General features: G+C 58.3%; 110 protein-coding genes and 2 tRNA genes (2 of these 112 cut by a window edge). 56 read left to right on the top strand and 56 right to left on the bottom strand.

The window, feature by feature from the left end; all coding sequences use genetic code 11:
* The 3 genes from N6L24_RS05950 to N6L24_RS05940 form a co-directional block, all read right to left on the bottom strand.
* Positions 1–339: the 5' portion of a DUF1810 domain-containing protein gene (locus tag N6L24_RS05950; RefSeq protein ID WP_271843745.1), read on the bottom strand. It extends 90 nt beyond the left edge of the window; only the first 339 of its 429 coding nucleotides appear in the window; it begins with the start codon at positions 337–339; its stop codon lies off the left edge, out of view.
* Positions 326–646 (bottom strand): SelT/SelW/SelH family protein, encoded by a 321-nt coding sequence (locus tag N6L24_RS05945; protein ID WP_271843744.1) that lies wholly within the window; start codon positions 644–646, stop codon positions 326–328. Before N6L24_RS05945 ends, N6L24_RS05950 begins: the two co-directional genes overlap by 14 nt.
* A gap of 62 nt (positions 647–708) precedes the next feature.
* Entirely contained in the window at positions 709–1392 is a 684-nt protein-coding gene (locus N6L24_RS05940) for an HAD family hydrolase (protein ID WP_271843743.1), read from the bottom strand.
* A 145-nt stretch (positions 1393–1537) separates the two neighbouring features.
* Here N6L24_RS05940 and ade point away from each other — a divergent pair, with 145 nt between their 5' ends.
* From ade to N6L24_RS05925, 3 genes are all read left to right on the top strand, one after another.
* A complete protein-coding gene (gene ade / locus N6L24_RS05935) occupies positions 1538–3346 on the top strand; it encodes an adenine deaminase (protein ID WP_271843742.1) in 1809 nt (602 codons plus the stop codon).
* A complete protein-coding gene (locus N6L24_RS05930) occupies positions 3343–4821 on the top strand; it encodes an AMP nucleosidase (RefSeq protein WP_271843741.1) in 1479 nt (492 codons plus the stop codon). Before ade ends, N6L24_RS05930 begins: the two co-directional genes overlap by 4 nt.
* Positions 4822–4951: 130 nt before the next feature.
* On the top strand, positions 4952–5239 hold the full coding sequence (locus tag N6L24_RS05925; protein WP_271843740.1) for an HU family DNA-binding protein: 288 nt from the start codon (positions 4952–4954) through the stop codon (positions 5237–5239).
* 66 nt (positions 5240–5305) lie between these two features.
* Here the strand turns inward: N6L24_RS05925 and pdxR are convergent, their stop codons facing one another.
* A complete protein-coding gene (gene pdxR, locus N6L24_RS05920) occupies positions 5306–6697 on the bottom strand; it encodes a MocR-like pyridoxine biosynthesis transcription factor PdxR (RefSeq protein ID WP_271843739.1) in 1392 nt (463 codons plus the stop codon).
* A 3-nt stretch (positions 6698–6700) separates the two neighbouring features.
* Entirely contained in the window at positions 6701–8716 is a 2016-nt protein-coding gene (locus N6L24_RS05915) for a molybdopterin-dependent oxidoreductase (protein ID WP_271843738.1), read from the bottom strand.
* 210 nt (positions 8717–8926) lie between these two features.
* On the opposite strand from N6L24_RS05915, the gene N6L24_RS05910 reads away from it, so the two are divergent.
* From N6L24_RS05910 to msrA (N6L24_RS05895), 4 genes are all read left to right on the top strand, one after another.
* Positions 8927–9640, top strand: a complete 714-nt coding sequence (locus N6L24_RS05910; protein ID WP_271843737.1) for a cytochrome c biogenesis CcdA family protein — start codon at positions 8927–8929, stop codon at positions 9638–9640.
* Between the two features lie 12 nt (positions 9641–9652).
* Entirely contained in the window at positions 9653–10060 is a 408-nt protein-coding gene (locus tag N6L24_RS05905; RefSeq protein ID WP_271843736.1) for a thioredoxin family protein, read from the top strand.
* Between the two features lie 92 nt (positions 10061–10152).
* Positions 10153–10596, top strand: coding sequence for a peptide-methionine (R)-S-oxide reductase MsrB (gene msrB, locus N6L24_RS05900; protein WP_271843735.1), 444 nt, complete (start codon positions 10153–10155; stop codon positions 10594–10596).
* Positions 10593–11093 carry a peptide-methionine (S)-S-oxide reductase MsrA gene (gene msrA / locus N6L24_RS05895; protein WP_271843734.1) on the top strand — a complete coding sequence of 167 codons (501 nt, stop codon included), beginning with the start codon at positions 10593–10595 and terminating at the stop codon, positions 11091–11093. The genes msrB and msrA (N6L24_RS05895) overlap by 4 nt, the downstream gene beginning before the upstream one ends.
* Here the strand turns inward: msrA (N6L24_RS05895) and queG are convergent, their stop codons facing one another.
* From queG to N6L24_RS05865, 6 genes are all read right to left on the bottom strand, one after another.
* Positions 11094–12152 (bottom strand): tRNA epoxyqueuosine(34) reductase QueG, encoded by a 1059-nt coding sequence (queG, locus tag N6L24_RS05890; RefSeq protein ID WP_271843733.1) that lies wholly within the window; start codon positions 12150–12152, stop codon positions 11094–11096. It abuts the gene before it with no gap.
* A gap of 48 nt (positions 12153–12200) precedes the next feature.
* Positions 12201–12866, bottom strand: coding sequence for an FtsZ-binding protein FzlA (fzlA, locus tag N6L24_RS05885; protein WP_271843732.1), 666 nt, complete (start codon positions 12864–12866; stop codon positions 12201–12203).
* A gap of 100 nt (positions 12867–12966) precedes the next feature.
* Positions 12967–13683, bottom strand: a complete 717-nt coding sequence (mtgA, locus tag N6L24_RS05880; RefSeq protein ID WP_271843731.1) for a monofunctional biosynthetic peptidoglycan transglycosylase — start codon at positions 13681–13683, stop codon at positions 12967–12969.
* 66 nt (positions 13684–13749) lie between these two features.
* Positions 13750–14079, bottom strand: a complete 330-nt coding sequence (locus N6L24_RS05875) for a DUF4189 domain-containing protein (RefSeq protein ID WP_271843730.1) — start codon at positions 14077–14079, stop codon at positions 13750–13752.
* Between the two features lie 177 nt (positions 14080–14256).
* Positions 14257–18795 carry a glutamate synthase large subunit gene (gene gltB / locus N6L24_RS05870; RefSeq protein WP_271843729.1) on the bottom strand — a complete coding sequence of 1513 codons (4539 nt, stop codon included), beginning with the start codon at positions 18793–18795 and terminating at the stop codon, positions 14257–14259.
* 108 nt (positions 18796–18903) lie between these two features.
* The gene (locus tag N6L24_RS05865; RefSeq protein ID WP_271843728.1) at positions 18904–20337 is read right to left on the bottom strand and encodes an NAD(P)-dependent oxidoreductase; all 1434 of its coding nucleotides are present in this window, start codon (positions 20335–20337) and stop codon (positions 18904–18906) included.
* 217 nt (positions 20338–20554) lie between these two features.
* Here N6L24_RS05865 and N6L24_RS05860 point away from each other — a divergent pair, with 217 nt between their 5' ends.
* On the top strand, positions 20555–21358 hold the full coding sequence (locus N6L24_RS05860; RefSeq protein WP_271843727.1) for an undecaprenyl-diphosphate phosphatase: 804 nt from the start codon (positions 20555–20557) through the stop codon (positions 21356–21358).
* Positions 21359–21410: 52 nt separating this feature from the next.
* On the opposite strand, the gene N6L24_RS05855 is transcribed toward N6L24_RS05860, so the two are convergent.
* Positions 21411–22391, bottom strand: a complete 981-nt coding sequence (locus N6L24_RS05855) for a complex I NDUFA9 subunit family protein (protein WP_271843726.1) — start codon at positions 22389–22391, stop codon at positions 21411–21413.
* A gap of 277 nt (positions 22392–22668) precedes the next feature.
* On the opposite strand from N6L24_RS05855, the gene N6L24_RS05850 reads away from it, so the two are divergent.
* Positions 22669–22755 (top strand) — tRNA-Leu (locus N6L24_RS05850).
* 236 nt (positions 22756–22991) lie between these two features.
* Here the strand turns inward: N6L24_RS05850 and N6L24_RS05845 are convergent.
* A complete protein-coding gene (locus N6L24_RS05845) occupies positions 22992–23357 on the bottom strand; it encodes a hypothetical protein (RefSeq protein WP_271843725.1) in 366 nt (121 codons plus the stop codon).
* Positions 23354–24805 (bottom strand): UbiA family prenyltransferase, encoded by a 1452-nt coding sequence (locus N6L24_RS05840; protein WP_271843724.1) that lies wholly within the window; start codon positions 24803–24805, stop codon positions 23354–23356. The genes N6L24_RS05845 and N6L24_RS05840 overlap by 4 nt, the downstream gene beginning before the upstream one ends.
* 122 nt (positions 24806–24927) lie before the next feature.
* Here N6L24_RS05840 and N6L24_RS05835 point away from each other — a divergent pair, with 122 nt between their 5' ends.
* Positions 24928–26628, top strand: coding sequence for a phospholipid carrier-dependent glycosyltransferase (locus N6L24_RS05835; protein WP_271843723.1), 1701 nt, complete (start codon positions 24928–24930; stop codon positions 26626–26628).
* Positions 26629–26867: 239 nt separating this feature from the next.
* The gene (locus N6L24_RS05830) at positions 26868–27809 is read left to right on the top strand and encodes an asparaginase (RefSeq protein ID WP_271843722.1); all 942 of its coding nucleotides are present in this window, start codon (positions 26868–26870) and stop codon (positions 27807–27809) included.
* A 23-nt stretch (positions 27810–27832) separates the two neighbouring features.
* Here the strand turns inward: N6L24_RS05830 and N6L24_RS05825 are convergent, their stop codons facing one another.
* The 8 genes from N6L24_RS05825 to N6L24_RS05790 are packed head-to-tail and all read right to left on the bottom strand — an operon-like array spanning position 27833 to position 34236.
* Positions 27833–28165 carry an L-rhamnose mutarotase gene (locus N6L24_RS05825; protein WP_271843721.1) on the bottom strand — a complete coding sequence of 111 codons (333 nt, stop codon included), beginning with the start codon at positions 28163–28165 and terminating at the stop codon, positions 27833–27835.
* Entirely contained in the window at positions 28125–29018 is an 894-nt protein-coding gene (locus N6L24_RS05820; RefSeq protein WP_271843720.1) for an amidohydrolase family protein, read from the bottom strand. The genes N6L24_RS05825 and N6L24_RS05820 overlap by 41 nt, the downstream gene beginning before the upstream one ends.
* A complete protein-coding gene (locus tag N6L24_RS05815; protein ID WP_271843719.1) occupies positions 29015–29980 on the bottom strand; it encodes an aldo/keto reductase in 966 nt (321 codons plus the stop codon). The genes N6L24_RS05820 and N6L24_RS05815 overlap by 4 nt, the downstream gene beginning before the upstream one ends.
* Before the next feature lie 9 nt (positions 29981–29989).
* Positions 29990–31186, bottom strand: coding sequence for a UxaA family hydrolase (locus N6L24_RS05810; protein ID WP_271843718.1), 1197 nt, complete (start codon positions 31184–31186; stop codon positions 29990–29992).
* A gap of 3 nt (positions 31187–31189) precedes the next feature.
* A complete protein-coding gene (locus N6L24_RS05805; protein ID WP_271843717.1) occupies positions 31190–31477 on the bottom strand; it encodes a UxaA family hydrolase in 288 nt (95 codons plus the stop codon).
* 12 nt (positions 31478–31489) lie between these two features.
* Positions 31490–32389 (bottom strand): GntR family transcriptional regulator, encoded by a 900-nt coding sequence (locus N6L24_RS05800; RefSeq protein ID WP_271843716.1) that lies wholly within the window; start codon positions 32387–32389, stop codon positions 31490–31492.
* Positions 32390–32429: 40 nt separating this feature from the next.
* Positions 32430–33209 carry an SDR family NAD(P)-dependent oxidoreductase gene (locus tag N6L24_RS05795; protein WP_271843715.1) on the bottom strand — a complete coding sequence of 260 codons (780 nt, stop codon included), beginning with the start codon at positions 33207–33209 and terminating at the stop codon, positions 32430–32432.
* On the bottom strand, positions 33202–34236 hold the full coding sequence (locus N6L24_RS05790) for a zinc-binding alcohol dehydrogenase family protein (RefSeq protein ID WP_271843714.1): 1035 nt from the start codon (positions 34234–34236) through the stop codon (positions 33202–33204). Before N6L24_RS05790 ends, N6L24_RS05795 begins: the two co-directional genes overlap by 8 nt.
* Before the next feature lie 236 nt (positions 34237–34472).
* Here N6L24_RS05790 and N6L24_RS05785 point away from each other — a divergent pair, with 236 nt between their 5' ends.
* Together N6L24_RS05785 and N6L24_RS05780 are read left to right on the top strand one after the other, a co-directional pair.
* Positions 34473–35837 (top strand): vWA domain-containing protein, encoded by a 1365-nt coding sequence (locus tag N6L24_RS05785; RefSeq protein WP_271843713.1) that lies wholly within the window; start codon positions 34473–34475, stop codon positions 35835–35837.
* Positions 35838–35865: 28 nt separating this feature from the next.
* The gene (locus N6L24_RS05780; RefSeq protein WP_271843712.1) at positions 35866–37347 is read left to right on the top strand and encodes a hypothetical protein; all 1482 of its coding nucleotides are present in this window, start codon (positions 35866–35868) and stop codon (positions 37345–37347) included.
* Positions 37348–37368: 21 nt separating this feature from the next.
* Here the strand turns inward: N6L24_RS05780 and N6L24_RS05775 are convergent, their stop codons facing one another.
* From N6L24_RS05775 to N6L24_RS05755, 5 genes are all read right to left on the bottom strand, one after another.
* On the bottom strand, positions 37369–40794 hold the full coding sequence (locus tag N6L24_RS05775) for a hypothetical protein (RefSeq protein WP_271843711.1): 3426 nt from the start codon (positions 40792–40794) through the stop codon (positions 37369–37371).
* 114 nt (positions 40795–40908) lie between these two features.
* Positions 40909–40984, bottom strand: a tRNA-Thr gene (locus tag N6L24_RS05770).
* A 54-nt stretch (positions 40985–41038) separates the two neighbouring features.
* Positions 41039–42487, bottom strand: coding sequence for a heme biosynthesis protein HemY (locus N6L24_RS05765; RefSeq protein WP_271843710.1), 1449 nt, complete (start codon positions 42485–42487; stop codon positions 41039–41041).
* Between the two features lie 10 nt (positions 42488–42497).
* A complete protein-coding gene (locus N6L24_RS05760; RefSeq protein WP_271843709.1) occupies positions 42498–43871 on the bottom strand; it encodes a hypothetical protein in 1374 nt (457 codons plus the stop codon).
* A gap of 76 nt (positions 43872–43947) precedes the next feature.
* On the bottom strand, positions 43948–44655 hold the full coding sequence (locus N6L24_RS05755; protein ID WP_271843708.1) for a uroporphyrinogen-III synthase: 708 nt from the start codon (positions 44653–44655) through the stop codon (positions 43948–43950).
* Positions 44656–44724: 69 nt separating this feature from the next.
* Here N6L24_RS05755 and tsaD point away from each other — a divergent pair, with 69 nt between their 5' ends.
* Genes tsaD through N6L24_RS05730 form a run of 5 tightly spaced genes read left to right on the top strand, consistent with a single transcriptional unit; the run spans position 44725 to position 47924 of the window.
* Positions 44725–45822: a tRNA (adenosine(37)-N6)-threonylcarbamoyltransferase complex transferase subunit TsaD gene (gene tsaD, locus N6L24_RS05750; RefSeq protein ID WP_271843707.1), complete on the top strand. Its 1098-nt coding sequence runs from the start codon at positions 44725–44727 to the stop codon at positions 45820–45822.
* Positions 45819–46778: an NAD(P)H-dependent glycerol-3-phosphate dehydrogenase gene (locus N6L24_RS05745; protein ID WP_271843706.1), complete on the top strand. Its 960-nt coding sequence runs from the start codon at positions 45819–45821 to the stop codon at positions 46776–46778. Before tsaD ends, N6L24_RS05745 begins: the two co-directional genes overlap by 4 nt.
* A 1-nt stretch (position 46779) precedes the next feature.
* On the top strand, positions 46780–47052 hold the full coding sequence (locus N6L24_RS05740; protein ID WP_271843705.1) for a YciI family protein: 273 nt from the start codon (positions 46780–46782) through the stop codon (positions 47050–47052).
* Entirely contained in the window at positions 47052–47471 is a 420-nt protein-coding gene (locus tag N6L24_RS05735; RefSeq protein WP_271843704.1) for an EVE domain-containing protein, read from the top strand. The genes N6L24_RS05740 and N6L24_RS05735 overlap by 1 nt, the downstream gene beginning before the upstream one ends.
* A 57-nt stretch (positions 47472–47528) precedes the next feature.
* A complete protein-coding gene (locus N6L24_RS05730) occupies positions 47529–47924 on the top strand; it encodes a DUF1761 domain-containing protein (RefSeq protein ID WP_271843703.1) in 396 nt (131 codons plus the stop codon).
* A gap of 63 nt (positions 47925–47987) precedes the next feature.
* On the opposite strand, the gene N6L24_RS05725 is transcribed toward N6L24_RS05730, so the two are convergent.
* The 6 genes from N6L24_RS05725 to N6L24_RS05700 form a co-directional block, all read right to left on the bottom strand.
* The gene (locus N6L24_RS05725) at positions 47988–48329 is read right to left on the bottom strand and encodes a DUF2853 family protein (RefSeq protein ID WP_271843702.1); all 342 of its coding nucleotides are present in this window, start codon (positions 48327–48329) and stop codon (positions 47988–47990) included.
* A gap of 177 nt (positions 48330–48506) precedes the next feature.
* The gene (locus tag N6L24_RS05720; protein WP_271843701.1) at positions 48507–49085 is read right to left on the bottom strand and encodes a PRC-barrel domain-containing protein; all 579 of its coding nucleotides are present in this window, start codon (positions 49083–49085) and stop codon (positions 48507–48509) included.
* Positions 49086–49256: 171 nt separating this feature from the next.
* Positions 49257–49979, bottom strand: coding sequence for an extensin-like domain-containing protein (locus N6L24_RS05715; protein WP_271843700.1), 723 nt, complete (start codon positions 49977–49979; stop codon positions 49257–49259).
* A 50-nt stretch (positions 49980–50029) separates the two neighbouring features.
* The gene (locus N6L24_RS05710; RefSeq protein WP_271843699.1) at positions 50030–50998 is read right to left on the bottom strand and encodes a ketopantoate reductase family protein; all 969 of its coding nucleotides are present in this window, start codon (positions 50996–50998) and stop codon (positions 50030–50032) included.
* A gap of 9 nt (positions 50999–51007) precedes the next feature.
* Complete coding sequence (gene ahcY, locus N6L24_RS05705; RefSeq protein WP_271843698.1) at positions 51008–52396, bottom strand: adenosylhomocysteinase; 1389 nt, start codon at positions 52394–52396, stop codon at positions 51008–51010.
* 94 nt (positions 52397–52490) lie between these two features.
* Positions 52491–52805, bottom strand: coding sequence for a hypothetical protein (locus N6L24_RS05700; RefSeq protein ID WP_271843697.1), 315 nt, complete (start codon positions 52803–52805; stop codon positions 52491–52493).
* Between the two features lie 403 nt (positions 52806–53208).
* Between N6L24_RS05700 and N6L24_RS05695 the strand changes: the two genes are divergently transcribed.
* Positions 53209–53796, top strand: coding sequence for an HD domain-containing protein (locus N6L24_RS05695; protein WP_271843696.1), 588 nt, complete (start codon positions 53209–53211; stop codon positions 53794–53796).
* Positions 53793–54284: a GNAT family N-acetyltransferase gene (locus tag N6L24_RS05690; RefSeq protein ID WP_271843695.1), complete on the top strand. Its 492-nt coding sequence runs from the start codon at positions 53793–53795 to the stop codon at positions 54282–54284. The genes N6L24_RS05695 and N6L24_RS05690 overlap by 4 nt, the downstream gene beginning before the upstream one ends.
* Here N6L24_RS05690 and N6L24_RS05685 read toward each other — a convergent pair.
* A complete protein-coding gene (locus tag N6L24_RS05685; protein ID WP_271843694.1) occupies positions 54281–54835 on the bottom strand; it encodes an ActR/PrrA/RegA family redox response regulator transcription factor in 555 nt (184 codons plus the stop codon). The two genes, N6L24_RS05690 and N6L24_RS05685, sit on opposite strands and share 4 nt — an antisense overlap.
* A 74-nt stretch (positions 54836–54909) precedes the next feature.
* A complete protein-coding gene (locus N6L24_RS05680) occupies positions 54910–55527 on the bottom strand; it encodes an SCO family protein (protein WP_271843693.1) in 618 nt (205 codons plus the stop codon).
* Positions 55528–55707: 180 nt separating this feature from the next.
* Between N6L24_RS05680 and regB the strand changes: the two genes are divergently transcribed.
* The 9 genes from regB to N6L24_RS05635 all read left to right on the top strand — a co-directional run bounded on the left by regB (position 55708) and on the right by N6L24_RS05635 (position 66852).
* The gene (gene regB / locus N6L24_RS05675) at positions 55708–57099 is read left to right on the top strand and encodes a sensor histidine kinase RegB (protein WP_271843692.1); all 1392 of its coding nucleotides are present in this window, start codon (positions 55708–55710) and stop codon (positions 57097–57099) included.
* 85 nt (positions 57100–57184) lie between these two features.
* Positions 57185–57661 carry a tRNA (adenosine(37)-N6)-threonylcarbamoyltransferase complex ATPase subunit type 1 TsaE gene (gene tsaE, locus N6L24_RS05670; RefSeq protein ID WP_271843691.1) on the top strand — a complete coding sequence of 159 codons (477 nt, stop codon included), beginning with the start codon at positions 57185–57187 and terminating at the stop codon, positions 57659–57661.
* Positions 57654–58661, top strand: a complete 1008-nt coding sequence (locus N6L24_RS05665) for an aminoglycoside phosphotransferase family protein (RefSeq protein WP_271843690.1) — start codon at positions 57654–57656, stop codon at positions 58659–58661. The genes tsaE and N6L24_RS05665 overlap by 8 nt, the downstream gene beginning before the upstream one ends.
* Positions 58637–59329 carry a nucleotidyltransferase family protein gene (locus N6L24_RS05660; protein ID WP_271843689.1) on the top strand — a complete coding sequence of 231 codons (693 nt, stop codon included), beginning with the start codon at positions 58637–58639 and terminating at the stop codon, positions 59327–59329. Before N6L24_RS05665 ends, N6L24_RS05660 begins: the two co-directional genes overlap by 25 nt.
* Positions 59322–62258 carry a double-strand break repair protein AddB gene (addB, locus tag N6L24_RS05655; protein ID WP_271843688.1) on the top strand — a complete coding sequence of 979 codons (2937 nt, stop codon included), beginning with the start codon at positions 59322–59324 and terminating at the stop codon, positions 62256–62258. The genes N6L24_RS05660 and addB overlap by 8 nt, the downstream gene beginning before the upstream one ends.
* A complete protein-coding gene (addA, locus tag N6L24_RS05650; protein ID WP_442872582.1) occupies positions 62216–65614 on the top strand; it encodes a double-strand break repair helicase AddA in 3399 nt (1132 codons plus the stop codon). Before addB ends, addA begins: the two co-directional genes overlap by 43 nt.
* Positions 65615–65673: 59 nt before the next feature.
* Complete coding sequence (trxA, locus tag N6L24_RS05645; protein WP_271843686.1) at positions 65674–65994, top strand: thioredoxin; 321 nt, start codon at positions 65674–65676, stop codon at positions 65992–65994.
* Between the two features lie 142 nt (positions 65995–66136).
* On the top strand, positions 66137–66487 hold the full coding sequence (locus tag N6L24_RS05640; protein WP_271843685.1) for a Lin0512 family protein: 351 nt from the start codon (positions 66137–66139) through the stop codon (positions 66485–66487).
* Entirely contained in the window at positions 66484–66852 is a 369-nt protein-coding gene (locus N6L24_RS05635) for a Lin0512 family protein (protein WP_271843684.1), read from the top strand. Before N6L24_RS05640 ends, N6L24_RS05635 begins: the two co-directional genes overlap by 4 nt.
* Before the next feature lie 76 nt (positions 66853–66928).
* On the opposite strand, the gene N6L24_RS05630 is transcribed toward N6L24_RS05635, so the two are convergent.
* Positions 66929–67120 carry a DUF1127 domain-containing protein gene (locus N6L24_RS05630; protein ID WP_271843683.1) on the bottom strand — a complete coding sequence of 64 codons (192 nt, stop codon included), beginning with the start codon at positions 67118–67120 and terminating at the stop codon, positions 66929–66931.
* Positions 67121–67312: 192 nt separating this feature from the next.
* Here N6L24_RS05630 and hslV point away from each other — a divergent pair, with 192 nt between their 5' ends.
* Together hslV and hslU are read left to right on the top strand one after the other, a co-directional pair.
* Positions 67313–67870: an ATP-dependent protease subunit HslV gene (gene hslV, locus N6L24_RS05625; RefSeq protein ID WP_271843682.1), complete on the top strand. Its 558-nt coding sequence runs from the start codon at positions 67313–67315 to the stop codon at positions 67868–67870.
* Between the two features lie 54 nt (positions 67871–67924).
* Complete coding sequence (hslU, locus tag N6L24_RS05620; RefSeq protein ID WP_271843681.1) at positions 67925–69232, top strand: ATP-dependent protease ATPase subunit HslU; 1308 nt, start codon at positions 67925–67927, stop codon at positions 69230–69232.
* 60 nt (positions 69233–69292) lie between these two features.
* Here the strand turns inward: hslU and N6L24_RS05615 are convergent, their stop codons facing one another.
* From N6L24_RS05615 to N6L24_RS05605, 3 genes are read right to left on the bottom strand one after another with little or no spacing between them, the layout of a single operon-like run.
* A complete protein-coding gene (locus tag N6L24_RS05615; protein ID WP_271843680.1) occupies positions 69293–69880 on the bottom strand; it encodes a Smr/MutS family protein in 588 nt (195 codons plus the stop codon).
* The gene (gene mltA, locus N6L24_RS05610; RefSeq protein ID WP_271843679.1) at positions 69877–70914 is read right to left on the bottom strand and encodes a murein transglycosylase A; all 1038 of its coding nucleotides are present in this window, start codon (positions 70912–70914) and stop codon (positions 69877–69879) included. Before mltA ends, N6L24_RS05615 begins: the two co-directional genes overlap by 4 nt.
* Complete coding sequence (locus tag N6L24_RS05605) at positions 70911–71567, bottom strand: Tim44/TimA family putative adaptor protein (protein WP_271843678.1); 657 nt, start codon at positions 71565–71567, stop codon at positions 70911–70913. Before N6L24_RS05605 ends, mltA begins: the two co-directional genes overlap by 4 nt.
* A 99-nt stretch (positions 71568–71666) precedes the next feature.
* Between N6L24_RS05605 and N6L24_RS05600 the strand changes: the two genes are divergently transcribed.
* Positions 71667–72170, top strand: coding sequence for an FxsA family protein (locus N6L24_RS05600; protein WP_271843677.1), 504 nt, complete (start codon positions 71667–71669; stop codon positions 72168–72170).
* 57 nt (positions 72171–72227) lie between these two features.
* Positions 72228–72722, top strand: coding sequence for a protein-export chaperone SecB (gene secB / locus N6L24_RS05595; protein WP_271843676.1), 495 nt, complete (start codon positions 72228–72230; stop codon positions 72720–72722).
* Between the two features lie 34 nt (positions 72723–72756).
* On the opposite strand, the gene dnaQ is transcribed toward secB, so the two are convergent.
* Genes dnaQ through N6L24_RS05575 form a run of 4 tightly spaced genes read right to left on the bottom strand, consistent with a single transcriptional unit; the run spans position 72757 to position 75500 of the window.
* On the bottom strand, positions 72757–73488 hold the full coding sequence (gene dnaQ / locus N6L24_RS05590) for a DNA polymerase III subunit epsilon (protein ID WP_271843675.1): 732 nt from the start codon (positions 73486–73488) through the stop codon (positions 72757–72759).
* Complete coding sequence (gene coaE / locus N6L24_RS05585) at positions 73481–74074, bottom strand: dephospho-CoA kinase (protein WP_271843674.1); 594 nt, start codon at positions 74072–74074, stop codon at positions 73481–73483. Before coaE ends, dnaQ begins: the two co-directional genes overlap by 8 nt.
* Positions 74071–74904, bottom strand: a complete 834-nt coding sequence (locus N6L24_RS05580; RefSeq protein ID WP_271843673.1) for a shikimate dehydrogenase — start codon at positions 74902–74904, stop codon at positions 74071–74073. Before N6L24_RS05580 ends, coaE begins: the two co-directional genes overlap by 4 nt.
* Positions 74901–75500 (bottom strand): Maf family protein, encoded by a 600-nt coding sequence (locus N6L24_RS05575; RefSeq protein WP_271843672.1) that lies wholly within the window; start codon positions 75498–75500, stop codon positions 74901–74903. Before N6L24_RS05575 ends, N6L24_RS05580 begins: the two co-directional genes overlap by 4 nt.
* Before the next feature lie 420 nt (positions 75501–75920).
* On the opposite strand from N6L24_RS05575, the gene hemJ reads away from it, so the two are divergent.
* The 7 genes from hemJ (at position 75921) to N6L24_RS05540 (ending at position 83281) form a co-directional block, all read left to right on the top strand.
* The gene (gene hemJ / locus N6L24_RS05570; RefSeq protein WP_271843671.1) at positions 75921–76370 is read left to right on the top strand and encodes a protoporphyrinogen oxidase HemJ; all 450 of its coding nucleotides are present in this window, start codon (positions 75921–75923) and stop codon (positions 76368–76370) included.
* Between the two features lie 123 nt (positions 76371–76493).
* Positions 76494–77765, top strand: a complete 1272-nt coding sequence (gene rho, locus N6L24_RS05565; protein ID WP_271843670.1) for a transcription termination factor Rho — start codon at positions 76494–76496, stop codon at positions 77763–77765.
* A gap of 6 nt (positions 77766–77771) precedes the next feature.
* Complete coding sequence (gene mnmE / locus N6L24_RS05560; RefSeq protein ID WP_271843669.1) at positions 77772–79070, top strand: tRNA uridine-5-carboxymethylaminomethyl(34) synthesis GTPase MnmE; 1299 nt, start codon at positions 77772–77774, stop codon at positions 79068–79070.
* Positions 79071–79081: 11 nt separating this feature from the next.
* Positions 79082–80947, top strand: coding sequence for a tRNA uridine-5-carboxymethylaminomethyl(34) synthesis enzyme MnmG (mnmG, locus tag N6L24_RS05555; RefSeq protein ID WP_271843668.1), 1866 nt, complete (start codon positions 79082–79084; stop codon positions 80945–80947).
* Positions 80944–81570 carry a 16S rRNA (guanine(527)-N(7))-methyltransferase RsmG gene (gene rsmG / locus N6L24_RS05550; protein WP_271843667.1) on the top strand — a complete coding sequence of 209 codons (627 nt, stop codon included), beginning with the start codon at positions 80944–80946 and terminating at the stop codon, positions 81568–81570. The genes mnmG and rsmG overlap by 4 nt, the downstream gene beginning before the upstream one ends.
* A complete protein-coding gene (locus N6L24_RS05545) occupies positions 81563–82372 on the top strand; it encodes a ParA family protein (protein ID WP_271843666.1) in 810 nt (269 codons plus the stop codon). Before rsmG ends, N6L24_RS05545 begins: the two co-directional genes overlap by 8 nt.
* Before the next feature lie 15 nt (positions 82373–82387).
* Positions 82388–83281 carry a ParB/RepB/Spo0J family partition protein gene (locus tag N6L24_RS05540; protein WP_271843665.1) on the top strand — a complete coding sequence of 298 codons (894 nt, stop codon included), beginning with the start codon at positions 82388–82390 and terminating at the stop codon, positions 83279–83281.
* A gap of 39 nt (positions 83282–83320) precedes the next feature.
* Here the strand turns inward: N6L24_RS05540 and N6L24_RS05535 are convergent, their stop codons facing one another.
* From N6L24_RS05535 to rph, 4 genes are read right to left on the bottom strand one after another with little or no spacing between them, the layout of a single operon-like run.
* Entirely contained in the window at positions 83321–83674 is a 354-nt protein-coding gene (locus N6L24_RS05535; RefSeq protein ID WP_271843664.1) for a YbaN family protein, read from the bottom strand.
* 3 nt (positions 83675–83677) lie between these two features.
* Positions 83678–84835, bottom strand: coding sequence for a radical SAM family heme chaperone HemW (gene hemW, locus N6L24_RS05530; protein ID WP_271843663.1), 1158 nt, complete (start codon positions 84833–84835; stop codon positions 83678–83680).
* Entirely contained in the window at positions 84828–85439 is a 612-nt protein-coding gene (rdgB, locus tag N6L24_RS05525; RefSeq protein ID WP_271843662.1) for an RdgB/HAM1 family non-canonical purine NTP pyrophosphatase, read from the bottom strand. The genes hemW and rdgB overlap by 8 nt, the downstream gene beginning before the upstream one ends.
* Positions 85436–86149, bottom strand: a complete 714-nt coding sequence (gene rph, locus N6L24_RS05520; protein ID WP_271843661.1) for a ribonuclease PH — start codon at positions 86147–86149, stop codon at positions 85436–85438. The genes rdgB and rph overlap by 4 nt, the downstream gene beginning before the upstream one ends.
* Before the next feature lie 123 nt (positions 86150–86272).
* Between rph and hrcA the strand changes: the two genes are divergently transcribed.
* The 3 genes from hrcA (at position 86273) to N6L24_RS05505 (ending at position 89024) form a co-directional block, all read left to right on the top strand.
* The gene (gene hrcA / locus N6L24_RS05515; RefSeq protein ID WP_271843660.1) at positions 86273–87337 is read left to right on the top strand and encodes a heat-inducible transcriptional repressor HrcA; all 1065 of its coding nucleotides are present in this window, start codon (positions 86273–86275) and stop codon (positions 87335–87337) included.
* A 9-nt stretch (positions 87338–87346) separates the two neighbouring features.
* Complete coding sequence (locus tag N6L24_RS05510; protein ID WP_271843659.1) at positions 87347–87904, top strand: nucleotide exchange factor GrpE; 558 nt, start codon at positions 87347–87349, stop codon at positions 87902–87904.
* Positions 87905–87968: 64 nt separating this feature from the next.
* A complete protein-coding gene (locus tag N6L24_RS05505; RefSeq protein WP_271843658.1) occupies positions 87969–89024 on the top strand; it encodes a TPM domain-containing protein in 1056 nt (351 codons plus the stop codon).
* A 6-nt stretch (positions 89025–89030) separates the two neighbouring features.
* On the opposite strand, the gene mutS is transcribed toward N6L24_RS05505, so the two are convergent.
* On the bottom strand, positions 89031–91655 hold the full coding sequence (mutS, locus tag N6L24_RS05500; RefSeq protein WP_271843969.1) for a DNA mismatch repair protein MutS: 2625 nt from the start codon (positions 91653–91655) through the stop codon (positions 89031–89033).
* Between the two features lie 177 nt (positions 91656–91832).
* Here mutS and N6L24_RS05495 point away from each other — a divergent pair, with 177 nt between their 5' ends.
* Positions 91833–94088, top strand: a complete 2256-nt coding sequence (locus N6L24_RS05495; RefSeq protein WP_271843657.1) for an NADP-dependent malic enzyme — start codon at positions 91833–91835, stop codon at positions 94086–94088.
* Between the two features lie 61 nt (positions 94089–94149).
* Positions 94150–95025, top strand: coding sequence for a ribokinase (locus N6L24_RS05490; protein ID WP_271843656.1), 876 nt, complete (start codon positions 94150–94152; stop codon positions 95023–95025).
* A gap of 33 nt (positions 95026–95058) precedes the next feature.
* Here the strand turns inward: N6L24_RS05490 and msrA (N6L24_RS05485) are convergent, their stop codons facing one another.
* The 3 genes from msrA (N6L24_RS05485) to N6L24_RS05475 all read right to left on the bottom strand — a co-directional run bounded on the left by msrA (N6L24_RS05485) (position 95059) and on the right by N6L24_RS05475 (position 98216).
* Positions 95059–95715 (bottom strand): peptide-methionine (S)-S-oxide reductase MsrA, encoded by a 657-nt coding sequence (msrA, locus tag N6L24_RS05485; protein WP_271843655.1) that lies wholly within the window; start codon positions 95713–95715, stop codon positions 95059–95061.
* Between the two features lie 148 nt (positions 95716–95863).
* A complete protein-coding gene (locus N6L24_RS05480; protein WP_271843654.1) occupies positions 95864–97093 on the bottom strand; it encodes an argininosuccinate synthase in 1230 nt (409 codons plus the stop codon).
* Positions 97094–97247: 154 nt separating this feature from the next.
* Positions 97248–98216 (bottom strand): hypothetical protein, encoded by a 969-nt coding sequence (locus N6L24_RS05475; RefSeq protein ID WP_271843653.1) that lies wholly within the window; start codon positions 98214–98216, stop codon positions 97248–97250.
* A 143-nt stretch (positions 98217–98359) separates the two neighbouring features.
* Between N6L24_RS05475 and ilvA the strand changes: the two genes are divergently transcribed.
* Positions 98360–99598 carry a threonine ammonia-lyase IlvA gene (ilvA, locus tag N6L24_RS05470; protein ID WP_271843652.1) on the top strand — a complete coding sequence of 413 codons (1239 nt, stop codon included), beginning with the start codon at positions 98360–98362 and terminating at the stop codon, positions 99596–99598.
* Here ilvA and N6L24_RS05465 read toward each other — a convergent pair.
* Entirely contained in the window at positions 99561–99920 is a 360-nt protein-coding gene (locus N6L24_RS05465; protein WP_271843651.1) for an Hpt domain-containing protein, read from the bottom strand. The genes ilvA and N6L24_RS05465 overlap by 38 nt on opposite strands.
* Before the next feature lie 129 nt (positions 99921–100049).
* On the opposite strand from N6L24_RS05465, the gene N6L24_RS05460 reads away from it, so the two are divergent.
* Positions 100050–101312 (top strand): PP2C family protein-serine/threonine phosphatase, encoded by a 1263-nt coding sequence (locus N6L24_RS05460; protein WP_271843650.1) that lies wholly within the window; start codon positions 100050–100052, stop codon positions 101310–101312.
* Here the strand turns inward: N6L24_RS05460 and N6L24_RS05455 are convergent.
* Positions 101289–101765 carry an NUDIX hydrolase gene (locus N6L24_RS05455; RefSeq protein WP_271843649.1) on the bottom strand — a complete coding sequence of 159 codons (477 nt, stop codon included), beginning with the start codon at positions 101763–101765 and terminating at the stop codon, positions 101289–101291. The genes N6L24_RS05460 and N6L24_RS05455 overlap by 24 nt on opposite strands.
* A gap of 79 nt (positions 101766–101844) precedes the next feature.
* Between N6L24_RS05455 and hslO the strand changes: the two genes are divergently transcribed.
* From hslO to N6L24_RS05425, 6 genes are all read left to right on the top strand, one after another.
* Positions 101845–102834 (top strand): Hsp33 family molecular chaperone HslO, encoded by a 990-nt coding sequence (hslO, locus tag N6L24_RS05450; protein ID WP_271843648.1) that lies wholly within the window; start codon positions 101845–101847, stop codon positions 102832–102834.
* A complete protein-coding gene (locus N6L24_RS05445) occupies positions 102831–103427 on the top strand; it encodes a CoA pyrophosphatase (RefSeq protein ID WP_271843647.1) in 597 nt (198 codons plus the stop codon). The genes hslO and N6L24_RS05445 overlap by 4 nt, the downstream gene beginning before the upstream one ends.
* Positions 103424–104572, top strand: a complete 1149-nt coding sequence (locus tag N6L24_RS05440; protein ID WP_271843646.1) for a CCA tRNA nucleotidyltransferase — start codon at positions 103424–103426, stop codon at positions 104570–104572. Before N6L24_RS05445 ends, N6L24_RS05440 begins: the two co-directional genes overlap by 4 nt.
* A gap of 194 nt (positions 104573–104766) precedes the next feature.
* On the top strand, positions 104767–106605 hold the full coding sequence (locus N6L24_RS05435; protein ID WP_271843968.1) for an ABC transporter ATP-binding protein: 1839 nt from the start codon (positions 104767–104769) through the stop codon (positions 106603–106605).
* A 46-nt stretch (positions 106606–106651) separates the two neighbouring features.
* Entirely contained in the window at positions 106652–107872 is a 1221-nt protein-coding gene (locus N6L24_RS05430) for a class I SAM-dependent RNA methyltransferase (protein WP_271843645.1), read from the top strand.
* Positions 107873–107952: 80 nt separating this feature from the next.
* Positions 107953–108444: a L,D-transpeptidase family protein gene (locus N6L24_RS05425; RefSeq protein ID WP_271843644.1), complete on the top strand. Its 492-nt coding sequence runs from the start codon at positions 107953–107955 to the stop codon at positions 108442–108444.
* Between the two features lie 3 nt (positions 108445–108447).
* Here the strand turns inward: N6L24_RS05425 and N6L24_RS05420 are convergent, their stop codons facing one another.
* Positions 108448–109002 carry a CAP domain-containing protein gene (locus N6L24_RS05420; protein WP_271843643.1) on the bottom strand — a complete coding sequence of 185 codons (555 nt, stop codon included), beginning with the start codon at positions 109000–109002 and terminating at the stop codon, positions 108448–108450.
* 180 nt (positions 109003–109182) lie between these two features.
* Between N6L24_RS05420 and N6L24_RS05415 the strand changes: the two genes are divergently transcribed.
* Positions 109183–109785 carry a L,D-transpeptidase gene (locus N6L24_RS05415; protein ID WP_271843642.1) on the top strand — a complete coding sequence of 201 codons (603 nt, stop codon included), beginning with the start codon at positions 109183–109185 and terminating at the stop codon, positions 109783–109785.
* Positions 109786–109931: 146 nt separating this feature from the next.
* Positions 109932–110111: a hypothetical protein gene (locus tag N6L24_RS05410; RefSeq protein WP_271843641.1), complete on the top strand. Its 180-nt coding sequence runs from the start codon at positions 109932–109934 to the stop codon at positions 110109–110111.
* Between the two features lie 115 nt (positions 110112–110226).
* Here the strand turns inward: N6L24_RS05410 and hemH are convergent, their stop codons facing one another.
* Both hemH and N6L24_RS05400 read right to left on the bottom strand, forming a co-directional pair.
* Positions 110227–111276 (bottom strand): ferrochelatase, encoded by a 1050-nt coding sequence (gene hemH, locus N6L24_RS05405; protein ID WP_271843640.1) that lies wholly within the window; start codon positions 111274–111276, stop codon positions 110227–110229.
* An 87-nt stretch (positions 111277–111363) separates the two neighbouring features.
* Complete coding sequence (locus N6L24_RS05400; RefSeq protein WP_271843639.1) at positions 111364–112182, bottom strand: SAM-dependent methyltransferase; 819 nt, start codon at positions 112180–112182, stop codon at positions 111364–111366.
* 18 nt (positions 112183–112200) lie between these two features.
* Here N6L24_RS05400 and N6L24_RS05395 point away from each other — a divergent pair, with 18 nt between their 5' ends.
* Positions 112201–112338 carry the beginning of a ComF family protein gene (locus N6L24_RS05395; RefSeq protein ID WP_271843638.1) on the top strand. 591 nt of this gene lie beyond the right edge of the window, so 138 of the gene's 729 nt are visible here — the first part of the coding sequence; it begins with the start codon at positions 112201–112203; its stop codon lies off the right edge, out of view.

The following is a 112338-nucleotide window of genomic DNA, read 5'->3' as shown; positions in this document are numbered from 1 at the left end:
CGGCGCGCCGGGCACAGCTGCAAAGAGCGTCGCCATGCTGCGGGCCTTTTGTGCATCAACCGGGCCGAGGATCGCCTCAATCGGCTTGTTGCGATGGGCCAGCAACGCCATGCAAAGCGCCACCAGACGCGGGCCAAGGACAGGATGCGCCAAATAGGCGGTGGCCTCTTCGAGATCTTGCAGACCGTATTTGACTGATTTTGCGGACCGCCCGAGCCCCCGCAGCTGTGGCATCTCCCACCAGATCCAATGGCTCAGCTTCAGCCCCATACGCACTTCGCCCAATGCTTTTTCATGGGTCAGCGCCTGCGGCGTGAGAAAGCGATCAAGCTCCGGCATCATCATCGCCCCCCGGCCCGGCCGCGCGGTCGATATGGCCCAGGGTCTGCTCAGGGTTGATGATATCCCGCACGCGGCGCTTCAGCTCTTTGGCGTCCGGGAACCCGCCATCGCGCTTGCGTTCCCAGATCAACGCACCGTCAGCATGCACCGTAAAGGTGCCACCCACTTCGGCGGGCACCAAGGATACCCCCGCGAGGTCGTGCTGAAAGGTCGACAGCAGTTCCTGCGCCATCCATCCGGCCCGCAGCAACCAATTGCAGCCGACACAATAAGCGATTTCGACATGCGGTTTGTCTGTGTTCATTCGCGGCCCATCCCCTCTATGGGCCAAGTGTGACAAGCCTGGCTGAAAAAGGCCAGTGCGGCTCAGGGATTTGTTGCGGTGCCGGTCAAGAGACCAATCGCGGTTGCACCGCTGATAAGATCCGGCGCAATCATATGGCCCAGCGCGCGTGTCGCGCCAGAGGGTGATTTGAGGTCAGGGATTTGCACCACCTGCGCGCCCGCGCGCACCGCCGCTGTCGCCCCAGGATCGCTGTCTTCAAACACCACACAACAGGTGGCGTCGACACCCAAAAGCCGGGCGGCTGTCAGATAGGGTTCGGGGTCGGGCTTGGGGTTGTCCACTTGGTCGCCGCCCACGATGATGGTGAAATAGTCTCGAATTCCGGCCTGTTTCAAATGCTTCTTGGCGCGGCTCGCCCGTGTGGACGTCACCAGCCCGATGAGCAACTGACGCGCGGCCAAGGATGACAGCAATTCAACGGCCCCAGGTCGCAAAGGCACCGCCGCCTCCAGTGCCTCGTCAAACATCATATCCCAGAGGTTGCGGAAAATTTGCGGATGCACCACGCCATTCAGGCTTTCGGCAATCAACGCATTTGACAGATCACTGCGCACCCCAACTGTACGCATGAAAATATCTTCGCCATCACTCAGCCCAAAGGTGCGCCGGGCGGCGACAAAGGCTTTCATCGCGACGCGCTCTGTATCTAGCAAAAGCCCGTCCATATCGAACAGAACAGCTTTGGGATAATCGTTTGATGTCATGTTTCTTCCAGCTATGTCGTCTCTGTCCCGCCATGGTAGAGCACACGTATGGCGTGTATGTGACGTCGGCGGCCCGAGCCGCTTTTAGCACAAACTTCATCAGCGTGCCGCTTGATCATGCCGAACCTGCGTGCCACCTTGGGTTATGGAACACAACAGTTTGAAAACCTGGCCCGAATGCGCGGCGCGACTTGTGGCGGTTGCGGCTGGGCGCGAGCAGGCAGATCTGATCATTCGCGGTGGCCATTGGGTCAATGTGCACACACGCGAAGTTTTGCCAGACCATGATATCGCCATTGCCGACGGGCGTATTGCCTATGTCGGGCCGGACGCCAGCCATTGCCACGGCAGTGCCACCGAGGTGATTGAGGCCGCAGGCCGCTACATGATCCCCGGCCTTTGTGACGGGCATATGCACATCGAAAGCGGCATGCTGACCCCAGCCGAATTTGCCCGGGCCGTGATTGGCCACGGCACCACCACCATGTTCACCGATCCGCATGAAATTGCCAATGTTCTGGGGCTAGAGGGCGTGCGCCTGATGCATGATGAGGCGCTGATGCAGCCCATCAACATCTTTACCCAGATGCCCAGCTGCGCACCCTCCGCGCCGGGTCTGGAAACCACGGGGTTTGAGATCACGCCCGAGGATGTCGCCGAAGCGATGAGCTGGCCCGGCATCATCGGTCTGGGCGAGATGATGAACTTTCCCGGCGTGATCCATGGCGACGCCAAAATGCTGGCGGAAATCGCGGCGACGCAAAATGCTGGCAAGACCGTCGGCGGGCATTATGCCTCGCCCGATCTTGGCCCCGCGTTTCACGCCTATGCGGCGGGCGGCCCGGCAGATGATCACGAAGGTACCTGCGAGGCAGATGCCATCGCGCGTGTGCGCCAAGGTATGCGCAGCATGATGCGGCTTGGCTCTGCCTGGTATGATGTTGAAACACAGATCACCGCCGTGACCGAAAAGGGGCTTGATCCGCGCAATTTCATCCTGTGCACCGATGACAGCCACAGCGGCACCTTGGTGAACGACGGGCACATGAACCGTGTGGTGCGGCATGCCATCGACTGTGGCTGTGACCCGCTGGTGGCGCTGCAAATGGCGACACTGAATACCGCCACACATTTTGGCCTTGAGCGCGAGCTTGGCTCCGTCACGCCGGGACGGCGGGCAGATGTCATCCTGACCAGCGATCTGCGCAGCCTGCCGATCGAGCATGTCATCGCAGGTGGAAAAACCATCGCGCAGGACGGTACCTGTCTGGTGGACTGCCCGCACCTCAGCTGGCCGGATCATGCGCGCCAGACTGTGAACATGGGCAAAGCACGCTCTGCCGCAGATTTTGTCATCACCGCGCCTGACGGGGCCAACCGCGTGACCGCCAACGTCATTGGCGTCGTCGAAAATCAGGCGCCGACCAAGGCGCTGACCGCCGATCTGCCCGTGGTGGATGGCAAGGTGCAGATGGATCTTGAAAACGACGTCTGCCAGATCGCATTGGTCGAACGTCACCGCGCGCTGGGAACCACCACCAATGCCTTTGTCAGCGGCTTTGGCTATACCGGCACTATGGCGATGGCCTCCACCGTGGCACATGACAGTCACCACATGATTGTGGTGGGCACCAGCCGTGAGGATATGGCCCTGGCCGCCAATCGCCTCGGCGAGGTTGGCGGTGGTGTCACCGTCTTTAAAGACGGCAAGGAAATTGCACTGGTTGAGTTGCCGATTGCCGGGTTGATGTCAGACCGCCCCGCCACTGAGGTCGCAGCCAAGGCCCAGAAGATGGTCGAAGCGATGCAGCGTTGTGGTTGCACCCTCAACAATGCCTATATGCAGCATTCCCTTTTGGCCCTCGTGGTGATCCCCGAGTTGCGGATCTCAGATCTTGGCCTGGTGGATGTGACAAAATTTGAAATGACCGATCTTATACAGGCCCATACATGACCCCAACCGAATTGCGCGTCGACAGCCCCTCCGTGAAAACCCCCGAAGCCTTCACCGACGCCACTGCTGCGGTCGACCGGCTGTGTGAACTTTATGAAACCGCAACCGGGTTTCTGTGCCGCGAGTTTTCCAACGCGCTGAAAAACGGCCCGAACGGGGCGCGCATTCGCGCCTTTTATCCAGAATTGCGTATCGTCACGACAAGCTTTGCCCAGGTGGACAGCCGCCTGTCCTTTGGGCATGTGGCCGAACCGGGCGTCTATGCCGCTACCATCACGCGCCCCGATCTTTTCCGCAATTATCTGGTGCAGCAAATCGGCCTTTTGCTGGAAAATCACAATGTGCCGGTGGTTGTCGGTGTTTCAACCACGCCCATTCCGGTGCATTTTGCCGTGGCAAACGATGACACGGTCTCGGTCCCGCAAGAGGGCGCTGCCAGTTTTACCCTGCGCGATGTGTTTGACGTGCCCGACCTATCGACCACCAATGATGATATCGTCAATGGTGTGCTCAGCACCTTTGATCGCGACATCCGGCCGCTCGCCCCGTTTACCGCCCAGCGCGTGGATTATTCGCTGGCGCGGCTGGCGCATTACACTGCGACCAACGCCGAGCATTTTCAGAACCACGTGCTCTTTACCAACTATCAATTCTACGTCGCCGAATTCGAAGCCTATGCGCGTCAGATGCTCGCGGATCCGGACAGCGGCTATACCAGCTTTGTGTCGACCGGGAATGTCGAAATCACCGACCCAGATGCGCCCATTCCTGCGGTTGAAAAACAACCGCAGATGCCGACCTACCACCTGAAACGCGCCGACGATTCCGGGATCACATTGGTGAACATCGGCGTCGGTCCGTCAAACGCCAAAACGGCGACAGACCATATTGCGGTTCTGCGTCCCCACGCCTGGTTGATGGTGGGGCACTGCGCCGGGCTGCGCAATTCTCAGAGCCTTGGCGATTTTGTCCTCGCCCATGCCTATCTACGCGAAGATCACGTTCTGGACGACGATCTGCCGGTCTGGGTGCCGATCCCGGCGCTGGCCGAGGTGCAGATCGCGCTGGAACGCGCGGTGGCGGATGTGACCGAGCTAAAAGACTATGACCTAAAGCGCGTGATGCGCACCGGCACCGTCGCCACAATCGACAACCGCAATTGGGAATTGCGCGAACATGCTGGCCCGGTGCAGCGCCTGTCCCAATCCCGCGCCATCGCGCTGGATATGGAAAGCGCCACAATCGCAGCCAATGGCTTTCGCTTCCGGGTGCCATACGGCACGCTGCTCTGCGTCTCTGACAAGCCGCTGCACGGGGAACTCAAGCTGCCGGGCATGGCCTCTGACTTCTATAAAACCCAAGTTGCGCGGCATTTGATGATCGGAATTCGCGCGATGGAAACTCTGCGCGAAATGCCCCTGGCGCAGCTCCATTCTCGAAAATTGCGCTCTTTTGACGAAACGGCCTTCCTATAGGCGTGGTTATCCCCAAAAAAAACGCGAAAATCCCAAGAAACACTCAGCAATTCGTTGTCTTTGGACGCTAACTTCCGTTAAATGCCGCTCATGAGGCCCAAAACGACGGGCAAGATAAGGAGACCAATAAATGGCAAAGCCGATGACCAAGACCCAACTCGTTGCCGCACTGGCCGAGGAAATGGATGCCGACAAGAAATCCGCAAGCGCTGCGCTGGACGCAGTTTGCGCGCTGATCACACGCGAAGTATCCGCTGGTGGTGCTGTGACCCTGCCGGGTGTTGGCAAGATCTATTGCCGTGAGCGTCCTGAGCGCATGGTACGTAACCCCGCAACGGGTGAGCAAATCAAGAAAGACGCGGACAAGGTCGTGAAAATGACCATCGCCAAAGCGCTGAAAGACAGCGTGAACGGCTGATCCGGTCCTCTTGAACCGAGATTTGAAAAGGGTCGCGGATGCGGCCCTTTTTTATTGGCGCCCACTTTATGTCTGCTTGATGATCCGCGCCAATGTTGCCAGCCCCTGGCGCGCGGCCTCTTCATCTTGGCCGCAAAATCCCAGCAGCAGACCATTGTAGCACGCCGGCCCAAGGCAATAGGCCGAAAGCGGTTCGACCGCTAGGCCGTGATCCCCCGCCCGAGCCGCGATGTCGTGATCGGCAAACCCGTCGTGCAGATGCAGGGCCAACTGCATCCCGGCCTCAGCATCTTGAAACGAAAGCACATCCGAAAAATCCGTGCGCAGCTGGTCAATCACAGCGGCGCGGCGCTGCCCGTAAATGCGGCGCATGCGGCGCAGGTGGCGGTAAAATTCTCCGGTCTGCATAAAGGCCGCCAATGGGGCCTGCGGCATCACGCTGGCGCGGCGTCCAAATCGCGCGATCACCTCGGCATAGCGCGCGCGCAACGCATGCGGCACAATCACATATCCAATGCGCAGGGTGTTTGAAAAGATTTTGGAAAAGCTGCCGATATAGATTGTGCGCCGCAACCCATCCATACCCGCCATCGCCGGAATGGGATGGCCGGAATAGCGAAACTCGCTATCGTAATCATCCTCGACAACCCAGGCTTTGGTTTCATTGGCCCAATGCAAAAACTGCAGCCGCCTCTGGGGTGTCATTGCCCCGCCCAGCGGGAATTGATGTGATGGCGTCAGGACCGTTGCCGCTGCACGGGTCGGCAGCAGAGCCCCCTGACCGTCCAATGACAGATACTCTGTTTGCAGCCCCTGAGCGTCGATGAACCTGCGCAGCGGGCGATAGCCAGGGTCTTCGATAGCGACAGTTTCGCCGCCTGCGCACAGCACCCGCAAGGTCATCTCCAGCGCATCTGCCGCACCGGCGGTCACAATGACCTGCTCCGGGTCCGGCGCAAATCCGCGCCAATCTGCGACGTGCTGGGCAATAGTGCGGCGCAGGCCATCATGCCCAAACGCAGCTGTGTCCGCCAGCAAAGCGTCAGGGTTCTGACGGCACAGCCGCGCCACCGTCTTGGCCCAAGCCCGATGCGGAAATAGCGCCATATCAGGCTGACCGGGCGTAAAAACCGCCGACGGCCTGACCGGCGCGGCCCCAAGGGGTTTTGCCGTTGGGCTGCCAGTCGGAGGTGCCGCACCGCCCAGATCAGCCACCTGATAGCCAGCGCCGCGCTGCGCCATGAGGTAGCCCTCGGCCACCAGCTGGTCATAGGCGGTCATCACCGTCGCGCGTGAAACGCCCAAGTCTACTGCATAGCTGCGGGTTGGCGGCAGCCGCGTGCCCGCCGGCAAATCGCCCTGCGTCACCTGTTGGCGCAGGCCGCTGGCCAGTTGCTCAAACAGCGGCGTGGCCGCCGCCCGGTCCAATCTCAGGTGTGGCGTCACAGGACGGGTCACATATCACTCCTGCACGGCGCGGACATCCACAAAGGTGTCGTTATAGGCCGCCCCTGAAATCAGGTCACATCGTTGATCAGAGGCGATCAATGCATTGATGGTCCCGCCGCCATTATGTCGCCATGCGCCTTTGGCGACATATGTCACGCCGGGCTGAACCTTATCGGTGATCTTCACCCGCAACCGAATTTCCGCCAGCGCATTCCATACGGCAATACTATCGCCATCCTGCAGGCCCCGGACTGCCGCATCCTCTGGGTGCATCTCCATCATTTCGACCCCGGAAGAGGCCGCATGCCCGCCAAAGGTCGCGTTAATGCGTTTTTCCGAAGACGGGGAAATCACCCGCAAAGGATAAGGCCGAGGCACGACACGGTGGTTTGGCAATCCGGCCGCAAATTTCGACTCTAATTCAGCAGAAAACAACTCTATCTTGCCGGTTGGTGTCTTTGGCGCAAGATCGCGGCACAGGATCTGATCCCTGCCATCAGAGCCGCCAAACGCAACCGCAAGACCCTGATCAAGCGCCGCGTTATCGGGGCCTGAAATCGCGAACGCCTGCGTCATCAGAGCCGCATCACTGTCCTGAAAATTAGGCTCTAAAAAAGCAAATCGAGCCGCAAGACGGCGGAAAATCTCGGTGTTCGGCAGGCTCTCACCCACCGGGTCCATCACCGGGGCCGCACGTTGCAGATAGTTCTGCCCGTAGGCACCAAAGATATCATGATGTTCAAAATGGCTCGCCGCGGGCAAAACAACATCACACAGCGCCATCGTGTTGGTCATCACGACATCGCAGCCCACAACAAACACGTCAGGGTGACTGAGCGCGCGCATGACATTGTCCTGATCTGGGTGGGTGGCAACCGGGTTGTGGTTGTAGACCATGACCGCAGAGATCGGCACCTGCTGTGCGCGATCGAGAATCTCGTTCGGGACGTCCAAAATGTTGATCACCCGCGCCGGATCGCGGCGCAGATGCGGGGCCTGCAACCGCGCGGAGGTTTTGGGAACATGGGCACCGGATTTTGCAATCACCCCGGCACCGGGCCGTCCATGTTGTCCGGTCAGAGCATTGAGCGCCATCGCCGCGCGCAAAGCAGCCCCACCCGAAGCGCTGCGCTCAAGGCCGACGCCCACCGCAGTCGCCATGGCGCGCGCCGTGCTAATCCAATCGACCAGCTTTGCAAAATCAGTCTCGGATACACCACAGATCTGCGCGGCATGCGCCGATGAATACTGTGCCGCATGGCGTAAATAGGCCGCGCTCTCGTGAACCCAGGCGGCGATGAAGTCCTGATCCAGCGCATCGCGACGGGCAAGCTCTGCGGCCAGCGCCAGTCCCAACACCACATCTGTGCCGGGCTGCACCTGCAAAAACATGTCGGCCTGTTCGGCCACTTTCGTACACTTGGGGTCAATCACCACAACGCGCGCGCCTTTCTGGCGCGCCGCTTTCAGAACGCGCATCACATGCAAGCTGGACACCGAAATGTTGCTGCCCCAGATCACAATCAGATCGCTGTCAACGGCCTGCGCCGGGGGCATGCCCGGAACAGCGCCATAGAGGCTTTCGTAGGCCGCGCCACGCACCCCGCCACACAGCGGCCCACGCGCCAGCTCTGATGCGCCAAGACGGTTGAAAAACCGCCGGTCCATCGAGGCACCGGCCAATTCACCATGGGGGCCGGCGTAGTTAAACGGCAACACGCTTTGCGGCCCGTGCTGCGCGATGGCTTTGGAAAAGCCGGCATGGACCAGATCCAATGCCTCTTCCCAACTGATCCGCGCAAACCCCTTGGGCGTTTTCCGCAAGGGATGACGCAGCCGATGTGGGCCGTGTACGAAATCGGGGTAATAGCGCGCCACTTTGTTGCAAATCACGCCCGCCGTATAAGGGTTGGCATGCGAGCCGCGCAGCTTGACGATCTGCCCATCGGCAATGTCGACCGAAAGGCTACAGGTATCAGGGCAATCCAACGGGCAAACACTGGGCTTTGTCGTGATCGGTTGGGACATGCGCGCGCTCCTTGCTGCTGACAGCTGCGAAACAAGGCTATCCCGCCTCTGGTCATGTTGAAATGACCAAAATCGATAAAACTGAGCATACCAATTTTTGCGCCCACTTTGCGCCCACATAGGATCGACCCAGCGCGCAAACACAGAATGTTGACCGGGTGGCACCGCATTTGTCATGGATTTTCACGTCCAGACCGTCATCTTACAGGCGTGGAGTTCATTTTTGCATATCTGGCGGGTCTTTTGACCCTGATAAACCCCTGCGTCGTGCCGGTGCTGCCCATTGTGCTGGCGACGGCGTTGCAGGCCAGCCCACGCGGCCCGCTCTTGCTTGCGGCAGGAATGAGCCTCTCTTTTGTGGTTCTGGGCATGGCCGTGACCACCCTGGGCTATACGCTTGGCATTTCGGTGGATGATCTGGCGCAGGCCGGCGCGCTAATGATGATCGGGTTTGGGGCGATACTTTTGATCCCGCAATTGTCCGCGCGGTTTGCCAGCGCAACCGCTGGCGTATCGGCGCGGGCAGATGGGCAGCTTAACCATGTCGATCCTGCGCGCAGCTCCGGCCAGTTTGTCAGCGGGCTACTGCTCGGTGCGGTCTGGAGCCCCTGTATCGGCCCGACCCTGGGCGGGGCCATTGCGCTTGCCAGTCAAGGCGAGAGCCTCGCGCGGGCGGCGACAATTATGGGGTTTTTCGCGCTTGGTGTTTCAACGCTTATCCTTGCGCTTGGATATGGCGCACGCGGGTTTCTTGTGAACCGGCGCGCCACGATGCAAAAGCTCGCACTGATCGCCCGGCCTGTGATGGGGGGCGTTTTTGTCTTGGTGGGCCTCGCGCTATTTTTGGGCTGGCACCACGTTATCGAAGCCTGGCTGCTGGATCACATGCCGCTTTGGCTATTGGATTTGTCTGTTTCGCTGTAAAGGAGGTTCCTCATGGACCGACGTCAATTTTGCATACTTGCAACCGGCGCGCTGATCGCGCCACAAATTGCGGGGTCGTCCACCGCCTATACGCCCGGCTTGGTGCGCAAACATTTGGCCGCCGGCGACACGGTATTTCTGGATTTCAAAGCCAGCTGGTGCACCACCTGCCGGGCGCAGGAAAAGGTGATCTCTGCCTTGAAGGCCGAAAATGCCGCTTACGAAGACCAGATCGTTTTCATTGATGTTGATTGGGATGAATATGGGCGCTCAGATCTGGTGCGCGACTTGCGTATTCCGCGCCGCTCGACCCTGGTGGCGCTGAAAGGGGATCGCGAACTGGGGCGCATCGTGGCCGGGACCAGCACGTCACAGATCAAAGCGTTGATGGATGCGGCATTGACGGCAGCGCTGGCCTAAGTTCACGCTTGGGTCAGCGGGTTGAAATATAGGTTTGAATTTCGAACCACCACACCATTTAGTGCTGGCAGACCCAACCGAAGGAGTGCCAAGTGACCAAATATACCAAAGATCCGGCAGCGATTGCCGCCCTTACGGATGAACAGCGCTGGGTCACTCAGGAAAATGGAACAGAGCGCCCCGGCAGCGGCCGATTGCTGCGCAACAAGGAACCGGGCATCTATGTTGATGTCGTGTCCGGCGAGCCGCTGTTTGCAAGCGGTGACAAATACGATTCTGGCTGTGGCTGGCCTAGCTTCACAAAGCCGATCGAGAATGTCACCGAACATCACGACAGATCGCACGGGATGGTGCGCACTGAGGTTCGCTCTAAACACGGGGACAGCCATCTGGGCCATGTATTCCCCGATGGCCCAGCCGATCGCGGCGGGCTGCGCTATTGCATCAACTCGGCTGCACTCCGCTTCATTCATCGCGATGATATGGAGGCCGAGGGCTACGGTGCCTATCTGAACCAAGTTGAGGACGTGACATGAGCGAACGCGCAGTTCTGGCCGGGGGATGTTTCTGGGGTATGCAGGATCTCATCCGGCGGCAACCCGGTGTGATCAGCACCCGTGTCGGCTATTCTGGTGGCGACGTGGAAAACGCCACCTATCGCAATCATGGCACCCATGCCGAAGCGATCGAGATCCTGTTTGATCCGGCCAAAACGAGCTATCGCGACATTCTGGAGTTTTTCTTTCAGATCCATGACCCGACAACCGTCAACCGGCAAGGCAACGATATCGGCACGTCCTATCGCTCTGCGATTTTCTATGAAGATGACTCGCAGAAATCCGTGGCCGAAGACACCATTGCCGATGTGGACGCCTCCGGGCTATGGCCGGGCAAGGTCGTGACGGAATTGGCACCAGTCGGCGATTTCTGGGAAGCAGAAGACTATCACCAGGATTATCTGGAAAAGAACAGGGGCGGTTACACCTGCCACTTCCCCCGGCCTGATTGGAAACTGCCAAAGCGCGACGCCTGATTAGTCTGCGGCGCGGGAAAGCTGCGCCGCAGCCCAGCGGGCCGCATCCGCGACAACCGGGTCGTCGTCTGCAATCAGCGCCGTGGCTTGCGCCATATGCGCCCGGTCGCCAGAGTTGCCCATCGCATAGAGAACGTTGCGCACAAAGCGTCCGCGCCCGATGCGTTTGATCGGCGAGCCGGCAAATTTCGCACGGAACGCCGCATCGTCCAGCGCCGCCAATTCTGCAAGCGGCGGCGCGATCAGATCATCGCGCGCGTGATACCGTATCTCGCGAGCATCAACGGCGAATTTGTTCCAGGGACAGGCGGCCAGACAATCATCACACCCATAGATGCGATTGCCCAAAAGGGGCCGCAGATCTTCGTCCACCGGGCCGTGATGCTCAATGGTAAGATACGAAATGCAGCGCCGCGCATCAATCTGGTAGGGCGCGGGAAAGGCCTTGGTTGGGCAAGCATCCAGACAGGCCCTGCACGACCCGCAATGGTCAATTTCCGCAGGATCAGGGTCGATTTCCAGCGTTGTGAACACAGAACCAATAAAGAACCAGGATCCCAATTCGCGGCTGACAAGATTGGTATGTTTGCCCTGCCAGCCGAGCCCTGCGGCCTGCCCGAGCGGCTTTTCCGGCACGGGGGCCGTATCGACGAAAACCTTGACCGCAACCTCCGGATTGGTTTCTGCGATCAGCCAGCGCGCCAGCCGTTTGAGACGTTTCTTGACAAGGTCGTGGTAATCCTTGTTCTGCGCATAGACCGATATTGCGCCGCGATCCGCCCTGCTGTGCACCGCGCGCGGGTCGTGTTTGGGTGTGTAGCTTTCCCCCAGCATGATGACCGAGCGCGCCTCGGGCCAGAGCGCGGCCGGATTGGCGCGCCATTGGGTGCGTTCGGCCAGCCAGCCCATCTGCCCGTGATACCCTTTGGCCAGAAACCCATCGAGATCCGCCGGCACTTGCGGCACCGCATCGGGGCGACAGATCCGGCAGAGATCAAAGCCGATGGCATCGGCTTCTTTGATCAGACGTGCCTTCAGGTTCAATACGCCGCCGCTCATCGAACGCCGCCCGCGACGAGCACAACAACACGGCGCAAGCGGCGCGCTTTAGAAATCAAGGTCAGCATAATGCGGCGGCGGCGGGAAACCCGGCACCTGATCGGCCAGAATGGAACGAAAGGCGGGGCGCGATTTGATTTTTGCGTACCAATCCTTGACCGCCTCCGATCGGTTCCAATCCACATCGCTGATGTAATCCAGCGAGGACAGATGCGCCGCGGCTGCAAAATCCGCCAAAGTCATGGAATCCCCGGCGAGCCAACGGCGATGATCCAGCAGCCAGGCGAGATAATCCAGATGATATTTGATCGCTTTGGCACCGGCTTTGACATTGGCACTGTCCGGATACCCGGTGCCCTGCACCTTTCGGTTCACCCGCTCATACAGCAGCTTGCTGGTGACTTCGTTGTGAAATTTGTCATCAAACCAGCTGACCAGGCGGCGCACTTCCAAGCGGGCGGCGCTGCCTTTGGGCATCAACGAGGGCTCTGGATACGCCTCTTCCAGATATTCACAGATCGCGGCGCTTTCGGCCATCATGATATCGTCAAGTTTCAGAACCGGCACTTTGCCCGCGGGATTACGGCGCAGAAAATCTGGGTCCTGCTCCCAGTACCGCTCTTCCACCAACTCGCATTCGATCTTCTTTTCGGCAAGGCTCAGCCGGACCTTGCGGCAAAACGGGGACAGCGGAACATGAAACAAGCGGGCCATTGCGAAATCCAAAAGTGAAAGGAGCTATCTCTTAATTGCCGAAATCATCGCGGGGTTTCAACACGCGAATGATCCGCGCGCGGGAATTGGCACAGTGCGATCACTGAAAACAGCGCGCGCGCCCGTCGCGGTCGATGGTGGCGGCGCCATCCATGATCGCCGCAATGCGCCGCACCTGTGACGTTGTCGGGCGGCTGGCAGAGCGCTGCTTTGGGGCCGGCAAGACCGAAGCAAGCCGCGCCGCCTGCCGGGCGCTCAACCGATCGGGCGGCACGCCGAAATAATGCTGCGCGGCGGCTTCGACGCCAAACACGCCCTCGTCAAATTCCGCGATATTCAGATAGATTTCCAAAATGCGCCGCTTGCTCCAGGCCAATTCGACAACCGGGGTGATGCTGGCCTCCAGCGCTTTGCGCAGCCAGCTGCGCCCTTGCCAGAGATAGACATTCTTGACGGTTTGCTGACTGATGGTCGAGGCACCGCGTGCGCCTCCGGCCTCAATCGCGGCGCGGATCGCCTTGACGTCAAACCCCCAATGATCGCAAAAATTCGCATCTTCCGCTGCCACAACAGCGCGGGCCATAACCGGGGCGATCGCTTCCATCGGCACCCAATCTTGATCAATCGCGCCCAGGCGGCGTTTTTCCGATAGCATGGTGTAGGTGGTTGGCGGGTTGATCACCGTGAAAATCAGGACCGCAAAAATAAACAACGACACCGCCCAGATCGCAGTGCGCAGGCCCCAGCGGCGTAGACGTTGGGTCTGGCGCGCGCGCCAGCTGAGTTTCTGTTTTTTTGCGCTCTTTTTCTTGGCCATAGTCTCTGCTCTGCCCCTGCCTTTCGGAATAAGCAGGTCCGGCGCGCGGCGCAACTCTTCTATCCGTTAACGAGAGCAGGCCGCGACGATGACTTTGCAATTGATGGTGCGGTCGCCGCAAAGCTGCACGGCCGTCGCCTTGGCGCGGCGCACGCTGTCTGCTTCGGCCCAACTCCAGCTGCCGCGTTCCCCACGGGCCATGGCGGCGCAGGCGTTGCTGAACATCCGCACCTCGCCGCAATCCCAATCGCAGTTTTCCTGGAGATTTCGGTAGGCGGCCTCTTGGGACCATTGCGCAACCGACGTGGCGGTGCCCCCATCCGAGGAAAACCCCAGCGCGCCCCAACATGTTTCGTATCCGCATTGGCCCGCTGATGACACGACAGGCGCAATCATCAGTGATACCCCAACGACAAAAGATTGAAACACATGCATTACATTGACCTGCCTCGTTCAAAAGAGTGCAGTCAATGATTGTATTTTTCAAATACTTCCCGGCTTGGTTGTTATTGCTGTGTCGCGCCTGCAACAAAAAACCCCGCGATGGCGCGGGGTTTTTCAGGGTTGTTTGCCTTATTCGGCGGGTATCGCCTCTGGCTCCGCGCTCAGCGGGTGCGGAAGATGTGGCAACATTTCTTTCGGGCAAACCTGCACGAAATTGGCCTTTTCCAAATCCCAATGCTGCAAGATATCCGCAGCTTTGCGCGATCCGGTCTCAGCAAGGTGGCGTTCCACCAGCCCTTTCAGCTGTGCCTCCCAGTGATCGACCGTGACGGGGACCGTGACCAGGGTTTCCATATTCATCACCGGCGCGCTTGTGCCATCCGGGTCATAAAGATAGGCCATACCGCCGGTCATACCGGCCCCAAAGTTGGCCCCGATCCGGCCAAGGATCACGGCGACGCCGCCGGTCATATATTCACAACCGCAGGCCCCGCAGCCCTCGATCACCACCTTGGCGCCAGAGTTACGCACGGCAAAGCGTTCACCTGCGCGGCCAGCGGCAAAGAGATGCCCATCTGTGGCCCCGTAAAGCACGGTGTTGCCGATGATGGTGTTTTCAGCAGCCACCAGCGGAGAGTTCATCGCAGGACGCACCACAACCGTGCCCCCGGACAGACCTTTGCCAACATAATCGTTGGCGTCGCCCGTAACTTCGATCTTGAGGCCCGGCGCAGCAAAAGCACCAAGGGACTGGCCTGCGGAGCCGCTGAGTTTCACGGTCAGGTGATCCTCTTGCAGCATGTTGCGCATGCCAAAGTTCTGCACAATGTGGCTTGAGGTGCGGGTTCCCACGGTGCGATGCGTGTTCTGCACCGCGTAGGACAACTGCATTTTCTCACCATCCTTGAGGAACCGCGCCGCATCGCGCACGATTTCTGCATCCAGCGTATCTGGCACCGCATTGCGCGGCTTTTCGCGATCATAGGCGATTTCCGCCGCACCGTTCACCGTGATGAGCAGTGGGTTCAGGTCCAGATCATCAAGGTGCGCAGACCCCCGCGACACCTGCGCCAGCAGATCCGCACGACCAATCACCTCTTCGATGGAACGTGCGCCAATCGACGCGAGGATTTCGCGCACTTCCTGCGCATAGAAGGTGATCAGGTTCACAACCTTGTCGGCATTGCCCGTGAACTTATCGCGCAGCGCCTGATCCTGGGTACAGACACCCACAGGGCAGGTGTTGCTTTGGCACTGACGCACCATGATACAGCCCATGGCGATCAGCGCGGCGGTGCCGATGCCGTATTCTTCCGCGCCCAGCATCGCTGCCATCACAATGTCACGCCCGGTGCGCAGGCCACCGTCGGTCCGCAGGGTCACACGTTCGCGCAGGTTGTTCATCGCCAGAACCTGATGCGCCTCGGTGAGGCCCATTTCCCATGGCAGACCTGCATATTTGATCGAGGTGGCCGGGGAGGCGCCAGTGCCGCCATTGTGGCCCGAAATCAGGATCACATCTGCTTTCGCCTTGGCCACGCCCGCCGCAATGGTGCCAACACCCGAGGAGGCCACCAGTTTCACGGTGACTTTGCAGCGCGGGTTGATCTGCTTGAGGTCATAGATCAGCTGCGCCAGATCCTCGATCGAATAGATATCGTGGTGTGGCGGTGGCGAAATCAAGGTCACGCCTTTGGTAGAGTGACGCAGGCGCGCGATCAGATCGGTCACTTTCATGCCCGGCAGCTGGCCGCCCTCACCCGGTTTTGCACCTTGCGCAACCTTGATTTCCAGCTCTTCACACTGGTTGAGGTATTCGGCCGTCACGCCAAAACGGCCGGAAGCCACCTGTTTGATTTTCGCAGACGGGTTGTCGCCATTTGGCTCTGGCACGAAATGCGCCGGATCTTCGCCGCCCTCACCTGAGTCTGATTTCGCCCCGATGCGGTTCATCGCGACGTTCAGCGTTTTGTGGGCCTCCGGGCTCAGCGCGCCAAGGCTCATGCCAGGCGTGACAAAGCGTTTGCGGATGGACGTGATGGATTCCACCTCTTCAATCGGGATCGATTTGCCCAGCGGTTTGATATCCAGAAGGTCGCGCAGATGGATTGGCGGGTTGGACCGCATCTTGGCCGAATACTGTTTCCACAACTCGTAAGAGGCGCGGTTACAGGCGGCCTGCATCATATGCATGGTCTGCGCTTCCCAGGCGTGGGTCTCGCCGGATTTGCGCGCCTTATAAAACCCACCAATCGGCAGCACTTTGCTTTCAGCTTGGAAACCGCGGGCATGCACGCTTTCGGATTTCTTCTGAATACCCGACACACCAATGCCGGAAATCCGCGAGGTCATGCCGGGGAAATATTCGGCGCACATTGCGCGTGACAGGCCGACAGCTTCGAAGTTCAGACCCCCGCGATAGGAGGAGATCACCGAGATCCCCATCTTGGCCATGATCTTGAGCAAGCCGGCATCAATCGCTTCGCGATAGCGCGCAATTGCGGTTGTCAGGTCAATATCCAGCAGGCCACGCTGAATGCGATCTGCCAGGGAGTCTTCGGCCAGATAGGCGTTGACGACGGTCGCGCCAGCCCCGATCAGCACCGCAAAGTAATGCGGGTCGATGCATTCTGCGGATTGTACGTTCAGCGAACAGAAGGTGCGCAGGCCTTTGCGCGTCAGATGGCTGTGGACCGCAGAGGTCGCCAGGATCATTGGCATCGCCACGCGCTCCGCGTTCTGGCCCTTGTCACTCAGAATGATGTGACCGGCCCCGGACCGGACAGCATCTTCGGTCTCAGCCCGAATCCGCTCCAGTGCGTCGCGCAGTGCGCCGTCTTTGCCGCCAACGGGGAAGGTACAGTCGATATGCACAACCGTATCGTCAAAGGCATCCAGCAACGCATCAAACTGCGCATTGCCCACAAAGGGGCTGTCCAGCATGATGATTTCGGTTTGCGAGCCGTCTTCGTCCAGCACGTTCTTGAGGTTGCCAAACCGCGTCTTCAAAGACATCACGCGGAATTCGCGCAGACTGTCGATCGGCGGGTTTGTCACCTGGCTAAAGTTCTGGCGGAAGAAATGGCTCAGCGGACGATATTTGTTGGACAGAACCGCACTTGGCGTGTCATCGCCCATCGAAGCCAAGGCTTCTTTTGCGTCCTCGGCCATCGGCGCGAGGATCTGCTCCAGCTCTTCGATGGAATAGCCTGCCGCGATCTGACGCTGGCGCAATTCATCGCCTGTAAAAATCGGCTTTTCTGTGACCTTGCTCAGCTCTGTATCCAGGTTGCGGATCTTGCCAACCCATTCGCCATAGGGGCGGGCGTTGGCAAGTTTATCTTTAATTTCAGTATCATGGTAGAGTTTGCCTTCGGCCATATCGACGGCAATCATCTGACCGGGGCCAAGCGCGCCTTTTTCCACCACTTGGGATTCTTCAATCGGCACCATGCCCGCTTCGGAGCCTGAGATCAGCAGGCCATCGCCGGTGACGACGTAACGCATGGGACGCAGGCCATTGCGGTCAAGACCGGCGCAGACCCAGCGGCCATCGGTCATCGCCAATGCGGCCGGACCGTCCCAAGGTTCCATCACGGAATTGCAGTAGGAATACATGTCGATCCAGCTTTGCGGCAATTCCACCGCCTGTTTGGACCAGCTTTCAGGCACCAGCATGGTTTTTGCCATGGGTGCAGAACGCCCGGCGCGCACGAAAACTTCGAACACACCATCCAGCGCCGCAGAATCCGAGGCACCGCTTGGAACAATAGGTTTGATGTCATCCGCGAGATCGCCGAAATAATCCGACGCCATGCGGATTTCATGGGACTTCATCCAGTTGACGTTGCCCTTGAGCGTGTTGATTTCACCGTTATGCGCCAACATGCGGAACGGCTGCGCCAGCCACCATTGCGGGAAGGTATTGGTCGAATACCGCTGGTGATAGATCGCAAAGGAGCTTTCAAAGCGTTCGTCCTGCAGGTCCGGGTAAAATACAGCAACCTGCTCGGCCAGCATCATGCCTTTGTAGATGATCGAGCGGCAAGAGAGTGAAGCGATATAAAGCTCACCAACACCGGCAGCGGCGGCTTTCTTTTCGATCCGGCGGCGGATCACGTAAAGCTCGCGCTCAAAGGTTTCTTCGTCGACGCCTTTGGAATTTGAGATCAGGATCTGCTCAATCTCGGGGCGGGTTGCATTGGCTTTTTCGCCCAGGCAGGTCACATCGACCGGCACGTGACGCCAGCCATAAATGCGGTAGCCCATCCGCAGCACTTCGGATTCAACGATGGTACGGCAGGTTTCCTGTTTGCCGAAATCCGTGCGCGGCAAAAACACCTGACCCACTGCGATCAGTTCATCTTTCTTGGGCTCATGCCCGGTGCGGCGGATCTGATCGTAGAAAAATGGTACAGGGATCTGAACGTGAATACCTGCGCCATCGCCGGTCTTGCCATCTGCGTCGACAGCACCGCGGTGCCAGATTGCTTTCAGGGCGTTGATACCCGCTTCGACAACCTTGCGGCTTTTTTTGCCATCCACCGCAACAACGAGGCCAACGCCACAGGACGAATGCTCTTCGCTTTCGTCATAAAGACCATTTTCGGCCAGATATTTGCGCTTTGCTTCCTCTGAGCGGACCCAGTTTTCATCAAATTTTGTCATGTCTTAACCCTTCCCTCACTCGGCAGGTCATTCGGTGCACCAAAGCGGATGGTTCCAGCTTGGGCGATATTGGGGACGGCGGCGGCGCGGGGCCGCACGCCAAATGGCTTATTCGGCTGCGACGGTTTGCGCGGCGTTCAGCTTGGTCAGGATCGCCTCGGCGCAATCACGGCCATCGCGGATTGCCCAAACCACAAGCGATGCACCGCGCACGATGTCGCCCACGGCATAGACACCTTCCAGCGCGGTTGCCCCGGTGGTAAATTCGGCCTTTACGGTGCCCCAGCGCGTCACCTCCAGCTCTGGTTGATCCCAAAGGGTTGGCAGGTCTTCTGGTTCAAAGCCCAAGGCCTTGATTACCAGATCAGCCTCTTCAACGTAATCTGCGCCTTCGATGACCTCGGGGCTTTGGCGCCCGGAGGCATCTGGCTGGCCCAACCGCATACGCTGCACCATGACGCCAGTGACAGGATCGCCCGCGAACCCTTTGGGCGCAGCGAGCCATTCAAAGACCACGCCTTCTTCTTCGGCGTTCTGGGTTTCGCGCTGCGAGCCGGGCATATTGGCGCGGTCGCGACGATAGAGACATTTGACGCTGTCGGCACCCTGACGGATGGCGGTGCGCACGCAATCCATCGCCGTGTCGCCGCCGCCGATCACCACAACTTTCTTGCCTTTGGCATTCAGCGCGCCGCTGTCGATTTCTGGCACGGCGTCGCCAAAGCTAAGGCGGTTGGAGGCAGTCAGATAATCCAGCGCCTTCACAATACCTTCGGCCCCCGCGCCCGGCCCTTTCAGGTCGCGCGATTTATAGACGCCGGTCGCGATGATCACCGCATCATGGGCCTTGCGGATGTCGTCAAAGGAAATGTCCTTGCCGACCTCAGTGTTCAGTTTGAAGGTCACGCCACCAGCAACCAGCTGGTCATGGCGGCGCATCACGATGTCTTTTTCCAGCTTAAAGCCCGGAATACCGTAGGTCAGCAGGCCGCCGGAGCGATCGTAGCGATCATAGACCGTCACTTGAACGCCCGCGCGGCGCAACATGTCTGCAGCCGCCAGACCACCGGGGCCGGCCCCGATGATACCCACGCTTTCGCTGCGCTCAACTGTTGGCGCGGCCGGTTTGACCCAGCCGTTTTCCCAAGCGGTGTCGGTGATGTATTTTTCGACAGAGCCGATGGTCACGGTGCCGTGGCCGGATTGTTCGATCACGCAGTTGCCTTCGCAGAGACGGTCCTGCGGGCAGATCCGCCCGCAGATCTCGGGAAAGGTATTGGTGGCTTGCGAAACTTCATAGGCTTCTTGCAAACGCCCGGTCGCGGTAAGGCGCAGCCAATCGGGAATGTTGTTGTGCAAGGGGCAATGGGACTGGCAATACGGCACGCCGCACTGCGAACAGCGGCTTGCCTGTTCTTCGGCCTTGGCCGTCGCGTAGGCGGCGTAAATTTCATTATAGTCTTTGTTACGCTCGTCAGCTGCGCGTTTCTCGGGCATATCCCGATCAACAGACACAAATTTCAGCATTGGCTGCTTGGCCATGGGGCGACCTCCCGCAAATTCAATTCGTCGGGCCTGTGTAAACAAAGCCATCCGGACATAAAAGTCAGCAGAGTTTACCTAAATTCACTTTTTTGAGACTTCCGGGTCGCTATTGTCAAAAAATTTCAAAAAAGTAATTCCGATCCGGCCCTAAATGGGTTCTGGAAATCATTTCCCGCTGGTTTATACCCAAAGTCAGAGCAGTTGGACATTTTTCATGACCCTTTATCACCTGATTCTTCTCGCCTTGATCCAAGGTATTACCGAGTTTTTGCCAATTTCATCCTCTGGGCATCTCATCTTGTTGCCCGCCGCCATCGGCACAGAGGATCAGGGGCAGTTTCTCGATGTGGCCGTACACATCGGCACGCTTGGCGCGGTTGTCCTGTTCTTTTGGCGCGATGTGCGTCTGGGCCTGATCGGGCTGCCAAAACTCGCGCGTGGCGACACCCAGGACCCGGGCGCACGTCTGGCGCTCCTCTTGATGATCGCAACAATCCCGGTTGTCCTGTTTGGCGTGTTCCTTGCCGCCAGCGGATTGAATGATCAGCTGCGGTCGATCAAGACCATTGGCTGGACCATGCTGGGCTTTGGCCTGCTGCTTTGGTGGATGGACCGACGCGGAGGTCTGCAGAAAGACATGGCAGACTGGACCCTGAAAGACGCCATCCTTCTTGGCCTCTGGCAGGCGATTGCGCTGATCCCCGGCACCTCGCGCTCGGGCATTACCATCACCGGCGCGCGCGCCCTTGGCTATGACCGCGAATCCGCAGCGCGCATTGCCATGCTGATGAGCATCCCGGCCATTTTGGCCAGCGGTGGCTATCTGCTGCTGGACACCGGATTTGATTTGACCGCGCGACAGGCCTTGGACGCCGCGATTGCGGTGGCCCTGTCGTTTGGGGCGGCGTTGCTGGCGTTGAAATTCATGATGATGCTCCTGCGCACCGTCAGCTTTACGCCCTATGTGATTTATCGCGTTATCCTCGGCGCGGCCCTGCTGTTCATCGCCTATAGCTGACACAAAAAACGGGCCCGCAGGCCCGTTTTGTTTTGGTGATCAGCAGCGTGCCTTAGACCTGCAGGTTCTTGGCAGATTGCTTGATCGCATCAAACTGACCGTTGGGGCGGAAGCGCCAGAGGTAATCTGGCATCACCAATTCCGCAGGCGTTGGCGTCACGCCCAAATCTGTCAGGCCGGGCTGCGCCCCAGACACGATATTGTCGCTGCGCAGCAGCTTGACCTGATCACGTGTGAGAACCGAGTTATTGAAGAGCCCAAGCGTGATTTTCTGCAGCAGGTCAAAGCCAAAGCCCAGCAGACCACCGACAAAGAACGGCAGATTGAGAACCAGCTTGCGGCGGTTGATCACCGCCAGCATGTCTTTGATCAGCGCGCTCAGGGTTTTCACCTCTGGCCCGCCCAACTCGTAAATCCCGCTTGCATCCCCAAGCACGGCATTGACCGCTGCCTGGGCAACATCATCGACGTAAACAGGTTGGAATTTGCTATTGCCCCCCACCAGCGGCAACAGCGGGCTCAGGCGGGACATGCTGGCAAATTTGTTAAAGAATTGATCTTCTGGGCCAAAGATCACCGAGGGCCGCAAGATAACGGCGCTTGGCATATGCTCTTGCACCGCCGCCTCGCCCGCAGCCTTGGTCCGGGCATATTCGCTGTCAGAATCCGCATCCGCGCCCAGCGCTGAGAGGTGGACCAAACGTGTGATGCCGGCCTCGGCCGCACTGCGCGCGATGCGCGCTGCGCCTTCGGTCTGAACGGCTTCAAAGCTGTTCTTCCCGTCCTCGGCCAATATGCCAACACAATTGATGACAGCATCAGCGCCCGCCATCGCCCGCGCCACCGAAGCATCATCCCGGATGTTGCAGAGCACCGGTTCAACTTGACCAACAGCGCCGTAGGGCTTCACAAACATCGCCTCATTGGGGCGACGCACGGCGACGCGCACGCGCCAGCCTTCTTTGGCCATGCGACGCGCAATATAGCGCCCGACAAAACCAGAACCGCCATAGATCGTGACGAGTTTCGACATGGGAAGCCTCCGCAACCTGAATTCCCCCGAGAAATACCCGCCACACGATCTGGGAACAAGCCTCAAAAATGCGGCATATGCGCAATAAATCGTGGTTTCTTTGCGCAGATCCACGCTTTGGCACCCGAAGGCACCATGCTTTTGTTTGCGCCAAAAATCTGCTCAGTGCCTGCCTCAAAATGGGCTTTCATGGCGCTGACATAATTTTTTCAAAAACTTGAAAAATCGCGTTGACTCCCCCCCGGCACATCTCTAAATCCCCCCTCACGACATCTAAGCCCAGATGGCGGAATTGGTAGACGCGCTAGCTTCAGGTGCTAGTGTCCGTATGGACGTGGAGGTTCGAGTCCTCTTCTGGGCACCATTTTCCCTTGAAAACAAAGAGAAAACAGTCGGTTAGCCGGAATATCGCTTCACTCCGGATGAAGTTGCGATGAGGATAGCCGTGTCGATCAAGCCTTGGATACGACAAGCGAGCTATAGCTGTTCGACCTCGCAACAAAGTTCATGAATCCGTTGAACTTATTTTCGAGTAATTGCTGAAGACTCGCCACGAGTTCAGAAAATCCTTCTGAGTTCAGCTTTTGCGGTAACGCGGGGCTAGGCTCGCGCCATCACGACAAGTCCGATCGAAATAATGATCAATCCCAAAGCGCGCGTGCTGTTCCAGGGCTCGCCTAGACCGAAAATTCCAACTGCGAAAACCACTATGAAACTTATCGCGACAAAGGGGTAGGCGAGGGACAGGTCCAGCCTTTGCAGGGCAAAGAGCCAGAAAATAGTCCCAAGTCCATATGCTACGATCCCGCCCCAAATGAAGGGGGATGCAGCAAAGGCAAGCAATGTGTTGATCACCCCATCACTATCTGTGGGCTCCTGATCAGACACCCCGAGTTTGAATGCAACCTGGCCGACAGCAGATAAGCTGACTGAAACAAACACCAGTAAAAAGGCACTTAGGCTCATAGCAATAGCCCCTCTAAAGTCGAAAATCGCGACGTGAGCACTACGCAGATTGTTGCGACAAGTGTGATGCGGCTGACGGTGTCACGCAGCGCAAACACAACCGGGTCATCGTCAATTTCGTCTCGCAGTGCTTTTAGCCATGTTCTGAAAATCCAAAACATCGTCAGTGGCGCAATGAGCCAGAGTATTTGAACTGCGCCGTAGGTTTCAGCGACAAATCTACTATTTAGGTAGAGCGTAAGGGTCAGTACAGACAAAGCTCCGGTGGCAATCCCCATGGGCAAAATCGCCTCAAGGTCAGACACAAGATAACCTCGGGCCATGACTTTTCCTTCCGCTTTCACTTTGCGCATTTCGATGAAGCGTTTCATGAATGCCAAACTCGCGAAAAAGAACAATGAAAAATTCAGTAGCCAAGGTGAGAGTGCCGCGCCGATAGCAACACCACCAATAAAGACCCTCAAGGTGTAAAGGCAGGTCAGAACAATGACGTCGAAAATCGGCTTATGTTTCAGCCAGCCCGAATAGAGACTTGTTGAAAACAGATACAAAAGTAGCAAAAAAGTAAGCGCGAAACCAAAAGCCAGGCTGCTGATGATCAATGACGTCAAAAGCAAAACAAGGGCAAACCCCACGCCCGCAGCTGGGCGCAGCTCACCTGAGGCGAAAGGGCGATGCTTCTTGGTGTTATGGTTTCGGTCGGCCTCGATGTCTAGCAAGTCATTTACGATGTAAACCGCAGATGCGCAGAGGCAGAACATGAAAGTTGCCAACATCGCCCGGGCAACCAAATCCGGTTGACCGTACTGATGCGAGAAAAATAAGGGCAATAATATCAAAGCGTTCTTTGCCCATTGGTGTGGGCGCATGGCCCGAAAAAGGCCCTTGGCAAAAGGCACCGCGTCATGCACATTTAATGAAGGTGCATGGGTCTGCGAAAGTGAAGTCATCGCTGAGTTAGGAGCATTTACAAACCCGGAGATACGCGCCGCGTTCCAGATGGGAATATCCGCTTTTGAATCTCCCACGTACTCAAACGCCGGGCTGGCGCTTTGGATCGCTTCCAACTTCGCCTGACCTTTGAGGTTATTGCCTTCGTCCGAGGCGATGACGCCGTCAAAAACGCCGATATAATCAAAAATCTTTTTCGCGATCCGCGCATCCGTCGCAGTTGCGAGAAAAACTTTGCGGCCTCTGCTTTTTTCATTACGAATGTAATCAAGAACGTCGTCGCGATATGGGAGGTTCGCGGGGTCAAACTCCGCTCTTTCAGACACAAACGCTTTGACTCCAGAACGACCGAGTTTCGAGGACTGTAACAAACCGATCCAATGCATCGGCTTGGCAGCAACCTGGCAAAGAAGTTCTTGCGCAACATCCGTTTTCACCAATGTTCCGTCCAGATCCACATAAAGTGGAATATTGATTTTAGATTGGTCGCGTTGCATTAATCGCTCACATCAATTTCGTAATTTGGTCGCAGATTACTGGCATTTGATTGCTAAATATTGACCCAAATAAGGTTGAATTTTGATTGAACCGTATTGTGGTACGAAAGGTACACAGCTTTATGAAACAGTTTAAAGTTCGATATGCCGGTTGGGGACGTCTGATTGCGCTCTTTCTATTTGCATTTCTTATCCGACTTATTGGCGTCGATCATGGGGCTGTGATTGCTGATGAGCGTATCAATGAAGCGGCCAAAGTTCTGACGGGGCAGCTTGTCCCAGACCAACATTTTTATCCGCCATTGCTGAATTACATAACTGCGATTGTGTACGGGGCGATGTTTGCAATTGGAAAGGTATTTGGCGTGTGGGCCGACGCAACTGCGTTTCGGGAACAATACTTCCAAGATCCAACGGTGTTCTCTGTCGCGGGCCGTTGTTTGGTGGCCGCTTTGAGTGCGCTTTCAGCCCCGATTGCCTATGTATTTGCGCGCCAACTGCGCTACTCCGCGCGTGAAGCCCTAGTGATATCAACGCTTATAGTGTTGGCACCGATTACCGTCTATTTGTCGTTTATGTACAAGGGCGACCCGGCTTTAGCGACGTTTTCACTTTTGACCGTCTGCTTGATGGTTCGGAAAATTGCAGATGTGAATTCAGTGCGAACCGATGTCCTTTTGGCAGTGTCTATGGCGCTCGCACTGAGCTTCAAGCATTCGTTTGCCTTGCTTATGGGGCCACTCGCTCTTGCCTATCTATATTCAGTTTTTCCACTTCTCGGTTTGAAAGGTACATTCAAATCAGTTGGCCGCATTTTCCTCGTTGGGGCAATTGCCTGGCCTATATTGAACATTGGTATTGTGCTCGACTTTCAGAATTTTCTTAATTTTCAAAAAATCCAATCGGTTATGTCAATTAGCCAGGGCCCCACGCTGTTTCAGGCCCTCGTTCTGCTTGTTGAAAGGATGCTTCATCTTCAAAGTGGCCTTGGGATTATCTTGCCTATCCTTTTCGTTTTGCTCCCTTATGCGGCACCTAGAAATGAATATCGCCGCATGTTGCTATCAATCTGGGCGGCAACAATCGTCGGAATGGTTTTTGTTGCCTATCTGGTAAAACTGCGTCAGCCCGAACACCTTTGGGTGTCCTTTTTTGTCATCGTCGCAATGTTTGCAGCCGTCACTCTGGTGGAATTGGCACGCAAGTTCCAAAGTGCTGGCAGGGCCATCGGCGTGGCGACATATATAGTTGCACTTGTGGGTTGCTTTGGGATTTGGCAACAGACCTTAGCGGCTCCGATAACATCTGAGATTGCAAGTGTGATTGAAGCACGGTTTGCTGATCGCAAGATTGCGACCGGGATACCACTACCCACGGTGCCTCAGTCCAAAACCGCGCAAGAGTATGAATTCGCGCGACTTCAAAAGACAGCAGAGAAATATCAAGTTGAATTGCCGCCTCTATCGCAAGAGCGCATCGTGCCTGCGGACAGTCCAAACAAACAATTTATTTTACCACTTCCCAATCCGATGTCCGGATTGGAGGACACGACAGACGAAGATCTAATTGGCATTGTTCGCGCTTATGCTTGGCCGCCACAAATAAACGATTGGACCCTCGACCGATGGCTCGCCGATGGGGTGGATGTCTTTGTTGTCGCAAATCTGGCGCACGCCATGACTGAAAATTCGTCTCTGATGCTGCGCGCATTTTATCGCGACCTAAACGATCGTTGCGACGTTGCCGCGGAATTTGCACCTCGCAAGCCACTTTTTCTTGAGAGGGACACGGTGATTTTGGACTGCGCAAAATTGCGTGAGTGAGGCTGGGGCTGGTCGGGCAGCTATGAAACACATGTTTTGGCATCTTCGCTTAACAAGCGTTTCACGTTTCAGCAACGCATGCTATGCAGCACGTTGATAATAAAAAATTTTTACAATCTTCAGCCCTCTTCTGGGCACCATTTTCCTGAAATTTATTTCCGGTCCGCACCCTTGTGCGATCGCCGCGCTGCACAGTCACAACGCTGGAGCCGACGGGATTTCTGCCGTATGCACCGGGTATGAGCATTCTTTTGATTCACACCGGCGGCACCATTGGGATGGTGCAGACGCCTAGCGGGTTTTCACCGCAGACTGGTGTTGTTGAGCAGGCCATAAGCGACCTCAAACACAGTGGGGCCTGCCCGCGCGATGTCGATGTGCATTTGCTGACACCGCTGATTGACAGCGCCAATGCCACACCTGCGGAATGGGGCCGTATTGCTGCACTCATCGCGGATCATCACGCGCAGTATTCGGGCTTTGTCGTGACTCATGGCACCGATACGCTGGCGTATAGTGCCGCGGCATTGGGGTTCGCCCTTCAGGGTCTTGATAAGCCGGTGATCGTGACCGGCGCCATGCTGCCTCTGTCCGTGAAGGGGTCAGACGGGATGCGCAATCTTGCAGATGCCATTGCGGCGGCGCCGTCAGCCCCCGCGGGCATCTGGGTTCAGTTTGCGGGGCAGCGGCTGCATGGTGTGCGCACCCGCAAATCACACTCAACCGAATTTGATGCCTTCCGCGACACGCCCGGCACAGCCCCGCCTTGCCAACCGGGTGAGACGTTGCGCGTACATGGCTTTGGCAGCGCCAAAGTCGCCATTTTGGCCATGGCACCGGGTATGCCGACCGATCTGTTTCAACATGCGGCGCGCGATTGCGATGCGCTGTTGCTGCGGGTCTACGGATCGGGCACCGCACCGGAGAGCCAGGGGTTGGCAATGGCATTGCAGATCGCCAATCGCCGCGACATTCCCGTGCTGGCGGTAAGCCAATGCGCCGAGGGCGGCATGGCGCTCGGAACATATGCGGCCGGGGCAATCCTGCGCGCCCACGGCGTGATCGACGGGCGCGATATGACGGTTGAGGCCGCCTATGCAAAGCTGCATCATGTTTTGGCCCTTCCGGTCAGTGAAAGGGCGCGTCTTACGCGGCCGCTATGCGGAGAATATTCAGCCTGAGTTTTTTGGGGGGCAAGGCGGCATCACGCCATGTAGAAAACTTGCTGCATGTCTGCCCACCACTCATCACTGTTGCGGGTCGGCAGCGGGGCTTGCATCGGTCCGCAAAGCGCCCACCATTGCCGCGTCACTTCGTCTGCTGCGATGGCCGCCATGTCAGCCTCAAAATCCGCGCCATCATATTCCCAATATCCAAACATCAGATTTTCGGGCTCCCGCAGAAAAATCGAATAGTTTGAAATACCCGATTGCTTGAGGCGCTTTAGCACATCAGGCCAAACATCAGCGTGGAGCTTCTTATACGCACCAATTTTGTCAGGATGGATCCCGATCACCATTCCCATGCGTTGTGTCATTCTTCTTTCCTTCCGCGTCATCACCCAACCCATAAAAATGCATGGCGGTCTCGCCCATGATGGCCGACCTCTCATGCGGCGAGAAGCCAGCCAGATATCCTTCGACCAGCGCGCACCATTCACTGTAGGTCGCGGCCAGTGAAAGCACCGGCCAATCACTGCCAAACATCACTTTTGATGCGCCGAATGCGTTGAGCACATGGGCGGCAAACGGCGCGACATCGTCAGAGCGCCAGTTTGGCCCGACCTCGGTCAGCAGGCCTGACAGCTTGCAGTAAACATTGGGCTGGGCGGCCAATTGCGACATGCCCCTGCTCCAGTCCCGCGCCGGCATGGTGCCGCCGCCCATAGTGGGTTTGGCGATATGGTCGATGACGATCTTCAGATTGGGATGGCGCTGCGAGAGCTCTAGGATCACAGGCAAGTGGCGGGGCTGTACCAACGCATCAAAGCAGAGGTTCTGCGCGGCCATATGCGCCAGCGCAGGCTGCGCCGCGGCATTCAGAATCCAATCCGTTTCAGAAATATTTTGCAGCATGGGCCGTAGCCCCTTCAGATATGGGTTTGCGCGCAAATAGTCGATCATTTCGATGGCCCCATCGGCCTGCAAATCCACCCACCCGACCACACCGGCCACCCAGGGTGTCTGGGTTGCGATTTTCAGCAAAAACTCAGTCTCGGCCACCGTGTCTGTTGCTTGCACGAGCACGGTCTCGTCGATCCCCGCGACAGAGATCAGCGGCGCGAGATCTTTTGGGCCAAAGTCGCGAAAAATCGGCGCAACACTTGCATTGGGCCAAGGATAATCGCCGCGCGCGAGCGTCCAGAAATGCTGATGGGCGTCAATCCTCATGCGCCTGTCTCGATCAAGCCGGATGCCTGCAAGTCCTGCCAAAGTGCCGCTGGTAGTGGCATATCGACCTGATCAAGGTTCCGCAGCAAGGACGTCACCTTGCCGGTGCCGATCAGGGTCGAAGCCACCACCGGATGGCGGCCGGGAAATTGAATAGCCGCTGCCGCCAGGGGCACATTGTGCGTGGTGCAGATCGCTTCAATCTGCCGTGTACGCGCAAGAATCTCGGCGGAAGCCGGGGCGTAATTGAAATGCGCGCCCTCTTTGGGGCCGGTGGCCAGAATGCCCGAATTGAACACGCCGCCAATGACGAGCCGGATATCTTCGGCGATGAGCCGCGCAAAAAGACGGTGCTGCGCGGCTTGATCCAGCAAGGTGTATCGCCCCGCAAGCAAGATCAGATCCATCGGCATCTGGCCAATCATCTCTTCGCAGATTTCCACGGTGTTGACGCCTAGGCCAACCGCGCGCACCGTGCCGCCAGCGCGCAACTCGTCCAACGCCCGCACGCCACTTTGCAGCAGTTGCGCACGATGTTCAGGCGTGTCGGTCCCTGCCTGGGCGTCGCCAATGTCGTGGATAAAAAGAATGTCGATCCGGTTGAGACCAAGGCGCTGCAAACTGTCCTCAACAGAGCGCATAATACCGTCATAGGAATAGTCAAAATGCTGCTGGAACGGCCAGGCATTGTGAAAGCCGTTTATCACCGCGGGCGGGGACGGATCCGGGCGCAGCAGGCGTCCGACTTTGGTGGATAGCACCCAGTCATTTCGGCTGCGCAAAAATTCTCCGACCAAGCTTTCTGCCGCCCCATTTCCATAGTGGGGCGCTGTGTCGAAATAGCGAATGCCTCTTTCCCAAGCGGTTTCCAACACCTCCCAGGCCGCGGCGCGCGTGACCGGGCGATAAAGCCCTGCAAGCGCCGCGGTGCCCAGCGCAATTCGGTGGGTGTCATTCAGCATAAGGTGCCCTCAACCTGGGTGGCATCCGGGCTGCGCCGGACTTGCGGTTTTATAGGTCAAGACAAACTCCACATGGCCCAGAGCTTCGGACGCCGTTTGCGCCCCGTTGCCCAGCGCCAAAAGCTTGTCGCGAATTTCGGTACCGACCCCGGTCAACGTGTCTGCGCCCTGCATGATCCGGCCTGCATTCACATCCATATCGGCGGCCATGCGGGCGTAGGTTTCCGGGTTCGCGCAGACCTTCAGGACGGGCGATATCGCCGATCCGACGACCGATCCACGCCCGGTCACAAAAATCACCGCGTGGGCACCGCAGGAGATCAGCTCAATGATTTCAGCGTTGTCATTGATATTGGGATATCCGTATTTGGGCGGCCCATCGGGCACAACATCCAGTAGGTACAGCCCGCCGGTCTGCGGCACTTGGGCGGGCCGGAGAATGCCCTTGATCTGGCTCTGGCCCGATTTCGCATAGGCCCCCAAGGATTTTTCTTCGATGGTGGACAAACCGCCCGTGGCATTGCCGTTGGAAAACGACCCATATCCCATTTTGGCATAGTAGGTTGCAGCCTTGTTGACGGTCTTGATGATCTCAGGGCGCAGCGCAGCGCTGGCGGCGCGTTCGGCCATGATATGCTCACATCCGATCAGCTCGCCGGTTTCTTCGAAAATGCAGGTCGCGCCGTCGGCGATCAGCATATCGAATGCAACGCCCGCCGCCGGATTACCAGTGATGCCCGATGTGGCATCAGAACCGCCGCAAATGGTGCCGATCACCAGTTCTGAAACGGACATGGGCACTTTGGGCATGGCGGCCAAATCCGCAAGCTGATCGTGCACCCAGGCGCGACCCTGTTCTACGGCAGCGGCGGTGCCGCCCGTGTCCTGTATCGTCACCAGATTGACCGCCCGCCCGGAGGCGCGAATGGCATCGGCAAGCTGCTGTTTCTTAAAATTCTCACAGCCAAGCGACACCAATTGCACCGCACCGACATTGGGATGGGTGCACAGCGCTTCCATCATCTGTTGGCCATAGTCAGACGGAAAACAGCCGGAAAACCCGATAACCTGCACATCCGTTTCGGCAAATGGCCGCGCGATCTGTTTGCACACATGATGGGCGCATTCCACCAGATAGGCGACGAGCACCACATTGCGTATCCCCTTGCGGCCATCCTTGCGCGGCCAGGCCATCATATCGCTCATGCTCTACTCCGTGATCTCAACCGTGGTGTAGCGGCTGCTCAGATTGTGGACATGCACATGCCCGCCCAGCGCGATATCCTCGGCGGCAAAGCCAATGGGAAAGCCGTATTTGACAATGTCATCCCCGGCCCGAATGGCGCGCAGGGCCAGTTTGTGACCAAGGCCCAATGTGCTGGCAATTTCAATCGCGCGCCCTGCGACCTGAATGCATTCGCCGGCGTGCACCGTGGCGGTCAGAACAGCAACATTATCCTGACCGGATAAGACGAGAAGGCGGGGATCATGTTGCATGGCTTGTTTCCCTCACGCTGAGTCCCATGTCACCGAGGCCAGCAAAGTTTCGCGCGCTGCATTCAGATGCCCATGAAACTGCGCGCGTGCTGCGGCGTCATCGCCGTTTCTCAGGGCCTCAATCACCGATAGGTGTTGCTGGCAGGCAGCAAGATTGCGGTCTTGTTCGTCTTGTTTGTTCCAGCGGTAGTGGTAGTGGAAGATCACCGAAACCAGCTCGAAGAAATCATCGATAAACCGGTTGTTCATGTCTTGGATCAGAATGCGGTGAAATTTCTCATCAAGGCGCGGGAACCGCAGATATTCCGCCTCGATATTGCGCGCGATTTCTCTATGCGCGCCTTCGAGCTTTAGCAATGACTGATAGGCCGGACTGTCCTTGCCTTTGGTCAGCAGCCTATCAAAAGCGCGCTTTTCAAACATGTCGCGGACATCGAACAATTCCATCGCAAAGTCTTTGGTAAAGCCGCGCAAAACCCAGTGGCGGTTGGGTTCCTTGTCGATCAATCCAAAGCGCGAGAACTTGATCAAAAATTCCCGTAGTACCGATGTGCTGGCCCCGAACGCGCGCACCAACTCGCTTTCGTGCAAAATGGCGCCCGGCTTCAGATCCCCGCCCAGGATATATTCCATAAACTGCGTCTCTACGCGCGCGCTGGTGGACAGCGTCTCTTCCTTGGCGAAATAATCTGCGTCGCGCGGGGCACGCAGCACACGCTTGCTGCGGCCTGACCAGTCAATCACGCCGATGTCATGCAAATGCGCAAGCACCGCGCGCACGGTGGTGCGGCTGATGCCAAGCCGCTGGGTCAATTCCAGCTCTGAAGGCAAAGTGCCGCCCAAGCCGAGCGACGCCACATAGCCAAGGCTGCGGTTAAGTGCATCTTTGTAGATGGAGTTATCTCGCGACATGGGGGTCCTTCGTGAACATGCGTGCCATTAAGACTAACATCTAAAACCCCGTCGCGCCGCCGCCATCCACCAACAAGACCTGGCCCGTCACATAACGCGCGGCGCGCGAGGCCAGATAGGCGCAGGCCCAGCCGATATCTTCTGGCTGCCCAAGCTCGCCCATCGGGATGCGACCCATGATCTTGGCTTTGCGTTCAGGATCACCTCTGGTCGCGGTCCGAAAAACATCGGTGTCAATCCAGCCCGGGGCCACACCGTTCACGCGGATACGGTGTTGAGCAACCTCAGCCGACAACGCCCGGATCACCCCGTTGATCGCGGTTTTTGACACCGTATAGCCCGATACATCTGGCTGGCCGATATAGGCGGTCATTGAAGAGATGAATTGCACCGATCCCTCGCGCTGCTCAGCGCGCATTTTTGCGATGATCGCCCGACTGAGTTCAATCGCGCCACGTACATGGACATCAAACACCTGATCAAATTCGTCGATCGTTGAGTCCAAAAAAGGTTTCTTGATCGTGTTTCCAGCATTGTTGATCAGGATATCAAAACAGCCAAACTTGGCATGCAGCGCCTCTGCAAATGGGGCGATGCTGGGCAGATCTGTGAGATCGAGCACGGCGTAATCCACGCGATATCCGATGTCAGCGCAGGCGCCGCGCAGCACATCCGCACGCCGGCCGGCGATCACCACCTGCGCACCACTTTGCGCCAAGCTGCTGGCAATCGCCTTGCCGATGCCAGTGCCACCCCCGGTCACAAGAGCGCGTTTACCACCCAGCCCATATTGCGTTGTCAGAATGGTTGCCTCAGTCATTTGGCTTGTCCTTTAGTTCGATCATGACTTTGAAGGTCTGCTGGCGGTTGGCCTCCCAATACGGCAGCGCGTCTAAAGCGTCCTTCCAAGGGAACACCCGCGAGATCAATTTTTCCGCCAAGTCCCTGTGGTTTTCCAGATAGGTGATCACCGCGTCCAGATCCGCGCGGCTCGCATTGCGTGAGCCGAAAATATCCAGTTCCTTGAGGTTAAAGAGCGCGGTGTTATAGGCCACTTCATCCTTGGCATAGCCGACGTAAACAACCCGCCCGGCAAAACACACAAGATCCACCGCGGCGCGGAAAGTTTCAGGCAAGCCCACCGCTTCGATGACGACATCCGCGCCATGGCCGTCGGTTCGCGCAAGGGTGGCTTGCGCCAGATCCTCTTGCAGCGGGTTGATCATCGTCACATCCCCCAGCCCTTCAAGCATTGCGCGCTTGGCCTCGCTGACCTCGGCAACAAGAACGCGCGCGCCCCTGGCCAAAGCCCCCAAAATCGCCCCGACGCCAATCATCCCCGCGCCGATGACCAAAACAGTGTCCCCGGCCTGGACGGCACCGCGGGCAACCGCGTGAAAGCCAACGGAAAGCGGCTCTACCAAGGCCATTTCGCGTTGGGTCAACGTGTCATTGAGGATCAGCTTGTCATAGGGAACAACCAGCTGCTCGCTCAGACCGCCATCGCGCTGAACACCGAGGGTCTGGTTGTGTTTGCAGGCGTTTGACCGCGCAGCGCGACATGCGCTGCACGCGCCGCAGTTGCTGTAAGGAACCACAATGCCCCGAGCGCCCGGCGCAAAATCGGCAGGAACATCTGCGCCGACGGCAACAATGGTGCCGCCAATCTCATGACCCGGCACCCGCGGCAATTGCGCAAGCGGGTTGAGCCCACGAAACGTGTTCAGGTCACTGCCGCACAGCCCGACAACATCGACATCAAGCAAGACCATGCCCGGCCCGACATCGGGCGAGTCTGCCTGCCGAAACTCGGTTTTTCCCACGGATGAAATAACAAGTGTTTCCATAATATCCTGTGGTTGCCCCAGCTCTATGATCAACGCGCACCACCAGATGGGTGCAAATTGTTCTTTATCAATAAAAAACATATTTTGGTAGCGAAATGTTTGCAGCAGTCGAAACCTGCCCGCTGTCGGTAGAGGCAAAAGCAAAGGCTCTGGGCCACAAAGCGGTGGGCACAAAGAATTCATGACAGCGCTCAGTGGAGACGCTATCGTCAAGCCAACCAGCAGGAGCAACAAATATGAATGTAAAATATTCGTGGTACGGCCTTGCCTTGGCGACGGCCATGTCGACGTCAGCCTTCGCCGCTTCAAGCGCGAACATTGTCTATGTCCTTGACGCATCGAACTCGATGTGGGGGCAAATCGACGGGGTGGCGAAAATCGACACCGCCCGCACAGCGATGCGATCCATGTTGGATGATCTTGATCCCGAGTCGCAGTTGGCCTTGGTGGCCTACGGCCATCGCAGCCAAGGTGATTGCAATGACATCGAGGTGATCGCCGGTCTGGGCGAATTGGAAAACCAGCAAATTCTGGACCGCCTTGAAGGGTTGACGCCGACAGGCAAAACGCCAATTTCCGGGGCCCTCGCCGCGGCGGGCGGGGTCTTTCAGACCAATGACGCCATCAACCAAGTTGTCTTGATCTCAGATGGCATCGAAACCTGCGGCGGCAACCCCTGCGAGACCGCAAAAACCCTTGCTGCCATGGGCGCAGAAACCAAGGTGCACGCGGTCGGTTTTGACGTCGACGCCAGCGCGCGCGAGCAGCTGAAATGCATCGCGGATGCCGGGCGCGGGATTTATCTTGATGCCGCTGATGCGCGCGGCCTGAATTCCGCACTTGCCGAAGTCACCCGCGTCGCGCAGGTGGTCACACGCCCAGAACCGCCCGCGCCAACCCCCAAAGCGCCGGTGCGCGTTTCGGCCTATCTCGATGACTTTGATCCCGACATGGCTGGCGACTGGACCGTCAATAATCCCAACCCAGAGGGGTTTATTGTCGAGGACAGCAATCTTCTGATCCTCAACTCCGGTCCAGCCGGGTTTGATATTGAAGGCTCCGAAAATTTCATGACGCTGGACACCAGTGTTCTGCCGCAAGGCGACTGGGACGCAACCGTCACCTTTGCGGGTGAATTCAAGACCGGGCGTGATTCACTTTGGTTCGGCCTTTGGAAGGATAAGGACAATTACCTTGGTGCACAGTTCTGGGCCAATCGCTCCCGGACCAATACCTGCGATTCCATCGGTCTGAGCCTGAAGAAAAAATCAAGCGGGACCGAAACCAAGTTTGAAACGCCTTTGATCGGTGACTTTGGCTGTGGTGGTCCGACATTCGAAGAATATGACACCTTCATGGAACGGTTCGCATTGGAAAGCGCGCAATTGACGCTGCACAAACGAGGCCGCAGCTATTACGCGACGCTTGATATTGGCGACGGCGATCAGGACACACATTTCGTGATGTCCACAGAGAAACTGACATCGCTGCGCAGCCCGGGCGGCTTGGCCCTGTCGGTCGGCGTTTTCAATCCAGAAGGCGCGCAAGGGGAGGCCCTGTTGTTTGTCGACAAGCTTGAAATCACTTCGATCGAAAACTGAAGATCCGGCGGCCCCAACGGGCCGCCCGATGCCTTGGCGACGGCCTGCCCTGTGGCTGGCCGCGACCTGTCTTTGGTCCTCTGCTGCGCTGGCGCAGTCAATCCCCGGCGATCTGGCCGCATTAACCGGCACGTTCTGGGCCGAGGTCAAAGAACAGGTGGTCGCCGGGCCCGATGCGTCACCGGGCAAACGCAAAGCGATTGAGCGCACGCGGCAAACCATTGACGATATGCGCGTGCGCTATTTTCCCAAACAGCCGCCGCGCGGCGCGGGGCAAGCCAAGGTCTTGGCCGAGTCACTGGGGCTCGATTTTTCAAATCCGGCCCATCGCAAAGAACTCAGCGGGTTGTTGAATGTGTCCTCCGCCCAGGCGGAGCGCCTGCTGTCCAATCGGCTGGAAGGGGACGATCTCGCCCGCGCGCTCTCGGCCCTGAAATCGGCGCGCACGTTGAATGTAGACCCGCCGAAGTGGTCGCAGAAGACCGAAGAAGGTGAGCTGGTTACTATCGAATGGAACCCGGAAACCAGCCAATTCGCCATCACGCTGTTTGACAACACCAAAGAGGCGCGGTTCCAATCGGCCCTGACCGCCGACGTGGATGTTACGATTGACCCCGAAAGCGGCGACCTAGTGACGACGCTGACGCCCGATGACACGCCCTTGGATGTCTTAACCGAAGCGGATTTTGTCGAGATCGAACGCAACATCTGGGGTGAATGGGTCGATAATGATGGTCTGGTCTGGTTGTTTATCGCGAGCGACGGCACCGACACCCCAACCGATGAAGCATCGCCCAGTCCGGTAGAGCTGCGCAGCGAGCTCGCCGATCTTGAAACCCGCCGCGCGCGGGTCAGCACGGCGAAGGAATACGTTTGGTTTGATCCGACCACTGACACCGTCTTGCGGCAGGAAAAATTTCGGCGTCTCGACGCGCCTTGGCAGTTCCGGGGCGAACAGCCTTTGGTCGAAAATGCCGAAGCGGTGATTGCCGAAATGGATACCCGGATCGCAGAAATCCGGGCCGCGCTGAGCGGATCAGACGCCTTGCCAGTGGAACAGGACGATCCGGTGTCCTTTGAACAATCCTCTGAGGCGGGCGCAGTGCCGATTTCGATCTATACGACGTTGCCCAATGGCTGGCGCTATGATTTTCCAGAAGCCAATTTTGACGGCCGCACCATTCGCGGGCGGCGCACGAAACTTGATCCGCGCGACAGTTTCAACAGCGATTTGCCCGCCGTTATCGTCGAAGAACTGATTGCGTCCTGGTCCCCGCCCGAGTGGATCGAGGTCACAGCTCAGATTGAGCCTGGCACACGCAAACTGACCCTGGAAGGCGGCCATTGGGGCCTGCATGTCACCCACCGCAGTTATTTTGGCAGCACCCCCAAAGTCACCAGCATTCACACGCCCTTTGCCTATCCCAAGGTGCTGACGCGCGATGCACAGACCCAAACCGCAAAAACCTATGACAGCGCAATGGGGGCGGCAGACACCGCCTTGCCCTAATTCACGGCCTTGAGGCTTACGTCATTCAGCGTAACCCGCAGCGCGGTAGGCCAAGACAATCGGCTGCGCCACGGTTGTCACGCTTTGATTGTTTTCGACGTCAATCTTGGTCGTCAGCGCCTCGCGCCGCGCAATCATGTTGTCAAAGGTCTTGGCCGGGGCGCTTAGAATGGCGTCATGCGCCGGGTCAAACCAATGCACACGATGGATCTGCCCATCTTTCATTTCAAACTTGGTAATCACCACCGCATGGTCAACCGCGTCGCCACGATTGATCGCCACCACCACCTGATAATCGCGTTTTTTCAGCGTGCGCAGGTGGCGCAATTTCAGTCGCGGCGCATCAATCGGGCGCAGCACAGCAACCTGCCCGCCTTCGCGCACGACCGCCTCAGCGGCGTGATAGGTTTTGACCGAATTGCCTTCGAGAAATTCAATTTTTTCGTTGAGCTCCTTCAGCGCTTGGGAATTATCGCGGTAGACTTCGACTCGCTTCAATTGCTTTAGGGCAATGTCCCGCTCCTCGATCAGCTCCGCGGTTGGACGGCCATTTTCTGTATTCTCGATCAGCCGGTCCTGAATGCGGCGCACCTTCTGGCGCGCGCGCTGGATTTGTTTTTCCGTGGTGCTGTGCAGATTCTCGGCGATGCCGTTTATCACGCCATCCAAGGTGATATGATCGCCAAACATTTCACGCATGGCATAGGCTGTGGAGGCACCGGCGCAGGTGCCACCCTTTTGGCGGGCAAAGACGTCTATCTCTTCGACTTTGACGCCCGGATGCCCGCGATAGGCCCGCCGGACCTCGCGCTGGCGCAGTCGCAGGGGTTTTGGCGCAGCCTCCTCGTCCAGAGCCTCCTGGATCAGTTTGCTCCAGGCGTTGCCGCCATCTGCCGCGATCACCGTGTCAACGTCCCGGTTGCGGCACACGATGTCGCCATCCAGCGCCGCATCATCATCCAAGGCAACCGCCAACTGCCGGGTCTGGCCGGGGGTCACGCTGTCTGGCAGATCCTGCACCGCTTGGCGCACGGTCGCATCAGTCGATGCATCCAGATCACGCACCACCCGCGTTGACGCAGCCGCGGCGCCAGCGTCGGCCCCATGTAGCAAGGCCCGCGTCATGGCGCGGTTTCCGACGGGCGACAGCGCCCTCTGCCTCAGACGCACAATACCTCTGGACGTAAACGCCGCCCCCTTGTTCATCAGGTAGTCCACAAAAAACTTGGTGATCGTCAATTGGCGATCTGCTTTGCTGACGGGCTTGTCTTTGAGGTTCTTGGCATAAAGCGCGATATGCACATCTTCGGTCAGACCGCGCGGGATCGCATAGGCAATATCGGCGACGGTGTTCTGAAATTGCGTCCGGGCCTTGTCTGATGCCCCTTTCAGCGCCAGCGCAACCAGATCCGCCTCGCCCTGATTGACCCAATTGACCGCGTTTCTGACGCGCAGCGCCGCGGGGGTTTTCTTTTCGCCCGTCAGGATTTCAACATAAAGCTCAATCTGGCTCGTGAAATAGGCCGGCTCGCCATCGGGCACGCTGGCCAGACCGGCGATTTTGGTGATGCCCGCCGGGGGCACTTTGAAGATCGGGTTGCGCAGCGGCATGGTCTGACATTCATCGCCGGTGCAGATGATATTGGCCCCGCCAATGCCTTTGGTGAGGTATAGCTCCCCCAGATAATATTTGTGGATCTCCAACAGGTCTTCGCGCGCAACGAGGGTCTGATAATTCTTCAACAGCCGCCAGCGTTTGACCGCCGCTTCGCGCAATGCATTTGATTGATTGCTGTCGCGGATAGTCTCATCAGCCTGCGCCAGATGGGTGGCCAGGGTTCTTTCGTGCAAGGCAAGACCATGGCGAATATGCGTGTCCCAGAGATGAATGCTCTGCGCGGCACCATCGTAGCTGAACTTGACCTCTTCACCATTGGCAAGAGACAGGTCCAACCGCTTGCCCGCGTCCATCGAGCGGGTCCAATTCTGCGCCAGATGTCCCAGAGACATGAATTGCGGATTGCGCGTGGGTTCTGACCCGTAATCGGCCAAGGTGACTTCGCCGGAATGGGTATAGACGATACCGCGATTGCCGGTTGTGATGCGCGTGACCGTTGGGCCGATCAGTTCAAATTCGTTTGTATCGCCGCCTTTCAGACCTTCGATTTTCACCGTCAGCTTGGGGCCGCGTTCCTTGGCCAGTTCAATTGGCAATTTGACTTTGATCTTGAAGGGCTGGTGCTTGATCAGATCTGTGATGCGTTTGGCGACATAATCCGTTTCTGTTGGGTTTGCGCCAACCTGAACGCGACCGCGCCGCTCAACAGGTTCAAGCCAAAGCACAGCCGCCTGCCCCAGTGTCACATCGATCAGTGGCTCAAATTCCATCTCATAGACCAGCGGAACGCCATCGCCTTCGACCCAGGCCGTGCGATCCTCCCCCTCGGTCCAGCGCACTTCGCCCCGGTACCATTTGACCCGGAGTTTTGGATCAAACAGCGATCCGGTTTCGTCAATCTCAAGACGCCACTTGAGATGCCCGTCGATAATCGCCGTGACCCAATCGGGTATGTCCGGGTTCATCTCGGCGGGCTGCGGCGTATAAGTCGCAACGATCCGCGCCTGCTGCGAGCGCCCTATGTCACCGGCCGGAAACCCGGTGAACGTAGCCTCCCAGACCCGCCCGGAGGTGTGGATTTGCAGATCATAGGGGAAAGCCTCATCGCCTGGGCGCTTTTGCACAATGGCCATCGGGAATTGCGGCCCGGATTTCGGTCGCCAAAGGCCAAGCACATCCGCCACCTCAAAACCGGGGTGGGCGCCATCTTCGGGATTGAAAAGCGCCTCCAGCGTGTTTTCCGGCGCTTCCGGTTGCGGCGCGGCTGCCGGCTGTGGCGCAGTGTCTGGCACGGTCGCCAGCCGCTCCAGCGCGGCGATCTGCGCTCTGAGGGCCGCAACACGGGCGCGCTGCTGCTCGGCCCGCCCGCGCCACTCTACAGCAAGTTTTCGGCGGCTGTCCGCACGATCCTGCGCCTCTGTTGCGCTGATCCGATCATTCTGCGCCGATTCCAAAAGCAGCGCCTTGAAGCTGTCGCCATCCTTGAATTCTTTGGCATTGTCTTCGCTTGTTTGCGCGGCGCGCTGCCGGTCGCGCGCGGCCGCCTCAGCGGCGGCGGCCAACCGGCGGTATCGATCCGCAAGCTTGTCAGATTTGACCGCGCTTTCCTCTGAGACTCCAATCTGTTTCTCAAGCTCAGACCGAAGATCTGCGCTGGCCGCTGCGAACTGATCCGCGTTGCTGGCAGCCAGCAGACGCAAACGTTCCATTTCGCTTTGATAGTCTTGCGTGACCTTGGCGGCGACGGTTTCATCGGCATGGACGTCCGGGACAACCGCGAGCAACCCAAGCGCAAAAATCGACGCAATAAACAACCGGCCTATCTTCATCCGCACCATCCTGCATTGCCGTGACAACTTAGATGATACTGTGATCTACGCAGATGTCCCAATCAAGCTTTTGCCAAAGCGGCCGCAGCCGATTGCGCAAGCGGTTTGTGGGATTGGTGCCGCTGATAGGACTCGAACCTACGACCCCATCATTACGAATGACGTGCTCTACCAGCTGAGCTACAGCGGCCAATGCAAGACTGCATGGGCGCGTTTCTTAGCATCGCGCCCACGTTTTACAAGCCTATTTCTGCGTCTCGGCAGCGGAAAAATCTTCGCCCTCCTCAGCCGGATCCTCTGCAGCATAGGGCGCTTCGGGCTGTCCAACGATCAAGGGCAGCATTTCGGTGCCTGGCCCATTGGGGACATCTGCCGTTGGCGGTGTTTTCCAGGCGAGCGTGTCAAAACTGTTGCAGTTTTCGCAAACCGGCACCCATTCGGTATGGATATTGTGACAGTTGTCACAGGTCCAGGCAGGGCCACGCGGCGCGCTCAGTGCGCGCGCCAGCCAGCCTTTGACCACGGCGTCATCCGCACCCTCGCCCCGTTCAATGGCCGCCATAATGGTCAAGTTCCGCGCATTCGGGTTTTCCGTGACCAAGTCGCCAAGTGCGCGGCGCGCTTCGGGGAAATCTTCGGCGGCGATGTTCAGCTCGGCCAGAAGCATCCGGGTTTCGGGATGATCCGGTGTCGACTTGATCAAGGCACCAAAACGTTTCAGGCGCTCTGCCGGGGTTTCATTGGGTGCGATCTGGGCAAAGGTCGCCGCCAGATCCGGGTGTGGCTGCGCATCCCACGCCTTCTTGAGAACGCGCGTTGCGTATTTTGGTTTGTCCTGCGCGATATAGCCTTTGGCCGCCAGCACAGCGGCGGGAATGAGATCAGGGGACAGTCTGTTGGCTTCGATCGAGGCTTCGCGCATTTCAATCGAAGTGTCCGCCGCCGCGAGATCCCGCGCCTCCGAGAGCGCCAGCACCGCATCGCGGCGCTTGTGCAGATCCTTTGGAATGGCCCCATGTTTGAGCTTGGCATTCAACGTCTCACGCGCGCCGGACCAATCTTTCTGCTCGGCCTGCAGTTTCAGCAACAGGTCCTGCGTTTCAATATGGCGCGGCTTTAAGGCAAACGCAGCCTTGGCCAGCTTCATCGCCACATCGGTTTTGCCTTCATCAAGCTTTTGCTTCATCAGACCGCGCACCCCGACAAAGCGGGTCGTATCGTCTTTGAGCAAACGTTTATAAACCTGCTCGGCCTTGCGCCGATCACCGGCCACCTCGGCGGCTTGCGCCGTGACAAGATTGGTCAGCTCGGGCTTGCGCAGCAGCCGCTCGGCCTTGCGCGCCTTGTCCATCGCCATATGACCCTCGCCGGACGCAAGCGCCATCATCCCCTCGGTCAGGGCCTGATAGCCGCGCCGTTCGCGATTGCGGTCAAAATAGCGGGTGATCGCGGTTTCATCCCCATTGAGAAACCGCAGCACCGCGACACTGAACGAGGCAAGTTTGAGCAAAATCCACAGAGCGACAACCAACACCACCAGCGCAATCGCCGACATCAGGGGCGTCAGCGTATATTCCACGCCGGCCACCGTCACCATGACGCCGCCGTCGCTTTCCATCAGATATCCGGCCCCCAAGGCCAGCAACGCGATGGACACCACAAAAAACAGAATTTTGGTAAGAGACCAGAGCATCAGCAGACCTTTAGTTAGCGTTCAAATCTTGGGACAAAGCATCACCAGCGGCAAAAGCCTCTTGCCGGCTTTGTGCCTGGCTTTGCCAATCCGCCAGCGCGGGCTGCGCCGCTTCGGGCAGACGCGCCAGTTCCGCAAGCGCGTCGGTCACGCGCCCCGCGCGCAGGGCATCTTCGGCACGGCTGAGGATGGCATCCGCCCCCTCACCATCCTGCGGCGTCACAGAACGCGCCCCAAGTTGCGCGCGCAGGAACGACGTCACGCGATTGCCGTCATCCGCATCCGGCGCAGCTTGCCGTGCGGCAGCAAGCGCTGCGCGCGCCGCTGGCGGGTAGGCCGCCTGCAGCTCTGCCAGGGTTGGCACGCCAGTATCCGCGTGTTCCGCCAGCGCATCGGGCGCGGTCCGCCCGGTTGCGCCGGTGAAATCCGCCAGCGCTGTGCGATAGGGCGCACCTGAATCCAGCGCCGCCAACACCCGCGACAGCGCCGCGCGGGCCAGAGCCTGCTGCGCCGTCAATTTGGCGTTGGCCTCCATATTGGCCGCTTCTTCGCGCTGCGCCGCAACGGAGGCTTTCAAGGCCTCCAGCTCGCGCTCATAGGCATCGATTGCCGACGAGGGCAAACCCTGTGTGATCGGGCGCTTTTCCAAAGCGGTCAGCCGCCCATCCAGCGTGACCAATGCCTCCGCCGCATCGTCGATCCGATCATTCACCGCCGCAACTGAGGCCGTCAAACCCTCGATCGAGGCTGTGGTTTGCGTGGCTTGACCGCGGGCCGCCTCAAGCTGCGCCATCAGGTCTGATTGTTGGGTCAGCACGCTCTCAAGTTGCGCGCTCTGCGCAGTCAGGGTCGCCTCTAGTGCCGTGACTTGTTCGTCAGGCTGTTCAAACAAGGGGCCGATGTATTGCGCCGCACCAAACCCAAGCGCAGCCGCCACCACGCCGCCCAGAAACACGGGCACAAAGCCGGTTTTCTTGACCGTCTGTGGGGCTTCGCTGACAGGTGGGATCGGGGCGGGAACGACATCGCTTTCAGGGTCTGCGTCAGCGGCGGTCTCCTGCGTGGCGGCGTCCTCTGTGTCAGTCTCAGCCTCGGTCTCACGCTCAGTCTCGGGGATATCGACCATCACAAAAGAGGCCCCTGCCTCAGAAAGATCTTCGGAGGATGGATCATCAACCACTTTTGCCGCGGCATCATCCTGGTCGGGCTGCGCCGCGTCCGTGTCAGCAGAGGGCGTGTCATCCGCAGCGTCATCCGCAGATGGCCCAGGGGTTTCTTCGACCACCTCAGCATCCAAGATCTCATCCTTCGGGGGCTGCGGTGCCTTGCTTTGCTCTGACTTTTCGTCTTCGGACGACGTGTCGGTCTTGTCTGCCTTTGCCACGTTCCACCACCCTTTCGAATCCATATTTCAAGCGCTTACACTCAAGCTAGGCAAGGATGCCCCGGTACTCAATGCGTCAAGCTGCATCGCCTAAATTAAATATTGCATCCAACATACTGGCAGCGTCAGGCGTTTTTGCAACCACATGGCGCGCAATAGGCATTCCATCCAGCTCTGCTTGCACCGCCTCGCTCATTGAAACGATCCAAAGCGGGGCGTTGCCCGGCGCGGATTTGGCAAAAAGGGCGGCACTGCGTGGTGAAAAAAGCGGCACAATCACCGGATCACGCCCCGAAAGCGCCGCGCTGGCCTCTGCGCTGAGCGCAAGCGCCCGCTGTGCATAGATGACGCTTTCGCGCACGGATAACCCCGCTGCCGTGAGCCGGGCACAAATGGCGCCGCGACTGTATCTGCCGCGCAGATGCACAAGCGCCTTCTTTGGCGGCTTCGCGATCAGCCGCGCCACCAGGGCATCGGCGGTTGCGCCATACATATCGGCCTGCCAGCCCGCTGCGCGCGCCGCAGCGGTGGTATGCACCCCAACACAATAGGCTGGCGCAGCGCGGCGCGAGAGCTCGGGCGGCACCATGGCGACAGCTGTCGCAGAGCTGAATATCGCCGCCTCGCCTTCGCGCAGGCTTGCGGGTGTCTCAGTGGGCGCAACCTCTTGCAGGGGCGCACAGAGAAGCGGGCCATTCCAACCCCGCGCCGTTAACTGTGTTGCAAATTGCTGGGCCCGTTCGGCGGGCCGGGTCAAAAGCACCAAGGGTGGTCTCTGAGTCATGGCTGCCCCATTGTTTACAGCGCTTTACGGTGTTACCTGCGCTATAAGACTGACGCAATGGCGATGAACATGCAGGATACCTATACCATCCTTGGTTTGGAAAGCAGCTGTGACGACACGGCTGCCGCGATTGTGCGCCAAAGTCGGGGGGCTGCGCCCGAAATCCTCGCCTCTGTCGTGCACGGCCAGAACGATCTGCACGCCGCCTTTGGCGGTGTGGTGCCCGAAATTGCGGCCCGTGCCCATGCGGAAAAGCTCGACATATGTGTCGAAGAGGCGCTGGCGGCCAGCGGCGTGCGTTTGGCAGAGGTCGACGCCATCGCCGTGACCGCGGGGCCGGGGCTGATCGGTGGCGTGCTGTCGGGCGTGATGTGCGCCAAAGGGCTGGCCGCTGGGCTGAACCTGCCACTGATCGGTGTCAATCACCTGGCCGGTCATGCGCTGACGCCGCGCCTGACAGATCAAGTCGCCTTTCCTTACCTGATGCTGCTGGTCAGCGGTGGGCACTGCCAGTTTCTGATCGCGCATGGGCCGGAAAAATTCACGCGACTGGGCGGCACGATTGACGACGCGCCGGGCGAGGCCTTTGACAAAACCGCGCGCCTGCTTGGCTTGCCGCAACCCGGCGGCCCCTCGGTGGAACAGGCGGCAAAATCGGGTGATGCGAGACGTTTTGCCCTGCCCCGGCCCCTGCTCGACCGGCCCGGGTGCGATCTGAGCTTTTCGGGGTTGAAGACAGCTTTGCTGCGCGCGCGGGATGCAATTGTTGCTGAAAAATCCGGTCTGACCGAACAAGATCGCGCCGATCTCTGCGCCTCGTTTCAGGCGGCAGTGGTGGATGTGCTCTGCAAAAAAACCGAACGCGCGCTGACGCTTTATCTGGCCGAAAACCCGGCGCAACCGGTACTGGCCGTGGCGGGCGGCGTGGCGGCCAATCAGGCCATTCGCGCGGCGCTTCTGTCGGTGTGCGACGCGCATGGCACAGAATTTACCGCGCCGCCACTGGCGCTTTGCACGGATAACGCCGCGATGATTGCCTATGCGGGGCTTGAGCGTTTTCGCGCGGGAAACCGCGATGACATGCGTCTTGCCGCGCGGCCACGATGGCCACTGGATCAACGCGCCCCGGCCCTGCTGGGCAGCGGCAAGAAAGGGGCAAAGGCATGAGTATCGGCATTTTGGGCGCTGGGGCCTTTGGCACATCACTGGCAATTTCTCTGGGTCTTGCGGGCGTGCCTGTGACGCTTTGGGCGCGGGACACAGCGCATGCAAGCGACATGCAAAACAGCCGCGAAAATGCCCGCCGCCTGCCCGGTGTGCCCCTGCCGGAGAGCATCACCTGCACGTCAAACCTGGCGGATCTGGACAGCGATGTCATCTTGATTGCCGCGCCGATGCAACGGCTGCGCGCGGCGCTGAAAGCCGCGCCAGACTGGTCCGGCAAAACCCTGGTGGCCTGCTGCAAAGGCATCGAATTGACCAGCGGCAAAGGCCCGATTGCGATCTTGCAAGAAGAAGCGCCGGGCACCACTGCCGCCATTTTGACCGGACCCAGTTTTGCCGCTGATATCGCGCGTGGCCTGCCCACCGCGCTGACCCTGGCCTGTCAAGATGCTGACCGCGGGGCGGCGCTGCAGATGCAGCTGACCACACCCAACCTGCGCATTTACCGCACCACCGATACCATCGGCGCGGAACTTGGCGGCGCGCTCAAGAATGTGATGGCGATTGCCTGCGGGGCGGCCATGGGGGCCGGGCTTGGTGACAGCGCGCGCGCCTCTTTGATGACACGCGGCTATGCCGAAATGAAACGGATGGCGCAGCGGCTCGGTGCAGAGCCAGATACCCTGTCCGGTCTGTCGGGTTTTGGCGATCTGACGCTGACCTGCACCTCGGCGCAGTCACGCAACTATCAGTTTGGCTTTGCCCTGGGATCCGGGGCCGATTTTGACAACACGATCACCGTCGAAGGGGCCGCCACCGCCCGCGCCACCTTGCTGCGCAGCCGCGAGTTGAACATTGAAATGCCGATCACAGAGGCCGTGGTGGCCCTGCTTGACGGAAAACTAAAGGTGCGCGAGGCTATGAGCCAACTTTTGTCGCGCCCCCCCAAGGAGGAATAACATGCGTTTTGCCCTGATTGCCAAAGACAAACCCGGCGCGCTTGAGATCCGCAAGGCCAACCGCGACGCGCATGTGGCCTATCTGAAAGCCACGGATGCAGTGGAAATGGCCGGCCCGTTTTTGGACGCAGATGGCAATATGTGCGGCTCGCTGATTGTGCTTGAGATGGATGATATCTCGGCAGCGCAGGCCTGGGCGGCAGAAGACCCCTATAAAAAGGCTGATCTGTTTCAAAGCGTCGAAATCATCGCCTGGAACAAGGTGATTGGCTGATGCGCTATTGGCTGTTCAAATCCGAACCCTCCACCTGGAGCTGGGACAACCAGGTTGCCAAAGGGGACACGGGCGAAGAATGGGACGGCGTGCGCAATTACCAAGCGCGCAATTTCATGCGCGAGATGCAAATCGGCGACCGCGGATTTTTCTATCACTCGCAAAAGGAAAAATCCGTGGTTGGCATCGTCGAGGTGATCGCTGAGGCGCACCAAGATTCGACCACCGATGATGAGCGGTGGGAGTGCGTGGACATCAAAGCGGTCCGCGGTTTGCCGGTGCCCGTTCGCCTTGAGGATATCAAGGGGGATCCGCGCCTTGCCGACATGGTTCTGGTCAAGAATTCCCGCCTGTCCGTCCAGCCTGTCACAGCCGACGAATGGGCCGTCATTACCACAATGGGCGGTATTACAGACTAGGCGGACCCACTATATTTGGGCATACTCCTGATATTCAATGATCTGAGGGAGCCTCAAATGGAATTCATCAATGTGATTGTCGCCGCTGTTGCGGCCTTTGCCTTTGGCGCGGTCTGGTACATGAGCCTGGCAAAACCTTGGATGACCGCAGCCGAGATCGAGGTTGGCGAAGATGGACGACCGGCCAATTCCGACGACAAGGTGCCTTATCTCATTTCGATGGTCTGCCTGATTATCGTTGCTGGCATGATGCGGCATATCTTTGCCCTTGCTGGGATCGAAGGTGTTGGCAAAGGGCTGGTGGCCGGGCTGGGGATTGGCCTGTTTCTGGCGACGCCTTGGATTGCCACCAATTACTCGTTTGCGGGCAAATCCCGGAAACTCATTCTGATTGACGGCGGCTATGCCACCTTTGGCTGCACGGTGATGGGCATCGTGTTGACGCTGTTCTGAACATAGAAAGGCCGGGCGATGCCCGGCCTCATGTCTCATGCTGACGGTCGATCCGGCGTCAGATCAGCCGTAGACAGATTCTTTGCCGAAATGTTTGGTCAACATATAGTAAACCACTGCGCGGTATTTGTTCCGCTCAGACCGGCCATAGGTTTCGATGACCGCATCAATCGCCTCTGACAGCGCAGGCCCGTCAGACAAACCCAGTTTCTTGATCAGGAAATTGTTTTTCACGGTTTCCAGCTCACCCTCTTGGGTGGCCGCAACGGTTGAGGCATCCGCATCATAAATCGCAGGACCACAGCCAATGGTGACTTTGGTCAACAGATCCATGTCTGGCTCCATGCCACATTTGTTGCGCAGGTCTTCCGCATATTGCGCGATCAAATCGTCGCGTTTTCCCATAGTACTCTCCCAGTCACAAAATTCGGGGACCGCCCCCTTATGGCAAACATTAGGGGCTGCACGGCAATTCACAAAGGAAAACATTCAAGGTTATTTCCCCCTAAAGCGCGCGAAACAGAAAACCCCGGCCGGGCAATGCCGGGCCGGGGCGCGCGCAAGCGCTCATCCGTGCTGGGATCAGCTGATGATGAAATCGCCGTCCAGTTCGTTCAGCTCACTTTCGTCCACCTCTGGCATCGCTTTCAGCTCTGCTTCGGTTTCGGAATTCAGCTTCAGCTTGCTGTCCTGCAGCTCAAAGTTCTCCAGCGGCAGCGAAACGGTGTATTCGCCCAGCCCCAGGAAGCCGCCAATACCAATCACAGCGGAATAGCCATCGTCTGCTTTGACGACATAGTCGATCTCACCGACAATCTCGCCGCCCTGCGATTCAACTTCCATCCCCAGAATTTCGGCAACCGTCATGCCGACAAAAGCGTCGTATTTGGCTTTGCCGTTAACGTCACCTTCGGCTTCGGCGGCCGCAATTGTCGCGGTGCCCGTTTTCAGCTTGGTTGTGCCAGCATCACCAGAGTCTGCATCAACCGACGCCTCACCTTCGACAGATGCCATTGTATCCGCCGACACGCCAGTGTCGTTGGTTTCAATCATCGCGTCACCCGTTGCGCTTGCGCTGGTGGCAGCTTCGGTGCCAGCGATGGCTGCACCGGACAGCGACAGGATAGCGGCGGTCGTCAGCAGTGTGTTCTTAATGGTCATGTCAAATCTCCAACTTGTTGTTGCGTGACAGACCAACGATCCGCGGTCATGATCGTTCCGAAATTCATAGAAATTTCTTTTATAAATGAATGTGTTACTGAAAACCGATATGAAGTAACGCATGACCGATCAGCCTGGTTCCGCTTTTTTGCCCCGGTGCTGTCCCTCTGATCAGCGGCAGATGGGCCAGCCACCGCTCTGCAGGTGGAAGTGATCGGCGTGCAGCCTGTTGTAATCCGGGCCCAGCGCTTGTTCAAACCAGCGGCAGGCACCCGTGTGAAGGGCGCGCAAAAATCGCCCCTCCGGTCCGGTGTCATCCCAATTCTGCAGCAAACTCAGCACCCGGCCATCCGCCAAAACGACGCCCGAGATATCAACCGCGCTGGCGGTGGCATGGCTGCTCCACCTGTCTGAGGGGCCGCGCGTCGTCCGGATTTTGCGGCAGGAATAACTGCCAAAATGCGTCAGCCGCGCCACGGGCACCCCCAGGAATTCGCGCGCCAATGGCTGCACCGAATGCGCCTCCCACATGGCCAGACGCAACGCCGCACCGCAGCTGGTTTCAAAGGGGGCGACCTGCGCGCGCCCCAAGCGACGCAGGGTGAGCCTGTTGTCGATGCCGCAATTTTCATCCGCGATCTTTGGGGGCAAAACTGAAATATCCGTGTCATGGTCCAGCAGAACGGCGCGACAGGCCAGAGGATCTGACAGCACACGGTCCAGCCGCCACGACGTGAGCGGCGTCACAGGATCCGCAATGCGCAATGTTTCAAAGGGATTCCATTCACGTGGCAGGTTGCTCTGTGGGTGAAACAACAAAGCGGCCATCAACAGGCCGTAAATTCCAAGGTTGAATATCAGCTGCGCAACGGATCGCAGAACACCATGCCGCATTTTCGGGGCCTCCGGTTCCATATAATGCGACCAGCCTTTCGGTCGAGGGTCTATGCCCCGTCGATCAAGTCCTTGAGCTCCGCCAAGGTCATTGTCCCAGCAGATGTTCCCTTGCGCGACACCTCTGTACCCAGCGCCATGAGGCGCGTGTTTAAGGGTGTTGGCACCCCGTGAAGACGGCCAAGCAGTACAATTTCACCGTTTAGATAATCGGTCTCGATCGACCCAGTGCCGCGCGCCAGGCTTTGCGCGGTGGATCCCCCAAGCCGCGGCGCGCCATCCACATCCGTCAGCTGCAAGAAAGCCTGCCGCCTCGGATCGTCTTTGACTTCATTGAACGAAATGCCCGCTGCTTGATAAACGGCCACCGCTTCGGCGCGCAGACGCTCCGGGAAGTCGCCAAAGTCATTGCCAAACCCCAATAGCGCATCAACCATGTTCACCGTATTCATCAGGAGCTTGCCATATTTGGCGGCCATGATGTCATCGGACACAAAGGTTTCGATATTTGCCGCGCACAGGACCTTGGCGAGCTGCTCATCGGCAGTATCAGAGCCGCCCGGGTACCGCCCGATATCAAGCATGCCAAAACAGGGCGTGCCATAGGTGACAACTTCGCCGGGCTTCAGATAGCTCGCGGGCATCATGACGGTCGCGGCATGCACATTCGGAAAGCTGCGCAGGGCGATGCGCTCATTTTCAACGCCGTTTTGCAGGCAGAAAATCGGTTGCTCTGCCACCCCGGCGGCGCGCAGATCCGCCAGCGCCTGATGGGTATCTTGCGTTTTGACCGCCAGCAGAATGACGTCATCCTTGGCGAACGCTATCTCAGAAGGGGACCCCACGCAGGAAAATTCCGCGTGGATATCCCCGGAGGGCGCGCGGAGCGTGAGCCCCGCGTTTTGTATCGCCTGAAGCTGCGCACCACGGGCAATGCCGATTACAGCCACGCCGGAATGGGCCAAGGCCGCGGCCACGACGCCACCGATTGCTCCGACGCCGTGAACGATGATGCGCATGGCTGCTCCTTAGTAGCGATAATGCTCTGGCTTGAACGGGCCTTCGGGCGTGACGCCGATATAATCAGCCTGTTCTTTGTCCAGCTTGGTCAGCTTGACGCCGATGCGATCCAGATGCAAGCGCGCGACTTTTTCATCCAGATGTTTGGGCAGGATATAGACGTCGTTCTTGTAGGTTTCGCCTCGGGTCCAAAGTTCAATCTGCGCCAGAACCTGGTTGGTGAAGGACGCAGACATCACAAAGGAAGGGTGGCCAGTCGCGTTGCCGAGATTCAGCAGGCGGCCTTCGGACAAGAGGAGGATGCGATTGCCCGAGGGCATCTCGATCATATCGACCTGTTCCTTGATGTTGGTCCACTTGTGGTTCTTTAGGGCTGCGACCTGGATTTCATTGTCAAAGTGGCCGATGTTGCCGACGATCGCCATGTCCTTCATTGCGCGCATGTGCTCAATGCGGATGACGTCTTTGTTGCCGGTGGTCGTAATGAAAATATCCGCGCTTGGCGCTTCGTCTTCCAGCAGGACCACTTCGAACCCGTCCATCGCCGCCTGCAACGCGCAGATCGGGTCAACTTCGGTGACTTTCACCCGTGCCCCCGCGCCGCGCAGGGAGGCAGCGGACCCCTTGCCCACGTCACCATAGCCACAAACCACGGCAACTTTGCCGGCCATCATAGTGTCGGTCGCGCGGCGAATGCCATCCACCAGCGATTCCTTACAGCCGTATTTGTTGTCGAACTTCGACTTGGTGACAGAATCGTTCACATTGATCGCCGGGAACGGCAGGTGGCCGTCTTTCACCAGTTGATAGAGGCGGTTGACGCCGGTGGTGGTTTCCTCGGAAACGCCTTTGATCTGATCGCGCATCTTGGTGAACCAGCCTGGACTTGCTGCCATACGCTTGGCGATCTGCGCCTTGATCACTTCTTCCTCTTCCGAGGAAGGCACCGGGATGATGTCTTCGCCCGCTTCGGCGCGTGCCCCCAAGAGGATGTAAAGCGTGGCGTCACCGCCATCATCCAAGATCAGGTTCGGGCCTTCCGGGAATAGGAAAGATTTATCCAGATAATCCCAATGCTCTTCCAGGCTTTGGCCCTTGATGGCGAAAACCGGAATATCCGCCGCCGCAATCGCGGCAGCCGCATGGTCTTGGGTTGAGAAAATGTTGCATGAGGCCCAGCGCACATCCGCGCCCAGCGCGACCAGCGTTTCGATCAAAACCGCTGTCTGAATGGTCATATGCAATGACCCAACGATCCGCGCGCCTTGCAATGGTTTGCTGTCGCCATATTCCTTGCGCAGCGCCATCAGGCCTGGCATTTCGGTTTCGGCGATATCGAGTTCCTTCCGGCCAAATTCAGCCAGGGAAATATCCTTGATAATATAGTCCGTCGGCATCGCGCCGTGCTCCTTGCCATAGAAAGTTTGGCGTCAGATAGCACTGCATGCCGCACCGGGCAATGGCAGGTCAAAATTGGGGCCTAGAGTGCCCTCAGCTTTTGACACCATCCGGAACCACGGGCGCATCCCGCGTGAAAAAATCTGTCCCCGTTGCCACAACGCAGGAAATCCCCTGCGGGTTGGTCAGAATGACCGTGAACGTGCCCGTCGCCTCAGAGGCCCAGACTTCGACCATGGTTTGCATATTGCGCGACCCTTGCAGGCCGCCAGCGGTCAGGCTTTCGGAATATTTGCTTTGCAGCCGATCCACCACAGCGTCTCGCATACCACAGTTGCTTGCATGTGCCGGCGGCGCGGTCGCTGCCATGCCGAACAAAAGCCCGGCGCCCATCACTCGTTTGAACATTGTACTCTCCTTCCCATGGGTTGATCCGGCACGAAAACCGGCGGTGACATGTGAGAAGGGCACACCCTGAGACAGCCTGTGCCCCCTCAGGTAAATATCGGATCACTTGTGTAAAAAAACAAAGCACACGGCTTCACAGCTTCGTCGGCAGCAGTGATCCTGATAGTCTCATAATGCCTGAAACTTCGCGATTTTTCAACGCGACCGTTGGAAAAAGCCTTATTTTGTGGCACAATTGACATGTCATTTCATGCACCCCCTCGCATGAAACGCTCTTCACGACAGGACGCCGAGCCTCAGCCGCTGGGGCAGTTTTTTTCGGAAATTTTCCCGCGCTGCATTGAATCTTGGGCGGCGCTGAAGAACACTCCGCCCAAATGTGATCTCAGTGACAGGCGCTTTCATGGCACGTGCATGGCAAAGAATGCTCTCGGGGCGCAGGCTTGACCTGCTGGACCCGACCCCGGTGGATATCGAGATTGAAGATATTGCCCATGGCCTTGCCTTTGTGGCGCGCTGGAATGGGCAGACCGCTGGCGATTACCCCTATTCCGTTGCCGAACATTCCTTGCTGGTTGAAACGCTCTATGGGCGCATGTACCCCAAAGCCCCGGCCAAATACCGGCTTGCGGCCCTGCTGCATGATGCGCCCGAATATGTGATTGGCGACATGATTTCGCCGGTCAAGGCCGCGGTTGGCCCCGACTATGGCGACCTGGAAGAGCGGCTGATGGCCGCCATTCACATCCGCTTCGGTCTGCCAGCGATGCTGCCGAAAACCATCAAGGCGCAGATCAAACGCGCCGATAAGGTCAGCGCCTATATGGAGGCGACGCAGATCGCCGGGTTTTCGGAACGCGAAGCCAGCAAATTCTTTGGGGCACCAAAACCTGGGCTGATCGATGGGCTGGACATCACCCTCAGGCCCCCGGTCGAGGTGCGCCGTGCCTTCACCGACCGCCATCACGCGCTGCTGAAAGATCTGAAATGACCAAGATCCTTGTGCGCGCTGCGGCGCCGCTTGATGCCCGACCGATGGCCGATCTTCTCAATGAAATCATTTCTATCGGCGGCACCACTGCCTATGTCACCGAGATCACCACCGCAGATATGCGCGCGAAAATGGCTATTTCTGGGTCGATCTGGCATGTGGCAGAAACGCAAACCGGCGACATTCTGGGGTTTCAATGGCTCGAGCCCCATGCCGATCTTCCGAGCGCAGCGCTGGACATCAATAGTTTTGTCAAACCCGGCGCAACCGGGCTCGGTATCGGCTCAGCGCTGTTTGACAAAACGCGCGGCGCCGCCAAGGCCGCAGGGGCGCAAACCCTGCACGCCATCATTCGTGCCGACAATGCCGGTGGCCTCGCTTACTATCAAAGTCGCGGGTTTGAGACCTACCGCCACCTGCCCAATCAAAAGCTCGACAACGGCGCGCGCGTTGACAAAATCTGGAAACGCTATGATCTGACGATCTAGCGCGGGCTGCGTTTCGCCAAGATCCGCTGCAGGGTCCGCCGGTGCATGTTCAGACGTCGCGCGGTTTCAGAAACGTTGCGATCGCACAGCTCATAGACGCGCTGGATATGCTCCCACCGCACCCGGTCCGCTGACATGGGGTTTTCAGGCGGCGGCGGCATCTCGCCTTCATTCTGCAGCAGCGCATTGACGATGTCCTGCGCATCCGCGGGCTTTGACAAGTAATCGGTCGCGCCGATCTTGACCGCCGCCACAGCGGTGGCAATCGCGCCATAGCCCGTCAAGACGACGACGCGGCAATCTTCGCGCTTGGATTGCAACACTTCGACCACATCCAGCCCGTTGCCATCCTCAAGCCGCAGGTCAACCACGGCATAGGCCGGGGGCCGTGCGGTCGCAATGGCGCGGCCCGCAACTACGGAGCCGGCGGTTTCAACTTCGAACCCGCGCTTTTCCATTGCCTTTGCCAGACGACGCAGAAATGGTTCGTCATCATCCACCAGCAGCAGAGATTTATCCGGGCCGATGTGGTTCTGAGGGGTCTCCGCCATGTGCATCCTTCCGAAACAAGAGCGTCTTTTTAGAAATAGCTCGCGCAATATGCTGCGTCAAACGCGCGGCCAAATTAGGCGTTTTTGACAAAGCAGCTGACGGTTTCTGCCACTTGCTCCGCGCTTAGGTCGCGGCGGAAAAACTCGACAAAGCCATGCTCGGGCAGCACCAGATAGGTGAAGGTCGAATGATCCATCAGATAGAAATCATCGTCGGCCGGCTGCTTTTTGTAATAGGTTTTATAGGCCTGCGAGGCGGCCTTGACCTGCTGTTCGCTGCCGGTCAGACCAATCATGCGCGGATGCAGATAATCGGTATATTCCGCCATCACCTCGGGCGTGTCGCGCGCGGGATCAATGGTGATCATCACCGGCGTTGTCTGAATGCCCTGGCTCTCAAGCACATCGACCGCTTCGGCATTGCGTGCGCCATCCAGCGGGCAGACATCCGGGCAGAACGTATAGCCGAAATACAGCAGGCTTGGCGCGGTGATCACCTCGGCATCGGTCACGGTCACGCCGTCTTCGCGCACCAACTCAAACGGTCCACCAATCGCGCCACTGCCGCCCGCCACGGCGCTGGCGCGGCAGTCGGCGAATTGATCCGCATCCGAAGGATTGGTGAGATACCAGATCCCGCCCATCAACGCGATCATGGCGACGGTTGACGTTCCTGCGATCAGTTTGATCATGTTAGCTTCCTCGATGTGCGCATATTCCAATATGGCTGCGGATGTACGGAGAAACACCCCCCACCTCAAGCGCCCGTGGGTCACATTTGCGTAGCCGCGCCAATCCATCGCAGGCCCGCACAGTATTTGTCAAACCGCCCGGCGCACCATATCACTGATCTGACACAACGCCGAGGCCCCATGACCGAGCTTTCATCAGACATTCTTTCCGGGCAGATGCGCAGCAACTGGATCCGTCTGCGCACCATTATTACCGTCCGCTGGATCGCGATTATCGGGCAGATCATCGCCCTTTTGATCGCGCAGTTCCTGTTTCAGATGCAGCTGAACTACCTGTTGTGTTACCTCGCTGTTGCCGTCTCGATGGCCGGGAACATCGCGGCGACGCTGGTCTTTCCGGAAAACAAGCTGCTGTCAGAAACCGAAAACGCGGCCATGCTGCTGTTTGATATTTTGCAACTGTGCTTTCTGCTGTTTTTGACCGGGGGGCTGAACAACCCATTTTCCATCCTGATTGTTGGCCCTGTGACCATTTCGGCGGCCTCATTGTCGGTGCCCACCACCGTAACGTTGGGATCCGTGGCCACCGTTCTGATCAGCTTGATGACGCATTTTCACCTGCCGCTGCGCAGTGAACAGGGGGTCATCTTAGGCATCCCTGATATTTTCCTTTACGGCAATCTGGCGGGGATCCTGATCGCCATTGTGTTTTCATCGCTTTATGCGCGGCGCGTTGTGTCGGAAATGTCCTCGATGTCCGAAGCCTTGGCCGCGACGCAAATGGCACTGGCCCGCGAACAGAAATTGACCGATCTGGGCGGGGTTGTGGCCGCTGCCGCGCATGAACTGGGCACGCCTTTGGCGACCATCAAACTCACGAGTGGCGAATTGATGGAAGAGCTTACAGATCAGCCAGAACTCTACGATGATGCGGCCTTGATCAAACAACAGGCGGATCGCTGTCGCGATATCCTGCGCTCGATGGGGCGCGCGGGCAAAGATGATCTGCAGTTGCGGCGCGCGCCCTTGCTGACATTGATCGAAGAAGCAGCCGAACCCCATCTGAACCGCGGCAAGAACCTGAACTTTAATGAAGACATCACCCAGTCTTCGCTCGGCAATGTACCGATTGTGCTGCGCCGCCCAGAGATCATCCACGGCCTGCGCAACCTCGTGCAAAACGCGGTCGATTTTGCCAAAGAAAATGTCTGGGTCGAAACAGATTGGACCAACGACACAATCACCATCCGCATTATGGATGATGGACGCGGGTTTCCGGCGCATGTCATTGGCCGCATTGGCAACCCTTTTGTCGGCACCCGCCGCGGCACCGCAGAGCGCAAGCAGCGCCCCGGCTATGAGGGCATGGGCCTTGGGCTGTTCATCGCCAAAACACTGCTTGAACGCACCGGCGCGCGGCTTAGTTTCAGCAATGGCACGCGCCTCAGCACCGACAAGACGACCAGCCGTGCGCATCGTGGCGCGATTGCCGAAGTCACCTGGCCACGCCATCGCCTTGAGGTGGCGGCCGATGACCTCCCGCTGCGCGCTGACAATCCGATATTTTCGTGACCTATCTGCCTGACAGACATGACGAATGTCCGCCCACTGGCGGCTTGGCCCTTGCAGGTGGGCAACAGGCGAGTATCCTCGCGCCATGACGCAACGCAGCCTGCAGGCCACCCTGACCTCTCCGGAAAAAACCGCCGCATGGGCTGCCGCATTGGGGGCACGCCTTGACGCGGGCGACGTGATCCTTTTGACCGGCGATATCGGGGCGGGCAAAACCCATTTTTCGCGGTCGCTGATCCAGCATCGTCTCGGCTATGCCGAGGATGTGCCTTCCCCGACCTTTACATTGGTTCAGACCTACGAGGCGGGCGATATCGAAATCTGGCACGCCGATCTATATCGCCTGACGACGCCGGATGAGGTGGTGGAACTAGGGCTTACCGAAGCTTTTGAAACCGCGATTTGCCTTGTCGAATGGCCCGACAGATTGGCCGAGTTGGCACCAGAAAATGCCCTGATGATCACGCTGAAAATGTGCGACACCCCTGGGGAGCGCGCCCTGTCGCTGCAGTGGCGCGACCCGAAATGGCACGAGATACTGAAAGACCTGCCCCTTGAGTGACCGCAACAGCAAAATCCTGGACTTTATGGCCGCAACAGAGTGGCGCGATGCGCGCCGCCTGCCGCTGGCCGGCGATGCCTCCAATCGCCGCTACGACCGCTTGCATCGCGCCGATGGCACAACCGCCGTTCTAATGGATGCCCCGCCGGAAAAAGGCGAAGACGTGCGCCCATTTGTGCGCATTGCGGACCATTTGCGTGCGCTTGGCCTGTCACCACCCAAGATCCTGGCCGCTGATGCCACGCATGGGCTGCTGCTGATCGAGGATCTGGGCGATGATCTATTTGCGCGGGTGTTAGAGCACAGGCCGGAAAGCGAAAGCCAGCTTTACGGGGCCGCGATTGATGTGCTGTGTGATCTGCACGACACCCCACCGCCTTCAGACCTGCCGACCTACGCGCCAAAATTGATGGCCGAACTCGCCAGTTTGCCATGGCTCTGGTACGCCCCGGACGCAGAGATGCGGGCAGAGTTTCAGGCTATTTTCGAGCCTATTCTTGCCCAAAACGTGCCCGAAGCGGATGTGTTGATACAGCGCGATTACCATGCAGAGAACCTCTTGTGGTTGCCCGGACAGCAAGGCAGCGCACGGGTCGGCCTGCTGGATTTTCAGGACGCCATGGCCGGACACCGTGCCTATGATCTGGTCTCGCTGCTGCAAGACGCCCGCCGCGATGTATCGCTGACAACAGAGGCTGACATGATCCGCCGTTATGTCGCGCAGACCGGGGTCGATCCGGCCAGCTTTGACACCGCGTATCACCTGCTTGGCGCGCAACGAAACCTGCGTATTCTTGGCGTCTTTGCCCGGCTTTGCCTACGCGATGGCAAAGCGCACTACGTTGATCTCATCCCCCGGGTCTGGGGCTATCTGATGCGTGACCTCACCCACCCCGTTCTGGCAGAGATTGCGCCGCTTGTGCAACGCACCCTGCCCGCCCCGACCCCTTCTTATCTGCAAAGGTTGAAAGAGAAATGCGCGACGATCCAGAAGCCGTGATGATCTTTGCCGCCGGTTTTGGCACGCGCATGGGGGCCCTGACGGCGCAGCAACCCAAACCCATGGTCAAGGTCGCGGGCCGCGCCCTGATTGACCACACGCTGGATCTGCTGCCCGCGATCGCGCCAAAGCGTGTGGTGGCCAACCTACATTACCGACCAGAGCGGCTGCGCGATCACCTGCACGCGCGCGGCGTCGTCACCTGCACCGAAAGCCCCGATATTCTCGACACAGGTGGCGGGTTGCGCCATGCGCTGCCGCAGCTTGGCGGTGGGCCCGTCTACTCAAGCAATTGCGATGCGATCTGGCGCGGACCAAACCCGTTTGCCGAGCTCCGCGCTGCCTGGCGCCCTGAGAAGATGGAGGCGCTTTTGCTCTGCGTGCCGCAGGAAAACGTCTCTGCACATGCGGGAAATGGCGATTTCACGCTCGATGCCGATGGCCGGATCACGCGCGGGCCTGGCATGGTCTATAGCGGCATTCAAATCCTCAAGACCGATGCGCTGGCCGCTTTCCCAGAAGAAAAATTCTCGCTCAACCGGCTGTGGGATAGGCTGATTGCGCAGGGGACAGCCTATGGGGTCCCCTATTCCGGCCAATGGTGCGATGTTGGCACGCCAGAGGGTATTGCCGTCGCCGAAGCGCTGCTGGATCGTCCAGATGTTTGATCTGCTGGACAAAGCGCGCGTCTTTGGCATCCCGCCCGGTGCCGATTTTCCCGCCGATCTGCTGGCCGGGCTCAGAACCCATCTCAGCGGGCATCCGCCCGAGGCCATGGCCAAAGTGCAGCTGATCGTGAACACCCAGCGCATGGCGCGCCGTTTACGCCAATTGATCGATCAAGGGCCGCCCGGTTTTGCACCCCGCATTGACCTTTTGACTGCGGTGGGCCGCGATCTAAAGCAGGCTGACATTCCGCCCGCCGTGTCTGCGCTGCGCCGCCGATTTGAGCTGATCCAGCTGGTATCGCGCCTGATAGAGCAGCAGCCGGATCTTGCGCCGCGCACCTCGCTTTATGATCTGGCAGACAGCCTCGCTGCCCTCATGGATGAAATGAGCGGCGAAGGTGTTTCGCCCGACACCATCGAAGCGCTCGACGTGTCCGACCAATCAGGCCACTGGGAGCGCGCACAGGCGTTTTTTGGCATCGCGCGGCAGTTTTTGCAGAATGTTGATCAACAGCCCGACAGTGAAACCCGCCAGCGGTTGGTGGTCGAGGCGCTGATGGCACAATGGCAGGCCGCGCCCCCCCAGCACCCGGTGATCCTGGCTGGCTCCACCGGGTCACGCGGCACCACTATGCTGCTGATGCAGGCGGTGGCCAAGCTGCCGCAAGGGGCGCTGGTGCTGCCGGGGTTTGATTTTGACACCCCCGCACCGGTCTGGCAGGCGCTTGGAGATGCGCTTGTCGCCGAAGATCACCCGCAGTACCGCTTTCACAAGGTGCTGAAGACACTGGATCTGACGGCCGATCAGGTGCAGCCTTGGACAGATACCCCCGCCCCCTGCCCGCCACGTAACAAATTGATTTCGCTTGCTTTACGCCCCGCGCCCGTCACAGACCAATGGCTGAGCGAAGGACCCGATCTGGGAGATCTGACCCCCGCAACCAACAGTGTCACCCTCGTCGAAGCGCAATCGCAGCGCGATGAGGCGCTGGCCATCGCCATGCGGTTGCGCGCCGCCGCCAACGCGGGCCAGACTGCGGCGCTGATCACACCGGACCGCATGCTGACCCGGCAGGTAACAGCGGCACTGGACCGCTGGGATATCCTGCCCGATGATTCCGCCGGCACGCCACTGCAATTGACCCCGCCTGGTCGGTTCTTGCGTCACGTCGCGGCGCTGTTCACCCAGCCGCTGACCTCGGAAGCGCTGCTGACCTTGCTCAAACACCCGCTGACCCATTCCGGCAACGCACGTAACACGCACCTGCGCCATACCCGCGACCTGGAGCTTTACCTACGCAAGAAAGGCCTGAGCTACCCGAGCGCCGAAAAACTGCGGCACTGGTCCGGGACAACCAAAGATGCCAACACCTGGACGGATTGGGTCATCACGCAGTTCTGTGTGCCCATAGAAACCCGTCAGCCGCGCGCTTTGGCCGATTGGCTCAGCGCGCATCTGGCGCGGGCCGAAACCCTGGCACGCGGCGCGGAAACTGCAGAGGGCAGTGGCGGACTTTGGGAGGAAAAGGCCGGGCGTGAGGCGGCAAAAATCGTCTCTGATCTTGCCGAAAACGCGGAATTTGCAGGGGAATTGATGGGGCATGACTACGTTGATGTCTTTGAGTCGGTCCTGCGGCGCGGCGAGGTGCGCGACCGTGATGCACCACACCCTGACATCTTGATCTGGGGCACGCTTGAGGCGCGGGTGCAGGGCGCTGATGTAATGATCCTCGGCGGGCTCAACGAAGGCAGCTGGCCCGAAGCGCCAAGCCCCGATCCTTGGCTTAATCGCAAACTGCGACACGAAGCCGGGCTGCTGTTGCCGGAACGGCGCATCGGCCTGTCGGCGCATGACTTTCAGCAGGCTGTCGGCGCAAAGGAAGTCTGGCTGACTCGCGCCATACGGTCCGACGATTCTGAAACCGTGCCCGCGCGCTGGATCAACCGGCTCGTCAACCTGCTCAGCGGGCTGCCAGAGCAGGGCGGGCCAGAGGCGCTGTCGGCGATGCGCGCGCGTGGCGCAGATTGGCTGGCGCAGGTGCGCGCGCTGGAATATGCGCCGCGCTGTGACTCCGCGCCGCGCCCAGCGCCGCGCCCGCCTGTGGCCGCGCGACCAACGCAGCTTTCGGTCACGGAGATCAAAAAACTGATCCGCGATCCCTATGCGATCTACGCGCGCCATTGCCTGCGCCTGCGCCCGATGGAGCCATTGATGCGCACGCCCGATGCCCTGTTGCGGGGCATTGTTGTGCATGAGGTTCTGGAAACCTTCGTCAAAGACGTCAGCGCCGATCGCAGCCTGCTGACGCATGATCACCTGATGTCTCTGGCGCGCAACACATTGGCACATGACGTGCCATGGCCCGCCACGCGCGCCTTGCTGGAGGCGCGCATTGAAAAATTTGCCGGCCATTTCCTGCAGGGTGAGGCCCGGCGCCAAGCCGAGGGCAAAACCATTGCCTTTGAGCGCGACGCCAAAGCAATGATCCCGGCGCTCGGTTTTACGCTGACTGCCAAGGCGGATCGGATCGACCGGAACGGGCAGGGGGATCTGGTGCTGTATGACTATAAGACCGGCAACCCCCCCACCGAAAAAGAGCAGCGCTATTTTGACAAGCAATTGCTGCTTGAGGCGGCAATGGCGGAAAACGGTGCCTTTCGCGACATCGACCCCGCTGAGGTTGTGTCGGCCATATACATCGGTCTGGGCAGCACGCCAAAGGAGGTCGCTGCACCACTGAACGATCTGCCGCCCGCGCAGGTCTGGCAAGAATTTGAAACTCTGATCAGCCGCTATCTAGAGGCTGACCAGGGCTATACCGCGCGGCGGGCCTTGCGGCAGGACAGTGACCACAGCGATTATGATCAACTTTCGCGGTTCGGCGAATGGGATGTCACCGATGCGCCGCTGCCGGAGGATCTGACGTGAAGCGCGATGACGCAACAGAGCGGCAGGTTCAGGCCGCGCATCCGACGGCGTCGACCTGGCTGTCGGCCAACGCCGGTTCCGGCAAAACCCGTGTGCTGACCGATCGCGTCGCGCGCTTGTTGTTGAATGGCGTGCAGCCGCAACACATTTTGTGCCTGACCTACACCAAAGCAGCGGCATCCGAGATGCAGAACCGTTTGTTCAAGCGGCTCGGCGCGTGGGCGATGAAGGCGGACGCCGCGCTCGCAGGCGAACTGCGCGATCTTGGCGTTGATGGCACGATAGACGCCGCGCGCCTGCGCGATGCCCGCACCTTGTTTGCACGCGCCATCGAAACGCCCGGCGGGCTGAAAATCCAGACCATTCATTCTTTCTGCGCCTCCTTGTTGCGCCGCTTCCCGCTTGAGGCGCAGGTCAGCCCGCTGTTCACCGAGATGGAAGACCGCAGTGCCGCGTTGCTACGGAGCCAAATTGTCGACGACATGGCAGAGGGTGCAGACGCGCCGCTGGTGCGTGATTTTGCGCGGCTTGTGTCAGGCGAAGACTTTGAAAAGATCACGGCGCAAATCACCCGCGATGCAGAACGTCTGGCCAAACCTGTTGACGCCGCAAAAGTGTTTGGCGCGCTTGGCCTTAGCCCAGATACCAGCCGCAAAAGCATCTCAGCTGATGTCTTTTTGGGGGATGAGGCCGATCTGATTGCGGCGCTTGTCACTGCCTTGCGTTCCGGCACCTCTACCGACCAGAAGGCGGCTGCGAAACTCGCGCCCCTCAGCGCGCCGGGATGCGCGGATCTGCCCGTTTTGGAAGGGGTGTTTCTGACAGGCAAATCCGCGAAAGAGCCGTATTCTGCCAAAATCGGCAGTTTCCCCACCAAAGCCACGCGCGCCGCGCATGGCGATCTGATGGCGCGGGTTGAAAACATGATGCTGCGGGTCGAGGCGGCGCGACCGCTGCGGCTTGGCCTGGAAAACGCAGAACGCACGCTGACCATGTGGGGCTTTGCGCATCGGTTTTTGCAGCATTATGAAACGCAAAAGCAATTGCGTGGCTGGCTGGATTTTGACGATCTGATCCTGCGGGCGCGCAATCTTTTATCCGATCGCGCGGTGGCCGAATGGGTGCTCTACCGTCTGGATGGCGGCATTGACCATATTCTGGTGGATGAGGCGCAGGATACGAGCCCGGTGCAGTGGCAGGTGATCGAGCGGCTGGCGCAGGAATTCACCGCCGGGGCAGGGGCGCATGACGGGGCCCCGCGCACCATTTTTGTGGTCGGTGACAAAAAACAATCGATCTACAGCTTTCAAGGCGCGGACCCGGCAGAATTTGATCGCATGCGCTCTGACTTTGCCGCGCGGCTCAATGGGTCTGAAACGCCGTTACAGGAACTGGAGCTGGAATATTCCTTCCGCTCCTCTGACGCCATTCTGCGGGTTGTGGACCATTGTTTTCAGGCCCACCCAAAAACCAACTATGAACGTCACATTGCGTTCAAATCAGACATGCCCGGCCGCGTCGATTTATGGCCGCTGGTGGAAAAGACCGAGAACCCAGAAGAGGGAGACTGGTTTGATCCTGTCGACCGGCTGAGTGACACGCATCACACCGTCTATCTGGCGCAGAACATTGCGCAGGAAATCAAACAGATGATCGACAGCGGCGTGTCCTTACCCATGGATAAGGCCGTTAACGGAGTCTATCCGCAACGTCCGGTGCGGGCAGGGGATTTTCTGATCCTTGTGCAACGCCGCTCGGATTTGTTTCAGGAAATTATCCGCGCCTGCAAAACTGCCGGATTGCCGATTGCCGGGGCCGACCGGCTGAAAGTCGGCGCCGAAATGGCGGTGCGGGATCTGACGGCGCTGTTGCAATTCCTCGCCACGCCCGAGGACAGCCTTTCGCTGGCCATCACCCTGCGGTCGCCGCTGTTTGGATGGGGCGAACAAGCGCTCTTTGACCTGGCGCACCGGCGCGCCACACCGCTTTTGTGGCAGGCGCTGCGCGAGCGCGGGGCAGAGTTCGCCGACGAGATGGCCGTGATCGGCGATCTGATGGGCAAAACGGATTTTCTGCGCCCCTATGATCTGATCGAGCGGGTGCTGACCCGCCATGGCGGACGCAAAAAACTGCTGGGTCGGCTGGGCAGCGAGGCCGAAGATGGGATCAACGCCCTCCTGTCCCAGGCGCTGGCCTATGAGCGCAGCACAGTGCCCAGTTTGACGGGGTTTCTGGTTTGGTTGACCGCAGACGAGCTGGAAATCAAACGCCAGATGGACAGCGCCAGCGACCAGATCCGGGTGATGACCGTGCATGGCTCCAAAGGGCTTGAGGCCCCGATTGTGATCATGCCCGATACCGCCAAGCGTCAGCACGCCATACGTGAGCAAATTGTCAAAGCAGGCGATCTTGCACTGTGGAACAGCGGCAGCGCGGATGCGCCGGAAACGCTCAGTGTCGCTCGCGACCGGCTGAGCAGCGCCCAGGCCGAAGAACGGCTGCGGCTGCTCTACGTGGCCATGACCCGAGCGGAAAAATGGCTGATCGTGGCGGCGGCCGGTGATCTCGAAAAAAATGGCGACAGCTGGTATCAGATCATCGAGCGCGGTATGACTTCTGCGGGCGCGACGCCGCATGAAACGCGCTTTGGTCAAGGTCTGCGCTATGCGCATGGGGATTGGACCGGGCCAGTTTTGATGCCGGACGCGCCGGTCAAAAGCCAGCTGCCTGAGCTGGCGCAAATCTACCGTGACCCGGCACCGGCGCCCACGCTGCGGCGCGAGACGCTTAGCCCATCGGATCTTGGCGGGGCCAAGGCCCTCGCGGGCGACGCGGGGCTTGAGGAAGAGGCGGCAAAGCGGCGGGGCCGCCAGTTGCATTTGCTGCTGGAGCATCTGCCCAGCGCGGCACCGAAGGCTTGGCAAGATGCCGCGCTGCGTATCTTGGCAAACGGCGGCGAAGCGGATGACACCGGCTGGCCCATGTTGCTGAAGGAGGCGGGCGCAGTCCTGAACGCCCCGGCGCTGGCGTTTCTTTTTGCAGAGGACACTTTGGCCGAAGTTTCCCTGTCTGCAGATTTTGGCGACGACCGTCTGCATGGCACGATTGACCGGCTGATCATCACCGATACCGACATTCTGGCTGTGGACTTTAAAACCAACGCAGTGGTGCCATCATCGCCAGCGGATGTACCCGAAGGGCTTTTGCGGCAGATGGGGGCCTATGCGCATATGCTGCGGCAAATCTACCCTCATCACGCGATCAGAACCGCATTGCTTTGGACCGGGAATGCGACATTGATGCATCTGCCGGACGAATTGATCACGGCGGCTCTCGCAAACGTGTATGCGCCTTGACGCCACCAGATCGGGTACCTACGTTCAGGGCCGACCCAATTTCTGCTTAGGAGAGCCCCATGGCCACCGTCGCTGTCACCGATGCCACCTTTGACGCCGAAGTCAAAAATTCCGACCTGCCTGTCGTTGTCGACTTTTGGGCGGAATGGTGTGGCCCTTGTAAACAAATCGGCCCTGCCCTCGAAGAGCTGTCTGCTGAGCTCGACGGAAAGGTAAAAGTCGTGAAAGTTGATGTAGATAGCAACCCGAATTCTGCCGCCGCCATGGGTGTGCGCGGTATCCCGGCGCTGTTCATCTTCAAGGACGGTCAGGTTGTGTCCAACCGCGCTGGCGCCGCACCCAAAGCCGCGCTGCAAAGCTGGATCGAAGATTCGATCTAAGCGCGCGACTCACACCCATGATTTGAACGGGCATCCACTGGGTGCCCGTTTTGCTTTGGCTCTACGGGAAATTGCCTCTGGGTCTCTTTTCATTTGATGGCCCGCGCCGCAGACTGCGCCGAAACCAAGGATGGAGATGGAAATGGCCAAAACCCGCGTCCTCGTCGAATTCGGCATGGGCACCTCTTTGCGGCGCCAGGATTACACCGAAGCCGCCGTGCGCGCGCTTAAAGACGCGCTCTGGCACAATTCAATCAATATGGCTGAGCTATTTGATTTCCCAAAATCCGCGATGATCATTGATGCCAAGATCGGCGTGGCCGAGCCAGACAAGGTGGATGTTCAGACCCTGCTCGATGTCTTTCCTTACGGTCAGGCGAACGTCAGCGTGGAAGAGGGCGGGCTGAATATCGCGGCGCCGCACCGCGACGGCCATACCGTGATCGCCAATGCCGCCATTATCGTGTCCTTTGATATGGAGCCCGCAGCATGAGCATGAAACGCATCATTCTTGAAATGGGCACCGGCAATGACCTTTATGGGCAGGATTATACCAAAGCCGCCAAACGCGCCGTGCAGGATGCGCTGCATCATTCCTCGATCACGCTGTTTTCGAAAATCGGCATGGATCATTCCGAAATGCGCGTTGTTGTCACCATCGGTGTGGCCCAGCCAGACAAGGTGGATTGTGCCGCCGTCACCGCAGAGCTGCCGCGCGGTGTCGCCACTGTCACAGCCGTGAAAGGCGGGCTGGATGTTCTGGATGAGGACACGGGCACGCGCCATGTGGTTGCCACAGCCGCGATCGAAGCCTATGTGCCGGATCAGGCGGGCAAATGGGTGCCATCAAACACCTGAGATAAAAAGAAAATGGCCGCTGGTGTCACCACCGCGGCCAGTTTCAACCTCGTTCCGAGGTATGTGTTCTGCACCCTTACAGCACGTCAGCACGGCACAGGCCGATATCTTCCAGCTGTTCGTTGGTCAGGGCCAGCAGGGCCTTGCGTGTTTCGTGCTTGGTCCGCCAGCTGCGGAACGCTGCGAAAATTTCTGTAACCAGGCTGTACTCTCGGAGTGTTGCGACTGCTCCGAAAGGCACTTGCGCGGCGATCACTTGAGTTGCCATATGTCTTGTCCTTTGTATGTCAGCCGACCCAGCGTCGGTTGCAGGCGCTATCTAGGCAGTGTCCCCTCAACGTACAAATGTTATCCCCGCAGCCCCGTCATGCGATGCCTGCATGCCAACTGATCGCGGCCAAGTGGTTGCACCGCCCCGCTTGCCGGACCATATATTCACTGCACGAAAACGGAGGCACCTATGGCAGACGACACATTCCCGGGCTGGCACGGCACAACGATCATTGGCGTCAAAAAGGGCGGCGAGGTTGTCATTGCCGGCGACGGACAGGTCAGCCTTGGGCAAACCGTGATCAAAGGCTCTGCGCGCAAAGTGCGCCGCCTCAAGCCCGGCGGCCATGAGGTTGTGGCCGGTTTTGCCGGATCGACCGCGGATGCCTTTACCCTGCTGGAACGCCTGGAAGCCAAGCTGGAGGCAACGCCTGGCCAATTGGCCCGCGCCTCGGTGGAGCTCGCCAAAGACTGGCGCACCGATAAGTATCTGCAAAAGCTCGAGGCGATGCTGATTGTGACCGATGGGGCCGATATTTTTGTCATCACCGGCGCAGGTGATGTTCTAGAGCCCGAACATGACGTGACGGCGATTGGCTCTGGCGGCAATTACGCCTTGGCTGCCGCGCGCGGTATGATGGACAGTGACCGCACCGCCGAAGAGGTGGCCCGCGCCGCCATGGCCATTGCCGCTGACATCTGCGTTTACACCAACGGTCGCCTGACCGTCGAGAAAATCGCCAAATAATCACCCCAATCTCGGGGTGGGGCGAACCGCGCCACCCGTGAGCCGGAGACCCACATGACTGACTTGACCCCCCGCGAAATCGTATCCGAGCTGGATCGGTTCATCATCGGCCAGAACGACGCCAAACGCGCTGTCGCCGTGGCGCTGCGCAACCGCTGGCGCCGCAAGCAACTCGCCGATGATCTACGTGACGAAGTCTATCCAAAAAACATCCTGATGATCGGCCCCACAGGTGTGGGCAAAACCGAAATCAGCCGCCGTCTTGCCAAGCTGGCCAAGGCTCCGTTTATCAAAGTCGAAGCCACCAAATTCACCGAAGTGGGCTATGTCGGCCGCGACGTGGAGCAGATCGTGCGCGATCTGGTGGATTCTGCAATTTTGCAAACCCGCGAACACATGCGCGAAGATGTGAAGGCCAAGGCGCAAAAAGCCGCCGAGGAACGGGTGATCGAGGCGATCGCCGGCACGGATGCGCGCGAAGCAACCCGCGATATGTTCCGCAAGAAACTGCACGCCGGGCTGCTGGACGATACCATAATTGAGCTCGAAGTTGCTGACAGCAGCAACCCGATGTCGATGTTTGACATGCCGGGTCAGCCGGGCAGCCAAGTGGGCATGATGAACCTTGGCGATCTCTTCGGCAAAGCCATGGGCGGACGCAAAACCAAAAAACGCCTGACCGTTGCCGAAAGCTATGATGTGTTGGTCAGCGAAGAGGCGGACAAGCTGCTGGATGATGAAACCGTCAACCGGCTTGCGCTTGAAAGCGTTGAGCAGAACGGCATCGTTTTTCTGGACGAAATCGACAAGGTCTGCGCCCGTTCGGATGCGCGGGGCGGCGATGTTTCGCGCGAGGGGGTGCAACGTGACCTGCTGCCGCTGATCGAAGGCACCACCGTCAGCACCAAATACGGGCCGGTGAAAACCGATCATATCCTGTTCATTGCGTCGGGCGCCTTCCACATCGCCAAACCCAGCGATCTACTGCCCGAACTGCAAGGGCGCCTGCCGATCCGGGTGGAGCTGCGCGCGCTGACCGAAGAAGATTTTGTGCGCATCCTGACGGAAACCGACAATGCGCTGACGCTGCAATACACCGCGCTGATGGCAACCGAAGAGGTGAAAGTCACCTTCACCCCCGAAGGCATCGCAGCGCTGGCCAAGATTGCCGCTGATGTGAACCAGTCGGTTGAAAACATCGGGGCGCGGCGGCTGTACACCGTGCTGGAACGTGTCTTTGAAGAACTGTCGTTCAACGCCCCGGATCAATCGGGCAGCGACGTGACAGTGGATGCCGCCTTTGTTGATAAAAATCTGGGCGAGCTGACGAAATCCACGGATGTGTCGCGCTACGTACTCTAGATCTCGCAGAGTTTTTGATCAGATACGCAGAAACCGCGCCGCATTGGGCGCGGTTTTTGCTTAGCGCGGGCGGCGCAAATACACGTAGTAGGCGCCGCTGCCGCCGTGTTTCAGATGCGCTTCGGTAACTTGCAGCACCACTTGGCGCAGCGGTGCCATTTGCAGCCATCCGGGCACCTGATGTTTCAGAACACCGCGCCGCTCCGGAATGGGGCCATCATCGCGTTTGGATTTGCCTTTGCCGGTGATCACCAGCACCAAGCGCATTCCTTCGCCATAGCTGCGCATCACAAAGCCGATCAGGGCCGGGTGCGCCTGCTCTAGCGTCATACCATGCAGATCGATGCGCGCCTCGGGCAAGAGTTTGCCGCGCTTCATCCGGCCAAAGGCTTTCTTGTCCATCTGCACCGGCTGCGCCGCGACGCGGTCAGAGATCGAGGGAGCCAGATCATGCGATTTTGAGGGCGCGCGCGCGCGACTGCCGAGCTTGAAAGGCTGTAGCTGCGTCGGGGATTTTTCCACACTGCGCGGCAGGGTCAGCGTCGGCTTATCCTCGGGCTTGTGCCGTGGCACCTGCAGCCGCTGGGTGGTGGCAGAAACACGATCCCATAGCGCTTTGTCTTCTTCTGTCAGGCGGCGTTTTTTCACATCACCGCCTCGGGCAGCAAAGAATAAGCGCGCTGAATCGGCAACAGCACATACATGCGGCCCGGATCCCGCAACTTGCCCGCGGCGCGCCCCGCGGCGTCCCCTGTCCCGACAAAAATATCGGCACGTTGCGCGCCCTTGATGGCCGAGCCGGTATCTTGCGCCACCATCAATCTGCGTTGCGGTCCGGCACCGTCTTTTTCAATCCAGACCGGAGCACCAAGCGGGGTAAACCGCGGATCAACAGCTATCGACCGCCCGGCTGTGATCGAGCGGTTCATCGCCCCAAGCGGGCCGTCTTTGGGATCCATTTTGGCGAGCTTGCGAAAGAACACATAAGACGGGTTGTGATGCAACAGCGCCTGCCCTTCGACCGGGTTGCGACGCACCCAATTTCGAATGACCTGCGCCGACACCTGATGCGCCTGATAGATCCCGCGCCGCACCATTTCTGCGCCGACTGAACGATAGACATGGCCGTTCTTGCCAGCATACCCGACCCGAATGGTGCTGCCATCAGGCAGGCGAATACGGCCAGACCCTTGAATTTGCAGAAAAAACAGCTCTACCGGGTCATCAACCCAGGCAATTTCAAGCCCACGTCCCACCAGCGCGCCGGTGGTTTCGATCTCGGCCCGCGACAGGTATTGCTCACCCAGTTTCACCTCGGGTGGCAGGGCATAAACCGGGAAGCGATAGCGCGCCGTCGGGATGCGCGAGCCCTCAAGCTCCGGCTCGAAATAGCCGGTGAACATCATGGGTTCCCCATCTTCGATCAGCACTGGGCGAAACAGAAGTTCAAAGAATTTCTTGGGATCCCCAAAGCTGGGCGCCGCAGCGCAGATCGCGCGCCAATCCGGTGCATCCAGATCCGGGCAGGTGTTCAGAAAAACGCGGAACGCGGCGGTATGATCGTCGCGTTCCCAGCCATCTAGATCGGCAAATTCAACAATTTTATACGTCGGCTCGGACGCCGCTGCCAGGCCGGTCATCGCCAGCCCCGCCACCACTGCTGCCCGAAGCGCTGCAATCATTCGCCCGTGGCAACAAGCTGCCAGTTTGGATCGTCAGACCCCATGACGCGCGCGAAAGTCCAAACATCTTTCTGACGTTTGATCTGCGTGTCGCTGCCTTCGACAATCTGTCCTTCGGCATTGCGCACAACATAGCTGAGTTCGCCTGCAAACCGCACGGTCACTTCGCCCTCTCGGGTGGCGGCATCAAATGTCGCGTCTTGCAACGTGGTTTCGCGCACGCCGATAAATTCGGCCTCAACGGTCAGGCCCTGTTCTTCGCGGGCGTCAATCACTTGCTGAAAGGCGTCCTGCACGTCTTCGGAGAGGAAGGATTTGACCGGGGTCAGATCGCCCTTTTCAAAGCTCATCAGGATCATTTCATAGGCCCCTTTGGCACCTTGCAGAAAATCACTGACGCCAAAGCTTGGCTCAACGGCTTTCATTTTGCTCAGCGCGACACCCATGTCACTTTCTGGGTCGGCGACATGATCCGCAATATCGGGATCAGGCCCGCCGGTGATCACTTCGAGGGCGGGGCCTTTGCGCGCGCTGCTCTTGACCTCACGCGGAGATTCGAACCCATCTCGGGTACCAAGCACATTTTTCAATCGCAGGATTAGAAAAACGGCAATCCCGGCCAGCACCAAAAGCTGAATAATAGGCGAATTCATCAGAACCTCATGTCAGGGCATGGAAACAATCATATACGGGACTTATGTAAGTTACGGGCGCGGTCAAGTCCACACGCGCTGATGTGAAGGAGAAAACGGATGTGGTTATTCCTGGCCTTTCTGGCTGTGCCGCTGATTGAGATCGGATTGTTCATCCAGGTGGGCGGGGCCATTGGGTTGTTGCCAACGCTGGGGATCGTGATTCTGACAGCCGTGGTGGGCACGCTTTTGGTGCGCACACAGGGTGCTATGGCCTTGGGAAATCTGCGCCGCTCCTTTTCGGAGCTCAGCAATCCAGCCGAACCCCTGGCGCATGGTGCCATGATCCTCATTGCAGGCGCTTTGTTGCTGACGCCCGGGTTTTTCACCGATGCGGTGGGGTTTGCGCTGTTGATGCCGCCCGTGCGCGTTGCGGTTTTCAATTACCTGCGGCAACGCATCACCATGCATAAATTTGAAATGGGCGAGGCCCATCCCTCGGACCCGCGGCACAGCCCGCAGGCTGACAGCCCCGCGGGCGGCGATGTGATCGAAGGCGAATTTGATGAAATTGATCCGACGAAAAAGCCAACGCATCGCCCATCAGGCTGGACAAAGCATTGAGGGCCGACCAGCGCTCTGCTAAGCCTGAGCGCAAATTTGAAATTATTGGAGTAGATCATGGCTGAGAACGAAGGTGCCGCCGCACCACAGGCCCCGCAGATCAAGATGAACGTGCTGACTCAGTACATTCGCGACATGTCGTTTGAAAACATCCTGGCGCAAAAAGGCGCGCAGGGCGATGTGCAGCCTGACGTTCAGGTGCAGGTCAATCTGGATGCCCGCAAACGCGCGGCTGACAACCAATACGAAAGCTCCATCAAACTGAACGTCACCAGCAAATCCAAAGATGGGTCGGCGACGCTGTTCGTGCTTGAGCTGGATTATGTCGGCATCTTCCAGATCGAAGGCATCCCGGATGAACAGCTGCATCCTTTCCTGCTGATCGAATGCCCGCGCATGATCTTCCCCTTCCTGCGCCGCATCGTGTCTGATGTGACCCGCGATGGTGGCTTCCCGCCGCTTAACCTGGAAACCATTGATTTCGTTTCACTTTATCGCAACGAAATTGCCCGGCGTCAGGCTGAAGCCGGCAGCCAAAAACTGGACGCCTAATCCGATTTGGCCGGGCCCGCAGACCGCTGCGGGCCTAGCCCAGCTTTTTCCAGAGCGCCTCTTCCCCCATCTTTTCGACAAACGCTTTATGTGCCTCTGCCTCATCTGGCGTCAAACGACCGGGCAGGGGGTTTGGCCGCGCGGTCGGGCGCCAGTTGTCTTGTGTCGCGCCGCCATCCTGCCCGCTTGACGTGGTGCCCAGCGTGAAATCAGGCTGCCGCCCGCCGATCAGCTCCAGATAGACCTCTGCCAGAATTTCAGAATCAAGCAGCGCGCCGTGCAATGTCCGATTGCTGTTATCAATCAGAAACCGGCGGCACAGGGCATCCAGCGAGGCGGGGGAGCCGGGGAATTTTTTGCGCGCAATGGCCAGCGTATCAACAGCCCGTTCCCAGGGGATTTCAGCCAGACCCATGCGCTTCAGTTCAAAATTCAGAAACTTCATATCAAAGGCGGCATTGTGAATGACAAGCTTGGCATCGCCAATGAAATCAACAAAGCTTTGGCCAACTTTGGCGAACACCGGCTTGTCGCGCAAAATCACCTGTCCAGGCTCCGGCTCTTTCGGCGGCTCCAGCAGGTCCGGGCCAATCCCGTGGACCTCAAAGGCACCCTGCGGCATCGAGCGTTCGGGGTTGATATAGACGTGGTAGGTTTCGCCCGTTGGCATGTGGTTGTGCAGCTCAACACAGCCGATTTCAACGATGCGATCGCCGCCTTCAGGATCAAACCCGGTGGTTTCCGTATCGAGTACAATTTCACGCATTGGCCATTTTCCCCCGTATATCGGCAAGTATGCGGGCGACTTGTTCGCGCGCGTGATCAAAAGTGTCGGTCAGCACAACATAATCTGACTTGGCCAGCTTTTCCTCATTTGGCAGCTGTTTGGCCAGGATCGCTTCGAATTGCTTTTCTGTCATCGTGCCGCGCGCCAGAACTCGCGCACGCTGGATTTCAGGCGGACTCGTGACACATACCACGGCATCCATGTTTGCTTCGGTGCCGTTTTCAAACAACAGCGGTATGTCCAAAACGGTGACATCCGCGGCGCTGGCGGCGATAAAGGCATCACGATCTGCGGCCACCAGCGGATGCACGATGCGCTCAAGCCGTTTCAGAGCGGCCGCATCCCCCGCCACCAATCTGCGCAGCGCATCGCGCGATACGGCATTGTCTTTGACAGCACTGGGAAAGGCCACCGCAATCAGGGATACCGCCGCGCCATTTTCAGAATACATGCGATGCACCGCCGCATCTGCATCCCAGACCGCGCAGCCCGCATCAGCGAAGAGCTGCGCAGTTGTCGATTTCCCCATGCCGATGGACCCGGTCAGCCCCAGTTTGAAGGTCATGCCAAAACCATCTGCCGCAAATCATCCGTGACCTCTGGGCGCGGGCCGAACCAACGTTCAAACCCGGGCGCGGCCTGATGCAGCAACATGCCAAGCCCATCCACAGTCACGCAGCCTTTTTCCGCCGCCACCTCAAGCAGGGGGGTGCGCAAGGGCGCATAGACCAGATCTGTCACCAAAGTGCCCGGCTGAAGCCCCTCAAGTGAGACCTTGAGGTCAGGTTTTCCGGTCATGCCCAGCGACGTGGTATTCACGAGCGTTGCGGCCTCTTCCATCAAGGTGCCAGCCTGCACCCATTCCACCACTTTCAGACGCGCACCAAAATCATCGCGCAATTGTTCTGCGCGCACCCGCGTGCGGTTGCTGATCAGTATCTGCGGCGCCCCGGCATCCAGAAGCGACGCGACAATCGCTCGCGCGGCGCCACCCGCCCCAAGCACAACCGCTGGCCCCGCCGCTGCATCCCAATCTGGCGCATTCTGCCGCAAATTCTGAATAAATCCGTAACCATCTGTATTGTCAGCCAGAATTTTCCCGTCTTCATGGAAAATCAGCGTGTTCGCTGCGCCGATCAGCGTCGCACGATCGGTAACTTGATCGGCGATTTCCAAGGCACGTTCCTTATGCGGGATCGTGACATTGGCCCCCACGAACCCCATCGTGTGCAGCCCGCGCAAGACCGATTCCAAATGCTCTGGTTTCACATCCATCGGGATGTAATGCCCCGACAGCCCGTGCTGCTTGAGCCAATAAGAATGGATCAGCGGCGATTTTGAATGCGCAATCGGATGGCCAATCACAGCTGCCAAAGGAATTTTTTGGGTCGTCATTTTTGCAATGTCCCTCTCAGGGTCAGAAAGGCCAGAATTTCTAAAAGGGGCATCCCTAATACGGTAAAGTAATCGCCATCCACGCGGGTGAAAAGACGCACGCCTTCGGCCTCAAGCTGATAGCCGCCGACAGTATGCTGGATCTCATCCCAATTGCGATCGATATAGCCTTGCAGAAAGGCATCCGAAAAATCGCGCATCAACAGGCGCACCACACCCACATGGCGCCAGATCGGTTTGCCGCCCTCATAGATGACAGCAGCGGACAGCAGCGCATGCCGTTTGCCGCGCAACTCTTGTAGCTGCGCCTTGGCCTCCGCTTGATCACGGGGTTTGGAAAACATACGCTTTTCAAAATCAAGCACTTGGTCGCAACCGATCACCAAAGCCTCTGGATGGCGGGCGCTGACGCGCTGCGCTTTGGCCTCGGCGAGCGAATCCGCAATATCGCGCGGCGCTGTGCCCTCGGCCTCAAGGCTTTCCTTGATCGCTGCTTCGTCAACAGGGCGGGTTATGACATCAAAAGACACGCCGGCATTTTGCAGCATTTCGGCGCGTATCTTGGACCCAGAGGCAAGGATGATCTGTTGGCTCATGTGGATAACCCGGTGCAGAACTGACGGCATAAACCGCAAATAGGTTGTCGATGAATTCAAAGCCTGACGCAAGCGGTAGATAACTTGGCCATTTCAATGCCGCCCTCCCATGATTGTCCACGCGGGACAAGGATAACCTGCGGCCTGTGATGGAATCGGTTTATCGCAACCTCATGCACAGGGATATACACAGGAGAGGTTGGAAAAAAATTCATCTAATCATTTGATAATCATAGATAAAAATTGTCGATTTTTTCGACTTGCCAGCCTTATCCACCACAGCAAGTATCTCAAAAGCGCCCATGTGGAAAACCACTGAAAAACACAATAATCCCCAGAAATGCGCCGCACTACCTAATCAACTTCCTTTCTTATAAATATATATTTATTTGGAAGAGAGGATCAGCGCAGGACCAACACGTGACCAACTTTCTTTCTGATTATTATCTCTGGATCAAAGCGCTGCATATCATGGCTGTGATCAGCTGGATGGCAGGTCTTTTCTATCTGCCACGTCTGTTCGTCTATCACGTGGAGCGCGCCCAGCCCGGTGATCAGCTTGACCAGACCTTTCAGGTGATGGAATTCAAATTGCTCAAAGTGATCATGGGCCCAGCAAGCGTCGCCACATGGCTCTTTGGTCTGTTGCTGATGCTGACCCCCGGGATCGTCGATTGGGGCGCTGTGTGGCCCTACACAAAGGCCGTGGGCGTCATTGCGATGACAGGGTTTCATCATTGGCTGATGGCGTGTCGAAAATCCTTTGAACAGGGGGATAATCAGCTGACCGGGCGGCAATACCGGATGATGAACGAAGTGCCGACACTGCTGATGGCGCTGATTGTCCTGTCGGTGGTTGTGAAGTTCTGAGCAGCGTTTGACTTAGCCGGGGAATCCCCCTATTTCTGATCACAACAGCGCCCATCCGGGTGGCATGTCTTCCATTGCAAATTTCCATGAGATGGCCAGTTTTCGGCCACCAAAGGTTTATCCATGTCCGATATTAAACTTGCGCTTTCTGACCTGAAAGCGAAGAGCCCAAAAGATCTGCTTTCCATGGCGGAGGAGCTGGAGATCGAAAACGCCTCGACCATGCGCAAGGGCGAGATGATGTTCCAGATCCTGCGTGAACGCGCCGATGAGGGCTGGGAAGTGTCCGGCGATGGTGTGCTTGAGGTACTGCAAGATGGCTTCGGTTTCCTGCGCTCGCCCGAGGCCAACTATCTATCAGGTCCCGATGACATCTATGTCAGCCCCGATATGATCCGCCGCTATTCCTTGCGGACGGGCGACACCGTCAATGGTGTCATTAAGGCCCCCGAAGAAAATGAACGCTACTTTGCGCTGACCGGTGTTGCGACCATCAATTTTGAGCCGCCGGAAAAAGCCAAACACAAGATCGCGTTTGACAACCTGACACCGCTCTATCCGGATGAGCGGCTGAAGATGGAAATCGAAGACCCAACAATAAAAGATCGTTCCGCGCGTATTATCGATCTTGTGGCTCCGATTGGCAAAGGTCAGCGGTCCCTGATCGTGGCGCCGCCGCGGACAGGTAAGACCGTTTTGCTGCAAAACATCGCTCATAGCATCGAGGCAAACCATCCAGAGTGTTATCTGATTGTCCTGCTGATCGATGAGCGCCCCGAAGAGGTGACAGATATGCAGCGGTCGGTGAAGGGTGAGGTCATTTCCTCGACCTTTGATGAACCCGCCACTCGCCACGTTGCCGTGTCTGAAATGGTGATCGAAAAGGCCAAGCGCCTGGTGGAACATAAACGAGATGTAGTGATCCTGCTTGACTCAATCACAAGACTTGGTAGGGCTTTCAACACGGTTGTGCCCTCGTCCGGCAAGGTTCTGACCGGTGGTGTCGATGCAAATGCCCTGCAACGTCCAAAACGCTTCTTTGGTGCGGCGCGTAACATCGAAGAGGGTGGCTCCCTGACGATTATCTCCACCGCGCTGATCGATACCGGCTCGCGTATGGATGAGGTGATTTTTGAAGAATTCAAAGGCACCGGTAACTCTGAAATCGTGCTTGATCGCAAGGTGGCGGACAAGCGGGTCTTCCCGGCGATTGACATTCTGAAGTCGGGCACCCGGAAAGAAGATCTGCTGGTCGAGCCGAAAGATCTGCAGAAAACCTTTGTTCTGCGCAGAATTCTGAATCCAATGGGCACAACAGATGGCATCGAATTCCTGATCTCCAAGCTCAAGCAGACAAAATCTAATAATGAGTTCTTTGATTCCATGAATGCGTGATGCGTCATGGCCTTTGAAAACGATACCATTTTTGCATTAGCGACGGCCCCCGGGAAGGCGGGGGTCGCTGTCATTCGTGTGTCTGGTCCCTTGGCTGCGACTGTCGCCGCGACCTTAGCAGGCAGCACCCCGGAGCCGCGCATCGCGACTTTGAAAATTCTGCGCGACGCGGCGGGGACGCGCCTTGATCAGGCGCTTCTGCTCTATTTTGCCGAAAAAGCGTCCTTCACCGGCGAAGCTGTTTTGGAACTGCATTTGCATGGCTCTGTTGCGGTGGTGAACCGTGTGCTGCGCGTCTTGTCAGATATGCCTGGCTTACGGCTCGCGGAGGCGGGAGAGTTTACGCGACGGGCGCTTGAAAACGGCGTGATGGATTTGGCGCAGGTCGAAGGGCTTGCCGACCTCATCGATGCCGAAACCGAAGCGCAGCGCAGACAGGCCTTGCGTGTGCTTTCTGGCGACCTCGGCGGCATGGCAGAACGCTGGCGCCGAGATCTTATTCGCGCCGCGGCGTTGATCGAAGCCACAATTGATTTCGCTGACGAAGACGTCCCTGTGGACGTGACACCAGAGGTGACATCGCTGCTGGAAGGGGTCTCTGCGCAGCTGACCGCTGAGATTGCCGGTGTCGAAACGGCGGAGCGCATTCGCAATGGGTTTGAGGTTGCGATCATCGGGGCACCTAATGTGGGGAAATCGACGCTGCTGAATGCACTGGCGGGCCGCGACGCGGCCATCACCTCTGAATACGCCGGAACGACGCGTGATGTCATTGAGGTCCGTATGGATCTCGCAGGAATTCCTGTCACGTTGCTCGACACAGCGGGCCTACGCGAGACGGATGATGTGGTCGAAGGTATCGGGATCGAAAGGGCGAAAGCGCGGGCGGAGCGGGCGGATTTACGTATCTTTCTGATTGAGAATGGCGACCCCCCCGAGTTTACGCCAAAGCCCAATGATATCATTCGAACAGCAAAGGCTGATGTCGCATCCAACCGAGCAAACGCAATTTCCGGAAAGACCGGGGAGGGCGTCGAAGACTTGGTGTCTGAGGTTGCAACCAAACTCTCCACCTTGGCCGGACGCTCCGGCGTCGCAACGCGGGAACGGCATCGCATAGCTATGATACGCGCTGACGAAGGCTTGTCGGCCGCGCGCGCTGTTCTGGCACACGGCGCTGATCACTATGATATAGCTGCAGAGGAATTGCGAACCGCGATTCGTGCGCTGGATTCGATTGTGGGCCGGGTGGATGTTGAGAACTTGCTCGATGAAATCTTTTCCAGTTTTTGCATTGGCAAATAGGAGTGTTTCACGTGAAACATTTTGATGTGATTGTAGTTGGCGGCGGACACGCAGGCTGTGACGCAGCCCATGCGGCGGCCCGTGCCGGAGCCAGTACCGCGCTTGTCACGCTGACGCTTGACGGGATTGGCGTGATGTCCTGTAACCCGGCCATTGGCGGCTTGGGGAAAGGACATTTGGTCCGAGAGATCGACGCTCTAGATGGGGTTATGGGACGCGTCGCTGACAAGGCTGGCATTCAATTTCGCTTGCTGAACCGTCGAAAGGGCCCCGCAGTGCAAGGTCCACGCGCACAAGCGGATCGGAAGATCTACCGGCACGCGATGCTGCAGGAAATGCAATCCTGCCCAAATTTGACAATTATAGAGGGGGAGGTTGTAGACCTTCTGATGCCTTCTGATCGCATAAATGGCATCCAGCTGGCAGACGGGACCGAAATTCGGGCAAGCGCAGTTGTCTTGACTACCGGAACATTCCTGCGCGGAGTCATTCATATTGGCGACGTTGCGAGGCCCGGTGGTCGCATGGGTGATCGACCTTCGGTGAAACTCGCAGAACGCATTGACGATTTTGGCTTGCCTCTCGGACGGCTCAAAACCGGTACGCCCCCGCGCCTCGATGGCCGAACAATAAAATGGGACCTTCTGGAAAAGCAGCAGGGGGATGAAGACCCTGTCATGTTCTCCTTTTTGTCTGATAAACCGACAGCGCAGCAAGTCGCCTGCGGCATCACACATACCAACGCGAAAACCCATGATATCATTCGCGAAAATCTATCGCGCTCTGCCATGTACGGCGGTCACATCGAAGGGGTCGGCCCACGCTATTGCCCTTCGATTGAAGACAAAGTCGTCCGTTTTGCGGACAAACAGTCTCACCAGGTCTTTCTTGAACCCGAAGGTGAGGATGACCACACGGTTTACCCCAATGGGATTTCGACGAGCCTGCCTGTAGAGATACAACACGACTATGTCGCCTCCATTTACGGGTTGGAGGGCGCAAAGATCCTGCAGCCTGGCTACGCAATTGAATATGACTACGTTGATCCCAGAGCACTGGATGCGTCGCTGATGGTTCGTGACGTCGCTGGTCTGTTTTTTGCCGGTCAGATTAATGGTACCACGGGCTATGAAGAGGCGGCAGCCCAGGGCCTCGTGGCAGGTTTGAACGCCGCGCGTTTTGGGCAGAACCTTGAACCACATCATTTCTTGCGGTCTGACAGCTATATCGGTGTCATGATCGACGATTTGATTACCCGAGGTGTGACGGAGCCCTACCGCATGTTCACGTCACGCGCCGAATTTCGATTGTCCTTGCGCGCCGATAATGCCGACCAGCGGCTCACAGAACTTGGCTTCAATCTTGGGCTTGTGGGATCTGAAAGATTTGAAATATATCGCACCAAGCGGGAACAGCTTGATCAGGGTAAGAATTTACTGCAGTCCTATTCTTTCTCCCCCAAGGAGGCGGCCGTCGCTGGGATATCTCTCAAAAATGATGGGGTGCGCCGCGATGCCTTTCAGCTTCTTTCGCATCCCGAAATTGTGTTTGATCAAATCGAAAACTTGATACCTGAGCTAAATACGCTGGACGAAGACATCGCCTTGCAGCTTTCGCGTGACGCTCTTTATGAGAACTACATTGGGCGGCAACAGCGAGATGTCGAAGCGCTGAAACGCGACGAGGCTCAGCGTATCCCCGATGATTTTGGGTATTCAGAGATAGAAGGCCTGTCGAACGAGTTGAAAAAGAAGCTGGAACATGCGCGCCCAGGTAACCTGTCGCAAGCCGCGCGGGTTGATGGCATGACGCCGGCGGCTTTGACATTGTTGCTTGCGAAGCTTCGGCAGCGGGAAAAACGGGAGAAATCTGCGTGAACGGTCGTTCATCTGTCATTCGCGCATTGGGTGATGTTTCACGTGAAACAATCGAGCGTTTGGATACCTATGCCGAGCTTCTCATTAAATGGAATCCAACCGTAAATCTGGTTTCAAAATCGACGCTCAAAGATGTCTGGATGCGGCACATGTTGGATTCCGTAGAAATATTCCAATACGCTGCGCCGGAAGCGGGGCGCTGGGTTGATCTAGGCAGCGGCGGCGGGTTTCCTGGGCTTGTGGTTGCGATCCTGTCTCAGGCCGAAAAACCAGAGCTTTCTGTATCGTTGGTAGAGAGTGATGTCCGGAAATGCGCCTTTATGCGAACAATTTTGCGAGAAACCGATACGGAGGCGAAGATCTATACCGATCGGATTGAGCAACTGTCGCCTCTGCAGGCAGATTTTTTGTCTGCAAGGGCGCTGGCCGATCTAGCCAAATTGTTTGAATTTTCCGAAAGACACATGGCGAAAGACGGTATAGCATTATTTCCAAAAGGGATAACTTGGCGAAGCGAAGTGCAAGATGCAAAAGTCGCTTGGTCGTTTGAGTGTGAGAGCAGGAATAGCTGTACCCAAGAGGGTTCTGTTATTCTGAAAATCAGGGATATCGAGCGTGTCTGACATTATTCGCGGTGCACACCCCAAAATAATTGCGGTGGCCAATCAAAAAGGCGGTGTCGGTAAGACGACTACGGCCATTAACCTGGCTGCGGCGCTGGTCGAGCAGAAGGCGCGTGTTCTGGTTGTTGATCTCGATCCGCAGGGCAATGCGTCGACAGGGCTTGGGGTGGATGTTGAGGCCCGCGATTTCACGACCTATGATCTATTGCTCGGCGATGCACGGCTGGAAGATGTTATTCAGCCACTTAGCATCGAAGGTATGGCGATTGTGCCAGCGACCGTTGATCTGAGCTCCGCTGACATTGAATTGATGTCCAATGAAAAACGATCTTTCTTGCTGCATGACGCTTTGCGCCAACCGGCTATGGAGTCCTTCGGTTGGGATTATATCTTGATTGATTGTCCGCCGTCTTTGAACCTTTTGACCGTGAATGCGATGATCGCGGCACATTCGGTGCTTATCCCGCTGCAAAGTGAATTTTTCGCATTGGAGGGGCTGTCTCAATTGATGCTCACGGTTCGAGAGGTTCGCCAGACCGCCAATCCGGAATTGCGCATCGAAGGGGTCATTTTGACGATGTATGATGCGCGGAACAACCTTTCGCAGCAAGTAGAGGACGACGCGCGGGAAAATCTGGGGGATCTCGTCTTCAAAACCAGAATTCCACGAAATGTTAGGCTTTCCGAAGCACCCTCATTCGCGTGCCCAGTGTTGGAGTATGATCCGACGTCCAAAGGGGCCGAAGCCTATCGCTCGCTTGCGAGAGAATTATTGAACAAACACATCGGCGCAGCCGCGTAATTTCGGAGAAACATCATGGCAGAAAACAAGATTAAGTCGCGTGGTTTGGGGCGTGGGCTGTCGGCATTGATGGCGGATGTTACTGAAACTGCAAAAGGCTCAGCCGAAGAGGGCGGGCGTCGGCCAGATATGTTGGTGCCTATTGAAAAGATTCAACCAAATCCAGATCAGCCGCGTCGGCGGTTTGACCCTGAGCACCTTGAAGATCTGGCAAATTCAATCCGGGAAAAAGGTGTCATTCAGCCATTGATCGTGCGGCCAAAGCCGGGCGTGGTGGGTAGCTATGAGATTGTTGCTGGTGAACGTCGCTGGCGTGCATCACAAAAGGCGCAGCTGCATGAATTGCCAGTGATTGTGCGCGAGTTTGATGATACCGAAGTGCTTGAAATCGCGATCATCGAAAATATTCAGCGTTCGGATCTGAACCCAGTTGAGGAAGCCGCGGGCTATCGTCAGTTGATGGAGAAGTTTGGCCATACACAAGAAGTATTGTCGCGTGCCCTTGGCAAGAGCCGGAGCCATATCGCCAATCTGATGCGCTTGCTGAATCTTCCGACGGAAATCCAGGATTTGTTGGAAGAGGGCAAACTCAGCGCGGGACATGCGCGCGCCTTGATCACCTCTGATCATGCGAAGGAAATTTCCAAACGTATCGTCGCCGAGGGTTTGTCAGTTCGTCAGACGGAAGGGTTGGTAAAGAAATACGCTTCGGGCGATCTGGAAAAACCTAAAAAGCCAAAGCCGGTTAAAGATGCGGACACCAAGGCGCTTGAAGGAGATCTTTCTGCCAATTTGGGAATGAAGGTCGCCATTGATCACAAGGCTGGAGGCGAAGCCGGTCAGATCACCATCAAATATGACAATATGGATCAGCTTGATGAGCTCTGCCGGATTCTGAGTGCGAACTGAGTTTTCGACCCTATTTCTGTCCTGACTGATGGTACGGATCTAGCTATTTGGCCGTGTCCAAATGAAGGTGAGCACCGCAGTCAGGATGATGATCTGAAGGCCGAACACCGGCCAAGCCACGTTCAGCAGAAATGACATCGCGAGCACAGCCAGGATTGAAACCGTTGACCAACGTTTGGCCACGCGGCTGATGGCACCTTTTGTCCGCCACTCTTCAATAGGCGGGCCAAAGATACGGTGGCTAAGGAGCCAGTGGTGCAACCTGTCAGAGCCCTTTGCAAAACAGAAGGCTGCGAGCAGTAAAAATGGAACCGTCGGCAATAGCGGCAGCACAACGCCCAGGGTTCCGAGGGTCAGACTGAGCAGGCCGCATATGGTCCAAACGAAGCGCATCCTTTAGTCTGCCAGAATTTCGGCGAGCAGGGTGTTGAGTACCATGCGCCCATCTTGGGTCGCGTAAATTCTTGACCCGTCTTGGCGTAGCATGCCGATCTCTTGCAGATGGGTCAGCCGGTCTGCGGGCAGCCTGCGCCCGGCGAGATCCTCCCACCGATTGAGATCGACCCCTTCTTGTAGCCGCAGGCCCATCATCATCATCTCATCGGCCTGATCCGCGCGTGACAGCGCCGTGCGCAGATTCTCAGCTTGGCCGCATTCCACAGCTGTCATCCATGATGTTGGCGATCTGACGCATTCGGTTGCGTATCGTTGCCCAGAAAGCGTAAGCCGGCCGTGCGCGCCCGGGCCAATCCCGATGTAATCACCGTAGCGCCAATAGATTTTGTTGTGCACACTTTCACAGCCGTTTTTGGCATAGTTAGAGACTTCATAGCCTTCGAACCCGGCGTCTTCGCAAATCTCTGCGGTGCACTGGTACATGGTTGCGGCTAGGTCATCTTCGGGCAAACCGCGCAACTTGCCCTTGGCATAGCGATCACCAAAGGCGGTCCCAGTTTCCACGGTCAATTGGTAAAGCGATAGGTGGTCAATTGCCATCGCCAGCGCCTCGCGCAATTCGGCCTGCCACGCGGCCAATGTTTGGTTTTGGCGCGCATAGATCAGATCGAAGCTGACGCGATCAAATTCACGGCGCGCGATATCAAAGGCTGCTTTTGCTTCGGCTGCGGTGTGCATGCGCCCAAGCCGCCCAAGATCGGTGTCATTAAGGGCCTGTATACCCATCGACACCCGGCTGACGCCGCCTTGCCGATAGGCCGCGAACCGGGCGGCTTCGACAGAAGTTGGGTTGGCCTCGAGCGTCACCTCCAGATCATTCGCAGCGGGCCAGTGCTGACGCGCACGTGCAATGATTGCGGCGACAATTTCAGGATCCATCAAAGAAGGGGTGCCGCCGCCAAAAAAGATGGAGTTCAAAACCCGCCCGCTTGTTTCAGCGGCGACACGATCCAATTCGATCAAATATACTTTAAGCCATTGTTTTTGTTCTATTTTTTTAGAAACATGCGAATTGAAGTCGCAATAGGGGCATTTGGCCATGCAAAATGGCCAGTGGATGTAGAGGCCAAAGCCCCCATGGGTCCAATCTTCAGCCAAAACAGCCTGCAACGAATTTCTGCAGCGCGCGGCCGCGGTGGCTGATTTTGTTTTTCTCGGTTTTTGGCATCTCTGCGCAGGTCACATCCAACCCCTCGGGAACAAACATCGGGTCATAGCCAAAGCCGCCGGCACCACGGATGGGCCAGGTCAGGCTGCCGGGCATGACACCTTCGAAAACCTCGTCGTGCCCATCCGGCCAGGCCAGAATCAAGGTGCATCGAAACTGCGCAGTGCGCGGCGCATCCGGGCCTTTGGCTGTGATTTCGTCATTGGCGCGGCGCATTGCCATCATGAAATCACGCCCGTTGCCGGTTTCGGCCCAGTCGGCGGTATAGACACCGGGGGCCCCATCCAGGGCGTCGATTGTGATGCCACTGTCGTCTGACAGCGCCGGCAGGCCGGTGGCCTGCGCAGCGGCATGGGCCTTGATCCGCGCGTTGCCGACAAATGTGTCTTCGGTTTCTTCCGGTTCCGGCAGATCATGATCGGCAGCCCCCACGACGTTGACGCCATGGGGGGCGAGAATCTCGCGAATCTCGGTTAATTTGCCCTGATTGTGCGTGGCAACCAGAAGCGTGTCGCCGGTGAACTTGCGGGTCACGCCACGGCTTCCAATTGCAATGCGGCCAGTTCTGCGACGCCTTTTTCCGCCAAATCCATCAGCTGGTTCATCTGATCCCGGGAAAAGACCGAGCCTTCGGCGCTCATCTGTACTTCGATCAGGTTTTTGTTGCCGAGCATGATGAAATTGCCATCAACGCCGGCCTCGGAATCTTCGGGGTAATCCAGGTCAAGCACAGGCTGACCTGCATAGATGCCACAGGAAATTGCGGCCACCGGAGAGATCAGTGGATCGGTGGTAATATCCCCTGATTTCAATAGCTTATTAACAGCGAGGCGCAGGGCAACCCAGCCGCCCGTGATAGAGGCACAGCGGGTGCCGCCATCGGCCTGGATCACGTCACAATCCACAGTGATCTGGCGTTCGCCGAGCGCGACACGATCCACGCCGGCACGCAGGCTGCGGCCGATCAACCGTTGGATTTCGACAGTGCGCCCGCCCTGTTTGCCTGACGCCGCCTCGCGCCGCATCCGCGAGGAGGTAGAGCGCGGCAGCATGCCGTATTCGGCCGTGACCCAGCCCAGGCCAGACCCTTTGATAAACGGCGGCACGCGCGCCTCAAGGCTGGCGGTGCACAAGACGTGGGTGTCACCCATCTTGATCATGCAAGACCCTTCGGCATGTTTGGTCACATCGATTTCAATCGACACGGGGCGCATTTCGTTCAGCTGACGTCCAGAGGGGCGCATGATCTATCCTTTGTTTCTTGGTGTTTTCTTGGCCAACGGATACCTTTGTGCACGGGCCGAACGCAAGCCCGATTGACCTTTCGACTTGAGGCTCTTTAATTGCATCTTAGATAGAGTTGGTGAATGACTGAACATAACAACATTCTGGATGAAATGAGTGATCGCACGCGCGAGGTGTTTCGCCGCGTTGTCGAGGGCTATCTGCAAACAGGTGGGCCAGTTGGGTCGCGGACGTTAACGCGGGATTTTTCCGAAAAGGTCAGTGCCGCCACCATCCGCAATGTTATGCAGGATCTTGAATATCTGGGGCTGCTGGATTCACCGCATGTCAGTGCGGGGCGCATTCCGACGCAACACGGGCTGCGGATGTTCGTTGACGGCTTGCTTGAGGTGCGCGATCTGGATCGCAATGACCAAGAGCGGATCGACGCCACTTTGGGCGAAGCCAACGCTGATGTCGGCAGTATGCTTGATCGTGTGGGGTCTGCCCTATCCGGGGTGACGCAGGGGGCCAGTCTGGTCCTGGCCCCCAAACACGAAGCCCCCATTCGGCACATCGAGTTCGTCAGCCTGGCGCAGGACCGCGCGCTTGTGGTGTTGGTCATGGCGGATGGGCATGTGGAAAACCGTCTGTTTGTCCCGCCCGTGGGCCATACGCCCAGCAGCATGCGCGAGGCCGCCAATTTTCTGAACTCTCTGATCGAGGGTCGGACGCTCTCTGAATTGCAAACCGTGATTCGCAAAGAAATCGAAGCGCGCCGCCAGGAAATTGATGCGCTCAGTCGCAGCCTGATTGATGATGGTTTGGCCGCATGGGCGGCCGATGGTCAGACCCAAGAACGCTTGATCGTGCGCGGACGCGCCAATTTGCTGGGTGAAAGTGGCAGCGATGAAGATTTTGAGCGTATTCGCAACCTGTTTGACGATCTGGAGCGCAAGCGCGATATCGCTGATTTTCTGGAATTGGCCGATCAGGGCGAAGGTGTGCGCATTTTTATTGGCTCTGAGAACAAACTTTTTTCACTTTCGGGTTCCTCTTTGGTGGTCTCTCCATATATGAACGCTGATCGAAAGATCGTGGGCGCGATTGGGGTCATTGGCCCAAAGCGTCTGAATTACGGACGGATTGTGCCGATTGTGGATTATACGGCGCAACTGGTGGGTAAAATGATTTCCCGCCGGGCATAGAGGTGGAACATGGCAGAGCCGAAAGAAAACGAATTTCTGGACGACATCGCTGAGGCAGAGGCCGAAGCATATGCGGATCTCGATGAGCTGGAATCCGAAGCCATTGAGCTCGATGAGCTGAAGGCAGAGCGCGACGATTTCAAAGATCGCTGGATGCGTGCCCTGGCAGATGCGGAAAACATCCGCAAGCGCGGCGACAAGGCGCGCCGCGATGCCGAAATGTACGGTGGTTCACGTTTGGCGCGGGATATGTTGCCGGTCTATGACAACATGAAGCGCGCGATGGAAGCGATCACCGATGAGCAAAAGCAAGCGGCGCCTGCGGTGATCGAAGGGATTGAACTGACGATGCGTGAGCTGCTGAACGTCTTCAAAAAACATGGCCTGTCGGTCATTGCCCCCGAAGTTGGCGACAAATTTGACCCCAACCAGCACGAAGCCATGTTTGAAGCGCCGGTTCCGGGCACCAAAGCGGGCGATATCATTCAGGTGTCTACCGAAGGGTTCATGCTGCATGATCGTTTGCTGCGCCCGGCGCAGGTTGGTGTCAGCTCTGCGCAGGGCTGATCAAACCCACTCTGCAAAACCGCATTGGCATGTTAGAAAGCTCCCGATATTTCGGGAGCTTTTTGTGTTTCAACGGTCGATAACTGCCCTGTTTGCTTTGATCCTCGCGGCCCAGGTCCATGCGCAGGATCTGCCGCGTCAAACCGGCGCGTTGCTCTATGATTTTGCCAGTCTGATGACCACCGACGAGGCGGCAGAAACCGAAGCCAAGCTGCGTGAACTTGGTCAGGAACGCGGCATTGAATTTGTCGTTATCACCATCGCCAGCATGGCGGACTATGGCCATCAGGCTGCGATAGAGCCATTTGCCACGAATTGGTTCAATACGTGGGGGCTGGGGGACGCCACGCGCAATGATGGGGTGATGTTTCTGGTTGCCCACGATGATCGCGTGATGCGTATTGAGGTTGGTGCAGGCTATGGCGACAGCAAGAATGACGCCATGGCCGCCATCATTGACGAGGTGATCAAGCCGCATTTTCGTGATGATGACTACGCGCGCGGCATTGATCGCGGCGTGGATGCGATCGTGCATGAGATATCCGGGGTTTGGCCGGGGGAATTTAACGCTTCCTTCATTGAAAAGCTTTGGAATCCCCTTACACGCCTGCTCGACCGGATCGGGGATTGGATCGCCATTGCCTATGCGTTTTTCGCCGGGCTAGCCTATCGCGGCTACCGCAAGTGGAAACGCAATCGCCCCCGGATTTGCCCTCGGGATGGCAGTAAGATGCAGCGCTTGGGTGAGGCGGCGGATGACGCCTTTTTGCAACCGGGTGAACGGGTCGAAGAACGGCTCAAAAGTGTGGATTACGATGTCTGGGAATGCGGCCAATGCGGCCACCGAAAGATCGAGGCGTATAAATCCTGGTTCAGCAACTACTCGGCCTGTCGCAGCTGCAATTTCCGTACATTGGAAGGGGACTCGAGTGTTGTGACAGCGGCGACCACCAGCAGCGAAGGGTTGCGGCGGATCGATTACAATTGCAAAAATTGCGGCGATACCTATCACACCCACGCCACCATTCCGAAAGTCTCCAAAAGCAGCTCGTCCTCCTCTTCGGGGGGCTCTAGCGGCGGGGGCTCCTCCTCAGGCGGTGGGGCAAGCGGGAGCTGGTGAAGCCTATTAACTATCTGATTTAGATATATTTTTTAGATCGTATAGCAAATCAAGCGCTTGCCGAGGCGTCAGCTCATCCGGGATAATCGCTTCAAGCTTTGCTTCAACCGGCGAGGGGGCAGCGCGCGCGCTTGGCAGCGGGGCCGGGGCGGCGGCAAAGAGCGGCAGCTCGTCAATCAGCGCCTTGGGTTTGCCACCTTCGCGCTCACCTTGTTCCAGCCGCTCAAGCACATCGCGGGCACGCGCAACGACCGAGGCCGGAAGCCCGGCCAACTGCGCGACCTGAACCCCATAGCTGCGATCTGCGGCCCCCTGTTTGACCTCATGCAAAAAGATCACTTCGCCGTCCCATTCCTTCACGGCAACGGTGGCGTTGGCCACACCTGAAAGGCGCCCGGCAAGGGCGGTCAGCTCGTGATAATGGGTGGCAAATAGCGCGCGTGAACGGTTCGCCTCATGCAGATGTTCCAGTGTTGCCCAGGCGATTGAAAGCCCGTCATAGGTGGCGGTGCCACGGCCAATTTCATCCAGGATCACCAGCGCCCGGTCATCCGCTTGGTTCAGGATGGCGGCGGTTTCGACCATTTCCACCATGAAGGTGGAGCGCCCGCGCGCCAGATCATCGGACGCGCCAACGCGCGAGAACAATTGGCTCACCACCCCGATACGCGCAGAACTGGCGGGCACATAGCTGCCCATCTGCGCCAAGAGGGCAATCAGCGCGTTCTGACGCAGAAACGTCGACTTACCGGCCATGTTGGGACCGGTCAGCAGCCAGATGCTGGCGCCGTCGCCACCGGACAGATCACAATCGTTGCTCACAAACGGTGCGCCGCCCTGTTGCCGCAACGCCATTTCAACGACCGGATGGCGCCCGCCCTCAATCGCAAAATCGCGACTGTCGTCGACCCGCGGGCAGCACCAGTTTTCCGAAGCGGCCAAATCAGCCAGGGCCGCTTGTAGATCCAGTTCCGCCAGCGCGCGCGCGGCGGACGAAATTGCGCCAGCAGCGGCAAGAATCGCGTCTTTCAGGCTGGAATAGAGCCGCTTTTCGATCTCAAGCGCGGTCTGTCCGGCATTCAGGATCTTGGTTTCAAGTTCCGACAGTTCGACTGTGGTGAACCGCACCTGATTGGCCGTGGTCTGACGGTGAATGAAGGTTTCTGACAGGGGCGGGGACATCATGGCATCCGCATGTTTGGCGGTGGTTTCGACAAAATATCCCAGCACGTTGTTATGTTTGATCTTTAGCGAGGCAATGCCGGTGATGTCGCTATATTGCGCTTGCATCCCGGCAATCACGCTGCGCCCCTCATCGCGCAGGCGTCGGGCCTCGTCTAGCTCCGCGTCATAGCCCGGCGCAATGAAGCCGCCATCGCGCGCCAGAAGCGGCGGTTCGGCAATCAGCGCCTCTTCTAAGGTGGCCAGCAGATCATCATGGCCCTGCAAGGCACCGGCGGCCTCGGCCAAGAGATCGGGCAGGTCCGCCGCGCTGCTGATCTCTGCCAGCGTCAGGGCCTGGGCCAAGCCATTGCGGATCGCGGCCAAATCGCGCGGGCCGCCGCGATCCAGCGACAGGCGCGACAAGGCGCGGTCCAGATCTGGCACTTTGCGCAGGTGGTCGCGATAAATGCCGGCAAGTTTGCTTTGCCCCAGCATGAACGCCACCGCCTCTTGCCGGCTGTGGATGGTCGCCAGATCAAGCGATGGCGAGGAGATCCGCCGCTCCAGCAGACGCGCCCCGCCGGAGGTCAGCGTGCGGTCAATTGTGGCCAGCAGTGTGCCACGTTTGCCACCTGACAGCGCCTGGGTCAGTTCCAGGTTGCGGCGGGTCGCAGCATCAATTTGCATGGTTCCGCCGGTGCTTTCGCGCTGAGGCGGACGCAAGAGCGGCAGTTTGCCTTTTTGGGTGATCTCCAGATAATCAACGATCGCCCCGAGCGCGCCGATTTCAGGCCGCGTAAAGGCCCCATAGGCATCAAGCCCCTGCGCCCCAAAAAGGGCGGCGACCCGTTTTTCGGCGCTGGTGCTGTCAAATGATCCCCGCGATACGGTGGTCATGGATACCCCCATATCAGAGACTGTTTCAGCCAAATCCTGCTCTGTGCCCTCGGCCACCAACAATTCTGATGGGGCAAGGCGGGCCAGTTCAGCGCCCAGGCGCACGCGCGGCACCACCATGACATTCAAGGCACCGGTGGAAATATCAGCCCACGCCAGCGCCGCGTCATCGCGCACCTGCGCAAAGGCCGCCAGAAAGTTGTGGCGCCGGGCATCCAGCAAGGATTCTTCGGTCAGCGTACCGGGGGTGACAAGGCGCACGACCTCGCGCCGCACCACGGCCTTATAGCCGCGTTTCTTGGCCTCGGCGGGGGTTTCCATCTGTTCACAGACCGCGACGCGAAACCCCTTGCGGATCAGGGTCAGAAAATACCCTTCGGCCGCGTGATGCGGCACGCCGCACATCGGGATTTCATGGCCGTCATGTTTGCCGCGTTTGGTCAACGCAATGTCCAGCGCCTCGGCTGCGGCGACGGCATCGTCAAAAAACATCTCGTAGAAATCGCCCATCCGATAGAACAACAGCGCATCTGGATGCGCGGATTTGATCTCCAGATACTGCGCCATCATTGGCGTCACAGCGGATTTGGCTGCGGTCACGTCGTTTCCCCCGAAATCTGTTTCACGAGGTGTAGCAAACTCCCTTAGCTAGGCGAAAGGCGAAATGCGGATTTGTTCTGGCGCTAACATATTGAGACCCCAATCGCGCTTCGATAAGAGGAATAGACTGCGAGGAAGGAACCCCAAATGACCAAGACCAAAGTCACCCGCGAGGAAGCGCTGGCATTTCATCTGGAGCCCACGCCGGGCAAATTTGAAATTACCGCTACGGTTCCGATGACCACGCAGCGCGATCTGTCGCTGGCCTATTCCCCGGGTGTGGCCGTACCTTGCGAGGCCATCGCGGAGGATCCTTCGACAGCCTATGATTATACCAACAAGGGCAACCTTGTGGCGGTGATCTCAAACGGCACGGCGGTCTTGGGCCTTGGCAACCTTGGCGCGCTGGGCTCAAAGCCGGTGATGGAAGGCAAAGCGGTTCTGTTTAAACGCTTTGCGGATGTGAATTCGATCGACATCGAGCTGGACACAGAGGACCCCGAAGAGTTCATCAATGCGGTCAAACTGATGGGGCCGACCTTTGGGGGCATTAACCTAGAAGATATCAAGGCACCAGAATGTTTCATCATTGAGCAGCGGCTCAAGGAAGAAATGGACATTCCGGTGTTTCATGACGATCAGCACGGCACGGCTGTGATTTGCGCCGCCGGTTTGATCAATGCGCTGCGCATTTCCGGCAAGAAGATCGAGGATGTGAAAATCGTTCTGAACGGGGCCGGGGCCGCGGGGATTGCTTGTATTGAATTGCTGAAATCCATGGGCGCGCAGCATGACAATTGCATCGTCTGTGACACCAAAGGCGTGATTTACCAGGGTCGCACCGAGGGTATGAACCAGTGGAAATCTGCGCATGCGGTCAAAACCGACCTGCGCACTCTGGAAGAGGCCATGAAAGGCGCTGATGTGTTTCTGGGCGTGTCGGCCAAGGGCGCTGTGACGCCGGAGATGGTCGAAAACATGGCGCAAGATCCGCTGATTTTCGCGATGGCCAACCCCGATCCGGAAATCACCCCGGAAGAGGCGCAGTCGGTGCGCCCGGACGCGATCGTTGGCACGGGGCGGTCTGATTATGCCAACCAGGTCAACAATGTGCTGGCCTTCCCCTATCTCTTTCGCGGCGCGCTCGACATCCATGCGCGGGCCATCAATGACGAAATGAAAATTGCCTGCGCCGAAGCGCTGGCAAAACTCGCGCGCGAGGATGTGCCAGATGAGGTCGCAATGGCCTATGGGCGCAAGCTGGCCTTTGGGCGGGATTACATCATTCCGACGCCTTTTGACCCGCGCCTGATCCATTTGATCCCAACTGCGGTGGCGCGCGCGGGCATGGACACCGGCGTTGCGCGTCGACCGATCATCGACATGGACGGCTATGAAGTCAGCCTGAAGGCCCGCATGGACCCAACCGCCAGCATTCTGCGCAGCATGAACGCCCGTGCGCGCAATGCGCAGGCGCGGATGATCTTTGCCGAGGGCGACGATCCGCGCGTCTTGCGCGCTGCCGTGGCCTATCAGCGCAATGGCCTTGGCAAGGCGCTGGTGGTTGGCCGCGAGGCGGACGTTGCGGCCAAGCTGGAAGCCGCCGGGCTGGAGGACGCGATTGAAGAGATCGAAGTGGTCAATGCCGCCAACACCATGCATCTGCGCACCTACAAAGATTTTCTCTACAAGCGGCTGCAACGGCGCGGCTTTGACAAGGCGGATGTGCACCGGCTGGCCTCGCGCGACCGGCATGTCTTTGCCTCGCTGATGCTGGCCCATGGTCATGGCGATGGGCTTGTCACCGGCGCCACGCGCAAATCGGCCCATGTACTGGAGCATATCAACCACGTCTTTGACGCGGATGCTGCGGCCGGGGCGGTGGGTGTGACCGCGATCTTGCACAAGGGGCGCATTGTATTGATTTCCGACACATTGGTGCATGAATGGCCCGATGAAACCGATCTGGCCAATATCGCCGAGGCCTGCGCCCGCGTGGCGCGGGATATGGGGATGGAGCCTCGGGTGGCTTTTGTCAGCTTTTCAACCTTTGGCTATCCTGTGTCAGAACGTGCCGAAAAGATGCATCTCGCGCCCAAGGTGCTGGACAAGCGCGGCGTCGATTTTGAATACGAAGGCGAAATGACCGTGGATGTGGCGCTAAATCCCAACGCGCAGGCGGCCTACCCATTCCAGCGCCTCACCGGACCAGCCAATATTCTGGTTGTGCCCGCGCGCCATTCGGCCAGCATTTCGACCAAACTCATGCAGGAAATGGCTGGGGCCACCGTGATTGGCCCGATCCTGACCGGGGTGAGCGAGTCGATCCAGATCTGCTCGACCAACTCGCGGGCCAGCGATATTCTCAACATGGCGATCTTGGCGGCTTGCAAGGTGGGCTGACCACAGCAATGATGATCTGTGCGGCGACGGAATCGCCGCCTGGGTTGGGTGAGTAACGGCCATGGCCATTTACAATTTGGGTTCGATCAACGCGGATCTGTTTTATCAGGTGCCGACATTACCGGGGCCGGGGGAAACACTGGCCGCGCGCAGCATGCATCGCGGTCTGGGCGGCAAAGGGGCCAATATGTCGGTCGCCGCCGCGCGCGCAGCGGCGCTGGTGTCGCATATCGGTGCCGTGGGTCGCGATGGCACCTGGGCGAAACAGCGGCTTTTGGAATATGGCGTGGATACGCGCCATATCGCCGTGCTCGAAGATGCCCCAACAGGTCATGCGGTGATCAATGTCGATGATGCCGGGGAAAACGCCATTGTGCTGCTGCCCGGTGCCAACCATGAGATCACCGAAAACGCCATTGGGACCGCACTCAGCGAAAGCGCGCGTGGCGATACGCTATTGATCCAGAACGAAACCAACAATCAACGGTATGCCGCGCAGATGGGGCGTGACCTGGCGATGTATGTCGCCTATGCGGCCGCACCTTTTGATGCGGCTGCGGTGCAGGATGTGCTGCCACTGCTTGATTTTCTGATCCTGAACGAAGTTGAGGCGCAGCAATTGACCGACGCCACGGGGCAACCCCCGCAGGCACTGCCGGTGGCTGATATTGTCATCACGCTCGGGGGCAATGGCTGTCGCTGGATCAACACTATCAAGCGCACGCAGCGCGATTTTCCGGCCCATCAGGTTGACGTGGTGGACACCACCGGGGCGGGGGATACCTTTACGGGCTATCTGCTGGCCGCGCGAGATCGCGGATTGCCGATGGAGCAGGCGATTGCGCTGGCTATGCGCGCGGGCGCGCTGATGGTGATGCGCAAGGGCACGGCAGACGTGATCCCTGACCTAAAAGAGGTACAGAACGCGCGGTTTTGACGGCGCGCTCTGGGTCATCATTACCGGCGATTGTTAGTGCACAAATGGTGCGGCCTTGCCCCAAAGCTGTTGGACACGCTGATCACGGCCGCAGGCTTCGCGGTATTTCTTGTAAGCTTCGGATTGTTTTTTGGGGCCAAAGCGGGTCAGCACCAATTTCGTGCCTTTGTAGTAATCTTGGTGATAACCCTCGGCCTTGTAGAAAGTTGACGCCGGCAGAACCGGGGTGACAACCTTGCGCCCCAGGGCCGTCATCGCGCTGGCCTTGGCCGCATCCGCCGCTGCTTTCTGTGCGGTGTCTTTGTAGAAAACTGCGGTGCGATAGCTGTCGCCACGGTCACAGAACTGACCGCCTGCATCGGTCGGATCAACCGAGCGGAAGAACATATGCAGCAGTTGATCGCGGCTGACCGTGCTGTTGTCAAACGTGATCTCAACCGCCTCGTAATGGCCCGTGCCGCCGTTGGTGACTTGCTTGTAAGTCGGGTTGGCGCTGCTGCCGCCGGTATATCCAGAGACAACCGATTTCACGCCTTTGACGCTTTCAAAGTCGCTTTCCACGCACCAGAAACAGCCGCCTGCGACCACGAGTTTTTCGGTGCCTGCCTGAACTTGGCCACAGCCAAGGGCTGCGCCCACGGCGATCAGCCCGCCCAAAACCAACATTTTCAAATTGACCATTTGATCCATCAAGAACCCTCCGATTTGCCCACAGATTGCATGACGGGTGTCACTGGCTCAAGTCACAGGGGCGTCAGATCACTGGTTGGTGAAAACCCGTGAAGCCAAAAGAAAAGGCCCGCGCAATGGCGGGCCTCGTCGTCAAATGTCGGCGACTTTACTTACCGGCAACACGCTTGTTGCGCATCGCGATCAGTTTCAGGCGCAGCGCGTTCAGCTGGATAAAGCCGGCGGCGTCGGTTTGATCATAGGCACCCATATCTTCTTCGAAGGTCACGTGCTCTTCGGAATAAAGCGAATGATCGGACCACCGACCAACGGTGCGCACGTGACCTTTGTAAAGCTTCACGCGCACGGTGCCGGTGACGTGCTCTTGGCTGGCGTCGATGGCGGCTTGCAGCATTTCACGTTCGGGCGAATACCAGTAGCCGTTGTAGATCAGCTCTGCATATTTCGGCATCAGCTCATCTTTCAGGTGCATTGCGCCGCGATCCATGGTGATGGATTCAATGCCGCGGTGGGCCTCAAGCAGGATGGTGCCGCCGGGGGTTTCGTAAATGCCGCGGGATTTCATGCCGACATAGCGCCCTTCGACAAGATCAAGGCGGCCAACGCCGTGCTTGCGGCCATATTCGTTCAACTCGGTCAGAACGGTCGCAGGGCTCATCGCGACGCCATTGATGCTGACCGCATCGCCTTTTTCAAAGCCGATTTCGATGTACTCAGGCGTGTCTGGGGCGTCTTCGGGATGAACGGTGCGCTGATAGACGTAATCTGGCGCGTCCTCTGCCGGATCTTCCAGAACTTTACCTTCGGAGGAGGTGTGCAGCAGGTTCGCATCCACTGAGAACGGCGCTTCGCCGCGTTTGTCTTTGGAAATTGGAATCTGGTGCTTTTCAGCAAATTCGATCAGCTTGGTGCGGCTGCCCAGATCCCATTCGCGCCACGGCGCGATCACGGTGATATCAGGGTTCAGCGCATAGGCGGCCAGTTCAAAGCGGACCTGATCGTTGCCTTTGCCAGTTGCGCCATGTGACACAGCATCGGCACCCGTCGCTTCGGCGATTTCAATCAGGCGCTTGGAAATCAGCGGGCGCGCAATCGAGGTGCCGAGCAAGTAAAGACCTTCGTAAACCGCATTGGCGCGGAACATCGGGAACACAAAATCACGCACGAACTCTTCGCGCAGATCTTCGATGTGAATATTTTCTGGTTTGATGCCCAGCATTTCAGCTTTCTTGCGGGCAGGCTCCAGTTCTTCGCCTTGGCCGAGGTCTGCGGTGAAAGTAACCACTTCGCAGCCGTATTCGGTTTGCAGCCATTTCAGGATGATTGAGGTATCAAGGCCACCGGAATAGGCCAGAACAACTTTCTTGGGCGCGGACATCAGAATTTTCCTTCAGCTAGGCAACGCAGGGCCGATAACGCCTTTTGCGCGCTGGGGCAAGATGTCTCTGAGCCCAGATGCCCGCTGACGGCATGAAACAAATAAAAACGCCGCCCAGAGTGGGGCGGCGCAGGGTTCTTAGGGGTTTGCGGCATTATTGAACAACGATCGTCTCATCTTGAATGACCTCGGCACCGTCTGCGCTTTCTTCCGATTCCGGTTCTGGTAGGCCAAGCAGGCGATGCAATTCCGCCAGCGCCTCTGGCGACAGGTCACGTCCATCAGTGGCATTGGCCAGCGCTTCCTCTGGTGTGAGGCCAAGCTCGTCAATCTCGGTCTGTAGCGCGGCGATCTCTTCCTCCAGACCGGCGGTTTCGCTTTCAAATCCGGCGGCTGCATCGCGTTCTGCGTTCAGATCAGCCAGTGTCTGGGTGAGTGCGTCGTAGGCCGCTTTGTCCGCCTCCGGGTCAAGCGCCGCGCGCTCTGTTTCCGCAGCGAGAATGGCGGCATTAATGTCCTCGGTGGTGCGGCCGTCGTACCCGTCAAGCAGCACTTGCAAGGCGTCCTGTTTCAGCAGCAATTCTTCTTCCAGCGTCGTGCGCTCGGCTTCATTGTTCACAGCGAGCTGATAGGCAGCTACTTTGCCGACCATGCTGTTTGGGTTGGCATTGGCCAGGGCCTGTGGGCTTGCATGGGCCGCGTTCAACCCCTTGAGCTCGCTTGCCAGTGCGCCACGATTAGGCGCGCCGTCTACTTTTGCGACCTTGGGTTCGGATGTTGCTGGTTTTTTTGTCGTGGGCTGGGTGCTGACTTTAGCGGTTTTGGGGGCTGGGGCTTTTTCTTTTTTCTTGAAGAGGCCAAACAAACCGCCGCCATTGCCTTTGTTGCCAGAGGCACTGTTGCCGTTGCCACCAGATTTATTGGAATTGCCGTTGGACTTATCCTTGCCGCCACCGCCGTTCCCATTGCCGCCGCCGTTGCCATTGCCGCCGCCATTATCGCCCTTGTCCTCATTTTTGGCGTAAGCGAAATCTGCGCTTAGCATCAACGTGCCCGCGGAAATGGCGGTGACACTCATTGCGGAAATGGTCAGTGCGGCGATGGTCTTTTTTGCGGAGTTCATGTTCTGCATCCCTCTTTCATTCAAGTGTTATGTTATTGTCTGCGGTGTTACGCAGGCGAATACTGGGCGAAATATGGGCTAAAACATGGCCACGTCATCAAAGTCAGCTTGCGGTGGGGCCCATTCGGCGGCAAACCACCTATATGAGTGATTTCCGCACAAAATCCCGCCGAGCCGAAGCCGCAATGCGTGAGGTGTTTGAAGCAACGCCCTTGCAATTGAACGCACATCTGTCGCAGCGGTTCCAAGCTGAGATCTACCTGAAGCGCGAAGACCTGACCCCGGTGCGCAGTTACAAATTGCGCGGGGCGTTTAACGCGATGCGCAAGGTTCTGGCAGCAGAGCCAGCGCGCAGCCTTTTTGTCTGCGCCAGCGCGGGAAACCACGCACAGGGTGTGGCCTATATGTGCAAACACTTCGGGGTCAAAGGTGTGATCTTCATGCCGGTGACGACGCCGCAGCAGAAGATTTTCAAGACCAAAGTCTTTGGCGGCGACGCGATCGAAGTACGTCTGGTGGGTGACTATTTTGATGACACGCTCGCAGCGTCACAAGCATTCTGCACCGAAGCGGGCGGCACGTTTTTGTCGCCGTTTGACGATGAGGATGTCATCGAGGGGCAAGCCTCGGTTGCGGCAGAGATAGAAACGCAACTCGGCCGGACGCCCGACCATATCATCCTGCCCGTGGGCGGTGGCGGGCTGGCCTCAGGGGTGCGCAGCTTTTTTGGCGATGCGGTGCAAAATACATTGGTGGAACCCGCGGGCGGCACCAGCCTTAAGGCCGCGCTTGCAGCCGGACAGCCGGTGAAATTGCCGAAGGTGGATGGTTTTGTTGACGGCGCTGCTGTGGCGCAGATCGGCAGCAAAACCTTTCAACGCCTTGCCGATATCGCACCTGCGGATGTGATCGCCGCGCCCGAAGACCGCATTTGCGCCACCATGCTTGAGATGTTGAATGTCGAAGGCATCGTGCTGGAACCAGCGGGTGCGCTGGCTGTTGACGCCCTGGTGGATGTGGCAGCGCAGATCAAAGGCAAAACGGTGGTCTGCGTGACCTCTGGGGGCAACTTTGATTTTGAGCGCCTACCAGAGGTAAAGGAACGCGCGCTGCGGTATTCGGGGGTGAAGAAATATTTCATCCTGCGTCTGCCCCAACGTCCCGGTGCGTTGAAAGATTTTTTGAATATTCTGGGCCCTGAGGATGACATCGCGCGGTTTGAATATCTCAAGAAATCCGCCCGCAATTTTGGCTCTGTCCTGATCGGGATTGAAACCTCAAAGCCTGAAAATTTTGCCCTGCTGTTTGAGCGCATCGCTGCCGCGGGGATGGGGTTTCAGGACATCACGAATGATGAGGCTTTGGCACAGTTTCTGATCTAAGCATTGGCGCGCTGCCATGCTGGCCTACCTCTGCCAAAAACGCATCGCGTGACTCCCGATAACAGGTCATGAGCGTGGCCTGATCAATCGGCCGCCCGGCCTGGACGTCCAGTTCCGCCACCTGAGAGGCGCGCGCCAATTCTTGAAATCCCAGGTTAGCGGCGCAGCTGGTGATAAAATGCAGCGTGCTGGCGGGGTCCGGCCCCTCAGTGAGGCCCGCGACAGCGGCATCGACCTCTTCCCAGAAGATCGAAATGATTTCACCTATTCTGCGCGGCCCGACCTCTGCAGCCAGATCCTCAAAGCGTGTCCAATCGATCATCGTGCCTCCGGCAGCGACGATATCTTTTTCAGGTTAACAAGAGATTGGCGCGGCTCTTCACCGCTCCTTAAGCACCGGTTGCATAGGCTAGGGGATGCCAGCAGGGGTGGGGCAGAGGAAGACGACGACGTGAAAGCGCAGGAAATATCATCGGAAACCAGCACGTCAACCGGGGTGATCGAACTGGTTTTGCTGGTCGATAACAGCCGATTGCAACGCCGCATTCTGCGGGCATCGTTGGAGCGTGATGGATATGAGGTGGTTGAGGCCTCATCCGGCCCCGAAGCGCTGGAATTCTGCCGCCAGCGCGCGCCCGATTTGGTGCTGTCAGCCTGGCGGATGCCAGATATGGAAGGCGATGCCTTTTGTCATGCCTTGCGCGACGTGCTTGGCGCACATTACGCCTATTTCATTCTGCTGACCGCAAAGAGCGAAAAAGAAGAGGTCATGCGCGGGCTGGAAGTCGGCGCCGATGATTTTCTGGTCACGCCGGTAAATGCCCAGGAAATGCGGGCGCGTATATCGGCGGGCGAACGTATTTTGCGCATGCAGCGCGAGTTGACCGAAAAGAACCGGGTGATCACCGAAACCCTGTCTGAACTGCAGCGGATCCATGACCACCTTGATCGGGACCTGCTGGCCGCCAAGGAACTGCAGCAATCTCTGGTGCGTGATCGCAGCCTCAGGTTTGCGCATAGCGGCGTCACCATGCTGTTGCGGCCGAGTGGGCATGTCGGTGGCGATATGGTTGGCCATTACCATATTGATGAGGACCGGATTGGCCTCTTTGCCATTGATGTTTCTGGACATGGGGTCAGCTCTGCGCTGATGACGGCGCGGGTGGTCAGCCACCTTTCGAGCGTGATCCCGGGGCAAAACCTTGCGTTGAAGGAACAAGCCGATGGCAGTTTCGCGCCACTCCCCCCCGCCGAGGTGCTGGCAAAACTCAATAAGCTTTTTGTCGCGACCGGCGGTACGGATCATTATTTTACCATGATGCTGGCGCAGGCCAATATTGTGACGGGCCATGTTATCCTGGCCCAGGCCGGTCATCCGCACCCTTTGATACAGCGACGCAGCGGCCAGATCGAACAAGAAGGCCCAGGGGGCTTTCCCGTGGGTCTGATTGCGGATGCGCATTATGATCAGTTTGAATTGCAGCTGAATGCCGGGGACAGGCTGCTGATTTTGTCGGACGGCGTCACCGAAGCCGAAGGCGAACAAGGCAATCTGCTGGGCGAGGAGGGGCTGTCGAGCATGGCGGCACAGCTGTCAGATCAGGCAGGCCCGGAATTTCTGGAGGCTCTGATGTGGCAATTGCAGGAATTTCGCGGTGGGCAGAAATTCTCGGATGATATCTCTGCCGTGTTATTGGAGTTTCATCATCCCTAGCGCCACCCCAAGCGCCTGCGCGGCAAAGACCCGATCCCCGGTATTGGCAAGACGCGCCAAAGCGATCTCTGCCGGCATCCAGATCGCGCGATGCCCGGCCTCGGTCGGGGGGCCCAGGCATATGGTCGGGCGGGCCAGATAGATCGTGCAGATCTTTTCCGCCCATTTTTCGTATTCTGGCATGTAGATGAACCGCCGATAGGCCCCCAGACGGCGCGGGGTGGCCATACGCCAGCCGGTTTCTTCCAGAACTTCGCGGTGCAGGGCCGGGACGGGCGATTCGCCCGGATCAATCCCGCCGCCGGGCAACTGGATTTCAGGCGCAAACCCGACCGCAGATCTGTCCTCTTCCGTCACCAGCATCTCAGCGCCGCGCAACAGCACCACATAAGCACCGGGCCGTGGCCCATAGGTCTGATCGGGACGGGGTGGGGTTCCAAATCGGCGGATCATCAGGTAGGGGCCCTTTTTGTTCGGCTTGCTGCGCCTATATAGTCGCGGTATGCCAAGACGAGGCCTTTAAGGAAACCCCATGACTACCGGAACTCAAATTGCCTGGGACGACACGATCCTGCCATTTCAGCTGGATAAATCGGATATTCGCGGCCGGGTCGCGCGTTTGGATGGTGTCCTTGATGGCATCCTGAAGCAACATGATTATCCCGCCACGGTCGAAGCGCTGGTGGCGGAAATGGCGCTGCTGACCGCGCTGATCGGCCAGACCATCAGCCTGCGTTGGAAACTGTCGCTTCAGGTGCAGACCGACGGTCCGGTGCGCATGATTGCGACCGATTACTTTGGCCCAACTGATACTGGGGAGCCCGCGCGTATCCGTGCCTATGCCTCCTTTGATAAAGAGCGCCTGACAGATGCCAGCCCCTTTGAGCAGCTGGGCAAAGGGTATTTTGCTGTGCTGATCGATCAGGGCAAGGGTACGACCCCCTATCAGGGTATTGCCCCGCTGACGGGCGGCTCTCTTAGCGCAAGCGCCGAAGGGTATTTTGCGCAATCCGAACAGCTGCCCACGCGCTTTGCCCTGAAGTTTGGGAAATCGATTGAGGTTGGCACCGCAGAACATTGGCGTGCGGGCGGCGTGATGCTGCAACATATGCCCAAAGCCTCGCCCTCCGTCACCGGCGAAGGGGGCAGCGGCGAGACCGGCCTGCTCATGGCCTCTGACCTTTTAAATGATGACGAAGAAGACAACTGGAACCGCGCCAACATCCTGCTCGACACGGTTGAAGAGCTGGAGTTGATCGGCCCATCCTTGCCGCCGACCGACCTTTTGGTGCGCCTTTTCCACGAAGAAGCGCCGCGCGTGTATGATGCGCAGCCGCTGCGGTTCGGCTGTACCTGCAGCGAAGACCGTGTGCGCCAAAGCCTGTCGATCTACTCGGCCAAAGACATTGAGCATATGACCAATGACGATGGCCGTGTGACAGCGGATTGCCAATTCTGCGGTGCGCATTACGATCTGGATCCGAAGACAGTTGGTTTTCAGGCGGAGAAACCCACCGAATGACAGATCAGATGACGGCACTGCAAAACGCGATCGATCGCGCGCGGGTGGCGTCCTCTGATTTTGATCTGACCCCTGCGGTCACTCTACCTGCTGGACGCAAACTGCGCCCGGCGGGCGTCTTGGTGCCTGTTCAGATCATTGACGGCACCGCGCAGGTGATCCTGACGAAGCGCAGCTCGCACCTCAAACATCATCCGGGCCAGATCGCCTTTCCCGGTGGCAAGCAGGATGAGGGGGATACTGACGTGACGGCGGCGGCCCTGCGCGAGGCGCAGGAAGAAATCGGCCTTCCACCTGATCATGTGCGCATTCTTGGCCAACTGCCCTGTCATGAAACCGTGACCGGGTTTGTTGTCACGCCCACGGTCGGGCTGATCCAGACGCCGTTTGCCATGCGCCCCGAGCCCGGCGAGGTCGAAGAAGTCTTTTGCGTGCCGCTTGCCCATGTCACCGACAGGGCGCGGTTTTCGATTGAGGGGCGCTATTGGCGCGGCCAGATGCGGCGCTATTACACCGTGCCCTTCGGCCCCTATTACATTTGGGGGGCGACCGCCCGTATGCTGTTTAATCTGGCGGAGCATTTGGCACCATGAAAGTTGTAGGCCCATGGCTGACACGTGCCGCCACCCAAACAGCTTGCGCCATGTTGACAGAGGCGGGGTATCAGGCGCTTCTGGTGGGGGGATGTGTGCGCAATGCGCTGCTCGGGGCGCCGGTATCTGACATCGACATTGCCACCGATGCGCGCCCAGATGTGGTTTTGAAACTGGCCAAAGCGGCCGGGCTGCGTGCCATACCGACGGGAATTGATCATGGCACGGTCACTGTGGTGATCGACAACATCCCGCATGAAATCACGACTTTTCGCAAAGATGTCGAAACTGACGGGCGCCGTGCGGTGGTGGCCTTTGCGACGGACGTCGCAGAGGATGCGCGCCGCCGCGATTTCACTATGAACGCGCTTTACGCGCAGGCGGATGGCACCGTGGTCGACCCGCTGGGCGGGCTGGCGGATCTCAGGGCACGGCGATTGCGGTTCATTGATGATGCCGAAGACCGCATTCGCGAGGATTACCTGCGCATTCTGCGCTATTTCCGGTTTCATGCCTGGTATGGCGACCCTAGCGCCGGAATGGACCCGGAGGCATTGGCGGCAATTGCGGCACATTCAGCTGGATTAGAGACGCTTTCTAAGGAGCGCATTGGCGCAGAATTGCTGAAGCTGCTTGCTGCGGCTGATCCCGCTCCAGCACTGGCCACCATGCGCCAAACGGGTGTTTTGCCGGTGATCCTGCCAGGGTCTGATGATAAGTCCCTTGCTTCGCTGGTGCATCTAGAGGCGATAAGCGGCCTGCCTTCGGATGCGCTCACCCGGCTTGCGGCGCTGGGCGGGATGGGTGCGGCTGAGGATCTGCGCCTGTCCAAAAAACAGACGGCCAAACTGGAGGAGCTGCGCGGTGCCGCCACCGGGCTGCGACCCGCATCAGAGCTTGGCTACCGGATTGGCGCAGCTGCCGCGCAGCAGGCGCTGTTACTGCGCGCTGCGTTGCTGGAAACACCTCTGCATGCGGGGTTTCAGCAAGACGCTGTGCGCGGCGCAGATGCACATTTCCCGGTTGCCGCAGCCGATCTGATGCCCCGGTTTCAGGGCGCGGCGCTGGGCCAGGAGCTGCGCAGATTGGAACAGCAATGGATCGCATCCGACTTTCGCCTGAGCGCGGATGATCTGCTGAAATAAGCACGGATTGCAAAAACATTGACAGAAGGCAGCCCTTCGGCCACGCTTTGGCCATGCATGAAGGAGTGCACTTAATGGATCGGCAAGACATTCTCATCTGACCCTGCGTCTTATTGTTGGCAAGACCACCCCCGTTCGTTGCCGCGAGATCCATAAGCCATGCGCATTTTTCTGTTCTGAGTGATCCTTTCATGCTGTTCAAATTCTTTGAAACCCGTGTTGACCCCTATTGTGACTATCCGGAAACGGATCGGCCGCCGCAGAAGCTTTGGCCCTTCATGCGGGGGTATTCTGAGCCCTTCAAATCCGTGTTTTGGGCCGCGGCGATCATGTCCGTTGTGGTCGCGGTGATCGAGATTGGGCTGATCTTTTACATGGGACGTCTTGTCGATCTGCTCAGCGGTGATCCGGCAACCGTTTGGCAGGCCCATCGCACAGAGCTGATCCTCGCGGCGGTGTTTGTGGTGCTGTTGCGACCGATTGTTCAGGCGCTGGATGTGCTAATCCTGAACAATAGCATTGTGCCAAATTTCGGCACGTTGATCCGCTGGCGGGCGCATAAACATGTGCTGCGCCAGTCGGTGGGCTGGTTTGAAAACGACTTTGCCGGGCGCATTGCCAACCGGATCATGCAGACCCCGCCCGCCGCGGGGGAGGCCGTGTTTCACGTATTCGATGCCTTGACGTTTGCCTTGGCTTATCTGATCGGCGCGGGCTGGTTGCTGGCGCAGGCGGACCCGCGCTTGCTGCTGCCGTTGGCAATTTGGTCGCTGATGTTTGCGGCTTTGGTGCGCTGGACGGTGCGGCGCGTTGGCCCGGCCTCCAAAGCGTCTTCGGACGCGCGCTCCGAGGTGACGGGGCGGGTGGTGGACGCCTATACCAATATCCATTCGGTCAAACTCTTTGCGCAGGATTCGGATGAGCTGGCCTATGCCAAAGAAGGGATTGAGCGCACGCGCCGCACGTTGCAGCGCGAAATGCGCATCTACACGGTCATGGATGTGGCGCTGGTGGCGTTGAATGGGCTGCTGATTCTCGGCGTGGTCGGCTGGGGCATTGCGCTGTGGATGCAGGGCAGCGCAACCGTTGGGATTGTCGCGGCCGCCACCGCGCTGACGCTGCGTTTGAATGCCATGACCAGCTGGATCATGTGGGCGCTGACCACGTTTTTCCGCGAGCTTGGGGTTGTGGCCGAAGGCATGGAAACCATCGCGCAGCCGATTGATTTGCTGGATGCGCCTGATGCCGCGCCGCTGGACCTGTCCGCGGGCCAGATCGACGTGCGCGGCCTGAGCCATCATTATGGGCGCAAATCCGGCGGGCTGGATGACGTGACCCTGACCGTTCAGCCCGGTGAAAAAATTGGCTTGGTGGGGCGGTCTGGCGCGGGAAAATCCACCCTAATCAAGCTGCTTTTGCGGTTTTATGACTCTGAAAAAGGCGAAATTCTGTTTGACGGCCAAGAGGTGAAAGCCGTGACGCAAGACAGCCTGCGCGCCCAGATTGGTATGGTGCAGCAGGACAGCGCGCTGCTGCATCGTTCGGTGCGCGACAATATTTGCTATGGCCGCCGCGATGTCACCGAAGCGGCGATGATCAGCGCCGCCAAACGGGCAGAGGCGCATGACTTCATCCTTGATCTGCAAGACCCCGAAGGGCGTAAGGGCTATGACGCCCATGTCGGCGAGCGCGGTGTGAAATTGTCCGGCGGGCAGCGGCAGCGCATTACGCTGGCACGGGTGATCCTGAAAGACGCACCGATCCTGTTGCTGGATGAGGCGACATCGGCCCTGGACAGCGAAGTCGAAGCCGCCATTCAAGAGACGCTTTATGGCATGATGCAGGGCAAAACCGTGATTGCGATTGCCCACCGCCTGTCGACCATCGCGCAGATGGATCGCATTCTAGTGATGGACGCAGGCCGGATTGTCGAAGAGGGCAGCCACCGCGATCTGCTGACGCGCGGCGGGCTATACGCCACGTTTTGGGAGCGTCAATCCGGTGGATTTCTGCAAGCGGATGCCGCGGAATAGGCGCGGGGGGCTTCCCTTGCATGGCCGCGCAGGCTAAGCCGCGCGTATGACAGAACATCAGATCCTACGATTGGGGCATCATGGCGATGGTATCGCCGCGGGGCCGGTTTATGCACCGCGCAGCCTACCAGGCGAGGTCGTCAGCGGTGATCTTGAGGGGGACATGCTCACCAATGTTCGGATCATCACGCCCTCTGAGAACCGGGTAAAGCCGCCCTGTCGCCATTACAAAAGCTGCGGCGGCTGTAGCCTTCAGCATGCCAGTGATGCCTTTGTGGCCGATTGGAAGATTGACGTCGTGCGCCAGGCCTTGCAGGCGCAGGGGATCGCGGCGCCGATGCGCGCGATCGAAACCTCGCCCGCGCAAAGCCGGCGGCGCGCCGTGATTTCGGCCCGTCGCACGAAAAAGGGCGCGATGGCCGGGTTTCACCAACGCGCGAGCGACGTCATTGTCGAAATCCCCGACTGTCAATTGCTTGATCCCGCGCTGATACCCGCCCTGAAGGTGGCCGAGGTGCTGGCGCAGATCGGCGCATCACGCAAAGCCACGCTGAGTGTCACGGCGACGCTCTCGCCCGAAGGGTTGGATATTGCGGCCACGGGCGGCCACGCGCTTGACGGACCCCTTGAAGCCGCGCTGGGGCAAGAAGCCCAAAAACTGGGCCTGGCGCGATTGGCCTGGAATGGCGAGGTAATCGCCACCGTGGCACCGCCATATCAACAATTTGGCCCGGCCAAGGTCACGCCGCCCGCCGGGGCATTTTTGCAAGCGACCCCGCAGGGCGAATCGGCATTGCTGTCGGCGGTCGCCGAGATTGTCGCAGGCGCGCGGTCGATCATTGATCTCTTTGCTGGCTGTGGCACGTTTTCTCTGCCGCTTGCGAGCGAGGCAGAGGTGCATGCGATTGAGGGCGACAAACAGATGATGGCGGCGCTTGATGCTGGCTGGCGCAAGGCGCCGGGCCTCAAGAAAGTGACGACCGAGCCGCGCGATCTATTTCGAAACCCGGTAATCGCCTCAGATCTGAAATATGAGGCTGTGGTGATTGACCCGCCGCGCGCCGGGGCCGAAGCGCAGTGCCGCGAATTGGCACGTTCAGATGTGCCGCTGGTTGCCTTTGTGTCCTGCAATCCCGTCACGTTTGCACGCGATGCCGCGATCCTGTTGGCAGGGGGCTATCAGCTTGACTGGGTGCAGGTGGTCGATCAGTTCCGCTGGTCGAGCCATATCGAGGTGGTTGGCAAGTTTTCGCGCGCCAAGAGCTAATGTTCCCAGTGCGCTTGCAAGGCGCTGGGCGAATGCGCCTGCACATGGTATTTTACCTCTGAGCAGTCAAAGAGAAAAAAATGCGATTAATCGTTCTGATGTTGGTCGCCGTACTGGGCCTGTCGGCCTGCGGCGATCCGAAATTCCCGAAATACAATGGGCCCGAGGTCACGCGCATCCTGATCTTTAAGGAAGATCGCAAGATGTATCTGATGCACGGCGATGTCGCGCTCCGGCAATATGACGTGGGTCTGGGCTTTGCGCCGCAGGGGCACAAACAGCGCGAAGGCGACGGGCGCACGCCCGAGGGCGAATACACGATTGATCGCCGCAACCCGAATAGCCAGTTTTACCTGTCGATTGGCATTTCCTATCCCAACCAGGCTGACACGGACTATGCCGCGCGCAACGGGTTCAGCCCCGGGGGTGATATTTTCATCCACGGTCGCCCGACGAAATACCGCAACGCAGGTGTGGATTGGACCGCAGGCTGCATCGCGATTACCAATGAGGAAATGCGCGAAGTTTACAGCATGGTGCGCGACGGCACGCCGATCTCGATCTACAAATAGCGGTTATTGCAGCTCTGAAAACAGATCATCGGTGGCCGTGACGGCGGGACGCCCCATTACAAGCGTCCACCAGATCTTGCCATTGCTTTCCTGATACCAGGCAAATCCCATGTCGCGCGCCGTCGGGTCCATAATGACATCGCGCTGGCCGGGTTGTTCCATCCATGCGCCCAGGGTCTCAAGCTCGGTCTCGTAGGTTTCCGAAATCGTTTCGCCCACCAGCTGCCCTGTGTAACCAGCGCGTGCCACTCGGTCGATCGGGGACGAACCGTCGGAGCCGAAATGCCATGGGCGGTTCTGGATCGACATGTCGCGCGAATGGGTGGCGGCAGCGGCGACCAGGTTCTTGTCCAACTCGACCTGCGCCAGCCCAGAGGCGCCGCGCAGCGCATTCACCGAATCAAGCATGCGGAACTGGATTTTTGACGTATCTGCCGCCCGAATCCGATACAGCCGGGGAAGGGGTTTACCGTCAGCACCAATCGGCGGGTTCGAAACCGTCGATGTACAGGCCGCGACCGTCATTAGCATCACCATCAAAGCAGCAATAATGCGCATTTTCTGGTCCTTCCCTCGTTCATTTTGTTCATTCACACCCAAATAGCGCTTGCCGTTGTGCGATAAAAGCCCACATCTCTGTGAGATCGGCCAAATGACGCTGGTTTGATTTGCGACTGAGGCTTTGACGCCATAAATTATGCGCAACACCGCGTATCCGCGAGGACAGAGGCAAAGACCATGAGTGATAAGTTAAAGACCCAACTAGGGCGCCGTGCCTTTTTGGCAACCGGCGCTGCGTTTGTAAGCGCGCCTGCCCTGGCGCAGGACGTGAATGATTCCTCAACCACAGAGGTTGAGCGTGACCTGACAGAATCCGTGCGCCGCAACACGTCTAGTTTCCGCACGATGCGTTGGGAGCCCTATTTTGATAATCTGACCAACGGGGCGATTCTGGTGGATATCACCAGCCGGGCGCTGCATTACTGGTCTGACGATGGTCAAACCTATAAACTTTACCCGTCCTCAGTGCCATTGACCGAAGATTTGACCCGGCGCGGCCGCACCAGCGTGATCCGCAAGGTCGAAGGCCCCAGCTGGCGTCCAACGCCCGCGATGCGCAAACGCAACCCTGAATGGCCTGAATTTGTCGGGCCGGGTCCTGATAACCCATTGGGAACACACGCACTTTACCTGAGCTGGACGTATTACCGTATTCACGGCACCCACGACACGCGCAAAATTGGGCGCCGTTCTTCCAACGGTTGTGTCGGACTCTACAATGAACACATCGCGGAGCTGTTCAACTTGGCGAAGGTTGGCACACAAGTGTTGCTAATTTGACGACAAAAGGGCGTTGACGCCTATGTGATCACGCGATTGGGTTTGCAAATCTACCCCAATGCTGTTTACACCTTAACTACGAGGTAAGTCTTGGGTGCTTGACGTCGCAATGTCTTGTGATGCAAGCGAATTTCTTGGAGGTTACTATGAAAAAACTCGTTCTTGCAGCTGCTCTGACCGCCGCTGCTTCCACCGCTTTCGCTGGTTCCATGGCGGACCCAGTCATCGAAGCACCAGTTGTTATGGAAGAAGCAGCGTCTTCTTCTTCTAACTTCATCGTTCCTCTGCTGCTGATCGCTGTTGTTGCAGCGGCTGTTGCAGACTAAGAACACCTGAAGTGGAAGGTTGCCTTCCACGGTAGGAAAAAAGAAGGGTGCCGCGTTTGCGGCACCCTTTTTTGTTTGGCTCTTACGGATGACAAATGACCGCGGCGCAGGCGCGTCAGTCGATCCAGCCTTTCAGGTTTTCCGCCGCCACGTCGATCAGCGCATGAATATGCGCATCCGCGTCGTTGAGGCAGGGGATATAGGTGAAGCTTTCGCCACCCGCGTGCTCAAAGCTTTCTTTGATTTCTTCGTTGATCTCTTCGAGCGTTTCGATGCAATCGGCTGAAAACGCCGGGGCAATCACAGCGATATTCTTTTTGCCACTGTCCGCAAGTCGTGCCACTTCTTCGACGGTGTAGGGTTGCAGCCAGTCTTCCGGGCCGAATTTGGATTGGAAGGTCGTCACCAGATCCGTATCCGTCCAGCCCAGCCGTTCTTTCAGCAGCCGCGTCGTTTTCTGGCACTGGCAGTGATAGGGATCGCCCTGCATCAGATAGCGCGTTGGCATGCCATGATAGCTGACGACCAGAATATCCGGCCTCTTTTCCAGCTCGCCATAGCCACGTTCCACCGATTGGGCCAGCGCCTCAATATAGGCGGGGTGGTCAAAATAAGGCGTGATCGTCCGGGCGGCGGGTTGCCAGGTTTCGTGCATCAGCGCGCGAAAGAATTGATCATTTGCGGTGGCCGACGTGGCCCCGGCGTACTGCGGATAAAGCGGAAAGAACAGAATGCGTTCGCAGCCTGCGGCGACCATTGCGCGCACCTTGGATTTGGTCGATGGGTTGCCATAGCGCATACAGAAATCGACCATCACAGTATCGCCAAATCGCGCTTTGGCGGCTTCGGCAAATTTCGCGGTCTGCGCCTTGGTGATGGTCATCAGAGGGCTTTCGCCCTTATCGTGGTTCCAAATCGACTGATAAGCTTTACCCGAACTGAAGGGTCGCTTGCTGAGGATGATCAATTGCAGCAGCGGCTGCCACTTCCAAGCTGGGTAATCGATCACGCGCTTGTCGGACAGGAATTCATTCAGATAGCGGCGCATCGGCCAATAGGAATAATCATCCGGCGTGCCCAGATTTGCGAGCAGAATGCCCGTCTTGCCGCGCGCGATCTTGGGGTGATCCGTCGGGGCATGTGCGGGGGTTGCGGCATCCGGCATGGGCACTCCTGAAATTTGATTTCTACTGAGATAGCGTTTCCGACTTCGCGGTCAATTGGCATTCCCCGAAAGGTGGCATTTTTCCTGTCATTCAGGCAGTTTGGTTTCAGCCGTGCCAAGCGCATCTGCTAAGCGCTGCGCGGCTGAACCGGGGCGCAGCGGTTTTGGCTGGCTGTCATCAGGGGCCCACCCCGCAAGGAAAATCATCTCAAATGTTGCGGTGATACGGCCATCTTTTGCAAAGGTCTCAGCATAGAGGTTGCAGGCGCGCATCAGCACATCGCGACGCCAGAACCGGCGGTGGCGCGCGGCCAAAGCATTGCCTTCCCCCATCGCGCGCAGATCGCGCATCAGATGCAGCGCGCTGTCATAGTGCACCGTCAGCGGCACACTGTCGGCGACCGGCAGCGCCAGACCGGCCCGTTGCAACAAGGCCCCCAGATCTCGGATTTCGCCCATCGGCAGCACGCGCGGCGCGAGGCCGCCAGTGATTTCGCTTTCGGCCTGCGCGAGCGCGGCACGCAGCTCATGCAGGGTCTGCCCGCCGAAACTGACAGCCATCAGCAGCCCGTCATTTTGCAAGGCGTGCCGACATTGGATCAGTTGCCCGACCGGGTCATTGGCCCAATGCAGGCACAGCGCATGGATCACCAGATCATGCGCACCGGGGGTGAGATCAAGCACCTCGCGGTCGTCAACGATGTGTGCCTGTGGAAATCGGTCCTGCCAGACGTCGGGAAAGGCAGTGACAATAGCGATGGATGTAAAATCCCTCTTAACCAGTGACAGCCGATCCTGCACATCATCCGCCGCAGCATGCTGCAGGAACAGTCCGTTTGCGCGGTCGGCGCGGCCGCGCTGGCGGAGAAGGGCGTCGCGATCAGTCAGGAGGGGTGTATTTTGCATGGCGCGGACCATAGGCGCATGCGGCAGCAAGTTCAAACAGCGATCCGCATCATTTACCCCCCGCGCTGTGTCAGCTGTGGCGACCGCGTCGCGGGCGACTTTGCGCTCTGCGGACCCTGCTGGCGCGAGACGCCGTTTATCGGCGATTCCGTGTGT

It is taken from the genome of Cognatishimia sp. SS12, from assembly GCF_028369055.1.
Lineage (GTDB): Bacteria > Pseudomonadota > Alphaproteobacteria > Rhodobacterales > Rhodobacteraceae > Cognatishimia.
This window is presented reverse-complemented; position numbering and strand designations above follow the sequence as displayed.

What these genes read in the sequence shown, in the direction of transcription:
- N6L24_RS05945 (WP_271843744.1), bottom strand. Translation starts at nt 646, where the DNA reads ATGAACACAGACAAACCGCATGTCGAAATCGCTTATTGTGTCGGCTGC.
- N6L24_RS05940 (WP_271843743.1), bottom strand. Translation starts at nt 1,392, where the DNA reads ATGACATCAAACGATTATCCCAAAGCTGTTCTGTTCGATATGGACGGG.
- ade (WP_271843742.1), top strand. Translation starts at nt 1,538, where the DNA reads ATGGAACACAACAGTTTGAAAACCTGGCCCGAATGCGCGGCGCGACTT.
- N6L24_RS05930 (WP_271843741.1), top strand. Translation starts at nt 3,343, where the DNA reads ATGACCCCAACCGAATTGCGCGTCGACAGCCCCTCCGTGAAAACCCCC.
- N6L24_RS05925 (WP_271843740.1), top strand. Translation starts at nt 4,952, where the DNA reads ATGGCAAAGCCGATGACCAAGACCCAACTCGTTGCCGCACTGGCCGAG.
- N6L24_RS05915 (WP_271843738.1), bottom strand. Translation starts at nt 8,716, where the DNA reads ATGTCCCAACCGATCACGACAAAGCCCAGTGTTTGCCCGTTGGATTGC.
- N6L24_RS05905 (WP_271843736.1), top strand. Translation starts at nt 9,653, where the DNA reads ATGGACCGACGTCAATTTTGCATACTTGCAACCGGCGCGCTGATCGCG.
- msrA (WP_271843734.1), top strand. Translation starts at nt 10,593, where the DNA reads ATGAGCGAACGCGCAGTTCTGGCCGGGGGATGTTTCTGGGGTATGCAG.
- queG (WP_271843733.1), bottom strand. Translation starts at nt 12,152, where the DNA reads ATGAGCGGCGGCGTATTGAACCTGAAGGCACGTCTGATCAAAGAAGCC.
- fzlA (WP_271843732.1), bottom strand. Translation starts at nt 12,866, where the DNA reads ATGGCCCGCTTGTTTCATGTTCCGCTGTCCCCGTTTTGCCGCAAGGTC.
- mtgA (WP_271843731.1), bottom strand. Translation starts at nt 13,683, where the DNA reads ATGGCCAAGAAAAAGAGCGCAAAAAAACAGAAACTCAGCTGGCGCGCG.
- N6L24_RS05875 (WP_271843730.1), bottom strand. Translation starts at nt 14,079, where the DNA reads ATGATTGCGCCTGTCGTGTCATCAGCGGGCCAATGCGGATACGAAACA.
- gltB (WP_271843729.1), bottom strand. Translation starts at nt 18,795, where the DNA reads ATGACAAAATTTGATGAAAACTGGGTCCGCTCAGAGGAAGCAAAGCGC.
- N6L24_RS05865 (WP_271843728.1), bottom strand. Translation starts at nt 20,337, where the DNA reads ATGGCCAAGCAGCCAATGCTGAAATTTGTGTCTGTTGATCGGGATATG.
- N6L24_RS05860 (WP_271843727.1), top strand. Translation starts at nt 20,555, where the DNA reads ATGACCCTTTATCACCTGATTCTTCTCGCCTTGATCCAAGGTATTACC.
- N6L24_RS05855 (WP_271843726.1), bottom strand. Translation starts at nt 22,391, where the DNA reads ATGTCGAAACTCGTCACGATCTATGGCGGTTCTGGTTTTGTCGGGCGC.
- N6L24_RS05845 (WP_271843725.1), bottom strand. Translation starts at nt 23,357, where the DNA reads ATGAGCCTAAGTGCCTTTTTACTGGTGTTTGTTTCAGTCAGCTTATCT.
- N6L24_RS05840 (WP_271843724.1), bottom strand. Translation starts at nt 24,805, where the DNA reads ATGCAACGCGACCAATCTAAAATCAATATTCCACTTTATGTGGATCTG.
- N6L24_RS05835 (WP_271843723.1), top strand. Translation starts at nt 24,928, where the DNA reads ATGAAACAGTTTAAAGTTCGATATGCCGGTTGGGGACGTCTGATTGCG.
- N6L24_RS05830 (WP_271843722.1), top strand. Translation starts at nt 26,868, where the DNA reads ATGAGCATTCTTTTGATTCACACCGGCGGCACCATTGGGATGGTGCAG.
- N6L24_RS05825 (WP_271843721.1), bottom strand. Translation starts at nt 28,165, where the DNA reads ATGACACAACGCATGGGAATGGTGATCGGGATCCATCCTGACAAAATT.
- N6L24_RS05820 (WP_271843720.1), bottom strand. Translation starts at nt 29,018, where the DNA reads ATGAGGATTGACGCCCATCAGCATTTCTGGACGCTCGCGCGCGGCGAT.
- N6L24_RS05815 (WP_271843719.1), bottom strand. Translation starts at nt 29,980, where the DNA reads ATGCTGAATGACACCCACCGAATTGCGCTGGGCACCGCGGCGCTTGCA.
- N6L24_RS05810 (WP_271843718.1), bottom strand. Translation starts at nt 31,186, where the DNA reads ATGAGCGATATGATGGCCTGGCCGCGCAAGGATGGCCGCAAGGGGATA.
- N6L24_RS05805 (WP_271843717.1), bottom strand. Translation starts at nt 31,477, where the DNA reads ATGCAACATGATCCCCGCCTTCTCGTCTTATCCGGTCAGGATAATGTT.
- N6L24_RS05800 (WP_271843716.1), bottom strand. Translation starts at nt 32,389, where the DNA reads ATGTCGCGAGATAACTCCATCTACAAAGATGCACTTAACCGCAGCCTT.
- N6L24_RS05795 (WP_271843715.1), bottom strand. Translation starts at nt 33,209, where the DNA reads ATGACTGAGGCAACCATTCTGACAACGCAATATGGGCTGGGTGGTAAA.
- N6L24_RS05790 (WP_271843714.1), bottom strand. Translation starts at nt 34,236, where the DNA reads ATGGAAACACTTGTTATTTCATCCGTGGGAAAAACCGAGTTTCGGCAG.
- N6L24_RS05785 (WP_271843713.1), top strand. Translation starts at nt 34,473, where the DNA reads ATGAATGTAAAATATTCGTGGTACGGCCTTGCCTTGGCGACGGCCATG.
- N6L24_RS05780 (WP_271843712.1), top strand. Translation starts at nt 35,866, where the DNA reads ATGCCTTGGCGACGGCCTGCCCTGTGGCTGGCCGCGACCTGTCTTTGG.
- N6L24_RS05775 (WP_271843711.1), bottom strand. Translation starts at nt 40,794, where the DNA reads ATGAAGATAGGCCGGTTGTTTATTGCGTCGATTTTTGCGCTTGGGTTG.
- N6L24_RS05765 (WP_271843710.1), bottom strand. Translation starts at nt 42,487, where the DNA reads ATGCTCTGGTCTCTTACCAAAATTCTGTTTTTTGTGGTGTCCATCGCG.
- N6L24_RS05755 (WP_271843708.1), bottom strand. Translation starts at nt 44,655, where the DNA reads ATGACTCAGAGACCACCCTTGGTGCTTTTGACCCGGCCCGCCGAACGG.
- tsaD (WP_271843707.1), top strand. Translation starts at nt 44,725, where the DNA reads ATGCAGGATACCTATACCATCCTTGGTTTGGAAAGCAGCTGTGACGAC.
- N6L24_RS05745 (WP_271843706.1), top strand. Translation starts at nt 45,819, where the DNA reads ATGAGTATCGGCATTTTGGGCGCTGGGGCCTTTGGCACATCACTGGCA.
- N6L24_RS05740 (WP_271843705.1), top strand. Translation starts at nt 46,780, where the DNA reads ATGCGTTTTGCCCTGATTGCCAAAGACAAACCCGGCGCGCTTGAGATC.
- N6L24_RS05735 (WP_271843704.1), top strand. Translation starts at nt 47,052, where the DNA reads ATGCGCTATTGGCTGTTCAAATCCGAACCCTCCACCTGGAGCTGGGAC.
- N6L24_RS05730 (WP_271843703.1), top strand. Translation starts at nt 47,529, where the DNA reads ATGGAATTCATCAATGTGATTGTCGCCGCTGTTGCGGCCTTTGCCTTT.
- N6L24_RS05725 (WP_271843702.1), bottom strand. Translation starts at nt 48,329, where the DNA reads ATGGGAAAACGCGACGATTTGATCGCGCAATATGCGGAAGACCTGCGC.
- N6L24_RS05720 (WP_271843701.1), bottom strand. Translation starts at nt 49,085, where the DNA reads ATGACCATTAAGAACACACTGCTGACGACCGCCGCTATCCTGTCGCTG.
- N6L24_RS05715 (WP_271843700.1), bottom strand. Translation starts at nt 49,979, where the DNA reads ATGCGGCATGGTGTTCTGCGATCCGTTGCGCAGCTGATATTCAACCTT.
- N6L24_RS05710 (WP_271843699.1), bottom strand. Translation starts at nt 50,998, where the DNA reads ATGCGCATCATCGTTCACGGCGTCGGAGCAATCGGTGGCGTCGTGGCC.
- ahcY (WP_271843698.1), bottom strand. Translation starts at nt 52,396, where the DNA reads ATGCCGACGGACTATATTATCAAGGATATTTCCCTGGCTGAATTTGGC.
- N6L24_RS05700 (WP_271843697.1), bottom strand. Translation starts at nt 52,805, where the DNA reads ATGTTCAAACGAGTGATGGGCGCCGGGCTTTTGTTCGGCATGGCAGCG.
- N6L24_RS05695 (WP_271843696.1), top strand. Translation starts at nt 53,209, where the DNA reads ATGGCACGTGCATGGCAAAGAATGCTCTCGGGGCGCAGGCTTGACCTG.
- N6L24_RS05690 (WP_271843695.1), top strand. Translation starts at nt 53,793, where the DNA reads ATGACCAAGATCCTTGTGCGCGCTGCGGCGCCGCTTGATGCCCGACCG.
- N6L24_RS05685 (WP_271843694.1), bottom strand. Translation starts at nt 54,835, where the DNA reads ATGGCGGAGACCCCTCAGAACCACATCGGCCCGGATAAATCTCTGCTG.
- N6L24_RS05680 (WP_271843693.1), bottom strand. Translation starts at nt 55,527, where the DNA reads ATGATCAAACTGATCGCAGGAACGTCAACCGTCGCCATGATCGCGTTG.
- regB (WP_271843692.1), top strand. Translation starts at nt 55,708, where the DNA reads ATGACCGAGCTTTCATCAGACATTCTTTCCGGGCAGATGCGCAGCAAC.
- tsaE (WP_271843691.1), top strand. Translation starts at nt 57,185, where the DNA reads ATGACGCAACGCAGCCTGCAGGCCACCCTGACCTCTCCGGAAAAAACC.
- N6L24_RS05660 (WP_271843689.1), top strand. Translation starts at nt 58,637, where the DNA reads ATGCGCGACGATCCAGAAGCCGTGATGATCTTTGCCGCCGGTTTTGGC.
- addB (WP_271843688.1), top strand. Translation starts at nt 59,322, where the DNA reads ATGTTTGATCTGCTGGACAAAGCGCGCGTCTTTGGCATCCCGCCCGGT.
- addA (WP_442872582.1), top strand. Translation starts at nt 62,216, where the DNA reads ATGGGATGTCACCGATGCGCCGCTGCCGGAGGATCTGACGTGAAGCGC.
- trxA (WP_271843686.1), top strand. Translation starts at nt 65,674, where the DNA reads ATGGCCACCGTCGCTGTCACCGATGCCACCTTTGACGCCGAAGTCAAA.
- N6L24_RS05640 (WP_271843685.1), top strand. Translation starts at nt 66,137, where the DNA reads ATGGCCAAAACCCGCGTCCTCGTCGAATTCGGCATGGGCACCTCTTTG.
- N6L24_RS05635 (WP_271843684.1), top strand. Translation starts at nt 66,484, where the DNA reads ATGAGCATGAAACGCATCATTCTTGAAATGGGCACCGGCAATGACCTT.
- N6L24_RS05630 (WP_271843683.1), bottom strand. Translation starts at nt 67,120, where the DNA reads ATGGCAACTCAAGTGATCGCCGCGCAAGTGCCTTTCGGAGCAGTCGCA.
- hslV (WP_271843682.1), top strand. Translation starts at nt 67,313, where the DNA reads ATGGCAGACGACACATTCCCGGGCTGGCACGGCACAACGATCATTGGC.
- hslU (WP_271843681.1), top strand. Translation starts at nt 67,925, where the DNA reads ATGACTGACTTGACCCCCCGCGAAATCGTATCCGAGCTGGATCGGTTC.
- mltA (WP_271843679.1), bottom strand. Translation starts at nt 70,914, where the DNA reads ATGATTGCAGCGCTTCGGGCAGCAGTGGTGGCGGGGCTGGCGATGACC.
- N6L24_RS05605 (WP_271843678.1), bottom strand. Translation starts at nt 71,567, where the DNA reads ATGAATTCGCCTATTATTCAGCTTTTGGTGCTGGCCGGGATTGCCGTT.
- N6L24_RS05600 (WP_271843677.1), top strand. Translation starts at nt 71,667, where the DNA reads ATGTGGTTATTCCTGGCCTTTCTGGCTGTGCCGCTGATTGAGATCGGA.
- secB (WP_271843676.1), top strand. Translation starts at nt 72,228, where the DNA reads ATGGCTGAGAACGAAGGTGCCGCCGCACCACAGGCCCCGCAGATCAAG.
- dnaQ (WP_271843675.1), bottom strand. Translation starts at nt 73,488, where the DNA reads ATGCGTGAAATTGTACTCGATACGGAAACCACCGGGTTTGATCCTGAA.
- coaE (WP_271843674.1), bottom strand. Translation starts at nt 74,074, where the DNA reads ATGACCTTCAAACTGGGGCTGACCGGGTCCATCGGCATGGGGAAATCG.
- N6L24_RS05580 (WP_271843673.1), bottom strand. Translation starts at nt 74,904, where the DNA reads ATGACGACCCAAAAAATTCCTTTGGCAGCTGTGATTGGCCATCCGATT.
- N6L24_RS05575 (WP_271843672.1), bottom strand. Translation starts at nt 75,500, where the DNA reads ATGAGCCAACAGATCATCCTTGCCTCTGGGTCCAAGATACGCGCCGAA.
- rho (WP_271843670.1), top strand. Translation starts at nt 76,494, where the DNA reads ATGTCCGATATTAAACTTGCGCTTTCTGACCTGAAAGCGAAGAGCCCA.
- mnmE (WP_271843669.1), top strand. Translation starts at nt 77,772, where the DNA reads ATGGCCTTTGAAAACGATACCATTTTTGCATTAGCGACGGCCCCCGGG.
- N6L24_RS05540 (WP_271843665.1), top strand. Translation starts at nt 82,388, where the DNA reads ATGGCAGAAAACAAGATTAAGTCGCGTGGTTTGGGGCGTGGGCTGTCG.
- N6L24_RS05535 (WP_271843664.1), bottom strand. Translation starts at nt 83,674, where the DNA reads ATGCGCTTCGTTTGGACCATATGCGGCCTGCTCAGTCTGACCCTCGGA.
- rph (WP_271843661.1), bottom strand. Translation starts at nt 86,149, where the DNA reads ATGCGCCCCTCTGGACGTCAGCTGAACGAAATGCGCCCCGTGTCGATT.
- hrcA (WP_271843660.1), top strand. Translation starts at nt 86,273, where the DNA reads ATGACTGAACATAACAACATTCTGGATGAAATGAGTGATCGCACGCGC.
- N6L24_RS05510 (WP_271843659.1), top strand. Translation starts at nt 87,347, where the DNA reads ATGGCAGAGCCGAAAGAAAACGAATTTCTGGACGACATCGCTGAGGCA.
- mutS (WP_271843969.1), bottom strand. Translation starts at nt 91,655, where the DNA reads ATGATGGCGCAGTATCTGGAGATCAAATCCGCGCATCCAGATGCGCTG.
- N6L24_RS05495 (WP_271843657.1), top strand. Translation starts at nt 91,833, where the DNA reads ATGACCAAGACCAAAGTCACCCGCGAGGAAGCGCTGGCATTTCATCTG.
- N6L24_RS05490 (WP_271843656.1), top strand. Translation starts at nt 94,150, where the DNA reads ATGGCCATTTACAATTTGGGTTCGATCAACGCGGATCTGTTTTATCAG.
- msrA (WP_271843655.1), bottom strand. Translation starts at nt 95,715, where the DNA reads ATGGATCAAATGGTCAATTTGAAAATGTTGGTTTTGGGCGGGCTGATC.
- N6L24_RS05480 (WP_271843654.1), bottom strand. Translation starts at nt 97,093, where the DNA reads ATGTCCGCGCCCAAGAAAGTTGTTCTGGCCTATTCCGGTGGCCTTGAT.
- N6L24_RS05475 (WP_271843653.1), bottom strand. Translation starts at nt 98,216, where the DNA reads ATGAACTCCGCAAAAAAGACCATCGCCGCACTGACCATTTCCGCAATG.
- ilvA (WP_271843652.1), top strand. Translation starts at nt 98,360, where the DNA reads ATGAGTGATTTCCGCACAAAATCCCGCCGAGCCGAAGCCGCAATGCGT.
- N6L24_RS05465 (WP_271843651.1), bottom strand. Translation starts at nt 99,920, where the DNA reads ATGATCGATTGGACACGCTTTGAGGATCTGGCTGCAGAGGTCGGGCCG.
- N6L24_RS05455 (WP_271843649.1), bottom strand. Translation starts at nt 101,765, where the DNA reads ATGATCCGCCGATTTGGAACCCCACCCCGTCCCGATCAGACCTATGGG.
- hslO (WP_271843648.1), top strand. Translation starts at nt 101,845, where the DNA reads ATGACTACCGGAACTCAAATTGCCTGGGACGACACGATCCTGCCATTT.
- N6L24_RS05445 (WP_271843647.1), top strand. Translation starts at nt 102,831, where the DNA reads ATGACAGATCAGATGACGGCACTGCAAAACGCGATCGATCGCGCGCGG.
- N6L24_RS05440 (WP_271843646.1), top strand. Translation starts at nt 103,424, where the DNA reads ATGAAAGTTGTAGGCCCATGGCTGACACGTGCCGCCACCCAAACAGCT.
- N6L24_RS05430 (WP_271843645.1), top strand. Translation starts at nt 106,652, where the DNA reads ATGACAGAACATCAGATCCTACGATTGGGGCATCATGGCGATGGTATC.
- N6L24_RS05425 (WP_271843644.1), top strand. Translation starts at nt 107,953, where the DNA reads ATGCGATTAATCGTTCTGATGTTGGTCGCCGTACTGGGCCTGTCGGCC.
- N6L24_RS05420 (WP_271843643.1), bottom strand. Translation starts at nt 109,002, where the DNA reads ATGCGCATTATTGCTGCTTTGATGGTGATGCTAATGACGGTCGCGGCC.
- N6L24_RS05415 (WP_271843642.1), top strand. Translation starts at nt 109,183, where the DNA reads ATGAGTGATAAGTTAAAGACCCAACTAGGGCGCCGTGCCTTTTTGGCA.
- N6L24_RS05410 (WP_271843641.1), top strand. Translation starts at nt 109,932, where the DNA reads ATGAAAAAACTCGTTCTTGCAGCTGCTCTGACCGCCGCTGCTTCCACC.
- hemH (WP_271843640.1), bottom strand. Translation starts at nt 111,276, where the DNA reads ATGCCGGATGCCGCAACCCCCGCACATGCCCCGACGGATCACCCCAAG.
- N6L24_RS05400 (WP_271843639.1), bottom strand. Translation starts at nt 112,182, where the DNA reads ATGCAAAATACACCCCTCCTGACTGATCGCGACGCCCTTCTCCGCCAG.